This is a genomic window from Pseudoalteromonas sp. T1lg75, from assembly GCF_002964705.1.
GTDB lineage: Bacteria > Pseudomonadota > Gammaproteobacteria > Enterobacterales > Alteromonadaceae > Pseudoalteromonas.
The window spans coordinates 57,862-173,204 of record NZ_PQCD01000053.1; the positions used below are offsets into that span (position 1 = coordinate 57,862).

General features: G+C 50.1%; 106 protein-coding genes and 3 pseudogenes (2 of these 109 only partly in view). 63 read left to right on the forward strand and 46 right to left on the reverse strand.

All coding sequences use genetic code 11. The features are described from left to right. On the reverse strand, positions 1-421 hold the 5' end (the start) of the coding sequence (locus C2M36_RS12880) for a propionyl-CoA synthetase (RefSeq protein WP_105255236.1). It extends 1,463 nt beyond the left edge of the window; only the first 421 of its 1,884 coding nucleotides appear in the window; the start codon lies at positions 419-421; its stop codon lies beyond the left edge, outside the window. A gap of 195 nt (positions 422-616) precedes the next feature. Further along, complete coding sequence (gene adhP / locus C2M36_RS12885; protein ID WP_105255237.1) at positions 617-1,633, reverse strand: alcohol dehydrogenase AdhP; 1,017 nt, start codon at positions 1,631-1,633, stop codon at positions 617-619. 152 nt (positions 1,634-1,785) lie between these two features. Between adhP and C2M36_RS12890 the strand changes: the two genes are divergently transcribed. Beyond that, positions 1,786-2,946, forward strand: a complete 1,161-nt coding sequence (locus C2M36_RS12890; RefSeq protein WP_105255238.1) for a DUF4124 domain-containing protein — start codon at positions 1,786-1,788, stop codon at positions 2,944-2,946. A gap of 75 nt (positions 2,947-3,021) precedes the next feature. Here C2M36_RS12890 and C2M36_RS12895 read toward each other — a convergent pair whose 3' ends face one another. Then, positions 3,022-5,094 (reverse strand): S9 family peptidase, encoded by a 2,073-nt coding sequence (locus C2M36_RS12895; protein ID WP_105255239.1) that lies wholly within the window; start codon positions 5,092-5,094, stop codon positions 3,022-3,024. 208 nt (positions 5,095-5,302) lie between these two features. Between C2M36_RS12895 and C2M36_RS12900 the strand changes: the two genes are divergently transcribed. The 4 genes from C2M36_RS12900 to C2M36_RS12915 all read left to right on the forward strand — a co-directional run bounded on the left by C2M36_RS12900 (position 5,303) and on the right by C2M36_RS12915 (position 7,693). Then, positions 5,303-5,680, forward strand: a complete 378-nt coding sequence (locus C2M36_RS12900) for an MmcQ/YjbR family DNA-binding protein (protein ID WP_105190178.1) — start codon at positions 5,303-5,305, stop codon at positions 5,678-5,680. Next, complete coding sequence (locus tag C2M36_RS12905) at positions 5,680-6,294, forward strand: dienelactone hydrolase family protein (RefSeq protein WP_105255240.1); 615 nt, start codon at positions 5,680-5,682, stop codon at positions 6,292-6,294. The genes C2M36_RS12900 and C2M36_RS12905 overlap by 1 nt, the downstream gene beginning before the upstream one ends. Positions 6,295-6,398: 104 nt before the next feature. After that, on the forward strand, positions 6,399-7,001 hold the full coding sequence (locus tag C2M36_RS12910) for a YqaA family protein (RefSeq protein ID WP_105190176.1): 603 nt from the start codon (positions 6,399-6,401) through the stop codon (positions 6,999-7,001). A gap of 179 nt (positions 7,002-7,180) precedes the next feature. Further along, positions 7,181-7,693, forward strand: a complete 513-nt coding sequence (locus tag C2M36_RS12915; RefSeq protein ID WP_325050551.1) for a LiaF domain-containing protein — start codon at positions 7,181-7,183, stop codon at positions 7,691-7,693. Between the two features lie 56 nt (positions 7,694-7,749). Here the strand turns inward: C2M36_RS12915 and C2M36_RS17150 are convergent, their stop codons facing one another. After that, the gene (locus C2M36_RS17150; RefSeq protein ID WP_325050552.1) at positions 7,750-8,037 is read right to left on the reverse strand and encodes a hypothetical protein; all 288 of its coding nucleotides are present in this window, start codon (positions 8,035-8,037) and stop codon (positions 7,750-7,752) included. Positions 8,038-8,048: 11 nt separating this feature from the next. Between C2M36_RS17150 and C2M36_RS12920 the strand changes: the two genes are divergently transcribed. After that, a complete protein-coding gene (locus C2M36_RS12920) occupies positions 8,049-8,717 on the forward strand; it encodes a sulfotransferase family protein (RefSeq protein ID WP_105190174.1) in 669 nt (222 codons plus the stop codon). A gap of 55 nt (positions 8,718-8,772) precedes the next feature. Then, complete coding sequence (locus C2M36_RS12925; RefSeq protein WP_105255241.1) at positions 8,773-9,345, forward strand: tRNA-(ms[2]io[6]A)-hydroxylase; 573 nt, start codon at positions 8,773-8,775, stop codon at positions 9,343-9,345. Positions 9,346-9,390: 45 nt separating this feature from the next. On the opposite strand, the gene C2M36_RS12930 is transcribed toward C2M36_RS12925, so the two are convergent. Together C2M36_RS12930 and C2M36_RS12935 are read right to left on the reverse strand one after the other, a co-directional pair. After that, positions 9,391-9,942, reverse strand: coding sequence for an HdeD family acid-resistance protein (locus C2M36_RS12930; protein WP_105255242.1), 552 nt, complete (start codon positions 9,940-9,942; stop codon positions 9,391-9,393). Between the two features lie 9 nt (positions 9,943-9,951). Beyond that, positions 9,952-11,253, reverse strand: coding sequence for a Xaa-Pro dipeptidase (locus C2M36_RS12935; protein WP_105255243.1), 1,302 nt, complete (start codon positions 11,251-11,253; stop codon positions 9,952-9,954). Positions 11,254-11,387: 134 nt separating this feature from the next. Here C2M36_RS12935 and C2M36_RS12940 point away from each other — a divergent pair, with 134 nt between their 5' ends. The 4 genes from C2M36_RS12940 (at position 11,388) to C2M36_RS12955 (ending at position 16,926) form a co-directional block, all read left to right on the forward strand. After that, positions 11,388-12,992 (forward strand): mechanosensitive ion channel family protein, encoded by a 1,605-nt coding sequence (locus C2M36_RS12940; protein WP_105255244.1) that lies wholly within the window; start codon positions 11,388-11,390, stop codon positions 12,990-12,992. A 383-nt stretch (positions 12,993-13,375) separates the two neighbouring features. Then, positions 13,376-15,667 carry a TonB-dependent receptor gene (locus C2M36_RS12945; protein WP_105255245.1) on the forward strand — a complete coding sequence of 764 codons (2,292 nt, stop codon included), beginning with the start codon at positions 13,376-13,378 and terminating at the stop codon, positions 15,665-15,667. Between the two features lie 112 nt (positions 15,668-15,779). Continuing rightward, positions 15,780-16,070: a hypothetical protein gene (locus C2M36_RS12950; RefSeq protein ID WP_105190169.1), complete on the forward strand. Its 291-nt coding sequence runs from the start codon at positions 15,780-15,782 to the stop codon at positions 16,068-16,070. 202 nt (positions 16,071-16,272) lie between these two features. Continuing rightward, a complete protein-coding gene (locus C2M36_RS12955) occupies positions 16,273-16,926 on the forward strand; it encodes an HAD family hydrolase (RefSeq protein ID WP_105255246.1) in 654 nt (217 codons plus the stop codon). 22 nt (positions 16,927-16,948) lie between these two features. Here C2M36_RS12955 and C2M36_RS12960 read toward each other — a convergent pair whose 3' ends face one another. The 4 genes from C2M36_RS12960 to C2M36_RS12975 form a co-directional block, all read right to left on the reverse strand. Continuing rightward, complete coding sequence (locus C2M36_RS12960; RefSeq protein ID WP_105255517.1) at positions 16,949-17,587, reverse strand: LysE family translocator; 639 nt, start codon at positions 17,585-17,587, stop codon at positions 16,949-16,951. A gap of 100 nt (positions 17,588-17,687) precedes the next feature. Further along, entirely contained in the window at positions 17,688-19,502 is a 1,815-nt protein-coding gene (locus C2M36_RS12965; protein ID WP_442792662.1) for a S8 family serine peptidase, read from the reverse strand. Positions 19,503-19,780: 278 nt separating this feature from the next. After that, positions 19,781-20,977, reverse strand: a complete 1,197-nt coding sequence (locus C2M36_RS12970; RefSeq protein WP_267894663.1) for a multidrug effflux MFS transporter — start codon at positions 20,975-20,977, stop codon at positions 19,781-19,783. Between the two features lie 750 nt (positions 20,978-21,727). Further along, complete coding sequence (locus tag C2M36_RS12975; RefSeq protein WP_105255249.1) at positions 21,728-22,252, reverse strand: hypothetical protein; 525 nt, start codon at positions 22,250-22,252, stop codon at positions 21,728-21,730. A gap of 447 nt (positions 22,253-22,699) precedes the next feature. On the opposite strand from C2M36_RS12975, the gene C2M36_RS12980 reads away from it, so the two are divergent. Further along, the gene (locus C2M36_RS12980) at positions 22,700-23,170 is read left to right on the forward strand and encodes a hotdog fold domain-containing protein (RefSeq protein WP_105255250.1); all 471 of its coding nucleotides are present in this window, start codon (positions 22,700-22,702) and stop codon (positions 23,168-23,170) included. Between the two features lie 166 nt (positions 23,171-23,336). On the opposite strand, the gene C2M36_RS12985 is transcribed toward C2M36_RS12980, so the two are convergent. From C2M36_RS12985 to C2M36_RS13005, 5 genes are all read right to left on the reverse strand, one after another. Next, positions 23,337-23,720, reverse strand: a complete 384-nt coding sequence (locus tag C2M36_RS12985; protein WP_158678946.1) for a bactofilin family protein — start codon at positions 23,718-23,720, stop codon at positions 23,337-23,339. A 7-nt stretch (positions 23,721-23,727) separates the two neighbouring features. After that, positions 23,728-24,840 carry a M23 family metallopeptidase gene (locus C2M36_RS12990; protein ID WP_105255252.1) on the reverse strand — a complete coding sequence of 371 codons (1,113 nt, stop codon included), beginning with the start codon at positions 24,838-24,840 and terminating at the stop codon, positions 23,728-23,730. A gap of 189 nt (positions 24,841-25,029) precedes the next feature. Continuing rightward, entirely contained in the window at positions 25,030-26,340 is a 1,311-nt protein-coding gene (gene fahA / locus C2M36_RS12995; protein WP_105255253.1) for a fumarylacetoacetase, read from the reverse strand. Positions 26,341-26,470: 130 nt separating this feature from the next. After that, complete coding sequence (gene hppD / locus C2M36_RS13000) at positions 26,471-27,517, reverse strand: 4-hydroxyphenylpyruvate dioxygenase (RefSeq protein WP_105255254.1); 1,047 nt, start codon at positions 27,515-27,517, stop codon at positions 26,471-26,473. A 262-nt stretch (positions 27,518-27,779) separates the two neighbouring features. Continuing rightward, a complete protein-coding gene (locus tag C2M36_RS13005) occupies positions 27,780-29,249 on the reverse strand; it encodes a peptide MFS transporter (RefSeq protein ID WP_105255255.1) in 1,470 nt (489 codons plus the stop codon). Between the two features lie 448 nt (positions 29,250-29,697). Between C2M36_RS13005 and tyrR the strand changes: the two genes are divergently transcribed. Both tyrR and C2M36_RS13015 read left to right on the forward strand, forming a co-directional pair. Next, on the forward strand, positions 29,698-31,254 hold the full coding sequence (gene tyrR, locus C2M36_RS13010; protein WP_105255256.1) for a transcriptional regulator TyrR: 1,557 nt from the start codon (positions 29,698-29,700) through the stop codon (positions 31,252-31,254). A 197-nt stretch (positions 31,255-31,451) separates the two neighbouring features. Continuing rightward, the gene (locus tag C2M36_RS13015) at positions 31,452-31,985 is read left to right on the forward strand and encodes a thioesterase family protein (protein ID WP_105255257.1); all 534 of its coding nucleotides are present in this window, start codon (positions 31,452-31,454) and stop codon (positions 31,983-31,985) included. A gap of 321 nt (positions 31,986-32,306) precedes the next feature. Here the strand turns inward: C2M36_RS13015 and C2M36_RS13020 are convergent, their stop codons facing one another. After that, positions 32,307-32,969: an OmpW/AlkL family protein gene (locus tag C2M36_RS13020; RefSeq protein ID WP_105255258.1), complete on the reverse strand. Its 663-nt coding sequence runs from the start codon at positions 32,967-32,969 to the stop codon at positions 32,307-32,309. 220 nt (positions 32,970-33,189) lie between these two features. Between C2M36_RS13020 and dapE the strand changes: the two genes are divergently transcribed. After that, the gene (dapE, locus tag C2M36_RS13025; RefSeq protein ID WP_105255518.1) at positions 33,190-34,365 is read left to right on the forward strand and encodes a succinyl-diaminopimelate desuccinylase; all 1,176 of its coding nucleotides are present in this window, start codon (positions 33,190-33,192) and stop codon (positions 34,363-34,365) included. A gap of 74 nt (positions 34,366-34,439) precedes the next feature. Here dapE and C2M36_RS13030 read toward each other — a convergent pair whose 3' ends face one another. Continuing rightward, positions 34,440-36,179: a GNAT family N-acyltransferase gene (locus C2M36_RS13030; RefSeq protein WP_105255259.1), complete on the reverse strand. Its 1,740-nt coding sequence runs from the start codon at positions 36,177-36,179 to the stop codon at positions 34,440-34,442. 199 nt (positions 36,180-36,378) lie between these two features. Between C2M36_RS13030 and C2M36_RS13035 the strand changes: the two genes are divergently transcribed. Beyond that, entirely contained in the window at positions 36,379-37,302 is a 924-nt protein-coding gene (locus tag C2M36_RS13035) for a 2-hydroxyacid dehydrogenase (protein WP_105255260.1), read from the forward strand. Positions 37,303-37,613: 311 nt separating this feature from the next. Here C2M36_RS13035 and smrA read toward each other — a convergent pair whose 3' ends face one another. Then, complete coding sequence (gene smrA / locus C2M36_RS13040) at positions 37,614-38,207, reverse strand: DNA endonuclease SmrA (protein ID WP_105255261.1); 594 nt, start codon at positions 38,205-38,207, stop codon at positions 37,614-37,616. Between the two features lie 147 nt (positions 38,208-38,354). Continuing rightward, positions 38,355-38,588, reverse strand: a complete 234-nt coding sequence (locus C2M36_RS13045; RefSeq protein WP_199883049.1) for a hypothetical protein — start codon at positions 38,586-38,588, stop codon at positions 38,355-38,357. Between the two features lie 394 nt (positions 38,589-38,982). Between C2M36_RS13045 and C2M36_RS17075 the strand changes: the two genes are divergently transcribed. Together C2M36_RS17075 and C2M36_RS13050 are read left to right on the forward strand one after the other, a co-directional pair. After that, positions 38,983-39,117, forward strand: a complete 135-nt coding sequence (locus tag C2M36_RS17075; RefSeq protein WP_267894664.1) for a hypothetical protein — start codon at positions 38,983-38,985, stop codon at positions 39,115-39,117. Between the two features lie 82 nt (positions 39,118-39,199). Beyond that, positions 39,200-39,580, forward strand: coding sequence for a response regulator (locus tag C2M36_RS13050; RefSeq protein ID WP_105255263.1), 381 nt, complete (start codon positions 39,200-39,202; stop codon positions 39,578-39,580). Between the two features lie 105 nt (positions 39,581-39,685). Here the strand turns inward: C2M36_RS13050 and rpsT are convergent, their stop codons facing one another. Then, positions 39,686-39,946 (reverse strand): 30S ribosomal protein S20, encoded by a 261-nt coding sequence (rpsT, locus tag C2M36_RS13055; RefSeq protein WP_105190149.1) that lies wholly within the window; start codon positions 39,944-39,946, stop codon positions 39,686-39,688. A gap of 326 nt (positions 39,947-40,272) precedes the next feature. Between rpsT and murJ the strand changes: the two are divergent. The 14 genes and pseudogenes from murJ (at position 40,273) to C2M36_RS13125 (ending at position 56,098) form a co-directional block, all read left to right on the forward strand. Further along, positions 40,273-41,852: pseudogene (gene murJ / locus C2M36_RS13060) on the forward strand (murein biosynthesis integral membrane protein MurJ). Between the two features lie 62 nt (positions 41,853-41,914). Continuing rightward, on the forward strand, positions 41,915-42,868 hold the full coding sequence (ribF, locus tag C2M36_RS13065) for a bifunctional riboflavin kinase/FAD synthetase (protein WP_105255264.1): 954 nt from the start codon (positions 41,915-41,917) through the stop codon (positions 42,866-42,868). 21 nt (positions 42,869-42,889) lie between these two features. Continuing rightward, entirely contained in the window at positions 42,890-45,712 is a 2,823-nt protein-coding gene (gene ileS, locus C2M36_RS13070; protein WP_105255265.1) for an isoleucine--tRNA ligase, read from the forward strand. Positions 45,713-45,726: 14 nt separating this feature from the next. Then, a complete protein-coding gene (lspA, locus tag C2M36_RS13075) occupies positions 45,727-46,230 on the forward strand; it encodes a signal peptidase II (protein ID WP_105255266.1) in 504 nt (167 codons plus the stop codon). Beyond that, on the forward strand, positions 46,223-46,663 hold the full coding sequence (fkpB, locus tag C2M36_RS13080) for an FKBP-type peptidyl-prolyl cis-trans isomerase (RefSeq protein ID WP_105255267.1): 441 nt from the start codon (positions 46,223-46,225) through the stop codon (positions 46,661-46,663). The genes lspA and fkpB overlap by 8 nt, the downstream gene beginning before the upstream one ends. After that, a complete protein-coding gene (gene ispH, locus C2M36_RS13085; protein ID WP_105255268.1) occupies positions 46,663-47,592 on the forward strand; it encodes a 4-hydroxy-3-methylbut-2-enyl diphosphate reductase in 930 nt (309 codons plus the stop codon). The genes fkpB and ispH overlap by 1 nt, the downstream gene beginning before the upstream one ends. A 16-nt stretch (positions 47,593-47,608) precedes the next feature. Further along, the gene (locus tag C2M36_RS17020) at positions 47,609-48,655 is read left to right on the forward strand and encodes a sensor histidine kinase (protein WP_234399176.1); all 1,047 of its coding nucleotides are present in this window, start codon (positions 47,609-47,611) and stop codon (positions 48,653-48,655) included. Beyond that, positions 48,643-49,347: a LytR/AlgR family response regulator transcription factor gene (locus C2M36_RS13095; protein WP_105255269.1), complete on the forward strand. Its 705-nt coding sequence runs from the start codon at positions 48,643-48,645 to the stop codon at positions 49,345-49,347. The genes C2M36_RS17020 and C2M36_RS13095 overlap by 13 nt, the downstream gene beginning before the upstream one ends. A 269-nt stretch (positions 49,348-49,616) precedes the next feature. Next, complete coding sequence (gene pilV / locus C2M36_RS13100) at positions 49,617-50,153, forward strand: type IV pilus modification protein PilV (protein ID WP_105255270.1); 537 nt, start codon at positions 49,617-49,619, stop codon at positions 50,151-50,153. A 9-nt stretch (positions 50,154-50,162) separates the two neighbouring features. Next, entirely contained in the window at positions 50,163-51,209 is a 1,047-nt protein-coding gene (locus C2M36_RS13105) for a PilW family protein (RefSeq protein ID WP_105255520.1), read from the forward strand. After that, a complete protein-coding gene (locus tag C2M36_RS13110) occupies positions 51,191-51,673 on the forward strand; it encodes a pilus assembly PilX family protein (RefSeq protein WP_105255271.1) in 483 nt (160 codons plus the stop codon). Before C2M36_RS13105 ends, C2M36_RS13110 begins: the two co-directional genes overlap by 19 nt. 31 nt (positions 51,674-51,704) lie before the next feature. Continuing rightward, positions 51,705-55,388, forward strand: a complete 3,684-nt coding sequence (locus tag C2M36_RS13115; RefSeq protein WP_105255272.1) for a pilus assembly protein — start codon at positions 51,705-51,707, stop codon at positions 55,386-55,388. Beyond that, on the forward strand, positions 55,388-55,792 hold the full coding sequence (locus C2M36_RS13120; protein WP_105255273.1) for a type IV pilin protein: 405 nt from the start codon (positions 55,388-55,390) through the stop codon (positions 55,790-55,792). Before C2M36_RS13115 ends, C2M36_RS13120 begins: the two co-directional genes overlap by 1 nt. A gap of 3 nt (positions 55,793-55,795) precedes the next feature. After that, positions 55,796-56,098 (forward strand): hypothetical protein, encoded by a 303-nt coding sequence (locus C2M36_RS13125; RefSeq protein WP_105255274.1) that lies wholly within the window; start codon positions 55,796-55,798, stop codon positions 56,096-56,098. A 310-nt stretch (positions 56,099-56,408) separates the two neighbouring features. Here the strand turns inward: C2M36_RS13125 and C2M36_RS13130 are convergent, their stop codons facing one another. Both C2M36_RS13130 and C2M36_RS13135 read right to left on the reverse strand, forming a co-directional pair. Next, the gene (locus tag C2M36_RS13130) at positions 56,409-56,948 is read right to left on the reverse strand and encodes a GspH/FimT family pseudopilin (protein WP_105255275.1); all 540 of its coding nucleotides are present in this window, start codon (positions 56,946-56,948) and stop codon (positions 56,409-56,411) included. Positions 56,949-56,996: 48 nt separating this feature from the next. Further along, positions 56,997-57,536: a GspH/FimT family pseudopilin gene (locus tag C2M36_RS13135; protein WP_105255276.1), complete on the reverse strand. Its 540-nt coding sequence runs from the start codon at positions 57,534-57,536 to the stop codon at positions 56,997-56,999. A 128-nt stretch (positions 57,537-57,664) separates the two neighbouring features. On the opposite strand from C2M36_RS13135, the gene glnB reads away from it, so the two are divergent. Continuing rightward, on the forward strand, positions 57,665-58,003 hold the full coding sequence (gene glnB, locus C2M36_RS13140; protein ID WP_105190133.1) for a nitrogen regulatory protein P-II: 339 nt from the start codon (positions 57,665-57,667) through the stop codon (positions 58,001-58,003). 97 nt (positions 58,004-58,100) lie between these two features. On the opposite strand, the gene C2M36_RS13145 is transcribed toward glnB, so the two are convergent. Next, entirely contained in the window at positions 58,101-58,859 is a 759-nt protein-coding gene (locus tag C2M36_RS13145; RefSeq protein WP_105255277.1) for an outer membrane protein assembly factor BamD, read from the reverse strand. A gap of 123 nt (positions 58,860-58,982) precedes the next feature. Here C2M36_RS13145 and rluD point away from each other — a divergent pair, with 123 nt between their 5' ends. The 6 genes from rluD to C2M36_RS13175 all read left to right on the forward strand — a co-directional run bounded on the left by rluD (position 58,983) and on the right by C2M36_RS13175 (position 66,796). Next, a complete protein-coding gene (gene rluD / locus C2M36_RS13150; protein WP_105255278.1) occupies positions 58,983-59,960 on the forward strand; it encodes a 23S rRNA pseudouridine(1911/1915/1917) synthase RluD in 978 nt (325 codons plus the stop codon). Further along, positions 59,941-60,711, forward strand: a complete 771-nt coding sequence (gene pgeF / locus C2M36_RS13155; protein WP_105255279.1) for a peptidoglycan editing factor PgeF — start codon at positions 59,941-59,943, stop codon at positions 60,709-60,711. Before rluD ends, pgeF begins: the two co-directional genes overlap by 20 nt. An 87-nt stretch (positions 60,712-60,798) precedes the next feature. Further along, entirely contained in the window at positions 60,799-63,375 is a 2,577-nt protein-coding gene (clpB, locus tag C2M36_RS13160) for an ATP-dependent chaperone ClpB (protein ID WP_105255280.1), read from the forward strand. A 114-nt stretch (positions 63,376-63,489) separates the two neighbouring features. Beyond that, positions 63,490-64,431: an alcohol dehydrogenase catalytic domain-containing protein gene (locus C2M36_RS13165; RefSeq protein ID WP_105255281.1), complete on the forward strand. Its 942-nt coding sequence runs from the start codon at positions 63,490-63,492 to the stop codon at positions 64,429-64,431. Between the two features lie 60 nt (positions 64,432-64,491). Beyond that, positions 64,492-66,078, forward strand: a complete 1,587-nt coding sequence (gene gshA, locus C2M36_RS13170; RefSeq protein ID WP_105255282.1) for a glutamate--cysteine ligase — start codon at positions 64,492-64,494, stop codon at positions 66,076-66,078. Positions 66,079-66,187: 109 nt separating this feature from the next. Further along, the gene (locus tag C2M36_RS13175; RefSeq protein ID WP_105255283.1) at positions 66,188-66,796 is read left to right on the forward strand and encodes a transglycosylase SLT domain-containing protein; all 609 of its coding nucleotides are present in this window, start codon (positions 66,188-66,190) and stop codon (positions 66,794-66,796) included. Positions 66,797-66,842: 46 nt separating this feature from the next. Here C2M36_RS13175 and C2M36_RS13180 read toward each other — a convergent pair whose 3' ends face one another. The 3 genes from C2M36_RS13180 to C2M36_RS13190 all read right to left on the reverse strand — a co-directional run bounded on the left by C2M36_RS13180 (position 66,843) and on the right by C2M36_RS13190 (position 69,918). Further along, positions 66,843-67,679, reverse strand: coding sequence for a mechanosensitive ion channel family protein (locus C2M36_RS13180; RefSeq protein WP_105190126.1), 837 nt, complete (start codon positions 67,677-67,679; stop codon positions 66,843-66,845). Between the two features lie 67 nt (positions 67,680-67,746). Beyond that, positions 67,747-69,021, reverse strand: coding sequence for an HlyC/CorC family transporter (locus C2M36_RS13185; RefSeq protein WP_105255284.1), 1,275 nt, complete (start codon positions 69,019-69,021; stop codon positions 67,747-67,749). Positions 69,022-69,111: 90 nt separating this feature from the next. Beyond that, the gene (locus C2M36_RS13190) at positions 69,112-69,918 is read right to left on the reverse strand and encodes a cytochrome C assembly family protein (RefSeq protein ID WP_105255285.1); all 807 of its coding nucleotides are present in this window, start codon (positions 69,916-69,918) and stop codon (positions 69,112-69,114) included. A 168-nt stretch (positions 69,919-70,086) separates the two neighbouring features. On the opposite strand from C2M36_RS13190, the gene ffh reads away from it, so the two are divergent. The 8 genes and pseudogenes from ffh (at position 70,087) to tyrA (ending at position 76,114) form a co-directional block, all read left to right on the forward strand. Next, positions 70,087-71,469: a signal recognition particle protein gene (ffh, locus tag C2M36_RS13195; RefSeq protein WP_105255286.1), complete on the forward strand. Its 1,383-nt coding sequence runs from the start codon at positions 70,087-70,089 to the stop codon at positions 71,467-71,469. A gap of 128 nt (positions 71,470-71,597) precedes the next feature. Then, positions 71,598-72,125, forward strand: a complete 528-nt coding sequence (locus tag C2M36_RS13200; RefSeq protein WP_105255287.1) for a DUF3750 domain-containing protein — start codon at positions 71,598-71,600, stop codon at positions 72,123-72,125. 10 nt (positions 72,126-72,135) lie between these two features. Further along, positions 72,136-72,639, forward strand: a complete 504-nt coding sequence (locus C2M36_RS13205; RefSeq protein WP_105255521.1) for a GNAT family N-acetyltransferase — start codon at positions 72,136-72,138, stop codon at positions 72,637-72,639. Positions 72,640-72,811: 172 nt separating this feature from the next. Next, complete coding sequence (gene rpsP, locus C2M36_RS13210) at positions 72,812-73,060, forward strand: 30S ribosomal protein S16 (RefSeq protein ID WP_045978188.1); 249 nt, start codon at positions 72,812-72,814, stop codon at positions 73,058-73,060. 17 nt (positions 73,061-73,077) lie between these two features. After that, positions 73,078-73,613 (forward strand): annotated as a pseudogene (rimM, locus tag C2M36_RS13215) (ribosome maturation factor RimM). Next, positions 73,613-74,365: a tRNA (guanosine(37)-N1)-methyltransferase TrmD gene (trmD, locus tag C2M36_RS13220; RefSeq protein WP_105255288.1), complete on the forward strand. Its 753-nt coding sequence runs from the start codon at positions 73,613-73,615 to the stop codon at positions 74,363-74,365. The pseudogene rimM and the gene trmD overlap by 1 nt, the downstream one beginning before the upstream one ends. 44 nt (positions 74,366-74,409) lie before the next feature. Further along, entirely contained in the window at positions 74,410-74,769 is a 360-nt protein-coding gene (gene rplS / locus C2M36_RS13225; RefSeq protein WP_070986741.1) for a 50S ribosomal protein L19, read from the forward strand. A 205-nt stretch (positions 74,770-74,974) separates the two neighbouring features. Further along, positions 74,975-76,114, forward strand: a complete 1,140-nt coding sequence (tyrA, locus tag C2M36_RS13230) for a bifunctional chorismate mutase/prephenate dehydrogenase (protein ID WP_105255289.1) — start codon at positions 74,975-74,977, stop codon at positions 76,112-76,114. Between the two features lie 61 nt (positions 76,115-76,175). On the opposite strand, the gene C2M36_RS13235 is transcribed toward tyrA, so the two are convergent. Both C2M36_RS13235 and C2M36_RS13240 read right to left on the reverse strand, forming a co-directional pair. Further along, positions 76,176-76,487, reverse strand: a complete 312-nt coding sequence (locus C2M36_RS13235; protein WP_105255290.1) for a cupin — start codon at positions 76,485-76,487, stop codon at positions 76,176-76,178. A 96-nt stretch (positions 76,488-76,583) separates the two neighbouring features. Next, complete coding sequence (locus tag C2M36_RS13240; RefSeq protein ID WP_105255291.1) at positions 76,584-76,928, reverse strand: 5-carboxymethyl-2-hydroxymuconate Delta-isomerase; 345 nt, start codon at positions 76,926-76,928, stop codon at positions 76,584-76,586. 389 nt (positions 76,929-77,317) lie between these two features. Between C2M36_RS13240 and C2M36_RS13245 the strand changes: the two genes are divergently transcribed. Next, positions 77,318-78,064 (forward strand): methyltransferase family protein, encoded by a 747-nt coding sequence (locus C2M36_RS13245; RefSeq protein ID WP_105255292.1) that lies wholly within the window; start codon positions 77,318-77,320, stop codon positions 78,062-78,064. Between the two features lie 132 nt (positions 78,065-78,196). Then, complete coding sequence (locus C2M36_RS13250) at positions 78,197-78,523, forward strand: hypothetical protein (protein ID WP_105255293.1); 327 nt, start codon at positions 78,197-78,199, stop codon at positions 78,521-78,523. Positions 78,524-78,529: 6 nt separating this feature from the next. Here the strand turns inward: C2M36_RS13250 and C2M36_RS16830 are convergent, their stop codons facing one another. Continuing rightward, the gene (locus C2M36_RS16830) at positions 78,530-78,682 is read right to left on the reverse strand and encodes a hypothetical protein (protein WP_158678947.1); all 153 of its coding nucleotides are present in this window, start codon (positions 78,680-78,682) and stop codon (positions 78,530-78,532) included. Between the two features lie 211 nt (positions 78,683-78,893). Between C2M36_RS16830 and C2M36_RS13255 the strand changes: the two genes are divergently transcribed. After that, positions 78,894-79,370 (forward strand): hypothetical protein, encoded by a 477-nt coding sequence (locus tag C2M36_RS13255; protein ID WP_105255294.1) that lies wholly within the window; start codon positions 78,894-78,896, stop codon positions 79,368-79,370. Positions 79,371-79,437: 67 nt separating this feature from the next. On the opposite strand, the gene C2M36_RS13260 is transcribed toward C2M36_RS13255, so the two are convergent. From C2M36_RS13260 to C2M36_RS13290, 7 genes are read right to left on the reverse strand one after another with little or no spacing between them, the layout of a single operon-like run. Beyond that, positions 79,438-80,295, reverse strand: a complete 858-nt coding sequence (locus C2M36_RS13260) for a sugar phosphate isomerase/epimerase family protein (protein ID WP_105255295.1) — start codon at positions 80,293-80,295, stop codon at positions 79,438-79,440. 52 nt (positions 80,296-80,347) lie between these two features. Next, a complete protein-coding gene (locus C2M36_RS13265) occupies positions 80,348-81,106 on the reverse strand; it encodes a gluconate 2-dehydrogenase subunit 3 family protein (RefSeq protein ID WP_105255296.1) in 759 nt (252 codons plus the stop codon). After that, positions 81,107-82,786 (reverse strand): GMC family oxidoreductase, encoded by a 1,680-nt coding sequence (locus C2M36_RS13270; protein ID WP_105255297.1) that lies wholly within the window; start codon positions 82,784-82,786, stop codon positions 81,107-81,109. 2 nt (positions 82,787-82,788) lie between these two features. Continuing rightward, positions 82,789-83,493 (reverse strand): 3-keto-disaccharide hydrolase, encoded by a 705-nt coding sequence (locus C2M36_RS13275; RefSeq protein WP_105255298.1) that lies wholly within the window; start codon positions 83,491-83,493, stop codon positions 82,789-82,791. A 15-nt stretch (positions 83,494-83,508) separates the two neighbouring features. Continuing rightward, the gene (locus tag C2M36_RS13280) at positions 83,509-84,747 is read right to left on the reverse strand and encodes an MFS transporter (RefSeq protein WP_105255299.1); all 1,239 of its coding nucleotides are present in this window, start codon (positions 84,745-84,747) and stop codon (positions 83,509-83,511) included. A 14-nt stretch (positions 84,748-84,761) separates the two neighbouring features. Beyond that, the gene (locus C2M36_RS13285; RefSeq protein WP_105255300.1) at positions 84,762-85,817 is read right to left on the reverse strand and encodes a sugar phosphate isomerase/epimerase family protein; all 1,056 of its coding nucleotides are present in this window, start codon (positions 85,815-85,817) and stop codon (positions 84,762-84,764) included. 4 nt (positions 85,818-85,821) lie between these two features. Beyond that, entirely contained in the window at positions 85,822-86,985 is a 1,164-nt protein-coding gene (locus tag C2M36_RS13290; protein ID WP_105255301.1) for a Gfo/Idh/MocA family protein, read from the reverse strand. 190 nt (positions 86,986-87,175) lie between these two features. Here C2M36_RS13290 and C2M36_RS13295 point away from each other — a divergent pair, with 190 nt between their 5' ends. Beyond that, positions 87,176-87,901, forward strand: coding sequence for a helix-turn-helix transcriptional regulator (locus C2M36_RS13295; RefSeq protein WP_105255302.1), 726 nt, complete (start codon positions 87,176-87,178; stop codon positions 87,899-87,901). A 24-nt stretch (positions 87,902-87,925) separates the two neighbouring features. Here C2M36_RS13295 and C2M36_RS13300 read toward each other — a convergent pair whose 3' ends face one another. Both C2M36_RS13300 and C2M36_RS13305 read right to left on the reverse strand, forming a co-directional pair. After that, the gene (locus C2M36_RS13300; RefSeq protein WP_105255303.1) at positions 87,926-88,834 is read right to left on the reverse strand and encodes a BadF/BadG/BcrA/BcrD ATPase family protein; all 909 of its coding nucleotides are present in this window, start codon (positions 88,832-88,834) and stop codon (positions 87,926-87,928) included. Next, a complete protein-coding gene (locus C2M36_RS13305; protein ID WP_158678948.1) occupies positions 88,821-89,561 on the reverse strand; it encodes a copper homeostasis protein CutC in 741 nt (246 codons plus the stop codon). Before C2M36_RS13305 ends, C2M36_RS13300 begins: the two co-directional genes overlap by 14 nt. Before the next feature lie 364 nt (positions 89,562-89,925). Between C2M36_RS13305 and C2M36_RS13310 the strand changes: the two genes are divergently transcribed. Continuing rightward, the gene (locus C2M36_RS13310; RefSeq protein WP_105255305.1) at positions 89,926-92,916 is read left to right on the forward strand and encodes a TonB-dependent receptor; all 2,991 of its coding nucleotides are present in this window, start codon (positions 89,926-89,928) and stop codon (positions 92,914-92,916) included. Positions 92,917-93,024: 108 nt separating this feature from the next. Further along, a complete protein-coding gene (locus C2M36_RS13315) occupies positions 93,025-95,871 on the forward strand; it encodes a discoidin domain-containing protein (protein WP_105255522.1) in 2,847 nt (948 codons plus the stop codon). Positions 95,872-95,928: 57 nt separating this feature from the next. Here the strand turns inward: C2M36_RS13315 and C2M36_RS13320 are convergent, their stop codons facing one another. Then, entirely contained in the window at positions 95,929-97,083 is a 1,155-nt protein-coding gene (locus C2M36_RS13320) for a chorismate mutase (RefSeq protein ID WP_105255306.1), read from the reverse strand. Positions 97,084-97,526: 443 nt separating this feature from the next. Between C2M36_RS13320 and C2M36_RS13325 the strand changes: the two genes are divergently transcribed. Then, on the forward strand, positions 97,527-100,532 hold the full coding sequence (locus tag C2M36_RS13325) for a bifunctional diguanylate cyclase/phosphodiesterase (protein WP_105255307.1): 3,006 nt from the start codon (positions 97,527-97,529) through the stop codon (positions 100,530-100,532). Between the two features lie 49 nt (positions 100,533-100,581). Here C2M36_RS13325 and smrB read toward each other — a convergent pair whose 3' ends face one another. After that, positions 100,582-101,145, reverse strand: a complete 564-nt coding sequence (gene smrB / locus C2M36_RS13330) for an endonuclease SmrB (protein WP_105255308.1) — start codon at positions 101,143-101,145, stop codon at positions 100,582-100,584. Between the two features lie 268 nt (positions 101,146-101,413). Between smrB and prmB the strand changes: the two genes are divergently transcribed. The 6 genes and pseudogenes from prmB (at position 101,414) to C2M36_RS13360 (ending at position 107,232) form a co-directional block, all read left to right on the forward strand. Beyond that, complete coding sequence (prmB, locus tag C2M36_RS13335; RefSeq protein ID WP_105255309.1) at positions 101,414-102,349, forward strand: 50S ribosomal protein L3 N(5)-glutamine methyltransferase; 936 nt, start codon at positions 101,414-101,416, stop codon at positions 102,347-102,349. Positions 102,350-102,390: 41 nt separating this feature from the next. Then, entirely contained in the window at positions 102,391-103,494 is a 1,104-nt protein-coding gene (gene aroC / locus C2M36_RS13340; RefSeq protein WP_105255310.1) for a chorismate synthase, read from the forward strand. A gap of 82 nt (positions 103,495-103,576) precedes the next feature. Next, complete coding sequence (locus tag C2M36_RS13345) at positions 103,577-104,131, forward strand: elongation factor P hydroxylase (protein WP_105255311.1); 555 nt, start codon at positions 103,577-103,579, stop codon at positions 104,129-104,131. Next, a complete protein-coding gene (locus C2M36_RS13350; protein ID WP_105255312.1) occupies positions 104,121-105,251 on the forward strand; it encodes an ATP-NAD kinase family protein in 1,131 nt (376 codons plus the stop codon). The genes C2M36_RS13345 and C2M36_RS13350 overlap by 11 nt, the downstream gene beginning before the upstream one ends. Continuing rightward, positions 105,251-105,529: a YfcL family protein gene (locus C2M36_RS13355; RefSeq protein WP_105255313.1), complete on the forward strand. Its 279-nt coding sequence runs from the start codon at positions 105,251-105,253 to the stop codon at positions 105,527-105,529. Before C2M36_RS13350 ends, C2M36_RS13355 begins: the two co-directional genes overlap by 1 nt. 252 nt (positions 105,530-105,781) lie before the next feature. Beyond that, a pseudogene (locus tag C2M36_RS13360) lies at positions 105,782-107,232 on the forward strand (AbgT family transporter). A gap of 66 nt (positions 107,233-107,298) precedes the next feature. Here C2M36_RS13360 and C2M36_RS13365 read toward each other — a convergent pair. Together C2M36_RS13365 and smpB are read right to left on the reverse strand one after the other, a co-directional pair. Further along, a complete protein-coding gene (locus C2M36_RS13365; protein ID WP_105255314.1) occupies positions 107,299-109,899 on the reverse strand; it encodes a TonB-dependent receptor plug domain-containing protein in 2,601 nt (866 codons plus the stop codon). A 290-nt stretch (positions 109,900-110,189) separates the two neighbouring features. Beyond that, positions 110,190-110,672: an SsrA-binding protein SmpB gene (smpB, locus tag C2M36_RS13370; protein ID WP_105255315.1), complete on the reverse strand. Its 483-nt coding sequence runs from the start codon at positions 110,670-110,672 to the stop codon at positions 110,190-110,192. 163 nt (positions 110,673-110,835) lie between these two features. Between smpB and C2M36_RS13375 the strand changes: the two genes are divergently transcribed. Both C2M36_RS13375 and C2M36_RS13380 read left to right on the forward strand, forming a co-directional pair. Next, on the forward strand, positions 110,836-111,276 hold the full coding sequence (locus C2M36_RS13375) for a type II toxin-antitoxin system RatA family toxin (protein ID WP_105255316.1): 441 nt from the start codon (positions 110,836-110,838) through the stop codon (positions 111,274-111,276). Beyond that, positions 111,276-111,608 (forward strand): RnfH family protein, encoded by a 333-nt coding sequence (locus C2M36_RS13380; protein WP_105255317.1) that lies wholly within the window; start codon positions 111,276-111,278, stop codon positions 111,606-111,608. The genes C2M36_RS13375 and C2M36_RS13380 overlap by 1 nt, the downstream gene beginning before the upstream one ends. Positions 111,609-111,673: 65 nt before the next feature. On the opposite strand, the gene C2M36_RS13385 is transcribed toward C2M36_RS13380, so the two are convergent. Next, positions 111,674-112,036: an outer membrane protein assembly factor BamE gene (locus C2M36_RS13385; RefSeq protein ID WP_105255318.1), complete on the reverse strand. Its 363-nt coding sequence runs from the start codon at positions 112,034-112,036 to the stop codon at positions 111,674-111,676. Between the two features lie 268 nt (positions 112,037-112,304). Here C2M36_RS13385 and C2M36_RS13390 point away from each other — a divergent pair, with 268 nt between their 5' ends. Next, positions 112,305-112,604 (forward strand): GIY-YIG nuclease family protein, encoded by a 300-nt coding sequence (locus C2M36_RS13390; protein WP_105255523.1) that lies wholly within the window; start codon positions 112,305-112,307, stop codon positions 112,602-112,604. On the opposite strand, the gene C2M36_RS13395 is transcribed toward C2M36_RS13390, so the two are convergent. The 3 genes from C2M36_RS13395 to ilvC form a co-directional block, all read right to left on the reverse strand. Beyond that, on the reverse strand, positions 112,555-113,445 hold the full coding sequence (locus tag C2M36_RS13395; RefSeq protein ID WP_105255319.1) for a M20/M25/M40 family metallo-hydrolase: 891 nt from the start codon (positions 113,443-113,445) through the stop codon (positions 112,555-112,557). The two genes, C2M36_RS13390 and C2M36_RS13395, sit on opposite strands and share 50 nt — an antisense overlap. Next, complete coding sequence (locus C2M36_RS13400) at positions 113,442-114,611, reverse strand: tetratricopeptide repeat protein (protein WP_105255320.1); 1,170 nt, start codon at positions 114,609-114,611, stop codon at positions 113,442-113,444. Before C2M36_RS13400 ends, C2M36_RS13395 begins: the two co-directional genes overlap by 4 nt. A 195-nt stretch (positions 114,612-114,806) precedes the next feature. After that, positions 114,807-115,343: the 3' portion of a ketol-acid reductoisomerase gene (gene ilvC, locus C2M36_RS13405; RefSeq protein WP_105255321.1), read on the reverse strand. Its footprint extends 936 nt past the window's final position; only the last 537 of its 1,473 coding nucleotides appear in the window; its start codon lies beyond the right edge, outside the window; its stop codon occupies positions 114,807-114,809.

Consider the following 115,343-nt stretch of genomic DNA (forward strand, 5'->3'; position numbering starts at 1 on the left):
CCACCGAGTGAATGGCGCCGAGACGGGCGCAGGCTAGCATACCAACCACAGCTTCGGGGATCATCGGCATATAGATCACCACGCGATCGCCCTTGCCGACGCCAAGGCCCTGCATAACCCCGGCAAACCTGCTGACCTCATCGAGCAATTCGCGATAGCTATACTGGCGTTTGCTGTCGGTCACCGGTGAGTCGTAGATCAGCGCCGTTTCATCGCCATGGCCGTTCATGACATGCTGATCCAGTGCCAGGTAGCTAGTATTGAGTTCGGCATCGGCAAACCAATGATAAAAGCCGTGCTCATCCTGATGATAGGCTTGCTGTGGGGCATTAAACCAAGCAATGCGCTCGCTTTGTTGCAGCCAAAACTGCTCGGGGTTATCGCTAAAGGCGCGATAGGTGCGTTGATATTCGCCTGACATACAAGGCTCCAAAATAAAATTGTGAGAGACTTAATAAAAATAGGAGCTTTTGACGCTGAGCAAAATGCGACCATAGTCGGCAGTGGCTAATAGTCGAGAGGGGCTCAAATGAGTAATGTCTATTCGGGCCAGGAGATGAGCTTGGGTGTTAGCCGTTTGAAAATAAGAAGGCCACCTTGTGGTGGCCGAATGCAATTACTCGGGCATATTCATGACTATGCGCCCGGTGATCTCGCCTTTTTCCATGTCCGCGAAGATATCGTTAATATCATCAAGGTGCTTCTCGGTAATAATGGCTTTCACCTTGCCCCGGGCGGCAAACTCTAAACACTCTTCCAAGTCCTTGCGAGTGCCGACGATGGAGCCGACCACGCTGACGCCGTTAAGCACGGTATCAAAAATAGGCAGGGGCATGTCCTCCGGCGGCAGGCCGACCAGCACGCATTTTCCGCCGCGACGCACCACATCATAGCTTTGGCGAAAACCCGCTTTGCTTACCGCAGTACAGACACTGCCATGCACGCCACCGCTGACTTCTTTAATGGCGTCGACCACATCGTCCGTTTTAAAGTCGAAAAAGTGCTCGGCCCCAAGCAGATGCGCCAGCTCACGTTTCGCCTCACCCGTGTCCACGGCCACAACCCGCATGCCCATGGCCACGGCATATTGCACCGCCAGGTGTCCAAGGCCGCCGACGCCGAAAACGGCCATCCATTGTCCAGGCTTGGTCTCGGATACCTTGAGTGCCTTATAGGTGGTCACGCCAGCACAAAACAGCGGTGCGGCATCCGGGTAGCTTAGTCCTTCGGGTATTTTCACCACATAGTCGCCATGGGCGGCGCAGTATTGTGCGAAACCGCCATCGACGGAGTAGCCCGCATTTTGCTGCTCCAGACACAGGGTCTCCTTGCCATCGAGGCAATATTCACAGTGGCCACAGGCGCTGTAAAGCCAGGGGATACCCACTCGGTCACCCAGTTTTAGATGGCTGACGGCGCTGCCCAGCTCAACAATTTCGCCTACACCTTCATGGCCGGGAGTGAGGGGGAGTTTAGGTTTGACCGGCCAATCGCCATGGCAGGCATGTAAATCTGTGTGACACACGCCACAGGCATGAATTTTAACCAGCACCTGATGGGCGTCGATACTGGGCTTGGCTACCTCTTCAATGCGTAAAGGGGCACCAAAACTATGGGCAACTGCTGCTTTCATAATCAATTTCCTTATTTTTGTCATCATGAGGACTTTTCCAGCTTAGCGTTAAATAAGCCGGATTATTTGCTTGGCTGTCCATGCTAGTTGTACCCCAGTCCAGTAATCGCTGTTATGATCTGGTGCAAAGGGAATAGATAAATAAACGATTTATGGAACGAAGAATCATCAAAATATTTATATGGTTAGCCATTTTCTTAGCGCTGGCGCACGGGGCTAATCAGTTGCAGAGCAGGCAGCTGGAGTTATCTCAGTCTGTAGCCGAGTCTATAGCTTGGCTGCAGCAATTATTCGACTCAAAACAAGCACCGCTTCTAGCTCCAGAGACGATGCAGAATAAATCCCCCTTGGACAAACCCATTGAGCCCACACAAGCTCAGTTAAGCGCCGGGAATAGCGCCGTGACGACAAAGGGCAACAAGCATAACCCAGCGCAGCGTTTTACCTGTACAGACACCTCCTTAGGAGAGCTCAAGGTTCAGCAATTTCAGGGTATTTACACTTGGACGGATAGCCAGGGCGTGCGTCATGTTAGCGACCAAAAGCCTGACTTTGAGGTGCAAGAATATCGGTACGATGGTGTTGATGTGATGGATTACTTTGTCCTTGAGCTGATTGCGCCAAGTATGAATAGTGACTTTAGAGCCCGGCTTGAGTCGACCTTAAATGGCGTGTTTAAAGCCTATAGCCAAGTGGTGGGGAAGGATGCGATGCATAAGGTTCATTTGCGCCTACATGTCTTGCCGACGCGCAGTAGTTACCTGGCGGCCATACGCAGAGCCGGCAGTAGCTCCTCAAACAGTATCGGCAGTTATTTCCGTCGTTCCAATGAAGCCTATATCGAATATCGGGGGGATGAACAAACCATGCGCACAGCCATACATGAAGCGGTGCACGCCATAAATCACGCAGTCTTAGGGAATACGCCTTCTTGGCTCAATGAAGGTTTGGCGGAGTATTTTGAGCATACCGAGATTGAGCTGCAATTGGTGATGGTACATCCCAACCCGAGTTGGATTCGCAAGGGCTGGCTACAAAACAGCGTTTATAGTCCAAGCCATTTATGGCAAGCAGAGGCCTTGTGGCAAAATGATGGTGATAGCAGCAAGTTATATCGTTCCAGTTGGGCGTTTATCAGCTATTTGCTACATAATCCAGAGGGCAGAAATGTGTTTAAGCGCGTAGTCAAAGCGCAAGTGGCACAGCGCTGTCGGGAGCTTAGTGCGCAGCAGGTTCAGGTATTAGTACCCGCTAAAATCAGGCAAGGCTTTAGCCGCTGGCTGCAAAGAGAGCATGTCAGCCATAGGTATTAATGTGCTTTTTTGGAAAAAGCGGTGACCAGTGGACAACGACCTGTGGTCAACGACCAGCGGTCACCGCATTGGGGGTTACTTTTTATAGCGGGCAAACCAGGCCAGGGTGTGCTCGATTTTCGAGATCATTCTTGATGGCCGCGCGGCGATGCCGTGTGGGGCGCCGGGTACACGGATCAACACGCTGTCTACCCGTTGCAGTTGCAGGGCCTGATAGAATTGCTCCGACTCAGAAATAGGCGTGCGGCGGTCTTGCTCACCGGTCATGATCATGGCCGGGGTGGTGACATTGCCTACCAAGGACAGCGGCGAGCGCTGCCAGTAGTGCTCCAGGTTATCCCAAGGGAGGCCCGGGAACTGGTTGCGGATCTGCCCAAGATAACTGTCGGCGGTTAATACCTTACTCACCCAGTTGATCACCGGCTTGGTGATGGCCGCGGCATTAAAACGATCGGTGAGGCCAATGGCGTAGGCGGTGGCTATGCCGCCCGCGGAGCCGCCGGCAATATAGAGGTTGTTGCTGTCGATAAAGCCTTTTGCTATCAGCGCATCCACCGCCGAGTTATGGTCCGCAAAGTCTTCCTTAGAGGAGTATTTACCATCGAGCAGCAGCGCAAAGTCTTTGCCATAGCTGGTGGAGCCACGGTAGTTCACATACACCACCACATAGCCCTCGCTGGCGTAGCGTTGTAACTCGGCACTAAAGTGTGGGCCATAGGCCAGGTGCGGACCGCCGTGAATTTCCACCAACAGCGGGTACTTTTTGTTGGCATCAAAGTTTGGCGGGGTGATATACCAGCCCTGAATGTTTTCGCCATCGAACTGTGAAGCGACATTCAACTCATGCACCTGGCCCAGGGTTTTATGTCCAAGCAGATCTTCGTTGAGGTTAGTGAGGGTGCGCGATTTGCCTTTACGGCTGTAGCCGAGATCGGCGGGGCGTTGGCTACTGCCCGAGGTATAGGCCAGGGTGCCATTATTGGCCATGGAGAACTCGCCGCTGACATAGGGGCGACCCAGCGAGGTGCCGGAGACATTATCGACCAGCTCGTTTACCTTACCCTTGGTGTTCATGGAGGCCAGTTTGCGCTTACCAAAGTCGTCATATTGCACCACAAAGTCTCCCTTACCTGACCAACGGTAGTCGGCAATGGAGCGGTCCAAATCGGCGCTCAGGGTGGTGATTTTGCCACTGTCTACGTCCAGCATGGCCAGGTTGGTGTTGACGTAGGGTACCGGCTCATTGTCGCGGGTAAGAAAGGCAAGTGTATCGCCCCTGGCCGAAAAGGTAGCCTGGCTTTCACGTCCCGGTAGGTCGGTTAGCTGCGTGAGCTTGCCCGATGTCAGGTTAACGGCATAGAGGTCCGACTCTGTGGTGCGGTATTCCCACTGTGGGTGCTGATCGCTGGAGAATATTACCGCGCTGTTGTCTGGTTGCCAGGTAATGGGGCCATAATGCTGGAAATCGCCTTGGGTAAGCTGGCGCGGCGTACCGCCTTCGACGGGGAGCACGAAAACGTGGCGATAACTGGGTTCTAAAAAGCCGCTGCCATCGGCCTGATAACGGGCTTTTTCAATTACCGTGACCGGCTCGGACCACTTGGCACCCTCGGGTTTCGTCGGTAGCTTGACCGACTTTACATAGTCGGTTTTTCCCTCTTTTACATTCATGGTAAAGGCCAGCTTGGTGCCATCGGGAGACCAGCTAAGATCGCCTGCGGATTTAGGCAGCTGGGTCAGCAGTGCCTCTTTGTCCTCGGCCAAATAATACATATGCAGTTGGTTTGAGCCGCTGCGATTGCTGCTAAAAACAAGGCGCTTGCCATCCGGTGACCAACGCGGCTGACTGTAATTGTATTGATCGGCGAACAGGGGAACATGGGTGTCGTCTTTAAGACGATAGAGCCACAATGATTTGGTGGCGCTGTCGGTCATAATATCGTAGCCGTTGCGCACATAGACAATATGGCTGCCATCGGGACTGATTTGCGGGTCGCTCACATATTCAAGGGCAAAAATATCTTCGGAGGTAAAACCTTGGTGAGTATCGGCGTAAGCTGAACTGGCGACGAGTAGGGCTGTACCAAGGGCTGTGCCAAAGGCGCTGCCAAGCACTTTGCTAAATAGGGGAAAACCGAATTTTTTCATTACAGATGCTTTATTTAGGATAAAAAATTATCCTAGGTGCGCAACTAGAGGCTTTCAAGCCGGACGCGACAAAGTGCAAAATTTGTTCGATTAAGTTCAGGTTTCAGTGACCCCCACTCGCTAAAATGGGCCCCGCGGATAAGAAATTAGTAAAAGCGCCCAAGTTTGCCTAAGATAGCGCTCAATACTCCAACGATAAGGTGGCGCCATGGACCACAGTCAGGCCCATAATTATTTGCTCAAAAAGCCACACGCCAAGGTAGAGCAGCCCTTTGGCCCGGGAGTGGATGTCTATAAGGTGGCGGGTAAGATGTTTGCCACCTTAACACTGCGTGGTATTAACGATGGCGCACCGCAATGGCAAATGAATCTCAAGTGCGACCCGGATGAGGCGCAGGCGCTGCGCGATATTTTTAGCGCTGTGCTGCCGGGATATCATATGGATAAGCGTCTTTGGAATACGGTGATTTTAGACGGCAGCATTCCAATGGGGGAAGTTGAGCGCATGATGGATAATTCTTACCTGTTAGTAGTGGCGAAGTTGCCAAAAGCCACCCAACAAGAGCTCTTGGCGCGGTTAGGGTAATGACTGAGGGTCTGTCCATGCAGCGTATTATCGTCAGCGATATCTTCGGGCGGACCAGGGCGCTGGAGCGTCTGGCTGCTGAGCTAGGTAATAAGGTGCGTATTGTCGATCCGTATGGCGGTGAGCCAATGGATTTTACCAGTGAAGAGCAAGCGTACGACCATTTTATGGCCCATGTGGGGTTGGCGTCTTATCGTCAGCTTTTAAGCGCTCACTTGGGTGGCTTAGCAATGCCAACAAGCCTTATCGGCTTTAGTGTGGGTGCCGCTGCTCTATGGCAACTTGCAGCGCACAAGGGCTTAGACAATATCACAGGTATGTTGTTGTTTTATGGTGGGCAAATTCGTCATCACCTGGAGTTAACACCGACAATTCCGGTCACCCTGGTATTGCCAAAAAGTGAGCCTCATTTCGATATCAACGACCTGGCTCAGGCCTTGTCTGCCAAGGAAAATGTTGAAATCATTTCCACCGAGTTTAATCATGGCTTTATGAACGCCTGTTCGCGGCATTACGCGAAAGAGGCATACCAGAGTTATGTACAAGCCTTGGGTGACATGGGCGCGCAGTACTGCTGGTCACAATTGCACTTGGGCAGCAGGAACAGCGGATAAAATACCCAGGTTTAAGCGGTTATTTATATTGAATTGCGTACCCTTTTTGGGATAGTAGAGACATAGCGCTGACTAGGTGGCGCCAGACGATTTTTGGAGAAGTGATGGGGTTATATGGGCGACTTGTGCAAAAAACACGACAGTGGATCCACTCGCGGCATATGCTTTGGGGTGTGACCCTGGCCTCATTTTTAGAGTCGACCATAGTCCCCGTCCCCTTGGAAGCCCTATTGGTGCCGCTTATGCAGGCGCGGCGCGATAAAATTTGGGCTATTGCCCTGGTAGCAACCCTGGGCTGTATGCTTGGTGCCTTGTTTGGTTATGCCCTGGGTTATTACCTTTTCGATGTACTGGGCGATTGGCTCATTGGTCTGTTTTCCACCCCGGAGCAATTCGCCAATGTTAAAGCGCAAATGCACAGCCAGGGCTTTTGGTTTGTGCTGACCCTGGGCATAGTGCCTATCCCTTTTCAAATTGCCATGCTGGCGGCGGGGGCGACCCATTACTCCCTGTGGCTTTTTTTCCTCGCCACCGCCATTGCCCGCTCGATACGTTATTTTGGTCTCGCCCTGATTGTGCATTTCGCCGGCAATCAGGCGGAAAAGGTGATCCGCAAACATAAAATGAAAGGCATCGCCGCCCTGAGTGCGCTGGTGTTGGGCACCTGGTGGCTGGTTAGCAGCTTGTCGACTTCTGGCGTTAATTAAAACGCATATGTAAATTTTGCTAAAAAGTGGTGATAAATACGTAAACTTAGTCACTGCTACCTGTTTGAGCTACCGAACTTTTATTTATCTATCTGATTTATATGTACTTTTCATCTTGGTCTAAAGCTTGCTGTAAGCTTAGCAACCTATATAGGATAACTTTTTAAAGGAATTGAATTATGTCGGTACCCATTGCGGATAGACCCCTAGAGCAGGTCAAAGAGGAAGTCATAGATCAGCTTATCCTCAATTATAGTCATGGCGAGCTTTCCGCCGAGGCGTTTGAGCGCCGTTTGGATGCAGCCTATGACAGCACGGAGCAAGAATATCTCGCCTCCCTGGTTGCCGATCTATCCTTACAAGCGGATCCGCGCTATCAAAGTGAAAAGGCGGCACGTCTACGCCCGCAATACAGTCGTGGCGATGAGCAACCAGCGGCGTCCACTATGACCACCATTTTAAGCACGGATCACCGTGGCGGCGATTGGGTGGTCCCTAAGGAAATGCAGATAAAGAACGTGCTCGGTACCTTAGAGCTGGACTTCAGCAATGCCATTTTCAGTCACCCGGACGTGCATATTCACCTTAACTGCTATGTCGGCAGTTGTGAGATTTATGTGCCGGAGGGCGTTGATGTGGTGACTCAGACCACTAACTTATCGCCTCCACGGTCAATAAACGGGTGGCCTTAGGCCCGCGCTCACAAGATCGCCAACGCCCGCGCATTTTACTCACCGGCCGAAATGTTTTAGGCAGCGTAGAAATTAGCGTAAAAAGAACCATGAAAGAAAAGCTGAAATCCTTTGCCGACAGCCTGCGCACCCTGTTCGATGACGGCTATGGCAATGATAAAAGTGATAAATATTACTAATTTGTGAAAGACGGCTATAATTAGCAATGCTGTTTCAAGCAGCTCCCAGGTTGCGGCGGTGTATTTAACCGCCGTTTTTTTGTCTGCATAAAAGCACAAGCCCAGGGTCGCATAGATGAAGGGGCATGGGTATAATGGCGCCCTTATTTTTTGGGCGCGGATCAAGGCCACCCCTAATGAATGCAGTAGAGAAAATATTTGTGCTGGGCTTGCCGCGTACCGGCACCACCAGTGTGTGTGTGGCGGCCTTGCAATTGGGTTTGCCCACGGCGCACACCGCTTATACCCAGGCGTGCTTTGAACAGGCGCAGGTAGTGGCCGACACCCCCTGTTTTAGCCATTTCCCCGAACTTGCCAAACGCTATCCGCATAGCCGCTTTATTCTCCTATGCCGCGACGAGCAGTCTTGGCTGGCATCCATTAAACAATTATTAGCGCGCATGAGTGATAACCTGTTATGCACCCATGGCGGCTTTAGTCCTTTACTAAAACAAAGCTATGGGCGAGTGTTTGCGCCCCTCAATGAGCAAACACTCGGGGATGATGAGCACCTGTTGCACTGCTATCGTCGTCACCAGCATCAGGTACGCGAATATTTTGCCGATCAGAGCGAGCGCTTACTGTGCCTAAATTTGAGCGAACCCGGAGCCTATCAAACCTTCTGCCGCTTTTTACAAGTGCCTCCACAGGCAGGCGCGTTTGCCCACCTCAATAAGGGCAATAAGGTGATGGCGTGGCGCGATATAAAAAGCCCGTTGAAAATCGCTTCGACCCGTAATGGCAAGGTTGATAATCTTGATAGCTGGTGGTTGGGTGAACGGCCATCGACCGTTGAGATGGACTAGCGTGAAGGACGATGGCTGCGTACAATAGCGCCAATTTTAGTTGTTAGTAATCCTTATGTTTGAACTCGAATTTAATACTCCACAGCAATGGACCGATGCGGTGCTTGCCGACTTCGATGCCTTTTTACAAGACCACGCCGCCGCCGAGAAAAAAGCCTCGGGTATGGCGCTGTCCATGCTGTCTCACTATCCGGATAAGCGTAAACTGGTGAAGGCCATGACAGACTTGGCACTGGAAGAAATGATCCACTTTAAGCAGGTGGTGAAGCTGCTGACCGAGCGTGACGTTAATCTTGGCGACGATAAAAAAGACCCCTATGTAAACCAGTTGCGCGGCATGTTCCGCCATGGCAAAGAGGTGTTTATGCTTGACCGACTCTTGGTGGCTGCGGTGATTGAGGCTCGAGGCCATGAGCGTTTTGCGCTGATTGCCGAAGCGCTGCCGCCGGGTAAGAATAAGGAGTTTTACACCGCCATCGCCAAATCCGAAGAAAAACACAAAAACCTGTTTGTGGAGCTGGCCTATGAGTATTTCGATAAAGAAGAAGTGGATGCCCGCTTGGCCGAGGTGATCACCCGCGAAGCACAAATCTGTGCCTCCTTGCCATATCGCGCCGCGTTACACTAAACACCCATGCCCCGGTGCCCGTTAGGACCACCGGGGACGAATCTATTAAGCCTGTGCCTTATCCAAGGCGCGTAGCTTGAAGCCCAGCCAACATAAGATGATGCCGAAGGCAAAGGCATAAATGGCGACCAGCCAAAGCATGGCAATGATCCCCTGGCCCGGGTTAATGATCAGATAGATGCCAAAGATAATCGACACCACACCGCTTAACAGCAACAAGGTCACTCCCTGCAGGTGTTTAAAAAGCTTGATGGCCGCGGCCATTTCCATCATGCCGATGGCGATGGCCCAAAACGCGATCAAATAGAGCATGATCAAGGCGGTTAGTTGCGGCATGCTGACCGTGACTATGGCCGCTAAAATTCCCAGAATGCCGGCGATCAATGTCAGGTGCCAGTAGGATGAATACTGCTTTTGTTTAAACGCCAGCCATACTCGCGAGCAGCCGTCGAACATAAAAAAGGCGGCAAAGACAAAAATTAAGGCGCCTATGGTCGCTTGCGGTGAAAACCAGGCAACGGCAGCAAAGATAATGGCGATAAATCCTTGGATAACAAAAATTGGCCACTGACCCGTTATTGAAGTATTAATACTCATTATTCGCTCCTATTGTGGCTGTTTATAAACTTGGCCTGCTTTCATAACAAAATCAACCCGCTCCAAGACGCTGATATCTTCCAGTGGATTGCCCTCGACGGCAATAATATCGGCGGCAAAGTCAGTGTTTATCTGGCCTAATTGCTTTTCGGCACGCAAGAGCTTGGCGGCATTGATGGTGGCGCTTTGAATGGCCTCTAAGGGCGTCATTCCAAACTCCACCATGCGAGAGAACTGCTTGGCATTATCACCATGCGGATAGATAGCGGCATCGGTACCAAATACCATATTCAATCCGGCATCCACCGCACGACTAAAGCTTTCTCGCTGACGCTTGGATACCTGGCGCTCTTTATTGAGGTTTTCCTCGGCGACGCCATTTTGCTCACCAAAGGTGAGGGTGTATTCGGTGTTATAGATATCCATCGACAACCAGGTGCCATGCTTTTTCGCGAGTTTTATGCCCTCGTCATCGATAAAGCTTACGTGTTCAACACTATCGACGCCGGCGATAATGGCTGCTTTAATGCCGCTGGTGCCATGGGCGTGGGCCGCTACGGTTAAACCGCGTAAATGAGCTTCTTCCACCAAGGCGTTCATTTCTTCCTGGCTGTACTGCTGTACGCCCACCTTGGTGCCTTTGGAGAAAACGCCGCCGGTGGCGCAAAACTTGATCACGTTGGCCCCGTATTTAATGTTTTCACGCACCTTGGCGCGCACCGCCCAAGGACCATCGGCCACGCCTTCAGCGCGATAATTTAACTCCGGCGGTACCCGGTTGTTGTCGCAGTGTCCCCCCGTGACCCCCAAGGAAGGGCCCGCCGCCCAAATGCGAGGACCGGGCACATCGCCAGCGTCGATGCCATCGCGCAGGGCAATCACGCTGTAGCCGGTGGCACCCACGTTACGCAGCGTGGTAAAGCCGGCGAGCAGGGTTTTATGGGCAAAGTAGGCCGCTTTTATGGCCTTGCGCGGCGCCGAGTCGCTAAAGCGTTGCACCCGCGGCACGGTGGGATCTGAGGTCAGATGCACATGCATGTCCATCAGCCCGGGCAGCAGCATTTTATCGCCCAGGTCGATTAATTGATCCTCGACTTGGAGTTCACTCGGCAGGGCATGGCCAATATCTGTGATCACGCCCTCATCTATGCTAATAACCACATCGTCAATAATCTTGCCATCGGTGACATCCAGCATTTTGCCGGCTTTAACATAGGTGGCGCCATGCGCTGGGCTAAACACAGCCAGAAGAGTCAGGCCGAAGGCGGCACTGATGGCAGTACCCACTAGGTTTTGAAGAGGCTTAAACATGATAATCCCGTAAATAAAAATAGCCGTTTAAATCTAGCAAGTGTCTGCTTTTCTGGCAATTTTTAACGATAAAGCGTGAGCTTTTTACGCTTGCTGACTATGCTAAATTAGGACGGACGTAAGGATGATAGACGATGTTGATACGGGTGTGCTTACTGGCCCTTATTGTGGTCAGTGGCCTGTGTGGGGCCACACAAGGCAAGGTAACGGTAAAAGAGATATTACAACAGCAGCAACCGGAGCGCAGTGAGCAGGAGCAGGCCGAGCAAGCTCAAGAGATTGAAGAGGTCTTGCTGGATAAACTCCACCGTGAAACCCCACGAGGAGCCATGCAGGGCTACCTTAACGCCGCACGGACCCGTGACTTTGCCCTGGCCAGTGACTATTTAGATTTTCGTAACCTGAGCCCCGAGGTATTGGCGCTGGGCAAACCGCAATTGGCGGAAATTCTTTATCTGGTATTGGATCGCACCCTGTGGGTCGATTTGCAAAGCCTCAGTAGCCAACCGCAAGGAAAAAGCCAGGATCTACTCCCTAGCTATCGCGATCTGGTGGGCGAGCTAAAAACCTCAGAGGGGCCGGTGCAGATCTTATTACAACGAGTGCCAGCCGACAGCGGCGGCGACTACATCTGGAAGATTTCCAATGCCACGGTGGCACAAATCCCCTTACTAAAGAAGCAATACAGCTATTCCCCCAGCGGCGAGTGGCTCTACAAGAATCTCCCGGATCATAGTTTTCTCGGGGTCAAACTTTGGCAATGGGTCTATTACAGCGCTAATTTGCTGGTGTATCTCTTATTGGCGTTTGCCATTACCCGGGTGCTTGCCTTTATCGCCAAGCGTATCAAACCGGATTTAAGCGCCGAGGCCAGTGGTTTGATCAACGGCCCCTTGTGTTTATTACTCGGGGTGATCTTGGCCCGCAACCTGGCCTCTGAGGCCAACTCGACGCTGGCCAGCAAGGCGGTATTTGAAGGGGCGACCTTATTGATCATCGCCTGGACCTGGTTTGTCCTGCGCGCCATCGACGTGGTCCGTTATCGTTTTAGTCAGCGCTTGATCCAAAAAGGCAATGAACAAGCCGTGTATTTGCTGCGACCGCTTGGCAACGTAGTGCAAATCGCCGTGGTCATCATGGCGTTATTTTTATGGCTGGAAAACCTTGGCTTCAGCGCCACCACCTTAGTGGCCGGGTTGGGTATTGGTGGCTTGGCGGTCGCCCTGGCGGCGCAAAAATCGGTGGAGAATATCATAGGTGCCATCACCCTATACTCATCGGCGCCGGTGCGGGTGGGGCAGGTATGCCGCTTTGGCGAGCAGGTTGGCACGGTGGAAGAAATAGGTTTACGGGCCACCCGGGTGCGCACCTTAAACCGCACCGTGATCCATGTGCCCAATGCCCGCTTTGTCGATATGGAGCTGGAAAACATTTCCGAACGCGAACGCATAGCCTATCGCCCCGAGTTGATCCTTGATAGGAGTACCTCAAGTGCGCAAGTCTCGGCGTTGCAAACGGAGCTAATCCAGATGCTGGAGCAGCAGCCAGATGTCGCCGATAACCCCTGTCGAGTGCGTTTTACCGGTTTTGTGCCGCGGGGGCTGTGCATCGAGGTGCTCTGTTATATCGAAACCACCGACTTTAATGAGTACTTGGCCCGCTGCGAAGCGCTCAACCTGACTGCGTTATCCTTGTTACACAAACTTGAGATTGAGTTAGCACCTCCGGAGCATCTTTGAATGGTCTATTTATTAACCGCTTAGGCTCAAAGTTATACTTTTATAATTATAAGTTTGGACGGTATCGCGAAATATTATAATTCGGCTATGCTTATTTTTTGCACATAAAGGACAATTGTCCTTAGTTGTCGATAAAACCTTTAAAAATTCCCGATTGTGTCGGTAAATGAATGGAAATGTTGCAAAAAAATGAAATAAATCTGAAGTAAAGCTTAATTTAGATGCTATACTTCGCCACCGTAATGTTCAGCCTTTTATTTGTGCTTGTACTCTCAAATTTAAGGTCCGCGTGGAGCACGCGAAAAATTGAGCATTGTGCCAGGTGATAGGGCGCTACATATCTACCAATGAACAAAAGAGTACAAATAAGGGTTAAATCCGACATGAAAGCGATGAAACGTACTGCGCTTGCCAATCTAATAAAAGCAACGCTGTTCTCTGCTGCTGCAGGTACTGCATTCACTTCTACCGCTGCTGAGCAACAAGGCCCGGCCGCGAAAGACAAATCACTTGAAGTTATTCAAATTACAGCTCGTAAGCGTGTTGAAAATGCACAGGAAGTTCCTGTAGCCGTTTCTGCACTTCAGGGTGACAGCCTGGATGCGTACAGCGCAGCGGGTATGGACATTCGTTTTATGAATGCCAAGATCCCAAGCTTGTCGATTGAATCTTCATTCGGCCGTTCATTCCCACGTTTTTACGTGCGTGGTTTAGGTAATACCGACTTCGATTTGAACGCATCACAACCTGTTTCTTTGGTTGTTGACGAAGTGGTGCAAGAAAACGCCATTCTAAAAGGTTTCCCAGTATTTGACGTGGCTCGCGTTGAAGTATTACGTGGCCCACAGGGTACTCTGTTTGGCCGTAATACTCCGGCGGGTCTAGTGAAGTTCGACACCGTTAAACCAAGTCAGGAATTTGAAGGCTATGGTTCTGTATCATACGGCAGCCGTGGTGCTATCGATTTTGAAGGTGCTGTAGGTGGCGCCTTAACGGATCGCCTGTCAACGCGTGTGTCTGTGCTGTGGCAAGATAAAGACGATTACATCGATAATGTCGCTCCTGGTTTTGAACAAAAAGACGTGCTAGGCGGTTACACCGACCAGGCCGCTCGTATTCAATTCCTTTATGAAGGCGACGAGTTTACCGGTCTATTTAACTACCATGTTCGTGACATGGACGGCACGCCTATTGCGTTTCGTGCCAATGCCATCAAGTCTGGCAGCAACGACCTAGTATCTGGTTTTGACCACGATAAGGTTCAGCACGATGCCGCGTCACGTGCAACTCAACAAGTAGAATCACAAGGTGCCAGCCTGCGCCTAGAGTGGGATCTGGATGAGCACACGATAACCTCGATCACTGGGTGGGAAAGTGCTGAGATCTACTCACGCGCCGATATCGACGGTGGTTACGGCGGTTATGAAATCGACGGCCAGCCAGTGCCAAGCGGCCCAGGCTTTATTCCGTTCACATCAGAAAGTGCCGACGGTATTCCGGATCACGACCAATATACGCAAGAGCTACGCCTTTCAAGTAACTTCCCTGGCGACTTCAACTATCAGGTAGGCTTGTTCTACTTTGATGAAGCCCTGACCATTGAAAACTTCAGCTATGACACGGCCGCCAACGGTGCCCTAAACGGTTATGTGCATCAGCAACAAGACACCGAAGCCTGGGCGGTATTCGGCTCGGTTGATTACACAGTGACCGATGATTTCAAAGTGACCGTGGGTCTGCGTTACTCTGATGACGATAAAGAATTCACGGCCAACCGTACCCTTAGCCCAGTTGGCGGCGGTACCTTGTTCCTGACAGAAAACCCAAGCGACGACCATGTTAGCTGGGATATCTCAACCAACTATAAAGTGACCGACGACATCAACTGGTATGCTCGTATCGCTAACAGCTTCCGTGCGCCAAGTATTCAGGGTCGTATCCTGTTTGGTGACGAAGTGACCGTGGCTGAATCGGAAACCGTGACCTCGTACGAAACCGGTATCAAGTCTGACGTATGGGATGGCCGAGGCCGTATCAATGCCGCTATCTTCTATTACAACATGGACGATCAGCAGTTGACCGCTGTAGGTGGTGGTGCGAACTTTAACCGTCTGGTTAACGCTGACAAAACAACTGGTTATGGTTTTGAGCTAGATACTCAATGGGTACTGACAGACAACCTAAACGCCACGTTCAACCTGAGCTACAACAACACCGAGCTAAAAGACAACGACCTAGCGGTTGCTGTGTGTGCTCAGTGTACGGTTACGGATCCAACGTATCAGGTTCCGGGTGCATTTGGTCCTGAAGACCGTGCTATTTTGGACGGTAACAGCCTGCCGCACGCTCCTGAGTGGATTTCTAACCTAACGCTTCGTTACAGCCGTGAACTGGCCGATGGTGAGTTCTTCACCTATGCGGACGTTTCATACCGCAGCGAGATCGACTTCTTCTTATACGAGTCGGTGGAGTTTGAAGGCAAGGCCTTGACCGAAGTGGGTCTGCGTTCGGGTTATGCCTGGGCTGAGGGCGACAACGAATATGAAGTGTCGGCCTTCGTTCGTAACCTGTTTGACGAGCAGCAAGCCATTGGCGCCGTTGATTTCAACAACAACACCGCCATGGTGAACGAAGAGCGCTACATTGGCGCCGAGTTCAAGGTAAGCTTCTTCTAAGTCAACGAATAAGCACGAAATTCAAAACCCGCCTTGATGGCGGGTTTTTTCGTTTATATCCACGCACCTTACTGGTACAGTACAGTTTTTATAGATACATGAGAGCATTTGCATGTCTGGATTTTGGAACTATCGCGTCATCTTGGCGGAAGAGCAGGGCAAAGAGCCGCTTTATCAAATCCACGAAGTGGAATACACAGCCAATGGCAAGGTGAGCAACTGGTCGGAAACCGGTGCCGCCCCGTTTGGCCATGACCTTGACGAACTTAAGGCCGATGCCGAGCGACTCAAAAGCGCTTTTGAAAAGCCGGTACTCAAGGTAGTACGCCAGGCTCGCGGCTATGAGCTGGTTGAGCTGGAAAGCGGTGAGCCGGCCAGCGCCGAGCCACCCACAGCAAGTTAGACCAATTCACTTAAATAGCCAATCATTCTAGCGGGCTAAATATCATGCTCACTGTGTTGGAATTTTTCTATGTAGAATAACTACATAAGAAAAACTCCGCCTTGTGATCATATCATTTATCCAGCGCTATATCTGATCACATATTTAACAGAATTGGTATTAAAAGCGCCTCAGGGCGCTTTTGTGTTTATGGGGATAGAGCATGATCACCACCTTATTATTTGATTTTGACGGCACCTTGGTGGATTCAGAGGCGGTGCACTTTCAATGTTGGGATCGGGTACTGGCCGACTATGGTATTCGTTATGATCAAACGACGTTTTGTCAGCGCTATGCCGGGCGTCCAACCTTGGCCTCAGCCGAGGACATGGTGCGCCGACATCAACTTCAAGCCAGTGCTAAAGCCCTGGCAAGCAGAAAAAATACCCTCTTTGCCGAGCTGGCACAAAGCAGTTTGCCGCCGCTGATGGCTCACGGCCAAACAACTTTACAACAGGCCCATCAAGCGGGTTTTACCCTGGCCTTGGTGACCGGCAGCACCCGTGACGAGGTAGAGCCCATTTTGCAGGGCTATCAGCTCGCTTCCCTGTTTAGCTGCATCGTCTGCAAGGACGATGTGCGTAACCCTAAACCTCACCCCGAGCCTTATTTGCAGGCCCTGGCGCACCTGTCGGTGCCCGCCGCGCAAGGGGTCGCCATTGAGGACACTAGCACCGGCTCTCGTTCGGCGAAAGACGCCGGGCTAACGGTGGCCGCCATCCCCAATTGTCATACCCTGGTTCAGGACTTTAGTCATGTGGACAGGCGCTTTGATGATTTGCAGCAGTTCTATCTTTGGTTGTTGCAGCAAAAATAAAGACCGGTCAGCTCGTGTTGCGCTAGAGCAGCAGGTTAATGGCCAGTGCTATAAATATCAGCCCGGTGAGCCTGTCTATCCAGAGTTGGGCACTGGGATTGCGTTTAAAGTAACGCGCAACCTTGTCACCGAAATAGATGTAGGTGCAATCCACAGGAAACGCCAAGATAGGGTAGAGCAGGCCAAATATGGCCAGTTGAACCGTGGTGGAGGTGCTTAATGTCGGGTCTACAAACTGGGGAATAAAGGCGATAAAAAAGAGCGCCACCTTGGGGTTCAGTACCTCGGTCATCATTGCTTGAAACAGTGGGCTTTGTTTTTTAATTTGCACATGGGGCTTGTCGTCACAACTATCAGCCACCGTATTTTGCTGCCAGCTTTGCCATAGAGTCATAATCCCGAGATAAGCCAAATAGCAGGCCCCTAAGTATTGCACCGTGGTATAGGCGGTGGTGGAAGCCTTGAGCAAGGCCGATAAACCGACCACGGCAAACAGGGTATGGGCCACGCCACCTAAAGCAAAACCCAGAGCACAATGCAATCCGGCGCGGCGGCCATTGGCAAAGGTTTGCGCCATTAAAAAGGCATTGGAAGGCCCAGGGCCTACGGCGATTAAAAAGCTGGCGCCGAGAAAGGACAAGAGGAGTTCGGGGTTAAGCATGATAACGAAAGGTGGCCTGTAAAGCGCACAGGGTAGCAGCTCGACAAAAAACAATAAAGCGGGCATAAAGCCCGCTTTATCTACTTACTTCTAATTAGGTTTAGAAGCTAACAGTTACAGTTGTTGAACAAACTGAGCTGCCTTGCTCACACACTTGGTAACCGAAGCTACCAGATACCTTACCTAGGCTGTCTGTGTGGGCGTTATCATTGGCTGTGGTAGTGATCAGCTGACCGTTACGGTAGATATCTACCATAGAAGTTGCTGCACCGCCCCACGATAGGTCAACGTATGCGTCGCCGCGAGACTTATAACCGTTGGCATCCAGAGTTACGTCAGTACCTGGGTTGCCGCCGTTGCCGCCGTCACCGCCACAGCCGTTAGCCGTTAGGTAAGCATCAGCGTCAGCTGCTTTTACAATACCGTAACCGAAGTATACGTCTTTACCCGCTGCACCTTGGTCATCAGCAGTCGCTTTAAGCGCGTTACGGATGTCTGTACCAGTACACTCAGGGTGGTTAGACCAAACCAGAGCTGCAATACCAGAAACAGCAGGTGTTGCCATTGAAGTACCGCTCATGTAGCCATAGTCGCTAGCAGAGATAGTAACAGTGGCTGAAGTTGCTGCCATAAGTGCTGCACGGTCTTCAAGGGCTGTACCTACCGCTGGGATAGAAGTGCTGTTGGTGTCGCCCAGCGTGCCGTATAGCATCCCTGGTTCGTTGTTCACGATAATCGCGCCTAGACCACCAGAGGCTTCACAGTTAGCAACCTTGTCGTGGAAAGAGATAACACCACGGTCGATTAGACATACTTTGCCAGCTGCGCCGCTGTCGGTCGCTTCTGCCGTGCCCATGAAGTAAAGATCGCCGGCTGCTGAACCTGTATTTTCCATTGCCGATACTTCTACGCCTGCACCATCGGCTGAAGCTGAAGCGAATGCCGCCATGCCCGCTGGGTAAGTAGAAAGCGTATCAACACCGCCTGCAGTTACTTCTACACAGATGGTTTCATCTTCGGTCACGTTTTTACCGCGGCCAGAAGTACAGCTTGGGAATTGTGAGAAATCGGCGATGTTATTATCGGCATCGTTAGCACCGATCATCATTACCGATGGGTAACCGGCAGGGTATGAACGTACGCTGTTGCCATCGTTACCTGCTGCAGCAACAACAAGACCGCCTGCTGCAGTAAAGTCTGCAAATGCATTCGATTCAATGCTGTTTGAACCGCCGCCACCTAGACTCATGCTGATGATGTTGGCACCCGCCTGTGAACATAGGTTTGTTGCGTGAGCTAGGTCAGATGAATAACCCCAACCTGCAGCGTTGAATACCTTGATGATGTGCATATCAACACCCGGAGCCATACCGACTACACCGATGTTGTTGTCTGCCGCACCGATAGTACCGGCTACGTGTGTACCGTGTGGGCCACCATTGTCGAACCAGTTACCAGTACCAGAGTCATTGTCACCTGTGATTGCACCCCAGTTGAAGTCAGGGTTAGATGCATCAAGACCAGAGTCGATAACACATACTTTCATGCCGGCGTTGGCGTTGAAAGTCACTTGGTTAGCTTGTGATTGGTAAACAGCATAAGGAGTCAGCTGTTGTGACATTGGATCACCAAGGTCGTCGTTATATAGACCCATAGGGTAACGACGTTGGTCTGCTTCTACCAATTTAACGTGTGGGTTGTTTAGTAATCCTTTAACCGTGGCCAAGTCTTTACCAGCGAAAGTCGCTGCGAAGAAGCCGTTACTATCCATGTTAACTTCACCACCCAGTTTTTTAGCGAGCGCTTTCACGACGCCTTTCTTATCGTTGTCAACTTGGATGATGTAACGGTCATCAGCAGCCATAGACTGTGTTGCGCCACTTAGAAGTGCTAACGCAACCGCGCTGCGAATCATTGTTTTTTTCATAGTAACCTCAAAAGCATTGAAGGGTGTTAACCGTTGTTTAACATTCGTTAACAATGTTACGTATGTTGTCACAAAGTGCAATAGTATTTTGTTCCTTTTTTTGTACTTTTTTAGAATATTCTGTAGATGATTTGGGGAAGAAAGTTATAAAGAGGCGTCTATCTAGCTAAATTAAAAGAGGATTTAAAGGTTGGATTACTATAGGGACAGGAGCCAGCATTTAAAGTCCTTTCATAAAATGCTGGCTAAAATTGCAACAGTTTGTCTTATTTATGTAACATTTTTCCCTTGTTGCCGAGTAGAACGAGCCAAAACGGCAACAGCATGGCGATATGCAGGGCGATTAATGCCGGCGTCGACAGGGGCAGTGATTGGGCTAACAGTACCAAGACTCCGGCGCCGCTCATCTGCATTACCCCAACAAGGGCAGAGGCGGTGCCCGCCTGCTTGGCAAAGGGGGCGAGGGCGGCGCCAGCGGCACTGCCAAGAATAAGCGCATAACCCAGGGCGCCTACAAACATGGGTATCATCAGCGCCGCCGCATGTGGGCTGTGTTGACCCGCCACCAAGGCAATGGCACACACTAGCATCAGGGTTAAACCCAGCCGTAAGGCGCGGCGTGAGCTGCGTTTGATCAGTTGCGGGGCGATAAAGCAGGCCACCATGCTAATGGCACCATTAATGGAAAACCACAGCGTGAAGGTTGGGATATCCTCGCCCAGATGTTCGATGATCCAGCCCGGTGCACTGGTGACGAACATTAGAATCGAGCCCATGGTCAGCATGGTGATGCAGCCGTTAAACAGGAAGACGGGGTGGCGCAAAATTGGCGTGAAGCGGCGTAAATCGAAGATATGGCCCTGATAGTGGCTATCCTGCGGTCGGGTTTCACGGTAGATAAACCAGGTCGCCAGGGCACCGAACACAGCCCATATCAACATAAAGATAAAATTGCTTTGCCAGTTAAAACGTAGCGTCAGCCAGGCCCCTAAAATGGGCGCCAGGGCAGGGATAAGGCACACCACGCCATTTAAATAGGTCAGCATCTGGCCGCTGCGAGCCGGGCCAAAGACATCGCGCACTATGGCAAACGCGGCAACAAAGGTAGCACAGGCACCGAACCCTTGCAGGGCACGGGCTACCAGCAGCCAATTCAAATCACGGGCCATGGCACCGGCCGCGGCGGCCAAGGCATAAATGACTATGCCGGCAAGGGCGATGGGGCGGCGGCCTATTTTATCGGCCAGCGGGCCGGCAATAAGCTGCCCTAAACCCACGGTGAGCATAAAAATAGCCACCGTTTGCTGCAGTTGTTGTTGTGATACCTGGAAATCATTGGCCATCACCACAAAGGCGGGCAGGTAAATATCGATGGCCAGCGGGCAAAATACCACTAGCATCATTAATACGGCGATCAGAGATTTGCTTGGTTGAATGCTCGGGGAAACTGAAGAAGAACTCACGATAATAATACGGCCTAGCTTACAAAGACGTATTGTAAAAATGTCGCCAAATAGATGCCAGCATTAATGTGGAAATATTTTGTGTGTCTGTCGCGTTTATTTTGTCGCGTTGGCGACGACAACCAAAGAGGGAGTGATTCGACTCCCTCTTTGGAAACTCCGCGAACCCGTGATTCGCGAATGCTTGCGAACTCAGCGTTTTGTTAAACGTTCCGCTTAGGTGTTGATGCGATTTAACAGCACATCCATGTCCTGATAAATCTAGCTCGACATCGTGTCTCGCTATCAACCCCACGCTTCACAACAAAAGCCGATTTCTCCAGCGCGAATCCAAACGGGGAGATCGATACCTGTAGGTCAGGTTTCAACCTGACAATGACGTTTGTTGATAGATCTTGTCGCGTTGGCGACAGCAACCAAAGGGCGGTTTGCGCCAACCGCCCCTTGGAACCCCAAGGCGCCCGTGATTCGCTAATGCTTGCGAACTCAGCGTTTTGTTAAACGCTGCGCTTAGCTTTCGACGCGATTTAACGAGGCGTCCTGCCCCGGTAAACCTAACTCCGCATCCATGCTACGTTGTCTCAAGCACGCTGCGCAACAAAAGCCGATTTCTCCAGCGCGAATCCAAACGGGAGAGGCGACACCTGATACTTCAGAGTTTGCTGATGGGCTGATAAGTGCCAATAACCGCCATTCGACTACTAATCATCAATGCTTCATACTTTGATAAAGCAGACTCTTGGTAACGCCTCAAGAAGCGGCGCGCTTTTCAGCGCCCGGTTTGCTTGATTTGTTAGGTTGTTTTCCGATATTTTCCAGTGGTTTGGAAAAAGCATCCGTTGAACAAAGACAACACTCCACAGGCCAGTGAGCATGAACTCTATGAATTAATCCTTGTTTCGACTTTATTTTGATTTCTTTAAATACTCGACCTTCCTTAGTCTTTAGCCACCATAGTCTTTCAGTTTTTATAGGACGAGAAGCAGCCCATTCTCTATCGTACTCTTCACTTGATACGCTTTCACCTGCCTCCAACTTTTTCTTCACTGGACCGTTAGTCAATAGCTCATAGCTTTCGATAGTATAAGTCTCAATATATAGTTCTGGTTTTCTAGGAGAACTTAAACGTGGGATTTCAATATAAAATTCACCAGCATTTTCTAGTTTAGTAATTTCTATAAGCTTATCAAACTCAGGCCCAAAGTTTGGGACGGTACAACAAAGAGCTGGCTGAGCAATAAGAAATGCGAATAAAATAAATACTGTATTTTTCATACTGCAACCTAACAATTTAATAGTGCGCAAATCGCGCATATTTCTGATTTGCAATCGCGCACTTTCTGAATGGGTTAGTTTTAACAAAGTTGATAACTAGTTGCCAGCGTTATCAAAAATATATGTTGTTAACTTTTTGAGCCAGATAAAAATGCGCAAATTGCTCATTTTCCTGAATATGGGGGAAAAGTTCTTATGCTGGATATTAAATCAACCTTAATAGAAGAGATTTAACATCCGTTCTTCGCTCTTAACCATCTAACAGATTGCGATAGCCTTAATTAGAACGCAGGTGCATCAGCTTAACCCTTTCATTGCATGATTCCCTAAGGTGCCGCCGTCACCACGACAAGATCTAACTTAACCAATAAATACGACTAAGGATGTAGTTGCATTTAAATCCAAACGCGGGTTTACTGGTACGATGAGTGCTTAAGGAGAATAACAATGACTGCACCCCCGTTATTACGTACCTATCAAAAATTTACCAAATGGCCCTGTGGCCATTGGCTGTTTTCAAAGGCCGTGTGCGCGAAAGCGCCGTATTTTTCGTCCATTAATCCGCAGATCAGCGAGTTGATGCCGGGCAAATGCGTGGCCAAGGTGAAAAACCGCCGCGCCGTGCACAACCATATCGGCACCATACATGCGATCGCCCAGTGTAATTTGGCGGAATTGGTGGCCGGGGTGATGACCGACGCTACCGTGCCGAATAAAACCCATCGCTGGATCCCCAAGGGCATGACGGTGGAGTATTTGCAAAAGGTGGACACCGATATGCAGGCGACGGCGAAAATACCCATGCCGCATCAATGGTTGGATAAAGAAGATTTGGTGGTACCGGTAGAGATAGTGAATATGCGAGGAGAGTTGGTGTTTCGCGCGGCTGTCACCATGTACATTACCGCGCGAAAGTAATACCAATTCTGTTAAGTATGTGCTCAGATATAGCGCCGGATAAATGATGTGCTAACTAGGCGGAATTTTTCTTATGTAGCTATTCTACATAGAAAAATTCCAACGCCGTGAGCATGATATTTAGCCCGCTAGAATGATTAGCTATTTAAGTGAATTGGTATACCCTTTAAGATTCGGCTACCAGGGCATCATCATTGCTGACGATCGACAGCGTTTCTTGCTGGTTCAGCTGTTTGATTTGCCCTTCCATCTGCGCTCCGGCGGCGATGCTTAGGGTGTTGTGGAAAACATCACCCTGTACTTGCGCCGAGGTTTCAATGGCCACCTTGTTGGCGCGAATAGAGCCGCTTACACGGCCACGTATGGTTACTTCACCCGCTTCCACACTGCCTTCAACATGGCCTTGGCTGCCAATGAGTAAAATATCGGCTTTAATATCGCCTTCGATGCGACCATCAATTTGCACTTCGCCCTGACTAACCAGTGAGCCGTTAAGGCGTACATCTGCGGCAATTAATGAGGGGGTGTTGTTATTTTTATTATTATTCAAAACGGGACTACTCTTCTGTGTATCTTTGTTCTTTGAAAACATCGGTTAATGCCTTGGTGATTTTGACCGGATTGATATGTTTATTATTGTGCAACACCTCATAGTGGAGGTGAGTTGCGGTACTGCGACCGGTGCTTCCCATTAACGCTATTACCTCGCCCTTGGTGACGAGATCGCCGCGCTTAACGTGGATTTTATTTAAATGTCCAAAACGCGTGGTAAAGCCATTGGCGTGCTCTATTTCAATAAAGCGCCCATAACCACCGTTACGCCCGGCACGCACTACGGTCCCATCCGCAGGGGCAAAAATTTCGGTGTTGCGCCAGGCCGCCAAATCGACGCCCTTATGCATAGCGCGACGGCCATTCATGGGATCTTTACGTAGGCCAAAGCTGCTGGAAATATAATAATCGGCCGCAGGTAGCATGTGCGGTACCTGCGCCAACATGGACTCAAGCTGGTTAAGGGTCAGCAGCTTATCGACCACGCTGAGCGACTCGGTGTCTTGCTCGTCGGTATCGAGTAACTCCAGCGGACCACCCTGGGCAACCTGCTCCTCGCTTTTGGCGACAAGCTCGTCCATCACCGTACTGGGCAGGCCGGCGCGGGCGATGGCAGCGCCAAGCAGTTGCTCACGTTTGGCAATGGCTTGGTCGAGCAGTGAGAAGGTATCGTACTGACGTTGCTGCAATGTCGCTAAACGCTCATCGACATTCTCTGACGCTGATTGGGTATCGCTGGCCTCGAAGGGGATGCCTTGCTGTGGCATCAATGATGCGGGCAAGGAGGCCAATACATTTTGAGTCAGTTGCTGGCGCTGTTCCAGCCGACTCAATTTAGCAATAAATTGCTCTTGTTGCTGTTGTGCCTCAGCGATTTGCTGGCGCAGTTGCTGATTCTCGGCAACAACATCGCCGCTGCTTAACTGCAAGCGGTTTTGCTGCCAAAAGTTATAGGCACCAAAAGAGGCGAGGGAAGCAATACATACAAAAGCACTAAGAGCCATGACACACTGCTTCTTGGTTGTTAATTCAACCACTTTTACTTCACCCTCTTGGCGAATTAAGATCTGCCTTGCAGGGAAGTGCTTAGTGATAAAGTATGATAAATTTAACTTCATAGAGACAAATTACTGACAAAAACGTTGCTAAGATAACAAGGTGAGCTCAAAAAGCCAGCAAAAAATTGTAATTGGCTGCAAAAAAAATGCAGCTTATCGTGGTTAAAAGCACGAAAGCTGCATTTTTATTAGCTTACCCTTCCTGGTCACAAATGCGGTTAATGGAAGGGCTCGCAGCCTGACAATCTATTATTTGGCAGGCAAAACCGTGGCGCGACATTCGCCGAAGCCGATGCGTGCAAAGCCTTGCTTCTCACACCAGCCACGCATGATCACCGTGTCACCGTCTTCCAGGAACTTACGGCTTTCGCCGTTACCCAGGTCAAGTGACTCTTTGCCGCCGCGAGACAGCTCAAGCAGAGAGCCTGCTTCTTCATGCTCAGGACCAGATTGAGTACCCGAACCAAGCATGTCGCCGGCATTAAAGTTACAGCCGTTCACCGTATGGTGGGCAACCATTTGTGCAACCGTCCAGTAAGAGTGCTTAAAGCTAGATTGCGACAACTTGGCCGCCGGCGTGCCTTCGGCGCGCATTTTTTCCGTCTCTACCGCGACATCCATTTGAATATCAAGGGCACCTTGCTCGCGGTTTTTAGCCGACTCAAGGTATTCAAGCGGTTGAGGATCGTTTTCGTCACGTTTCCAAGCCTGGCGATAAGGAGCCAGGGCTTCGTTGGTAACAATCCAAGGAGATACGGTTGAGGCGAAGTTTTTCGCCAGGAATGGACCAAGCGGCTGGTATTCCCATGCCTGTAGATCGCGTGCAGACCAGTCGTTAAACAGACAGAAGCCGAATACGTGCTCATCCGCGTCATCAAGAGCGATAGACTCGCCTAATTCATTACCTTTACCCAGGTAGATACCCAGCTCAAGCTCATAGTCCAGACGCTTACACGGGCCGAATGATGGCGTGTCGGCATCCGGAGCCTTAGTTTGGCCCTTAGGACGCGGGAAGGTTTGGCCGCTTACGCCGATGCTTGAAGCACGGCCGTGGTAACCAATTGGCACCCATTTGTAGTTAGGTAGTAAGGGGTTATCCGGACGGAACAAGCTGCCTACCGCCGTAGCGTGATAGATTGAAGTATAGAAATCGGTGTAATCGCCGATATGACATGGTAAGTCATATTCAACTTCCGCTTGGGCAACTAGCGCATCGCTCAGTGCTTGTTCATGCTCGCTGCCAGTGCGTAGGGCCTGTGAAAGCGCAAGACGTAGAGCCGACCAGTGTGCCTGACCCATGGCCATAAAAGCGTTTAAACTGGTTTGTGTGGCTGCTTCTACCGCTTCTTGGGCAAGACCGGTGAAAATGCCTAACTTAGCCACAGCGGCTAAATCTAGTACCTGATCACCAATGGCGACGCCACCACGGAATGCTTCGCTGCTGCCGGCGCGGCGGAAAGTGGCAAAAGGCAAGTTTTGGATTGGGAAATCGGTTTTGCCATCGTTCGCAGAGCTGACCCAGCTGGTCAGGTTCATATCGTGCGTTTCATTGAGTTGCATGAGTTATTCCTTTTGCTAAAGCTGTTATGTGTTATTGAGCCATAGATAAAAAAAACAAGGGCTCGGAACTTAAAAAAGCAGTGCCCACACAAAGGTGGACGCTGCTTTTTGGCGCTAGATTAAGGGGCGCTTAGATAACGCCACGGCGCTCTTGGTCACGTTCGATAGACTCGAACAGGGCCTGGAAGTTACCTTCACCGAAGCCGCCATCATCAACACGCTGGATCATCTCAATGAAGATAGGACCGAATAGGTTCTTGGTGAAGATTTGTAGCAGGTAACAGTCTTCGCTTTGGCTATCAACCAGGATTTGGTGCTGCTTGATCTTTTCTTTATCTTCTTTAACCCAAGGAACACGGTCGAAGATGGTGTCGTAGTAGTGATCAACGATATCCAAGGTCGCAATGTTGCTTTGGTCAAGCTTGTCCAGTGACGCAACCAGGTCGTCCGTTAGGAACGCAAGGTGCTGTACGCCAGGACCATTGTACTCGTCCAAGTACTCATCGATCTGGTTGTTGTTGTCGTCTTTACCTTCGTTGATTGGAATCGAGAAGGTGCCACACGGAGATTTAAGGGCGTAAGACAACAGCGCAGTCTTTTGACCTTTAATGTCGAAATAACGAACTTCGGTAAAGCCGAATACGTCTTTGTAGAAGTTTGCCCATGTTTCCATGGTGCCCTTGTACACGTTGTTCGTTAAGTGGTCGATGCGAAGGAAGCCTTTGCTCTCGACAACGTTTTGCTCTTTTAAGTCTACGAAGTCAGTGTCGTAGATGCTGCCTTTGTCACCGAATTGGTCGATGAAGTAAATAAGGCTGTCGCCGATGCCGTAAATAGCAGGGTAAGGCATGTCTTTGTGCGTTGAGTCAGTGGCTGGTTTAGCACCGCGCTCAACCGCTGTGTCGAATGCCTTTTGCGCATCTTCTACACGCCAGCCCATAGAACAAATGGCCGGACCGTGGCTCTTAGCGAACTCAGCAGAGAAACCACCACGTTCGTTGTTCAGTAGGAAATGGATATCGTTTTGGTTGTAGTAAACGATGTCTTTATCTTTGAATTTCTTTAACTTTGAAAAACCAAAGTCGCTAAAGATCTTGTCCATATAGTCCGCATCGGGTGTTGCGTACTCGGTAAACTCAATGCCCTTAAGGCCTAATGGGTTATTTACTTCACTCATGATTTTGCTCCACTTGCTGTGTGTTTGGCCTGGCTTAGGCGGTAAGTCGTTGCTGCGAATAAAGCGCCGCCGTCGCCAACAAGCCATAATAGTTTGAGCGCATAATCGGAGAATTTGTTCGAAAGCGAAAGGGTGGATGGCTAATTAACTAGTGGATGAAGTGTAAACAAAAGTGGACAAAATCTTACCGGTGTAAGCTTTTCGTTAAATTAGCCAATAAAAAAGGCGCCCTTAGGCGCCTTTCTTGACTTCTATGGAAGAATTACTGCTTCTCACCAGTAAGTTCTAATTCTTCTTCCAGTAGCTGCTCTTCATCATGAGTGCCTTCTGCACCATGCATCCAGTCTACTAACTTGTCAGCCATCAACCATAAGCAAATACCAGCGATGAATGCCATGATGGCAACGCCACCGAAGGTGCTTAGTGGACCAGCATCGCCTACTAGCTTACCGATTTCAGCGGCCGCATAGTTACCGATACCCGAGAAGAAGAACCACATACCCATTAGTAATGAGGTGTACTTCAGCGGTGCCAGTTTAGAAACCATAGACAGGCCGATAGGCGATAAACAAAGCTCACCCATGGTGTGGAATACATAGGCCATCACCAACCAGATCACATGGGCTTTGGTGTTTGCATCGTCACCGATTTGCAATGCCGCACCCACCATAGACACAAAGCCAAGGCCGAGGAAGAACATACCCAAGGCAAACTTGCGCGGTGAATCAGGCTCTCTGTCACCCATACGGATCCAGAAGCTGGCAAAAATAGGCGCTAGCAAGATGATGAAAATCGGGTTAACCGCTTGCAGCCAGCTCGCCGGCATTTCCCAACCAAAGAAGACCAGGTCGGTTTTGTATTTAGCGAATAAGTTCATTGAGCCCGCAGCTTGCTCGAAGCCAGCCCAGAAAATGATGGTGAAGAAGCTCATGATCAAGATAACCTTGATGCGGTCGCGCTCTTCGTTAGTAAGTGGCTTTTTAGCAGCGCCTTGCTCATTGTCACCGCCTTGTTTAGCGGCAGGCACGGTACCGATATTACCCAGGTACTTGTTCGCTAGCGCCAACTGCAGGATAACACCCAGAAGCATACCCACACCGGCAGTTAAGAAGCCGTACTGGTAATCAAATTTTTCACCGATAGAGCCAACAACGAAGTAGCCCAGGATAGAGCCAAGGTTGATACCCATGTAGAAGATGGTAAAGGCGCCGTCGCGACGTTTGTCACCTTCAGAGTAAAGGTCGCCAACCATGGTTGAGATGTTTGGCTTGAAGAAGCCGTTACCGATAATAAGCAGACCCAGACCCAGGTACATAAACTCAAGCTCAAGGCCTGGTACCATGGCGTGTGGTGTACCTAGGGCGAACTGACCCAGGGCCATGATCACACCACCGGTGATAATGGCTTTACGCTGGCCGGAGACGTTATCTGCAAACCAACCGCCCAATACCGGTGTTACATATACTAAGAAGGCATAGAAACCCAAAATGCTCAGGGCATTTGAATTCAAGGCTTTTTGATATTCTTCGTCGGCGCCCGCTGACATTGGGTCGATGCCGAAGTAGGCCATATCCCAGCCCATAGCGGCCGCGGTTGCAATAGTAGAAAGGTAAAGCACGAAAATACCGCGCATACCGTAGTAGCTCATGCGTTCCCACATTTCTGTGAAGAACAGCAGGAAGAGCCCCTTAGGGTGACCTAGAAAATCACCTGTTTTTGGTGCTGAACTCATTAAAAATACTTCCTAACTAACAAATTTATTATTTTGCAATGCCGAGCATCGCTGCTAATTGTGAGGCCTTATTATTGTTGCTTTTGCTACTTCAGCCGTCGCGCTAGTGCACGACTTTGTCGGTCTAAACCTCAGGTGAAACCTTCGGAAAAACTTCAGCAGCTGGCCTGTGTATCGGCAGGATAAAAGAGCGGCTAACTACCTGACTGAGTAGCGCGGGCGCCACTTTATCCTAGCGACAAACGCGCCACAGTATACATACAGGCCGGCATGAGGGGAAGTCCTATGAATTAACGCTAAATGAACCAAAGGCGACGCTGGAAAATCACGGCCTAGCAATAAAGTATTAGCAATTTTGTGCAATAATCTTTACAATTTGCTACCCAATTATTGTTAATTTAGCGTATGATTGCGCCAGCCATACTGCTAACCCGCGACTGAGGAACACATGCGTCTTGAAATTTACTGTCAGGACCGAATTGGTATCGCCCAAGAGGTACTAAACATATTGGTTAACTATCAGGTTGATTTAAAAGGCATTGAAGTCGATGCCAAAAATTGCCGCATGTATGTTAGTTTCCCGCCCATAGAGTTTGAACAGTTTCAAAAAATCATGCCTTCCATCCGCCTGATCGATGGCGTTGAAGATGTGCGCACCACGGCGTTTTTGCCCTCGGAGCGTGAACATAATGAATTGAATACCCTGCTCAGTGCGCTGCCCGACGGCGTGATCTCCATTGATAATAAGGGCTGGGTGCGCCTGTGCAACGCCGCTGCCTGTCGTGATTTGCAAATGACAGAGCAAGAGGCGGTGGGAGCCAATATCAATAACCTGCTGAAAGGTTTTAACTTTACCCGCTGGCTTGAGGGTAAAGAGGTGTTGGGACAAACCACTCGCGTGGAAGTGGCGGGAGAAGATTTTATCGCCGATATTCTGCCCATTTCCGTACCCCAAGGCGATGATCAGGATGCGCTAGCCGGCGCGGTGATCAACATTAAATCACAAAGCCGTTTGGGGCAGCAGGTCAGCGCGTTTCGCCGCTACGGCCAGGAAAGTTTTGCCACCATCCATAATTATTCTACGGCAATGCGCCGTACCGTGCGTGAAGCGCGTAAGATGGCGCAGCTTGAAGCGCCCATTCTTATTACCGGTGAAACCGGCACGGGTAAGGAGCTTCTGGCACGCGCCTGTCACTATGCCTCAAACCGCTCGATTAAACCCTTTATAGCCCTTTCGTGCGCCTCGCTTCCCGATGATGTTGCCGAGTCGGAACTCTTTGGTTATGCCGGTTATGAAGACAATGCCGCGCCAAAACGCGGGGTGTTAGAGCAAGCCGATGGCGGTACCGTGTTCCTTGATGAAGTGGGGGAGATGTCATCTCAGCTGCAAACCAAGCTGCTGCGCTTCTTACAGGACGGCACGTTCCGCAAGGTCGGTGATGAGAACGAAGTGAAGGTCAACGTCCGCATTATAGCCGCGACGCAAAAAGATTTGCCGGCCATGGTGCAAGAGGGAAGCTTTCGCGAAGACCTTTATTACCGTATTAACGTATTGACCCTGGAAATCGCGCCATTGCGTGACCGCAAGGCAGATATAGGCCCGTTGGCCGAGCATTTTGTGCAAAAATATGCGCAGCAAAACGGCGCGCCGGTGCCCACCTTAAGCGAAGAAACCATAGAATATTTGCAGCAATACCCGTGGCCGGGCAATGTCCGCCAGTTGGAAAATGCCATTTATCGCGCCGTGTCCTTGCTTGATGACAGCGAGCTGACCGTAGAGCATCTGCAACTGCCTACTTTCACCAATGATCTGGGCTATCTGGAGTCGGACTTTGAAGGCAGCTTAGATCAGGCGGTAAAACGCTTTGAAGCCACCTTGTTGCGTAAACTGTATCCGGCTTATCCGAGCTCGAGGCAGTTGGCCAAGCGTTTAGGGTTAAGCCACACCGCGGTGGCCAATAAGCTGCGCGAGTACGGCATTAACCGTAAGACCGTCAAGGTGTAGGCCATACCCTAAGCGTTAGGCGCAAAAACAATTTTTACGGGCACCCAGTGGGTGCCTTTTTTATGCGCTCATATATAAGAAGATAATGGATTCAACACCTTGATGTTATTTGTTAAAGGAAGACGCAATTAGGTGAGCTTTTTTTAAAGCGGTGCTACCATGCTGGTCATACCTGTTTGAAGCCCTAGGAGCATACCTTGAACTTATATTTTCGGCTGTTGTGGTTATTTTTTAAGATTAAGCGCAACAAGGCGCGCCAATCTTTATTAGAAACTGTGGATATCGACTTTCGCGCCTGGCCCCTGGATTGCGATATTAATCTGCACCTGACCAATTCCCGCTATCTGGCCTTGATGGATATTGCCCGCACCTGGATGACCGAGCGTCTGGGCATGCTGGGTGCGGTGATGAAGCGCCGCTGGTTCCCTATAGTGAATGCCACCGCCATCACCTACATTCGTGATATCAAGCCTTGGCAAACCTTTACCGTGTCCACGCGTTTGGTGGGCTGGGATCATAAGTACTTCTATATCGAGCAAAAATTCACGTCCAATAGAGGTCTGCATGCCATTGCCTATGTGCGCGGTGTGTTTCGTGGTCGTGAAGGGGTTGTTGATGTGGCGGATATAGTCGCCTTGACTGGTTATGAGGGCGAAATGCCTATTTTGCCGCCGGAGATAGTGCATTGGAAAGCCATGTTGGAACAAAAAAAAGCGACTAATCAGAGTTAGTCGCTTTTGCTTTCGCTTACATTAGCAAGTGTGGGCTTGGTTATACCAATTCACTTAAATAGCTAGGATCTGTTTATCTTTGCGGTTTACTTTATGTTCAATCTAAACGCATTCTCATGAATATAATCATTGATTTATGCGGTTAAATTCATCCATGAAGCTTGGTTACATCGCGCATCCATGCGCTCACCTCGCTAAGCTGCGAAGCATTGCTTCGGTCTTGCTCGCCTATGTAGAGTAACTACATAAGAAAAACTCCGCCTTGTTATCACATCATTTATCCAGCGCTATATCTGTTCACATACTTAACAGAATTGGTATTTAGAAGCTGTAACGTACACCGAACATGGCAACAACAGGGTCGATTTTAATGTCCAGAGTAAGGGCTTTAACGCCGTTGGCGTATACGCTGGCGTCGCTATCGATATCCATGTAGCTGACCATGCCGTGTAGGCCCCAGTTTTTGTCCAGCGCGTAGTTAAAACCTACCTGGGCGGCTAGACCCAGCGAGTCATCTAGCTCTACATCTACGTCGTTGGTACCCAATACGGTTTTAAGATCTTGGCTCGCTTGCTCATCGAAGAAGATGGTGTAGTTAATTCCGGCGCCTACGAATGGGCGGAACTTATCGCCAGCCTGACCAAAGTGATACTGACCAAGCAGCGTCGGTGGTAGGTGTTTAACTTCACCGATTGATGCACCTTTAAGTCCGGCACGGCCGTCCACATCGTGGCTAAATGGTGTCGCCGCGATTAACTCTAACACCCAGTTGTCGTTTAATGCGTAGTCGATGGTAATACCTAACTGCGTATCGTCATCAACGTTTAGGCCTAGCGTTGGGTCTTGGTCGATTTTAGACACTTCGCTGTCCGGGTTTACATTAATGGCACCCACATTAATGCTCAGGTTGCTCATGTTTGCGTGAGCAAGAGAAGAGGTACCAAGTAAAAGACCAACTAAGGCTGCGCTAAGTGTTTTTTTCATCTTCATCTTCCTAGTAGAAATTTCGAATTTGTTGTGCTGATGGCGCCATTATCGGGGCTGGGAGAAAATAAAAACTGTTCTAGATCAAGATTTCGTCCGCGTTTATCCGCCACCTGGGTGGATCTTTGATTTAGATTAAACTTTACGTCGATTGCGAGCGACATAAGGCTGTCATAAAAAGGCGCTGTAATGGTTTTAACGCCATGCAATGGAGCATTTTATGTCGAACGCTGTCCGCCTAGCGGCAAACGCACCAAAACTTGCAGACGAGCTTGTGTACCTGCAACAGCTTATTCGCTTTCCCTCGGTGACTCCCAATGAGGCCGGCGCCATCGCCTGGCTGAGCGAGCAACTTACGCAGCGGGGTTTTAGTTGTGAAACCTTAGCTTGTCGGGGGGTGACCAACTTGATAGCCAAATACGAATTCGGCCCAGGTGCGGCTTTCGCGTTTTGCGGCCATATTGATGTGGTACCCGCTGCCGCCGAGCGCTGGCGTTGTGACCCTTTTGCCGGCGACATTATCGATGGCGAAATCTATGGTCGCGGAGCCGCAGATATGAAAGGTGGAGTTGCGGCCATGCTGGCGGCCACCGACCGCCTGTTGGCAACTAAGCCGACTCAGGGGCAGTTTTATTGGCTGATCACCTCGGATGAAGAGGGGGAGGCCGAATACGGCAGTGCCGAAATAGCCAAACATTTGGCAGCTCAGGGTGTACGCTTAGATGCCTGCTTAGTCGGTGAACCCACCGCCGATCTATATGCCGGTGATACCATCAAAAATGGCCGTCGTGGCGCCTTGTCGGCGCGTATTAGCGTGAAAGGTCGCGCCGGACATGTGGCCTACCCAGAACACACGCTAAACGCCGCGCATATCGGCGCCCAACTGGCGGTCGCGCTGCAACAAATTCAGTGGCATAAGGACATCGAGGGATCGAAAACCACATTACAGGTGACCGGCCTGCATGTACCTAACAGCCTGGATAATTTGGTTCCGGCTCAGTGTCAGTTGACCTTTAATGTGCGCTACAGCCATGGTTATCGTGGGGCCGATGTACAGGAAAAGGTCAATCAGGCCTTAGCGCCTTGGCTTAACGAATTAGAGATCAGCTGGGAGCGCCCCTGTGAGCCCTATTACACAGCCGGTGGTGGGGATATTGATCTGATCGCGGTACTGGAGAGCGCCATTTATTCCTGTACTCATAGTTATCCTAAGCTCAGTACCAGTGGTGGCACCTCGGATGGGCGTTTCTTTGCTAATGAGCATACCCAGGTGGTGGAGTGTGGCGTACGCAACCACACCATTCACCAGGATAACGAACGAGTCGCTGTGACGGATCTTAATGCCATTACCGATATTTATGCCCACACGCTGAAGCAGATATTTGCTCGCGCTTAACTCGTTGCTGAAGTTGATAAATGAAAAAGCCGGTGCAGACACCGGCTTTTTTGTGGTTGGGGGAATGCTATGTATTATTGCGCCTTAGTGCGGGCGATCAGGCTGTCATTGGTTAGATAACGCTGTGCCTTTTTCTCTTTGAGTTTGGCCATATCGACCAAGACCAGGCCATCGATACAGTTATTAAAGTCGGGATCGACACTAAAGCTTAAAAAGGAGACCCCATCCTCCTGGCAAAGTTCAGTGTATTGCTTGAACAGGGTGGGGACCTGAGCGCCCATATTGGCGAGGATATGCTTGAGCTCGGTAAAGTCTGCTTTGACATCGTCACCACAGAACACGCTGTGCGCCTGGGCCAGGCTATCGTCATGATGTTTAAACTCATGCTTTGGCGTGGCCAGTTGCTGCTTTTGTCCATAGTAGTGCTGATAATGATACACCAACAACTCCTTGGCATTTTCCGGCAGGGCATTGGAGAGGCTGACGGCACCAAACAAGTAGCGATACTTGGGGTAGCGGCTTACGAAAGCGCCGATGCCAAACCATAAATAGTCCAGGCTTTTACGACCCCAGTATTTGGGTTGTACGAAGCTGCGTCCGAGCTCGATGCCTTGCTGGAAATATTCATCCATGCCCGGCTCATAATAAAACAGGCTGTCTGTGTACAGGCCCTGGCGCCCTTGCTTGGCGATGATTTCATCCGCGCAGGCCAGTCTGTAAGCGCCTACTAACTCCAGCTGCTTTGGATCCCAGAGCAAGAGATGATGATAATCCATATCATACTTATCGATGTCGCGGCGTTTACCACTGCCTTCGCCCACGGCACGAAAGGCGATTTCCCGCAGGCGGCCAAGCTCGCGAAACAGCGCCGAGCTGCCTTGATACTGATACAGATAAATCTGCATGCCGTCCTGGGTTTCCCCTAAACGCTCGCACTCGTTAAGGGCGGACATCAAGGCCTTGCGGCACTCGGCATGGGCGATGGGGGTCTGGGTTTTTAGTAGCTCCGGCTTTTTCGTGCCGAGACGATACAGTTGCTTACGAATAAGTCGGCTGATCTCTTTATCGTTGAGGTTATCAAGCAGGTAAGACTTGGGCACGATGGCGGCGCCAATTTCAAATTCCAGCGACTTTTGTCTTTGCTTAAACATCTCTTTGACCAACAAGAGGCTGGCGAGCGGCTTGTAGATCATCGAAGTGCCATAAAACAGCGGGCTGTTTTTGGCCTTAACTAAAATCGGCAAAATGGGTGCGCTGGCTTTTTTGGCGATGCGTAAAAAGCCGTGGTTCCAGGTGCAGTCTTTAACGCCGGTCGGACGCAGGCGCGACACCTCCCCGGCGGGGAAAATCAGCAGTGCCCCTTCATCTTTAAGGTGTTGATGAATGGCGCCTAACTCTTTTTTGCGGCTGTTGCCGGACATATTGTCCACCGGCAATAATAAAGAGTGCATGGGCGTGACGCTCATAAGTAGGCGGTTGGCAACCACCTTGATATCCGGGCGGACTCGCGCCAAGACGCTGATCAGTGCCAGGGCATCAAGTGAGCCGATAGGGTGGTTTGCGACGATCACCAGTCGTCCTTCACTGGGAATATTGTCCAGCTGAGCCGAGTTAAAGCGGGCACTGAAATCAAGCTCTTCTAAAACTTGCTCGATAAATTCCAGGCCTTGTAAGTGCGGGTAATTATCACCAAAAGCAACAAACTCTTGCTCATGTAACAGATAACCCAGGCCTTTTTTAACCAGCCCTTTGACCTTGGGAGAGTTTGCTAAACTCGGTAGGTTATCTTCTACGACCTTATCAATGCTGATCATATTGTGCCCTTTGGCAGCGAAATAATAGCTAGATTAAAAATCGACCATGACACTAAGGTGTAAAATTGGTGACAATTTTAAGACTACTTATGTGATAGTCAAAAATGGTAGAAGGAATAAATTACAAAGGGTTTCAGAGCCTAGTGATCCAAGAAGCAAGCTATGTGATACTGCTCTTTTTATTGTTCGGGAGCACGTTATGGGCTTATTGATAGCCATACCTAATCGTAATACAGAGCGTTTAGAGGCGCAGTTGGTGGCGCAACTGGGTGCCGACAAGGTGCAGGTGTGGCCCGATATCCGAGATGCTGACAGCATAGACATGGTATTAGGTTGGCAGGTTCCGGAGCAACTATGGTCGCAGTTACCGAATGTGCGTGCGGTGATGTCCTTTGGCGCCGGCGTTGATGGCCTGAATTTGGCGGCGATCCCCGGCCAATTGCCGGTCAGTCGAATTGTCGACCCGGAACTGGCAACCGATATGGCCGAGTATGTGTTAACCCAGGTGTTATTGCATAAAACCAATATGCCCCGCTATATGCGCCAACAAGCGCAGCAAGAGTGGCGACCCAAGCGGGTGCATAGCCATAACAAGGTGGGTTTACTTGGGTTTGGTCAATTAGGGCAAGCCATTGCCCGGCGTTTAAACGCCAATGGCTTTTCGGTGCTGGCCTATTCGAACAGCGCCAAGACTGATAGCGACGATGTACAGCATTTCCAAGGTGCCCAGGGTTTACAGGCCATGGTGACACAAAGCGACTATCTGATCTGTATTCTCCCCTTAACCTCGCAAACGAAAGGCATTATCAATGCCGACTTATTGGCTCAATTGCCCGAGCATGCGGTGGTGATCAACGTAGGGCGCGGTGCCCATGTGGTAGAAGAGGATTTACTTGCAGCATTACAAATGCAGCAAATTGGTGGCGCATCTCTCGATGTCTTTAATCAGGAGCCTTTGCCACCGGCGCATCCGTTTTGGCAAACCCCAAACCTGATCGTTACTCCCCATTGCAGTGCGCTAAGCAGGATAGATACCGTGGTTGAGCAAGTGGTGGCTAATTATCAACGACTAGAGCGGGGCGACGCTTTGCTCCATTGCATAGACAGAAAAAGGCAATACTAATTTACTACTGGCTAAGTAAACAGCTTGTTAATTTTTGGTCGCTTGCTTATAGTGTCTGCCGTTACATACTTGATGTAAAAAAAAGAATAATAATTTTAGCCGACTACAGGCTAAGCCAAGTGGGAAGCGTCATGAAACACAATCAAGGTGGAGCTAAGATTAGCTATGTGCTGATTTGGGTTGCTTTTCTAGGATTAGCTGCCTGGTTCAACCAAGCTAACGCCATGCCTCTGTAAGGCTGCAGTACTACCATTCCAATGCATAAAAATGCCGAGCTGAGCTCGGCTTTTTTTTGTCTTTAATAGGCCAGGTTAGCGCTTGGCATGCAGCTCTCTGTTTTCCAGTTTTTTCTGCGTACTTTTCTTCAACAGCGCATAGGTTGAGCCGAGTCCGCCATGGCACTTCAGAGCGCTGTGAAAGGCCAGAACACAATCGAGTTGTTGTAACCAATGGTTAACATAACTTTTCAACAGGCCTTTATGTGGCTGACTTTTTTCACCGATGCCGTGCCTGATCAATAACACCCGAATGTTACGTTCGTGACAATCCGTAATGGTTTCATACATGACTTTGCGTGCCTGGACCAGGGTTTGTCCATGCAAATCCAAAGTCGCATCCACATCGTATTTACCGAGTCGGAGATTTTTAAACACGCCTTCTTGCACACCGGATTTTTTAAAGGTTAAAAAATCATGGGGGTCGAGCAGTTCAACGTGTTCGCTTGCTAACAGGTTGTCATCGAGTTGAATTGCCTGCTCTGCGGCACGGCGCTTTTCTTGCTGCGCCAGCGTGGGCTTGGATGAACGGTTAAAGTGACTGACGGTATCGGGTTTCGCCATGGGAGTGACGTCGCCCATAAACTCAGCAAATAAGTCGCTGTCGTGTGCTTGAGATGAAGAACTCATAATCGCCTCGCCAGAAAGAGTACTGCCAGGCTTTATGTTAGCTTATTTTCTTACGGCTGTACCACAGCATTTTTTCGCTGTGGTACCGAGTGCGTGCTTTTTGCGCTGAGCTCGATAGCTGTTGCACCGAGCTAGCGCTATGACATATTACATCAGGCGACCAACGCGGCTAGTGTACACCTTGAACAAATAAAAGGTATTAATTAACACTAGGGTAATGTTGGTCAGACCGTTGGGCGTAACCAGCTGTTGAGCATGAACAAAAAACAACAAACCAATGGCAATGCTTGCGGCGATACGCAATAGGGTGCCATGACTAATAAAGAAAGCGCCAATAGCCAGTGCTCCAAGTATGATTTGTATTCCAAGGTTGACGTCCAACTTGCTCGACTCCAAAGTGTAATAAGGCTAAAAAAGGAGCGCTATTATGCGAGTCAATATAGGCGTAAACAAACGAAAAAAAATATCGTTTTCGGATAAGTTATATTAATCTGAAATTTAATTCACCCAGAGTGAAAATACACCCAGATTTGATTGAAGCACTAGGAACTGGGAGCGGGTATTGAAGCCGAGTAAATACTAGAGAATGACGAGTTTTCTTGGGTAAAAGTCGATAAATCAGTTGTTAAGGAGGCGTTCAGCAGTATTTTTGCCACTTAGTTAACTAGATAGTGATGCATATGCGGGCATAAGTCAGGCGCTCCCGTTTGGTATTTTTGTACATTAAGAGTGAGCCAGTCACGCTAGTTCGACAGAATAAACATAAGTTTGCGTAATGTTTACCAAGGCCATTAAGCGCCCTGTCAGTAGCCTGGGTGTAGAGTCGGCGCTTAGGCTGTTTGGCAAATGGTGGCCGCTGCGCGATGTGTTCTTGTTGAAGTCTTGGCCTAACCGTCGCATGGCTCTATAATGGTGGCGGTTTTTAGTGTAGCGTGGTCATGTAAGTTAGTTCTTAGAATGCCCCATTCAGTAGGATAAGTTAGGAAGTTTCAATGGATGATATAGCAATTTTAATAGTGGATGATGTTGGCACGGTACGGAGTTTTCTCAACCAAACCTTGATGCATTTAGGGATAGACAATGTTGATGAAGCGGCAAACGCGGCGCAATGTATGTCGGCCTGTGCGCAAAAAAATTACCAGATTGTGTTTTTAGATATTGAATTGCCCGATGGCGACGGTAAGGCGATGATCGCCGATATTAATGCCGTGTTACCCGACGCTAAGGTAGTGATGGTCAGCGCTCATTCAACCATAGATAACGTCAAGGACGCCATAGACAAGGGCGCCAAAGGTTTTGTGGTGAAACCCTTTTCTCCAAAGAAGATAGCGGCGATGCTGAAAAAGTTTTATCCCAGTATAGAATTTGCGTAACAGTCAAAGCGTGGCGAGGAGCAGAGGCTCCGTCATTTGCTTTCACGTATTGCAGACATAAAAAAACCGGCCTAGGCCGGTTTTTTTGCTAGATTAAGAGCTAAATTATAGCGCTTTGATCTTAGCAGCAAGACGGCTCTTATGGCGAGCTGCCTTGTTTTTGTGGATTAGACCCTTAGTTGCGTAGCGGTCTAAAATAGGTGTAGCTACTGCGAAAGCCGCTTGTGCAGCTTCTTTGTCACCAGCTTGGATGGCAGCAATTACTTTTTTAGTGTATGTACGCATCATTGAACGACGGCTTGCGTTGTGCTGACGGCGTTTTTCGCTGGTTACAGCGCGTTTCTTTGCAGACTTGATGTTAGCCAAGGTTTGCTCCTAACAATCTTAAATAAAGCTTATATTTAAAGGCCGTGGACTATGCCCGTTTTTTTTAAATTTGTCAATCAAATTTACTCACGTGGCACAGCCAACTGCAGGAGTAACGAATCGCCAATGCCTACCGGGAGACACATATATAAGGTGCGATAGCGGGTTAGTGCACCCTATACCCAATAAAATTTGGTTTGTTATTGCAGTTAATGGCCTGTGACCGCGGCGGATTATAGCAAAGCAAATGAGCGGCGACCAGCGCTGTATTCGTTCGGCTTTTATTGGCATAATGCCGCAATTAATGTCGGCCCAAGAGAGGATGTGTGGCTAACAGCTTGTTTCGTTCCGGTATGATTGTCAGTGCCATGACAATGATTTCGCGGGTGTTAGGATTAGTGCGCGATGCGGTGGTGGCCAATTTATTGGGCGCCAATGCCAGTGCCGACGTGTTTTTATTCGCCAATCGTTTCCCAATTTTTTACGTCGTTTGTTTGCCGAAGGCGCGTTTGCGCAGGCCTTTGTGCCGGTGCTGAGCGAGATTAAAGAGCAACAAGGCGATGACGCAGTACGGCTCTTTGTTGCCCGCGCCGCAGGCACCTTGGGCACTATATTAATTATTGTCACCTTACTTGGGGTTATCGGTTCGCCCATTATTGCTGCGCTGTTCGGTGCCGGCTGGTTTGTAGACTGGTACCAAGGTGGCCCCGAAGGGGATAAATTCCTCTTGGCTTCGAGCTTGTTGAAGTGGACCTTTCCCTACTTATTCTTTGTCTCCTTGGTGGCCCTCAGCGGCGCAATCCTGAATGTCTATAACCGCTTTGCGGTGGCCGCATTTACTCCCGTGCTGCTTAATATTGCCATTATCGGCTGTGCCATTTTCCTGCACCAACACTTTGAGGTAGGAGCCTATGCGCTGGCCATCGGTGTGTTTGTGGGCGGTGTGGTGCAACTGGCATTTCAAATTCCCTTCTTGTATCGCGCCAAGATGTTAGTTAGGCCACGCTGGGGCTGGCATGACGAAGGGGTAAAAAAGGTACGCACCCTGATGATCCCAGCGCTGTTCGGGGTGTCGGTGTCGCAAATCAACCTCTTTTTGGATACGGTGATCGCCTCCTTTTTAGTTACCGGCTCCATTGCCTGGCTTTATTACGCCGATCGCTTAATCGAATTCCCGCTGGGGCTGTTTGGCATCGGTATTGCCACTGTGATCTTGCCGACCCTGTCGAAATTACATGCCGGCGATAAAGGCTCGGACTTCCAGGTCACGCTGGACTGGGGCGTGCGCTTTGTAATTTTCCTCGGGTTACCGGCCATGGTTGGCTTGATGCTGATCAGCCCGTTGATCATTACCGTGCTGTTCGACCACGGCGCCTTTGCCAGTGCCGGTGAAGACCACGTAAAAGCGGTGGCCTTAGGGGTTGCCGCCTACGCGGTGGGCTTGGTGAGCTTTATGCTGATCAAGGTATTGGCCCCAGGCTTTTATGCCCGTCAAGATACCCGCACTCCGGTACGTATCGGTATTATTGCCATGGCTTTGAACATGGTGTTCAACCTTATGCTGGCCCCCTTTATTGGCTACTTGGGATTAGCCCTGGCCACGGCGCTGTCGGCTACCTGCAATGCCTTGTTGCTTTATCGTCAGTTGGCCAAGGATGGGGTGTATCACTTTTCCCGCTTTAGCCTGGCTTTTAGCCTCAAGTGCGTATTTGCTAGCGCAGTGATGGGTATTTTGGTTTACCTGGTGCAAGCCCAGTTTGACTGGCAACACTGGCCGCTGCTCGAGCAGATTATGTTGCTGGCAGGCTTGATCGGAGCGGCCGCAAGCACCTACTTTGGCATGCTTTTTATTTTCGGTGTACGGCCAAGAACGATAAAAAATGTGGCAACTACTGAATCACATTAAAAAAAAGATTATAATCGGGCACTTTCGTCAGCAGTAGTGCGCAAAGACAAGGCATTTGAGCGATGGAGCTTATACGCGGAATCCACAACATACGCGACCAACATCATGGCTGTGTACTCACCATAGGTAACTTTGATGGAGTGCACTTGGGCCACGTCGAGGTGATCAAGGGGTTATTAGGGGACGCCAAGGCGCTCAACCTGCCTAGCACCGTGATGATCTTTGAGCCGCAGCCACAGGAGTTTTTTAGCAAAGAGCAGGCTCCGGCACGGCTAACGCGATTACGCGATAAGCTTGCCTTACTTGCCAAGCTTGGGGTTGAGCGGGTGATTTGCGTCAGCTTTAACCGCAAATTTGCCAATTTGGCCGCCGCCGACTTTGTGCAGCAGGTGTTGATCGATAAGCTGGGTGTAAAAGCCTTGACCGTGGGCGATGATTTTCGTTTCGGTCGTGGCAGAGAAGGTGATTTTTCTTTGCTTCAAGAGCTAGGCAAGGGCGCCGGCATGGCGGTAAAAAGCACGGAAAGCTTTAAGAAAGCCAATGCCAGAGTGAGCAGCACCGCCATCCGCACCGCCTTGAAAGCGGGAGATTTGCAACTGGCGAAAACCATGCTGGGTCATGACTATGCCATCAGTGGCCGGGTCATCCATGGCTGGAAAAAAGGCCGTGAGTTGGGTTTCCCAACCGCTAATGTGGCTCTTAAACGACAGGTATGCCCTCTTAATGGCGTATTTGCGGTGCAGGCAGTGATAGCCGGGCGCACCTATAACGGGGTAGCGAATGTGGGTAATAAGCCTACATTTAATGGTACTCGAGCCTTGTTGGAAGTACACTTGTTCGACTTTGACCAGTCGATATATGGACAATTTATAGAAGTGAAGCTTAAACATAAGCTTCGTGACGAACAAAAATTTAATGGCTTCGATGAGTTGGTGCAGCAAATTAAGCACGACGCCATCGCGGCAAAGCAGTTTTTTACTTTAGCGACCACCGCTGAGCGCAGCGGCAGTCTGTAGCCGATACGGAAAGTAGGATTAATGAGCGACTATAAACATACCTTAAACTTACCGGAAACCGAGTTTCCAATGCGTGGCAACCTAGCCAAACGCGAACCGCAAATGTTAAAGCAATGGTACGAGCAAGACTTGTACGGACAAATTCGCGCCGCAAAAAAAGGTAAGAAGTCTTTCATCTTGCATGATGGACCTCCATATGCCAATGGCAACATTCACCTAGGTCACTCAGTAAATAAAATCCTAAAAGACGTGATTATCAAGTCGAAAACCCTGTCGGATTTCGATGCTCCTTATGTTCCAGGCTGGGATTGCCACGGTCTGCCAATCGAATTGATGGTAGAGAAAAAGGTAGGCAAGCCGGGTCACAAGGTAACGGCCGCCGAATTTAGACAAAAATGTCGCGACTACGCCGCCAAGCAGGTGGAAGGTCAAAAAGCCGACTTTAAACGCCTGGGCGTATTCGGTGAGTGGGACAACCCATATCTGACCATGAACTTCGATTTTGAAGCTAATGCCATCCGTACCTTAGGTCGTATTATCGACAAGGGCCACCTGCATAAGGGTGCTAAGCCGGTTCACTGGTGTACAGATTGTGGTTCGGCACTGGCCGAAGCCGAGGTTGAATACCAGGACAAGCAGTCGCCAGCCATCGATGTGAAATTTGTGTTCGCTGACGAACAGGCCGTTGAAGCGGCATTCGCCTTGAGCGCAGAGCACAAGGGCACAGGCAGCATCGCCACCGCGATTTGGACCACAACACCTTGGACCCTGCCGGCAAACCGTGCCGTAGCGGTGCACGCTAATCTTGAATATGCCTTGGTTCAAGTAGAAGACGAAGGTCAACAACAGCGTTTAGTGCTTGGCTCTGAATTGGTTAAAGATTGTATGGACCGCTTTGGCTTTAAGCATTTCCACACGCTTGGTTATGCCAAAGGTTCTACCCTTGAAAACCTGCAAGCTGCGCACCCATTCTTAGAATTCAATGTGCCGGTGATTCTGGGCGACCACGTTACCACGGACTCGGGTACAGGTATCGTGCACACCGCGCCGGGTCATGGTCAAGAAGACTATGCGGCAGGTCTTGCCTATGGTCTAGAAGTTGCGAACCCGGTTGGCGCTAACGGTGTGTATCTTCCGGATACACCTATTTTCGCCGGTCAGCACGTATTTAAAGCCAACCCGAATGTGATTGAGCTGCTGCAAGAAAAAGGTGCCTTATTGCATCACCATGCGCTTCAGCACAGCTACCCACATTGTTGGCGCCACAAAACGCCTATCATCTTCCGTGCTACGCCACAGTGGTTTATCGCCATGGATAAAGCGGGCTTGCGCCAGGATTCACTGGCTGAAATCAAGAAGACAGAGTGGTTGCCAAGCTGGGGTGAAAGCCGTATCGAAAACATGGTTGAAGGCCGCCCGGACTGGTGTATCTCGCGTCAGCGTACCTGGGGTGTGCCGATTGCCCTGTTTGTGGATAAAGACACGGGTGATTTACACCCGAACAGCAGTGAACTGATCGAAAAAGCGGCGCAACTGGTAGCGAAAGGCGGCATTCAGGCATGGTATGACCTTGAGCCGGAGACTCTATTAGGTGCAGATGCTGAGCGTTATGTAAAAGTACAGGATACTTTGGACGTTTGGTTTGACTCGGGTGTAACACACGCCTGTGTACTGGACGCCCGCGATGAGCTGAGCTCTCCGGCGGATCTATACCTGGAAGGGTCGGATCAGCACCGTGGTTGGTTTATGTCATCGTTGATGACCAGTGTTGCCATCCATGGCCGCGCGCCATACCGTCAGGTTATGACTCATGGTTTTACCGTGGATGAAAACGGCCGCAAGATGTCTAAGTCTTTAGGTAACGTAATTTCACCGCAAGACGTGATGAATAAGATGGGCGCCGACATTCTGCGTCTATGGGTGGCGTCGACCGACTTTACTGCAGAGATGACGGTGTCGGATGAAATTTTCAAACGTGCCGCGGATCGTTACCGTCGTATTCGTAATACCAGCCGTTATCTATTGGCTAACCTAAATGGCTTTAACCCAAGCACCGACTTGGTTGATGTGGCTGACATGGTTGAGCTTGACCGTTGGATCGTTTCTCGTGCGGCGCAGCTGCAAGAAGAAATCGTTAATGCCTATGACGAGTATCAGCTACTTGTGGTTACACAGAAGCTAATGAACTTCTGTACCGGCGAGCTGGGCTCTTTCTACCTGGACGTAATTAAAGACCGTCAGTACACGGCCAAGGCTGACTCGCACGCTCGTCGTTCATGTCAGAGCGCTCTGTACCATATTGCCGAGGCGATGACACGTTGGATGGCGCCGATTCTAAGCTTTACCGCTCAAGAGATCTGGCAGGTGCTGCCGGGTGAGCGCAGCGAGTTTGTATTCACGGGTACCTGGTATGAAGGTTTAACTTCGGTTGAAGGTCAGTTCTCTAATGAACAATGGCAAACCGTGTTGAACGTCCGTGATGCGGTAAACCGTGTCCTGGAAAGCGCCCGTAAGGAAGACATTATCGGTGCTACCTTGCAAGCAGAGGTGACTCTGTACGCCAATGACGAGCTTAAAGCGACACTGGATGCCTTGTCTGACGAGCTGCGCTTTGTGCTGCTGACTTCTAAAGTATCCGTGCTTGCCCATGGCGATAAGCCAGCTGACATTGCAGAGTCTGAATTGACTGGCTTAGCCGTATTCGTGGCCGCCACTAATGCACAAAAATGTGAGCGTTGTTGGCACTATTGTGATGACGTAGGCAGCGTTGAAGCACACCCTGAGCTGTGCGGTCGCTGTGTTACCAATGTTGATGGTGATGGCGAAACGCGTCAGTTTGCTTAATCTAAGTTGTAGGAGTGACTGTGTCAGCTAAGCGAAATGGACTAATTTGGTTGGTACTCACGGTGGTGCTTTTGGTGGTCGATTGGGCCACCAAAACCCTAGTGATTAATACCATGACTGTAGGGCAGAGCATTGATATTCTGCCTGTTTTCAATATTACTTATGTGCATAATCCGGGAGCCGCATTTAGCTTTTTGAGCGAGGCCGGTGGCTGGCAGCGCTGGTTCTTAAGCGCCATTGCGGTGGCTATTTCGGTGCTGCTTGTCTGGTGGCTTAAACGCCTACCCGCATCGAATAAATTACTTGGCTGTGCCTATGCTCTAGTGCTGGCCGGTGCCTTGGGGAATCTTTATGATCGCATGGTATATGGCTATGTGATTGATTTTATTCATGTGTACTACCAGAACTGGCATTATCCTAAGTTTAATATTGCCGATTGCGCCATCTGTATTGGTGCCGCGCTATTGTTAATTGATGCCTTTAAATCAAGCAGTAAAAAGGAGTCGGTCAATGAGTGAAGCGATTATCGGTGCTAATTCTGAAGTACTGTTTCACTTTTCGATTAAGTTATCGGACGGCTCTGCCGCCGATTCTACCAAGGTCCACAACAAGCCTGCTAAACTGGTAATGGGTGATGGCAGCCTGACGGAAAACTTTGAGAAGTGTTTACTTGGCCTGCGCGCCGGTGAGGAAAAAAGCTTTGAGCTAGAGCCAGAGGACGCCTTTGGTCATCCTAACCCGGACAACATCTATCACGTTGACCGCAGCAAGTTTAGTGCCGAAGCGCCGGCCCAGGTGGGGGCGATCATTGCCTTTACCCAGCCCGATGGCACCGAACTGCCGGGTGTAGTACGAGAAGTGCTGGGCGAGTCGGTAACCATTGATTTCAACCATCCTTTAGCGGGCCAAAAGCTTACGTTTGAGGTGGAGATCTTGGAGGTCAGCAACTGATGAAAATCATGTTAGCCAACCCGCGCGGATTTTGTGCCGGGGTCGATCGGGCGATCAGCATAGTAGAGCGTGCCTTGGATATTTTCGAGGCCCCCATTTATGTGCGTCACGAGGTGGTTCACAATAAATACGTGGTTAATGGCCTGAAAGACCGAGGCGCCGTATTCGTTGAAGAGCTCCATCAGGTACCCGATGACAGTATTGTGATTTTCAGTGCCCATGGGGTATCGCAAGCGGTGCGCCAGGAAGCTAAACGTCGTGACTTGAAGGTATTCGATGCCACCTGTCCCTTGGTAACCAAGGTGCATATGGAAGTGACTCGTGCTTCACGCCGTGGCACCGAATGTATTTTGATTGGTCACCAGGGTCATCCCGAGGTGGAAGGGACCATGGGTCAATACGACAACCCTGAAGGCGGTATCTATCTGGTGGAAACCCCAGAGGACGTGGCTAAGCTTCAGGTTAAAGATGCCAGCAAGTTGTTCTATTGCAGCCAAACTACCTTGTCTGTTGACGATACCGCCGATGTGATTGATGCATTGCGTGAGCGTTTCCCCGACATCGATGGTCCACGCAAGGACGACATTTGTTATGCCACCCAAAACCGTCAGGATGCGGTGCGTGATTTGGCCGACAAGGTTGATGTGCTCTTGGTTGTCGGAGCGAAGAACAGCTCCAACTCTAACCGCCTGCGTGAACTGGCTAGCAAGATGGGCACTGCAGCCTATTTAATTGATGATGCCAGCTCCATTGATGCCAACTGGTTACAAAATGTTGATAGTGTGGGCGTGACCGCTGGCGCATCGGCGCCCGAGGTGTTGGTAAAAGAGGTGGTCAATCACCTTAAATCACTTGGCGGCGAACAGGTGGTGGAAAACCCAGGGCGCGAAGAAGATATCGTCTTTGCCGTTCCTGCAGAGCTTAGATAAGCATTTGGGGTGATTAATGAGTCAGTCGTTATCAGCCCAAGCTAATTCCTATTCTTTACTGACCACCTTGTGTCAAACGCGCGGTATTCTTAGCGCTTTGATCGTGGCACAGGTACTGGCCCTGATCATTAGTTTCAGCGAGTACCAACCGGATAATTTCTGGTTGGTACTTGGCCAGAGCAGCCTGCTTATTCAATTTATTACCTCTATTAGCATTGCCGCGCTTTATATTCTGAGCCGAGTTAAGCCCGACCTAAACAATTCGGTGCAAGCGCTTGCGGTGGTTACCGTGTTGGTGCTTAGCACCCTGGCTATCACCTTGTATATCAGCTATCTCGAACTGCTCGATGCTGGGCTTTCTCATTGGTTTGTGTTTAAAAGCAGTGCCATCAGTCTGCTGGTCGCGGCTTTGTTTGTGCAGTTTATGGCCATCTATAACGAGCATGCCAAGGCGCATTCGGCCTATGCGCGAGCCCAACTAGATGCGTTACAAGCCCGTATTCGCCCACACTTTTTGTTCAATAGCCTCAATACCTTAGCTGAGTTGGCCCATGAAGATAGCGACGCCGCTGAGGAGTCGGCATTGGCGCTGGCATCTTTATCTCGCGCCGCGATGCAGGTGGGACAACAAAGCACCCTGGCGCAGGAGCTGGCCTTAGCTAAGCGCTATATTGCCCTTGAGCAGTGGCGCTTTGGCGAGCGTCTTAAAGTCAACTGGCACCTCCCGGCGAACATGCCTGAGCTGGTTTTGCCTTGTTTAACGCTGCAGCCCTTGTTGGAGAACGCCGTCGTCCATGGTATTGAGAGCAGTGATAAAGGCGGAGTGATCGATGTTGAGGTACATATTGGTAAGCAAAGTGCTACTGTTATTGTTAGCAATAGCCTGAGTGCACAGTCGACCCCAACGACTCGGGCGCACAACGGTATAGCTCTGGATAATATTCAAAAGCGCCTTAGTATCATATATGCGGGTCAGGCCAGCATGCGCGCGCGCCGACTGGCGAACAGTTACCGCGTTAAATTGGTGGTGCCTAAAATGGAGTCAATACAGTGCAAGTTTTGATCGTCGATGATGAACCCATGGCGCAAAAACGTCTAAATCGTCTTTTGGCCGATCACCAGCATATTGATGTGATTGGTTATGCCGATAATGGCCATGAGGCTGTTGAGTTAGCCGCCCAGTTACAGCCTGATGTGATCTTTATTGATGTTGAAATGCCAGGGAAAAATGGCCTCACCGCGGCACAAGAAATTAACGAGCAAGCGATTCCTCCGGCCATCGTTTTTGTCACCGCTCACCCCCAGCACGCCCTCGATGCCTTTAAGGTGATGCCCGCTGCGTACCTTTTAAAACCCTTGGAGCGCCAAGAGCTCGATACAGTAGTGAATAAACTGAGTCAGCTAAATAAGGCGCAGGTAAAAGGGCAGCAACAGCAGAGCATTAGCTATAAGGTAGGAAATCAGACCAAAAAATTAAACCTGGCTGATATTCTTTATTGTTGTAGCGATGGTAAGTACACCCAAGCCATCTGCAGTGATACGCAGGTGTTACTCGATACCAGCCTCAAAGAGTTGGAGCAACAGTACCCGATGGTGTTTTTGCGTATTCACCGCAATACCTTGGTAAACAAGGCGCAGCTTCAATCCGTGGTGCAGCAGGACAAGCAATATCAGGTACGGTTAAAATCTAGCCCCGAGTTATTGAGTGTCAGTCGTCGCGAAGTCTCGCGGGTAAAAGAAGCGTTAGCCGACTAACTTATCATTAACCATGTTTCTCGCTCATGGATTGCTACCCGCTACTCAAGTGTGCAGTAAGCGATTTAACTTCCTTCACACGTAACTTATATGGAGTTCAGCTTAAAGCTGATTTTTAAGGAAAAAATCTTAGTTTTTTTGGTACTACCTGAACCCTTTACTTAGCTCGACCGCTTATTCCTCTAAATATACCGTTTATTCCTTCAGACGTTGAGCCTGGTGCTTGAGTTACTAAACTGTTAAGAATTACTGCAACTCCATGGATCATTATGCGTAATCAACAAGGTTTTACCCTCCTCGAAACGCTTATTGCGTTTATTGTTTTAGTGTTTGGCCTCCTCGGTGCCATTGCCTTGCAGGCAAAGGCGAAGCAGGCTACCTATGACGCCATGCAACGCGCGGCAGCGCTGGGCGTTGCCAACGATGTGATTGAGCGTATGAAAGCCAATACCGAAGGGGCGCTGGCGGGCAACTATAACGGCAATATTGCCAGTAGTGATACGCAGGACGGCGGTTATATTAGCTGTATAAACAGCGCCTGTAGCGCGGCTCAAATCGCGGGCTTTGATATTGAGCATTGGCGTAAGTCGATTCGCGCCACAGATAACACGGGTTCGTTGTCCGATGCCATGATTTGTATTACCACCAATGGTGGTGCCGATAACCTAGCCATTAATGTGGTGATTTCTTGGGATTCACGCCAAGAGTTGACCAGTAATGCAGGTGCCGGGGCGGTTAAAGCGGATTGCGGTACCAATGATGACCGCCGCCGTGTTTTAGCACTTAATTCATTTCTATTTGTGTAGGGAGCGACAATGGATATAAAGCACAACAGGTTTAATCGAATAGCCGGTTACACCCTATTAGAGCTAATGATCGCCATGGTCGTTGGTTTGTTTTTAATTGGCGGCGTGATGTTTACCTATTTGAGCATGAAGGTGACCACCTCGGATACGGTAGAAATGGGTGAACTGCAAGAAACGGGTCGTATTGCCCTGGATATCTTAGGTAAAGAGATAGCAATGGCGGGCTTTTTTGGTCGCTTGAAGTCAGACTCTCTGTCTTTTAGTGAAGTTACAGTTAGCGCTCCTGCATCTGATTGTTCCGGTGGCCCCAATAACGGCAGCTTTCCAAACCCCGGAGCGGGGACAAACTTTCGTGTCCTTTATGGCACAGTAGTTCCTGACGGGTCATCAAGCGCTTTAGCTTGTATCAATGATGCGGTTGACAACAGTGATGTAATTCAAATCAAGCGGGCGTCGGGTAATGATGTCAGTGGTGCCTCTACAAATGGCAATCAATATTATGTAGAAACCACGTTAGGCAACGCTCGTTTTATCGCTGGCGGCAGTACTGCAATCGACGTCGATGGCACGAATGTCTGGCCTTACAGCCATACCGTGTATTACATAAGTGAGCAAAATTATAACTCTGGCGGCAAGTCGATCACAGTTCCAGTGTTGATGCGTAAGCGCTTAACTACGAATGCGGATGGTGCTGGAAATGCCGGTATGCGTTCTGAGTCGGTGTTAGAAGGAGTGGAAAATATTCGTTTTCTTTACGGCTTGGATCAAAACGGTAACGGCGACGTTGATGTCTATCGCGATGCCTCGCAGATGACACCAGCCGATTGGGAACAATCGGGCGCTACTAAGATAAAAACAGTGCAAGTATCTGTGCTCGTACGCGCCACCAATGAAGATGCCAATATTCAATTAACCAACCAAACCTATGTACTGGGCGGTGATGCCACCGCTACGCAGCGACGATTAACCTTTACCGATAATTATCGTCGCATGGTGTTTGTCTCTACCTTTAAGGTCAAAAACTCGGGGGGTAACCAATGGTTAATCACAATTTAAATTTAAAACAGCAGCGCGGTGTGGTGCTTATTGCCGCTTTAGTGATGGTGCTTGTGGTTAGCGGTATTGCCGTCACCCTGATGAGTAATAGCAGTGTTGATATGAAGGTGATCAATGCGGCGCAGGATTATGATGAAGCGCTGACACTTGCCTACGCCGACACATCCCGTGCCATTTATGACGAAATTAAGCTCAATGGTGCCACCAAGTTTACTACGCCCAACCTGGGTGGGGGAGATGAAACTGTGCCTATGACAGCGACCGGAGCGCAGGCTACTTTAGAGCTAATTAAAGCACCAGGAGAACCCCAGGCGACCAACTGTTCTCCTCGACGTTCGGCAAATGCTACGAATTCAGATGTTAAATGTAGCGTCGATTTAAGGCTTTCCTCGACCATAGCTTACGGTAAAGGCAACCGCCACTTGGTTAACGTGATTACAGGCATAGAGCAAGAGTCTCTATAGCATGCTTGGTAAAAATTAATAGGTGAACAACATGAAAGTTCTAAATAAATTGGCTTTGCTGTGCGCACTTTCTGTGCCAGCCGCAATCCATGCCGAGGATATCGAGGTCTATGTTGGTAATTCTGCGGCTATGGGTGCCAAGCCTAAGGTACTCTTTATTCTTGATAACTCGGGTAGTATGAATGAGACTGTTACAGCAGCCATTCCTTATGACCCTGCGCAAACATACGAAGGCATAGGTTCAAGCAACGCCTTTGATGAAGGGTATATTTTCTATTCGGTAGGCATACCATTGGACGATATACCCCTTACCGATCTCGAAACCAGAGCCGATGCTAAGCGTTTTGAAATGCTGCTAAATGGGTGTGATGCTGCGAAAGAAGCACTGGCCGAATACGGTTTTTATACCGGCAAGATGCTTGAGTTTTCAAAGGCTGGCAACGGGGGAAGTTGGGAAAACTTAAAGAACGATAACGGCGGTAATATGAACAGCGCCGTTGACTGTTTGGATGATTTTCGTAATAACGATAGCGACAATGAGTTTGAAAACCCAACCGCCAGTTTACCTCAGTACCTACAAGTTAAATCTGGCCAAGTCTATAGCTCACAAGGTGATGATGAGCTAGAAGGCTTTCCAAGCAATGCCAATGTCAGCAGCCATAACCCATTCCTAGGCTATAGTGGGTCAAGTCCCAGCGACTACTCTCGCGAGCAAATGGAAGCTGAATTTGAGCAAGCTAGGATTGTAACGCTATATACACCCAATTATGTGCGTTGGCATATTAATAAGTCAGTCAATACAACCGAAGAGCAGAAAATTGAAGTCGCCCGGGAAACGATTCGCTCGACACTAGGGGCAACACAAGAAGCCGATTTTGCACTTATGTTGTATAACCTAAACTATCCGGCAGAAAACGATCGGGATGGTGGCCGGATAGTGGCTGGTTTTGGCGGCGGTGATGAAAACATCGTTGATATAGTTAGATCTATTGAAGCGCAAACGGCTACCCCTCTTTGCGAAACCTTATTCGAAGCCTACAATTACTTTGCGGGTAATCCGGTATTATTTGGCGATGATGACACCGATTGTAATAGTGCTACTGATCGTAATAGTGCATTTGATGATTGTGAAATTCTTGATTACACAGGTAATAGTCCATCCTACGACAGCTCGATTGTTACGGATGTTGATGGTACCCAGACTTACATTACCCCTTTCACCTACCGTGGTGATTGCCCCTCTAATATTAGTATTATTTATATTACCGATGGCCTTCCAGTACGAGATGAAGCAGCCAATGAAGCTATCGCAAGACTCGATGGTATGACCTTGACGTCGGACGAGTTTGGTGACTTGGTTGTTGATGAGAGTTATCTTCCTGCCCTGGCGCATTGGATGCATAAAAACGATATTAATACCAATGTGGGCGGTATCCAAAGTGCGACACTTTATACGGTAGGCTTTGGTGATGGTGCGCCAGAAGCTATTTTGGAGAAGGCGGCGCAAGCCGGTGGTGGTCGTTATTATTTTGCTGACGATGGTGAGTCGCTAGAAGATGCGATTCAAGAAACCTTGAATACCATTTTGGCTACATCTACCTCTTTTACTGCTCCTTCGGTAGCCAGTAATAACTTTGACCGCACACAGACATCGGATTCCGTCTATTACGCTATGTTTTTACCCACCGAAGGTGCCCGTTGGGCCGGTAACTTAAAAAAGTTAAAAGTATCCCAGGGTAATGTAGTAGATAAAAATGGTGCTCCAGCGCTTGATACGAATGGTAATATAAAATCTGGAAATGGCATTGCTACTACATTCTGGAGTGCCGCGCCCGATGGTGGTGACGTGCGTGCCGGTGGTGCTAACTATGTGTTATCACAGCTAAGTGCAGGTAACCGTAACGTATATTCTAATTTTGTAGATTATGGTGTGTCCCTAACTATTCCAGAAGCTTCATTAACTGCGTCAAATGTTAATAAGTTTTATGGCAGTGAAGAGGTGGCTGCTGGGAAGCTTGGGGTTCCAGCTACTGAGATCACTGACTTGATTAATTGGGCACGTGGCTTCGATGTCGATGATGATGATAATGATGAACAAACCAATGATACACGCCAGGATATTATGGGTGATCCCTTGCACTTCCGCCCAGTGGCATTAACTTACCCTAACGATGAAATAAAAATCCTTATGGGCACTAACGCCGGCTTTTTACATCTGTTTTCCGATAAGAGCAATACGCTTACCGAGCAGTGGAGTTTTATACCGGAAGAGTTGTTAGGTAACTTAACCACCCTACGTGATAATACCACGGGTGAAAAAGTCTATGGTATGGATAGTACCGCAACCGTGCATTTTATCGATAACAACAATAATGGCATTGTCGATGAGGGTACGGATACCGTCTGGGCCATTATGGGCATGCGCCGAGGTGGCTCTTCCTATTATGCCTTGGACTTATCTAATAGCAATGCGCCCAGATTATTGTGGAAATTGGACCCTACTTCTCCTGGATTTGAAGAACTTGGCCAAACCTGGTCTCAGCCAGTTGTTACTTACCTTAAGGGCTATACGTACGACTATGTCGATGCGCAAGGGAATAGATGGCAAAAGCCTGAACCTATTCTAGTGTTCGGTGCCGGTTATGACACCGGCAAGGATACAGGTTTCGAAGAAGACAGTGTCGGACGGGGTGTTTATATGGTTAAGGCTCGTGACGGTAGCTTAGTAGCTAGTTTTGTTCCTAGCGGTGGCACTGTTGACTTCGCAGGGCGCCACGGTATTGTCGGCGAACTGGCGATGTTAGACAGCAACTACGATGGCTTAACGGATCGCATGTATGCCAGTGATACGGGGGGTAATGTATGGCGTTTTGATATGCCCAGTGCAGATACATCTACCTGGTCTGTCTTTAAATTTGCCGAGTTAAGTAATGCAGAAATTGCCTCAGAGCAACGTCGTTTCTATTACGGTCCAGCCGTTGCCCGTACCTCTTATACTCAGGTGACAGAAACCACCATTGGTGGCCAACCTGTTATTAATCGTCAGGAAAGTCGATTTGAAGCCGTACTGGTTGGCAGTGGTAACCGTTCTCACCCGCTTGAAACAGTGGAGAGTAATTACCTTTATATGTTGCGCGATGAGAATGTTAGAACGCAAACATTTGACGGTGCTTCAAATCCCGTACCAGCGGCAATTAAACCAATGCACTTAAATGATGTTTCCTCTTTGCCATTTGAAGGCCTTGAGTCAGGCACACCTGAGTTTACACAACAAGAAGTTACCATGAGTAGTTATGATGGCTGGATGTACAAGTTAAGTGATACAGAGAAGTCCCTGGCTCAACCCGCCGTGTTATTCGGTGTTGCTTACTTTACGTCATTTACTCCAAGTACAAAAAATGACCTTGCACAATGCGTGCTTGATGGGGGCAATGGTTTGCTCTATGCCTTTAACCTGCATTATGCCTCGACGGTGTACAATTCGCTGACAATCGACTTAGGAAATAAAGTTCCTCCTTCGCCTACATTTGTGGTGGAAGAAGAGTTTTATTGCCTAAATTGTGGGACCGGCAGTGGTGAAGAGTATGGCGGTGGTGAGAACGGCGAAGGCTTACTCAAGCTAATTGGTATCGATGAAAACGATCCATCCAAAACAACACAGCCGGGCTTTAGAACGATTCAGAATTACATTTATCGCCTAGAGGACACACAGTAATGGAAAAACGTAACGGATTTACCCTGATTGAGTTGATGATTACGGTGGCCATAGTCGGGATTTTAGCGGCTATTGCTTATCCGAATTATCAGAGCTTTGTTATTAGCAGTGCGCGCTCTGAAGCCATGAGTGCGGTGCTCGACGCCGCCAGCAAGCAGGAGCAGTATTTTGCCGATAACCGCCAGTACACGACAAACATAAGTAACTTGGGCTTAAGCACAACGACCGAGTCGGGGCTGTATGCACTATCGGCGACGGTAAATGGTCAAAGCTTTGTGATAACTGCCACGCCCGATGGGGGGGTGGCGTTAAAAGACACCAAGTGTACTACATTCACCATAAACGAGGTTGGCGTAAAAGGTTCAACTGGTAGCGCCGATACCGATACTTGTTGGAAGAGGTAAGCTATGAAAACATTGACTAAATTTGTACTTGCCACGGCGTTGGTGGCGATATCATCGGGCGTCTGGGCAAAGCCACTTAACAAGTATAAGTGTTATGCCTTGCTGGAAAACGACACCTTTGCTGTAATTGATGTTGAAATAAAGCAAAAAAGTAAAGCCCAGGCTGCCCATGCCGCTATCGCCGAGGGCCACAAGTATCCAGGCCAGCAAGTGCAACGCGTAGCTGAAATTCGCCAGTGCGTTATGCGCACCGATGAGTTTACCGATGCCAATGCACGTCAATTGGATAAGATGAAATTGCGTTAATCTTCGACGACCTAATTTCATTGAATAAATGCCGGCTAAGCCGGCATTTTTGTAGCCTAGTATTAAGCCAAGGTTATAAAGACAAATTGCTATTGCCGATATTAGTACTGATAATTAATCCAGCTGGTTGAGTCGGGGTAATGGGAACAGAGGTTCAGTCCATCTTTGCCACATAATCAGAGCTGAATACAAAGGGTGATGGTGGTAAACGGAGGTCGATATTGTAGTTGTCCTATAGGCTTTGCCTAAAAGTCATAGGTAAGCGATTTAAACACACTGAAAACCTAGTGTTCCTATTACCGCTTTGCCCTTAATCACAATTATCGCTGTCCTCGCGCCAGCGCACGCGACCACTTGGACTAACAGTTAGGCGTATCGCCGGTTGGTTCAGTTTTGCTGCCACGGAGCAATACACAAAGCTGCCGTTATTAAAGCCAGATAAAGAACCGGTTGTTTTAAAACTAAAACCCGAACGGGGGTAATTTATGTTGTCGCCGTCACTTGGAGCAGGCAAAACATGTAAAACCTGCTCGGTATTGTTGCGTTGTCCATCGTTATTTTCGTCAACGAAGACCATTATGTCTTGTTGCCAGGAGTTAGTGCATTGCTGAGCACTGTGAGGGCAAACTCGAACATACTGGTTATGATAGACAGCATACGCCCGCGCCGCTAAAAGTTGCCTGTGTAGCGTTTGCATGTAATTGGTGCGGCGATTAGAGAGTTGCCAGTCGTGAAAATTAAATAGCGCGATACTCAGAAGTATCGCGGTGATGGCAATAACCACCATTAACTCGATAAGGGTGGTTCCGGTGACGGAATAATGTGAATAAACGATAGTGTGCGCTTTCATCCTTGAAGCCCATTGTGAATCCTTCAGACTTTAAGCTTAGTTTTGTTCCTAGGAATCGCAAGTCTCGGTGGTTTTGCCCAAATCACGGATCGTTCCTGCAGGCATAACTTCAAGCTTGATATTGTATTTATTGTCGCTAGTCGGGCAATAGATGAAGCTTTGATTGGAACTTGCTTGGCCTCGTGTATCAAACTGAATCGAGTTAGCGGTGCTTTTTATCTTGCTATTAGAAACAAGAGACGAAACCGAACGCAGTAAGATATCTGCACTGTTCTCAAACGTACCATTGTTGTTGATATCGGAAAACATGATGATGGTGCCCGTCATCCAGTCTGCTGCACAAGCGCCATCAGAGCCTGGGGTAGCCATGGCGCACATTACAACTGGGTCTCCGGTCGTCATCGCTTTAGCGCGGGCAAATTTGACCTGACGTTTAAATTCCATGGCAAAATTATTTGCTTTTTCTTTATTCGTCATTTGTGTGGTGCTGAATAAAGCGATGCCTAATAAGATGGCGCCAATGGCGATCGTGACCATAAGCTCGATAAGGGTAAAACCGCGTTGCTTAGCAAGGTGATGATTTTTCATTACATCGTCCTGTTGGTGTAATTATATTAATTTTAACACTATTAACGCATTAGTCACCCCCTTTGATGTTTGCGTCGTCGTCAACAATTGACTAAAATCGGCCCATCTGCCAGTGCAAGAACGAAAATATGAAAAAAGTAGAAGCTATCATCAAGCCATTTAAATTGGACGACGTACGAGAAGCCCTGTCGGAAGTGGGGATCACGGGTATGACGGTATGCGAAGTAAAAGGTTTTGGCCGTCAAAAGGGTCACACCGAGCTTTATCGCGGCGCCGAGTATATGGTCGACTTTTTGCCCAAGGTGAAGCTGGATATTGTCCTTGCCGATGAGGATGTCGATCGCGCCATTGAAGTCATAGTTAGTACAGCACAAACGGGCAAAATTGGTGACGGTAAGATTTTCGTGACTGATGTTGAGCGCGTGGTTCGTATTCGTACACAAGAAGAAGATGAACAAGCCATCTAATATCAATTACATTAATAAAATTGCTATTTAAGTTATAAAAAAATCCGATGTGTTGAGCATCGGATTTTTTATTATCGTCGTTAAGCTGATTTACTGCTTAACGTTTATCCTTGTTTAATTCCAGAGTCTGTCTGGTGTGCGCCGCCATGTCATCAAGGCCTAGCTTTTCATAGCTCTTCACCATCATTTCCAGAGCCGGGATCAAGTAGCTGCTTTGCGAGAAATGCTCTACCACATATTTACCGCGGTTGGCGGCCGCCAAATAAGCCTCACGCTCATAGTAATAATTCGCTACCTTTAACTCATTGCGAGCCATTTTATTGAGTAGCCATACTAGGCGACGTTTTGCCTCGGGAGCATATTTACTCTCTGGGTAGTTATTGATCAAGGTCGAGAAGTCGGTAAAGGCGACGCGGGTGCGCTGGGCATCACGGTCTGCTCTGTCTACACCAAAGTATTCCTGGAAGGCATTCTCATCGGCCTTAATATTCACCAAGCCTCGCATGTAATACATGTAGTCCAGGTCTTTATGGTTCGGGTTTAAGCGAATGAATCGATCGATGGTGGCCAGGGCCTGTTCGGTATTGCCTGTTTGATAATGGGCATAGACCAGGTCCATTTGTACTTGTTTGGAGAAGGGGCCAAAAGGATAACGAGCATCAATGGCCGATAGTAATTCGATGGCGCGGGCGTAAAGGCCCGAATCAAGCGTTTGGCGTGCATCTTCATAGAGTGCCTGCGCCGATTTATTTGGCACGCGTTCTATTTCTTCTTTTTCCGGTGCCGATGAACATGCGCTAAGTAAGGTGGCCGTAAATATAACAGCTAATGCCCGTTTACTTATTTTATTTATCATTAATTAGGTACCTTCGTTGTCTTTGGCTAGGCCAAGTAGGTAAAACCGAGTAAACTATGCGAATTATGCGATTCTAACCCAGTCAAGCAGAGCTTGCACTGGTAAATTAGGTAAAACTTGCTTATGGCAGAACAAATTTCCCTCAGTGCAGAGGTTCCCGTAGAGCTGGGCGGTAAACGTCTAGACCAAATTTTAGCGCAATTGTTCCCGGATTATTCTCGCTCGCGCATTAAAACTTGGATTCTCGATGACATGGTGCATGTGAATGGCCTGGTGGTAAACACCCCGCGAGAAAAATTGTTGGGGGGAGAACAGGTTAGCATCGAAGCTCAGCTAGAAGCACCACGTGAATATGAAGCACAAGACATCGAATTGAACATCGTTTATGAAGACGATGATATTTTGGTGATCAATAAGCCAGCCGGCCTGGTTGTTCATCCCGGTGCCGGTAACCCAGATGGTACAGTGCTTAATGCCTTGCTGCACCATTGTCCAGAAATTGAAAACGTGCCGCGTGCCGGCATCGTGCACCGACTGGATAAAGACACCACGGGTTTAATGGTGGTTGCTAAAACCGTACCGGCGCAAACGCATCTAGTGGCCGCGCTACAAAAACGCGATAACTTTACCCGTGAGTATGAGGCTATTTGTTATGGCACCATGACCGCAGGCGGCATGGTGGATGCACCCATTGGTCGTCATGCCACCAAGCGTACCCATATGGCGGTTACCGAGTTTGGTAAGCCGGCGGTGACCCATTACCGTGTCGCCGAAAAGTTCCGTGCCCATACGCGTTTGCGTCTGCGTCTGGAGTCGGGACGTACGCACCAAATTCGCGTGCACATGGCGCACATTAGCCATCCACTGGTAGGCGACCCCTTCTATGGCGGCCGTCCGCGTCCACCGAAAAATGCCAGTGAAGAGTTCATTAGCGTATTACGTGGCTTTAAGCGCCAGGCCCTACATGCGATTAAGCTGCAATTGGCGCACCCGATCACCGGTGAGCAAATGCGCTGGCAGGCACCTGTGCCCGAGGACATGGTTGCACTGACCGAAGCCTTGCGTCTGGACACTCAGCTAAATGGTCACGAAGACTATTAAATCCAGCCTGTTCGAACCAAACTGGCCTGCTGCTGCGCCAACGGCCACGCATGCACCCGCGCAAGTGGGTGCATTGCAAACCACTCGTCAAGGCGGTGTTAGTCTTGGCCAGTATCAAGGCTTTAACTTGGGTGAACATGTCGGTGACGACACCTCCCACGTGGCTCAAAATCGTGCCTTACTGAATGCCCACTTACCTGCTCCTGCGCATTTTGTGCAGCAGGTTCACGGCATCCATATTCATACCCTGGTCGATAATAGCGACACCGCTCATATTGAGGCTGACGGTTTGTTTACCCGCTGCGCTCACACACCACTTGCGATCATGACCGCAGACTGCCTGCCCGTATTACTTGCCAGTGATGATGGTGAAGAAATTGCCGCCTTACACTGTGGTTGGCGCTCTTTGCAAGGGGGAATTATTGAAAAGGCTATTCCCTTATTCCATTCACCTGCCGCTAAGATATCCGCGTGGCTTGGGCCGGCAATTGGGCCAAAGGCCTTTGAGGTCGGTGCCGAGGTCAGAGCGCAATTCCTGGCTCTTGATGGTGCCCACGAAGCTGCCTTTAAGGCTCATGGCGAAAAATTTCTCGCCGATTTATCCTTGCTGGCAACACAAAAGCTGCAAGGCCTTGGTGTGACCTCTATTGCCGATGCGCAGCAATGCACTTATTCATTGGCCGAGCAATACTTCTCCTATCGTCGCGATGGGCAAACCGGGCGCATGGCAAGTGTGATCTGGCGCAAATAATAACCAATTATTTCTATTCCCAACTTGAACATTTCCCATCCTGCACCCATTAAATAGGTAATCAAACTATTTAGTGGAAACAGATACATGCGTTTAGACAAATTTACGAGTAAATTCCAACAAGCGCTTTCCGATGCCCAATCTTTGGCATTAGGGCGCGACCACCAATTTATTGAACCCGTTCACCTCATGTATGCGCTGCTGCAGCAAAGCGGCTCGAGCGTGCGGGCCTTGTTTGCCCAAGCCGGCGTCAGTGCCGATGAACTCAATACCAAGCTTTCACAGGCGATTGAAAAAATATTTAAGGTCGAAGGTGTTGGCGGCGATGTGCAGTTGTCGAACAACATGGTCACCTTGCTTAACCTGTGCGACAAATACGCGCAAAAGCGTAAGGATAAATATATTTCCAGCGAAATTTTTGTTCTTGCCGCTTGTGACGACAAGGGCCCGCTGGGCGATATCTTTAAGGCGCTGAACATCAGCAGCAGCAAGGTCGAAACCGCCATCGAGGCCCTGCGCGGCGGGCAAAAAGTGGATGACCCCAATGCCGAAGAAACCCGTCAGGCCCTGGAAAAATTCACCATAGATCTCACCGAGCGTGCCGAGCAAGGCAAGCTAGATCCTGTGATCGGTCGCGATGAAGAAATTCGCCGCACCGTGCAGGTGTTGCAACGCCGCACCAAAAATAACCCTGTGCTTATTGGTGAGCCCGGAGTCGGTAAAACCGCAATCGTTGAGGGCTTGGCGCAGCGCATTATTAATGGCGAGGTGCCCGAGGGCCTTAAAAATAAGCGGGTGTTGTCGTTGGACATGGGCGCCCTGGTGGCCGGCGCTAAGTATCGCGGTGAATTTGAAGAGCGTTTAAAGTCGGTACTCAACGAATTGGCCAAGGAAGAGGGGCAGGTGATCCTCTTTATCGATGAAATCCATACCATGGTCGGCGCCGGTAAAACCGATGGCGCCATGGATGCGGGTAATATGCTGAAGCCGGCGTTGGCCCGCGGTGAGTTACACTGTGTCGGTGCCACCACCCTGGATGAGTACCGTCAATACATTGAAAAGGACGCCGCCCTTGAGCGTCGCTTCCAAAAGGTTCTCGTGGATGAGCCCAGCGTTGAAGACACGATTGCCATTTTACGCGGCCTAAAAGAGCGTTATGAGTTGCACCACTCGGTGGAAATTACCGATCCGGCGATCGTCGCCGCGGCAAACTTATCGCATCGTTATATTAGCGACCGCCAGTTACCGGATAAAGCCATTGATCTGATTGACGAAGCCGGTTCATCGATTCGTTTGCAAATAGACTCAAAACCAGAGCAGCTGGATCGCCTCGAGCGTCGTATTATTCAGCTGAAGCTGGAAGACAACGCGTTGGCGAAGGAAAAGGACGAGGCATCACAAAAGCGCCGCGAAGAAATGCAGGAGCTGATCAAAGAGCTGGAAGGCGAATATGCCGAGCTAGACGAGGTGTGGAACGCAGAAAAAGCCTCGCTGCAGGGTACCCAAGTGATCAAGGCGGAACTTGAACAGGCCCGTTTGGATCTGGAAGTGGCTCGTCGAGCAGGCGATCTGCAACGTATGTCGGAGCTGCAATATGGTCGTATCCCTGAGCTTGAGCGTAAGCTGGACCTGGCATCTCAAGCCGAGATGCAAGACATGAGTCTGTTGCGTAACAAGGTTGGCGAGGATGAAATTGCCGAAATCTTATCGCGTTGGACAGGTATCCCCGTTGCGAAAATGCTTCAAGGTGAGCGCGAGAAACTCTTACAAATGGAAGCAGAGCTGCACCAGCGGGTCATAGGTCAGGATGAGGCGGTAACCGCGGTGGCCAATGCCATTCGTCGCTCTCGTGCCGGATTGGCCGACCCCAATCGTCCCATTGGTTCCTTCTTATTCTTAGGGCCAACCGGGGTAGGTAAAACGGAGCTAACTAAGGCCTTAGCTCAGCTTATGTTCGACACCGAAGATGCCATGGTGCGCATCGACATGTCCGAGTTTATGGAAAAACATTCCGTCGCCCGTTTGGTCGGTGCGCCTCCAGGCTATGTTGGCTACGAGGAAGGCGGTTACCTGACCGAGGCCGTGCGTCGTCGTCCGTACTCGGTGATCTTGCTCGACGAGGTGGAAAAAGCACACCCGGATGTATTCAATATTTTGCTCCAGGTGCTTGATGACGGTCGCTTAACAGACGGCCAGGGGCGTACCGTGGACTTTAAGAACACGGTGATCATTATGACCTCAAACCTGGGTTCGGATGTGATCCAAGAGGAAGCGAGTAAAAACGACTACGCGGCCATGAAAGAGAAGGTGATGATGGTACTCGCTCAGCAGTTCCGCCCCGAGTTCATCAACCGTATTGATGAAACCGTGGTCTTTCATCCGTTGGCAAGTGAACATATCAAGCAGATTGCCGATATTCAGTTGGCAAAACTGTACGAGCGTCTCACCGAGAAGGGATACATTCTTGAGGTAACCAATGAGGCGCTGGCAAAACTGGCTGAAAGTGGCTTTGATCCTGTGTATGGTGCTCGCCCACTCAAGCGTGCCATTCAGCAGGCCATTGAAAACCCGCTGGCGCAGAAATTACTCGCCGGTGAGTTGACAACGGGCAATGTCATCTGCATTGATGCGGATGAAAACGGTTTTAGCTTTACCAGTAAATAAGTACAATCTTATAAGACATAACAAGGCGGCCTGTTTTTGGCCGCCTTTTTTATTGTCTCTGTGCTGCGGTAATGTCAATATATGTAATAAGAAATCGAACAAACAGAGTTGCTTATGACGCGCGACTATCAAGCCATGGCTATCCAGGCCTTTGGTGAGCCCGGAGCACTTAAACCCATCTCGGTGGCATACCCTACAATTGCCGAGGATGAAGTATTGGTAAAAGTGCTCAGTGCCGCCATTAATCCCATTGATGTAAAAACCCGTGCCGGTATTGGTTTTGCTGCAGAGCAAAACAAACACAACTTACCCTTGGTATTGGGTTATGACCTTTACGGCGAGGTGGTTGACTGTGGAGACAAGGTCTCTGGTTTAAGCAATGGCGACCTAGTGATGGGCATGGTGGGCTTTGCAACGCATCCTGGCACCTACGCGCAGTATGCCAAGGCGCGCCGCAATGAGTTGATCAAAGTTGATAAGGCGAATGCAGATCCCCTGTTGGCCGGTCTATGCCTTGCGGGTCTGACTGCATTTCAAGCCATCAATAAGCTCGAGTGTCCGAAAAGCCAGCCTTTGTATATCAACGGCGCCAATGGCACCGTGGGGTCATTGGCATTGCAAATTGCCGCCAATATGGGCTACCGCGTTGTGGCCATTACCCGCAGTCCGTTACCCGATGGATTGGCGGAGCGTTTTGAGCAAATAAGCTATGATGATTTCGTTACTGCGCCGGCCAAACGTTACCTCCTTGATGTGGTGGGCATGGAAGTGGGTATGCGTTGCCTGCAAGGGCTGAGCGCACACAGTGTGATAGTGACGGTTCCGACCCTGTCACAGGCGCAGATTATTGCCGCGGCAAAGGTACAGGGTGTAAAAGGCATGGGCGTGTTGGTAGTGAAAAATGCCGCGCAATTGCAACGCCTTTACTCTTGGTATTGTCAGGGCCGGTTAACATTGGCACACAGGTGTATGCCATTAAGTGCTGCCGGGATGGCGCATCAACAAATAGAACAAAATAGCAGCAAAGAGAAAGTAATTTTACTGCCCTGGTCTTGAGTAATGAGCGATGCCCCCCATAACAACACAATTGAGCCGACGCTCTAGAGGTAGGATTTTTTGACTTGTACACAATTACAGCAGCGACTTAGCGCTTTGTCGGCGCCATCGGAATTGGCGGCGATAGTAGGAATACAACGTGGTATTGAGCGCGAGGCGTTGCGTACGAATAAGCAGGGCGGTTTGTCGACGCGTCCGCATCCGATTGCCATTGGCTGCGCACTGACCAACTCAATGATCACCACCGATTTCTCCGAAGCCTTATTAGAATTTATTACCCCGGTGAGTGATGACCCCGAAGAAACCCTGGCGCAGCTAAGGGATCTGCAAAAGTTTACGCTCGAGCAACTCGATGGTGAACTGCTGTGGCCCGTGAGTATGCCCTGTTATATTCAGGATCAGGATGAAATTCCCCTGGCGCAGTTTGGCAGCTCCAACATAGGGCGGATGAAAACCCTGTATCGTGAAGGCCTAAAAAACCGCTATGGCAGCATGATGCAGGCCATTGCCGGTGTGCACTTCAATATTTCATTTCCACAGAGCTTATGGCGTAGCCTGCAAAAACAAAGCGGTGACACTGGCGATTTGCAGTCTTTTATTTCCGACGGTTATCTGGGACTGATTCGCAACTTTAAGCGCGAGCTATGGCTGATCAGTTATTTATTCGGCGCGTCACCGGCTCTGTGCAGCTCCTTCTTGGAAGGGCGTAAAACAGACTTGCCCTTTAAATCGCTCGGTAAGGGTTCCTTGTATCTTGAGCATGGCACGGCGCTGCGTTTGGGCGATCTGGGCTATACCAACAGTGCTCAATCCAGTTTACGGGTCATGTATAACTCGCTTGAGGAATACGTAGACGGTTTGAAAAAAGCGATCAGTCTGCCTTCTGACTTATATCAGGACCTGAATGATTACCATGCGGCCGAGCCGCAGCAGCTTAACAAGAATATTCTGCAAATAGAGAACGAGTTTTACTCGCCTATTCGTCCTAAACGTAATGCTCGTTCAGGTGAAAAGCCAACTCAGGCCTTGTTGCGTGGCGGTATTGAGTATATCGAGATCCGCGCTTTGGATGTCAATCCTTTTGCCGATACCGGTATCGACCTGCAGCAAATTCATTTCCTCGATGTCTTTTTGACCTATTGCTTATTAAAGGCGTCGCCTCAGATGAGTTGGGATGAGCAAACCCGTACTCAGGAAAACCTTGATCTTGTGGTTAATCAGGGCCGTGATCCAGAGCTTGTTCTAAAGCGTGGTGACCAAGAAGTGTTATTAACGCATTGGGCGGCGGATATTTTCGCCGAGCTAGCGCAGGTCGCCGATTATATGGATAAGGCCTATGGGGTGAATTATTACCGCGAGACGGTTAATGAGCTTGCGAGTTGGGTTGAGGCGCCAGAAAAAACCACGTCAGGACGTTATATGAGCCAGTTATTGGCCAATAATGAAGACAATGGCGTGTATGCACTGACGCTGGCAAAAGACTATCTGGAGCAGCATCAGCAATGGCAATACCATAGCTTTGATAAGGCCTATTTACAGCAACAGGCCGAGCAGTCGGTACAAGCGCAAAAAGACATAGAAGCGGCCGACTCGTTGAGCTTTGAAGCCTTTTTAGATGACTATTTTCAGGAAGAGTTTCAGGGATAAAAAAAGCGCGGCTAAGGTAGCCGCGCAAATTATTCTACAGGGATGAAACAATGCTAAACTGCTGCATTCATATACTCAGACTGGGCCTAAAGGAGTTAGTTCAAAAAAAATGAAAAAAATTTCGACTTTATTGCTGCTGACTCTGTATTTGTCTGGTTGTGCCACCGCACCACCAAAGCAACCCGATGATATTTGTAAGATTTTTGAAGAAAAGGAAGACTGGTATTTTGATGCAAAAGATGCCCAGGATAAGTGGGGATCACCGAAACATGTGCTGATGGCCATGATGTATCAAGAAAGCTCCTTCAAGCACGATGCCGCGCCGCCGATGGAATACTTCCTTGGTTTTATTCCCATAGGTCGTGCCAGCGATGCCTACGGTTATTCTCAGGCTAAAACTTTGACCTGGGAAGACTATACCCGTGAAACCGATAACGGCGGAGCCGACAGGGACGACTTTGACGATGCCATCGACTTTATGGCCTGGTTTGTGTGGAAAACCCATCAGGTCAACGGCGTGTCTAAGTGGGATGCCTATGCGCAATACCTTAATTATCATGAAGGCTGGGGTGGCTTTAAGCGGGGCACTCACAATAACAAGAAGTGGCTGCTAGCGGTGGCTAATAAGGTCAAACAGCGGGCCGGGCGTTATGGCGTGCAGTTGAAGCGTTGTGAAGCCGATTTAGACAAGAGTTGGCTGGAACGATTATTCTCTTAACACAAAAAATCGGCGCCAAGGCGCCGTTTTTTGTTCTGCGGGTAACTCATTGCGCTTGCTTTGGAAAGGTGTGGATATAGACATCGCGCTGCGGGAATGGAATGGTGATATCGGCGGCATCAAAGGCAATTTTCACTCGCTCGTAGAGGCCAAAGTACACCGGCCAATAATTTTCTGACTTTACCCAGGCCCACACCAGCATGCCGATATGGCTGTCACCGTGCTGGCTCACGTGCACCAGCGGTTCGGGGTCTGCTAACACCATGTCATAGTCTTTAAGCACCGACATCAGCACCTCACGGGCTTTATGCACGTCATCGCCATAGCTGATCCCAAATTCGATATCGACACGTCGGTTTTCTTCGGCGAACAGGTTTTTCACCGTGCCGTTAGAGAGGACCCCGTTAGGAATTATGATTTTTTGGTTATCATAGGTGAGCAAGACGGTCACAAAAATTTGTATTTCTACCACCTTACCCATATGGCCCTGGGCCTCAATTACATCACCTACCTTAAAGGGTTTAAAGAAGAGGATCAGTACACCACCGGCGAAGTTTGCCAGGCTGCCTTGAAGTGCCATTCCCACGGCCAGACCAGCTGCACCGAGCATGGCGATAAAGGAGGTGGTCTCAACCCCAATCATGGAAGCGACGGAAATAAGCAGCAGCACCTTAAGAACGACGCCGATGAAGGAGACCAAAAAGTGCGTCAGCCCGGCTTCAACCTTCACTTTATGCATAGATCGCTCGCACATGGTGGCAACACGGCCGATAAGCCACCAACCAACGAACAGAACGACAATGGCAAGGACGAATTTAGGGCCATACTGCATCAGCATTTCTATGGCGGTGTTGTAGATATTTTCCAGGGAGATGTCTGTCATCTGTGCTTTCCTTCGTTAACGACAAAGTTTTATTAAAGCACAGATGACGGTAGTGATATTGATTTTTCTAGCTTTTCTTGCGCTTCTTTGGTGGGATGACGCGCACTAGTTTGATCATGTTTTCTCTTACTTCCAGCACCTCAATAGGGTAGCCGGCGATTTTTAACCCCAGGTTGGCGTCGGGAATATCTTCAAGATATTCAACAATTAAGCCGCTTAGGGTCTTAGGACCGTCGATGGGCAGTTTCCAACCCATCTCCTTGTTGAGGTCGCGAATATTGGCGCTCCCTTCGACCAGGACTGAGCCATCGGACTGCACCTCAACCTCTTCGCTCGGTGCGCGGGACTGGGTGGTAGTGAAGTCACCCACCACTTCTTCAAGTATGTCTTCTAGGGTTACCAGGCCTTGAATATCACCGTATTCATCGACCACAAGACCGATACGTTCTTTCACCTGCTGGAACTTATGCAACTGGGTGTTAAGCGAGGTTCCTTCCGGGATAAAGTAAATCTCTCGTACCGCGCGCAGCAACGACGACTTGTTAAACTGCTCTTTGGTGAGCAGGCGCAGGGCATCACGAGCGTGGATAAAGCCCACCGCATCGTCGATTTGGTCACGGTAGAGAAGAACGCGAGTATGTTGCGCATTGGTGAGCTGTTTGCTGATCACCTTCCAATCGTCGTTGATATCAATGGCGTTGATTTCGTTACGCGGGATCATGATGTCTTCGACGGTGACCTGCTCAAGGTCTAGAATCGAGGTGAGCATGCTTTTATGCTTAGCCGGTAAAAATGCGCCGGACTCGCTCACTACGGTTTTTAATTCTTCTTTACTCAGGCTGTGCTCTTCAATTTCCTTAGTCGACACACCGAACAGGCGCAGCATGCCGTTGGTCATAGCATTGACCACGACCACCAGTGGATATAGTACTTTTAATAAGATTTTGAGTATTACAGAGCTGGGGAATGCGACCTTCTCTGGGTAGAGCGCTGCCAGCGTCTTTGGCGTTACCTCGGCAAATATAAGCACGATCAGGGTCAGAGCAAAGGTGGCAATGGCGATACCCATATCCCCATACAAGCGCAAACCTATAATGGTAGCTACCTGAGCTGCGGCGATATTTACGAGGTTGTTACCGATAAGAATTAAACCGATCAGTCTATCGGGGCGAGTCAGCAGTTTACTGACACGCTTGGCGGCAGGATGATTTTCTTTTTCTAGGTGCCTAAGACGTATCCGGTTTATAGACATGATGCCGGTTTCAGAACCGGAAAAATAGCCTGAAATCAATATGAGTATGCCCAAAACTATAAACAGGGTACTCGTCGATATGTCGTCCAAAGAAGGATCCTTTTGTTGTTAATCAGGGTATATTAAGCGGGACTCAAAGCTCAGAGTCAAGCCCACTTATGGTGGTCTGTCCGGGGTTGGTTAAAAACGATGCAAAATCACTTCTTGTACAAAGCGACTACCGAAGTAGGCAAGCGTTAATAAGGCGGCACCGACCATAATGGTCAGCACCGAGGATTTTCCGCGCCAGCCTTTCAGGTGACGGCCAAACACTACGGCAGCAAATATTGCCCATGCCAGCAGGGATAAAATGGTTTTATGGGCATAGTCTTTACTGATCATGGTATCGACAAAAATAAAGCCAGACAGCAAGGCGATGGTCAAAAGCGCTGTGCCCACGGTAACCAACTGGTACAACTGGCGCTCAACCACCATCAGTGGTGGCAAGTGGCTGTAGACAATGGCCAGGTCTTTGCGCTTAAGGCGCTTATCGATAAAGTAAAACTGTACCGCGTACAAGGTAGCGATAATCAGAATGCAGTAGGCCAGCAAGGAGAGGGTGATATGGGCTACTAAACCCGCCTCAAGGTGAATATTTTGCACTATCATATGGTGCGGCATAAACAGGCTGGCGAACAGCAAAATGGCGGCAAAGCCATACACCACGGGCAGCAGCAGGGTGGCCGGGAACTTGAGCGACACCGCGGTGACCGACAATACGATAACCCAGCAGGTTAACAAAGAAACATTAATAAAGCTGACATCTTGGCCCTGATTGGTAAAGACCGAATTCACCAACAGCACCATGTGCGTCAATATTGCCAGGGTACTCAAAATGACCGTGGTTTTTTGTGATGGTCCTTGGGCATGAAATAAGCGTGATAAAACGTGCGCCGTCGCCGCAGCGTAAAAAACACAACTCAATAATGTCAAAACTGTGATCAGCATAATGACCTTTATAAGGAATTAAATGAATGCTTTAAAAGGACATTGTATGTAAAGCACACACGCTTGCCTAGATCTAATTATGTGAATCCATTGCACTTGCCTCTGGGATTTGCCCCTCGCTTTCAGTTATAATCGGCGCCAATGTAAGTAGCAACGGACTCGTTAGCGATGTTTGAAAACCTTCAGGAACGATTAGGAAAGACCCTAAAAAATATTAGTGGCCGCGGCCGTCTTACCGAAGACAATATTAAAGAAACGCTGCGCGAAGTACGTATGGCGCTACTTGAGGCCGACGTTGCCCTGCCTGTAGTACGTGAATTTGTTAAGCAGGTTAAAGAGCGTGCGGTTGGCACAGAAGTAACTAAAAGCCTAAGCCCGGGTCAGGTTTTCATAAAAATCGTCCGTGAAGAGCTGGAAAAAGCCATGGGTGAGGCCAACGAAGAGCTCAACCTGAACGCCCAGCCGCCAGCGGTAGTCATGATGGCGGGTCTTCAGGGTGCCGGTAAAACCACCAGTGTGGGTAAACTGGCTAAATTCTTAAAAGAGCGCAAAAAGAAATCGGTATTGGTTGTTAGTGCCGACATCTATCGTCCGGCGGCGATTAAGCAGCTAGAAACCCTGGCCAACGAAGTTGACGTAGAGTTCTTCCCCAGTGACATCAGCCAGAAGCCGGTTGATATTGCCACAGGCGCCATTAGCCACGCGAAGAAAAAGTTTATTGATGTGGTGCTGGTGGATACCGCCGGTCGTTTGCACGTCGATAGCGACATGATGGACGAAATAAAAGAGCTACACGCCGCTATCAATCCGATTGAAACCTTGTTTGTTGTTGACTCAATGACGGGTCAGGATGCGGCCAATACGGCTAAAGCCTTTGATGAAGCCCTGCCGCTTTCTGGTGTGATTCTGACTAAAACCGACGGTGATGCCCGTGGTGGTGCGGCCCTGTCAATTCGTCATATTACCGGTAAGCCAATTAAGTTTATCGGTGTGGGTGAGCGCACCGACGCGCTAGAACCATTCCACCCAGACCGTGTAGCCTCTCGTATTCTTGGTATGGGTGACGTACTGTCGCTTATCGAAGAAGTGGAGATGAAGGTCGATAAGGAAAAAGCCGCCAAGGTTGCCGATAAGGTATTTAAAGGCGACGGCTTTACTTTGGAAGACTTTGCCGACCAGCTACGCCAAATGAAGAACATGGGTGGCATGATGTCTATGCTCGATAAACTGCCGGGTATGAACAATCTTCCCGATGCGGTTAAAGGCCAGATGAGCGACAAGACCTTTGTGCAGATGGAAGCCATCATCAATTCTATGACCCCGAAAGAGCGTGCTCGTCCGGAAATCATCAAGGGCTCGCGTAAAAAGCGTATTGCCGCAGGTTCGGGCACTCAGGTCCAGGAAATCAACAAACTGCTTAAGCAATTCACGCAAATGCAGAAAATGATGAAGAAGATGAAGGGTAAAGGCGGCATGATGAAGATGATGCGTGGCATGAAAGGCATGTTGCCTCCGGGCATGATGGGTGGCCCAGGCGGCCCTAAGTTCTAAGCCTTATACTAATAGAAAAAGTAAGATAAAAAAGCGTGATATCAAGCACGCTTTTTTATGGGTTTGTAAAGCATCCTGGCTCATGGAATACTGGCAAGGAAAATAGCCGTGCTTGATGGGTTAATGACATGCTCCGAGTCTTCCTTATTTGTTTGCTTACCTTGTTCGCATCTGGCTGTGCCAATTCAGATTGGCGCACCGCAAGTCGTGAGTCATCAGGTATTGCGCTTCCCGTTTCACAGCCGCAAGCGGCTATTGAATTTTATGCCGCCGATGCCTTTAGTTGGCGCGGTTGGTTTGCGGTGCACACCTGGTTTGCACTGAAGGAGCAGGGCGCCGATCAATATACCGTGTATGAAGTTGTAGGTTGGGGCGTAGACAGAGGGCGCTCGGCGCTGCGCACCTACAAAACCACCACCCCGGATAGATACTGGTATGGCGCCAAGCCAGAGAAGTTTTTATCCATTAGTGGTGAAAAAGCACAACAACTCATCCCAAAAATAAAAGCAGCGGCTAGACGTTACCCTTGGGCTGATGAATACAGCCTTTTCCCCGGACCGAACAGCAATACCTTTCCAGCCTGGATTGGTTTGCAGGTGCCGGAGCTGGAATTGGAAATGCCATTTTCTGCTATTGGTAGTGGTTATGCAAAGTAAGGGTGCGTCAATGAGGCTGCGCTCTTTTCGACAAGCCGATACTGATGCCTTAGTCACTATGCTTAACGATGCAAATGTACAGCGCTTTTTATCACCTAAAATTCCCTTTCCCTACACCCAAGAAGATGCTCTTTGGTGGGTCAATGAAGGAAGTAAGGCTGGCCTTACACGAGCTGTCGAGGTCGATGGGGCGCTGGTTGGTTGTATCGGTGCCCTACCGGGGGAGCATGAATACCAGCGCAGTGCCGAGGTTGGTTATTGGTTTGGTAAGGCTTATTGGGGCAAGGGCTATGCGCAAAGCGCACTTAATCTGCTCATCAAAGAAGTGCAAGCAGGTAGCGACTGGGTACGTCTGCACGCCAGCGTGTTTGACGCAAACCGGGCCTCTTCAAAGGTGCTCTCCAACACAGGGTTTATTCAGGAAGGGCGCCTGCACAAGGCGATTTATAAAAACGGACAATTTTTTGATGCCCTTGTTTATGCCAAGCTGATTAAGAATCAGGTGTCTGAATAACAGGCAATTGCTCCTGCCACAGGGGCTTAGGATCAGCATTTAACCGACTTAAACAACGTATTAAATGCAGTTCTTACTTGCATTGTGGCAAAAAATTCGTACAATTCCCCAGCTTCCCTCTATGGGGAAGTAAACTTATTAATGAAAACAGTCAATCTATTTAGAGGACGGTATGGTAACTATTCGTTTGCAACGTGGTGGCGCTAAAAAGCGTCCTTTCTATCAAATTGTGGTTGCGGATAGCCGTTTCTCGCGTGACGGTCGTTTCATCGAGAAAGTAGGTTTCTTTAACCCTATTGCTGCTGGTCAAGAAGAAAAGCTTCGTCTAGACCTAGCCCGTGTTGATCACTGGGTAGGCCAAGGCGCATCTCTTTCAGATCGCGTAGCTAAGTTAGTTAAAGACGCTCGTAAAGCGGCTTAATAGGCGTAAGTGTAACCATGAGTCAACAAGAGCAAGCCTCTACAATCGTCGTTGGCAAACTCGGAGCCCCGTATGGGATTAAGGGTTGGCTTAAGGTGCATTCATTTACTGATGACCCGAAGGGATCTTCGATTTCAGCCCATGGTTGATAGGGCAACAAGGTAAATGGCAAACCTTTGAAGTGAGTGATTGGCGTCGCCACAACAAAGGCTTTATCGCCAAGTTCGCGCAAGTAAACGACAGAGACCAAGCAATGGCTTTTACCAATGCGGAAATTTCTGTGTATGCGGCGCAACTTCCAGAACTGCCGGAAGGTGAGTTCTATTGGCGAGATCTCATCGGCATGGCCGTGGTAACCGATAAAGGTTACGACTTAGGTCAGGTTGATGACTTGATGGAGACAGGCTCAAACGACGTGCTGGTTGTGAAAGCAAACAGTAAAGATGCGTTTGGCAAGGGTGAGCGTTTAATCCCTTTCTTAACCGATTCGGTTATTCAGAATGTGGATTATGAAACTCGCCAGATTACCGTGGACTGGGACCCAGGTTTTTAATGGCGCAAGCACCTTTATGGGTGGGGGTGATAAGCCTCTTCCCCGAGATGTTTTCGGCTATTACTGAGCAGGGCGTTACAGGCCGCGCAGTGAAACGCGGTTTAATCGACTTTCACTGCTGGAACCCACGCGATTACGCGACGGATAAGCATCGTACAGTGGATGACCGACCTTATGGCGGTGGTCCGGGCATGTTAATGATGGTTGAACCATTAAAGCAGGCCATAATCGATGCCAAAGCCGCAGCGGGCGAGGGTGCTAAGGTAATTTATATGTCACCGCAAGGGCGGAAACTAGATCAGCAAGGCGCGCAAGAGCTTGCTCTTAGCGACAAACTGATTTTAGTAGCTGGTCGTTACGAAGGTATAGATGAAAGGATCATCGAGTCCTATATCGATGAAGAATGGTCGATTGGGGATTTTATCCTCAGCGGTGGTGAACTACCGGCCATGACATTAATCGACGCGGTCGCGCGATTAGTGCCAGGGGTGTTAGGCCACAACCAGTCGGCTGAGCAAGACTCATTTTCGGATGGCTTGCTTGATTGTCCACACTATACCCGGCCAGAGATATTGGATGGCAAAGCGGTTCCACCCGTTTTACTAAGTGGTAACCACCAGGAAATTGCGAAATGGCGGCTTAAGCAGTCACTCGGAAGAACCTGGCAACGACGTCCAGACTTGTTGCAAAACCTAGCTCTGACTGAGGAGCAAGCAAGTTTACTTGCTGAATATCAGCAGGAAAACAAATAGCTTGTGGCTAGAAGACAGTTACACCTAGGAAAGTGAGAAATAAAATGGCAAAAGTAAACCAAAATATTATTAAAGAGCTTGAAGCTGAACAGCTTAAGCAAGACGTTCCTGCGTTCGGCGCTGGTGACACAGTTGTTGTACAGGTACGTGTAAAAGAGGGTAACAAAGAGCGTCTACAGGCCTTTGAAGGTGTTGTAATCGCTAAGCGTAACCGTGGCCTACACTCTGCATTCACAGTTCGTAAAATCTCGAGCGGTGAAGGCGTTGAGCGTGTATTCCAAACGCACAGCCCACTTGTAGATAGCATCGCAGTTAAGCGTCGCGGTGCGGTACGTCGCGCTAAGCTTTACTACTTGCGTGAGCGTTCTGGTAAGTCTGCACGTATTAAAGAAAAACTTAATTAATACGCGCGTTTTACTAAGACGTGATAAAACGGGTCAGCTAGCTATAGCTGACCCGTTTTGGTTTGCAGGGAATGCATGTACAATTGGCTCCTGCTCTCAGGCGACTTGCTCGCAACTCCAACCAGATAACCCTTCTTTTACGTAAGCATTGCTGTTAGTATCGGTGTAATTATTAATTTACCCTATGTAATTATAAGTTTACATCATGTCAGCCGAGCAGCAGTTAGCCCAGTTACGCAGCGAAATAGACGCCTGCGACAGTGAATTAGTCCGCCTTTTAGCTAAACGTAATCAGATCACCGAGCAGGTCGGTAAGGTCAAGCAGCGTTATGGTGCTCCTCTTCATGCCCCAGACCGCGAGGCCAAACTGATAGCCGAGCGCCGAGCGCAGGCAAAGCAACAGGGTGTTAATCCGGATTTAGTAGAAGATATTCTCCGTCGTATGATGCGCGAGGCTTACCAAAACCAACAAAGCGAACTCGCCTGTGTTTGCCCCGAGCTCAGTCCTGTGGTGATCGTCGGTGGTCGTGGTGCCATGGGTCAATTATTTGCCAAGCAACTTAAACGCAGCGGCGTTGAGGTGCGCATCCTGGATAACGACGAGCAACAACAAAGTAAAGCCGAGGAAATTATTCGAGGCGCTAAATGTGTGATTATCAGTGTGCCCATCAATGCCGTTGACAAGGTGGTGGGATCGCTTCCTGCACTCGATAGCGATGCGTTACTGGTGGATATTACCTCAGTCAAGGAAAAGCCCTTAGCGGCGCTTACACAAAAGCACAGCGGCCCTGTGCTGGGTTTACACCCCATGTTTGGCCCGGATATCAGCCATTGGGTTAAGCAAACCGTGGTGGTGTGCCCGGGTCGCCAGAGTAAGGCGGGGGAGGCTCTGCAAGCCCAGCTTAAGGTCTGGGGTTGCCAGTTGGTTGAAATGAGCGCTAGAAAGCACGACGAAGCGATGCAAATTATTCAGGTGATGCGCCACTTGACCACCTTTGTATACGGCCAGTTCCTTGCTCGTCAAGAACACAGCTTGCAGGAAATTCGCGATTGCTCATCGCCTATCTACCAGCTAGAGCTAATGATGGTGGGGCGCCTATTCGCACAAAGCCCTGAGCTCTACAGCGATATTATGCTGGCGCAGTTTGACCGGGTTGAGCCGCTGCTTGAAGCGTATCAAAATACCTACGAGCAGACCCTGAGTATGCTTCGTGATAAAGACAAGGACGCCTTAATTGCCGCCTTTAGCGATGCCAAACACTTTTTTAGCGACGCCAGCGATCAGTTCCTACGCCAGAGCCGGGCACTGCTTAATAAGGCCAATGATGCCAAAGTGCTAGATTAATCATTAGCACGCCTCAAGCAAGGTCGGTGCGTGGCGCCGACCTGTGCTTTAATTTGGTGCTTTAGACGCTACCCTCGGCTTCGACCACCAAGATTCTCGAGGCCACCTTGGGGTGTGCGACATGCTCTGTGCCTACCGAAGCAAAGAATATATCGCCCGCTTCTAACATCCTGGATGTTTCCTGGCCATTTTTCCGATAAAACATCTCTACCAGACCATCTAAGACCACAAAGACCTCTTCACCATCATTTGTGTGCCATTTATAAGGACTATCGGTCCAATGCAACCTAGTGGTTATGCCATTCATGTTGGCAATATCCATTGCCCCCCAGGCCTTATCGGCAACGAACTCTTTGCTTTTTATTATCTTCACAGAATTCCCCTGTGGTGGATGATTTTGATTAGTGAGTGAGGCTCCAATACGGAACTACCAGAACTACCAGTGAGTTGGTGTTAACTTTATCGGCGCCTACAACATGGCGCGGTTACAGTAGGTCGCCTTCTCAAAATCGCTAATATTCATGGCGATATTTGGCACCTCGGGAAAAAGGACAATAAGCTTTGAGACCAGCTGTTTGGACAGGTGTGCTTTTTGCTCTTTACTTCTTCCTTCCATGATATGGGCAAAGACATGAATAAAATCCTCAAGCGTGTTGCCCACAGAATACGTTTTAAATGGATTTAGCCGCACCTTAATATCGTTTTCATCAAACAAGCCGGTGGCAGCTGCCACCAGGTGAATTTGTTTGATAATAAACTCCTCGTCATGGGAATTTAAAATACTGGCGGAGCAGTCCATTACAAAATGTGGCATCTTTTTTTTCCCTAAAGTGTGTATTGTTAATCGCACTGTCTGTATTTATACCGCGATTGCGGGCATTTGCCCTAACAAGCAGTCGCTTCACCCGGCTTATCTTCGCTGTTACTGGTGAGACATGCCAAGGCTGGCCTGATTAATGAGGCACCGCTTGCCCATTCCAAAATAACATTAAACTCAAGTCGTTACTTATACATCTTTGTGGTGCGCTACTGAAATTAGGCATAAGTAATGGGTGTACCTTTTGGAATCATAAGTGCAGATAAAGGCTATAGTTAATAATGGGTTTGCAGACAAGGAGGTGGAGCACAGTTGCCCACAAGTGCCTCGCGCGATTAGCAACGGGGTCCTTAATGCAGAGCCGGCACAAGCCGGGGAGTCATAGTATGAATAAGCTCTTTATTTCACTCTTTGGTATTTTTGCCTATCTTGTTGGGCTGGCGGGGCTGAGTGCATTTATGTTGTATTTGGGGGGTTGGAGCTTTTTGCCGCTGCATATTAATTCCGAGCCGATCGGCGACGCTGGCACACAGGCGGTCCTCATTAACCTGTCCATTATGCTGTTATTTGGCTTTCATCATAGTTTGGCGGCACGCAGCAGTTTTAAGGCAAAGCTCAACCAAATTGTGCCGGCGGCGGTCGAGCGCAGTATCTATGTTCTGATTTCTGGCCTCTTTATGTTTGCCTTTTGTTTCTACTGGCAACCCATCGCCGGAACGGTTTGGCAGACGGATAACCAGGTGGCGGTGATTATTCTGCGTGCCCTGCATGTCTTTGGCTGGCTGATATTGGTCTTGGCCACCTTTGAGATAGATCATTTTCACCTTATGGGGTTAAAGCAAAGCCTGTCCATGAATCCGGAAGACGGCCATGAATTTAAAGAAATCTTTCTTTATAAAATGGTGCGTCACCCCATTCAAACTGGGGTGCTAATGGGTGTCTGGTTTACGCCTTATATGAGCATGACGCAGTTTATGCTCTCGGTGTGCATGACCGTCTATATCTTTATTGGGCTGTATTTTGAGGAGAAATCCCTGGTGTCTCGCTTTGGTAATGTGTATGTGGATTATAAAAAACGGGTGCCTGCGGTGATCCCGTTTTGGCCCATGAGCAGTAAGCAGACTGAAAAGTAACCTTCTCAGGTAATTGAATTTTTTGTTTATTAAATCGGCACTAGGCTATAAGCTGGCGACTGGTTTTTGATATCAAAAATAGAGCCCCCAATGCTACAGGGGAATAATAAAGCAACCGCAAAGGAATGTGATATGTCAGCACCTGTTTTGAAATCTGCAAACGCCACGGCTCAGTGCGGTGTGGCACGCGCCGACGGTGAACTAATTTTAACCGAAAGTGAACTGCAATTTAGCCCCTTCAATGAAACATTCGGCCTTGGGCCCTATGCCTTTTCTCGTAGCAGTATTGCCACTGTGCAAAGCACATCAGCAAAGGGTGGGGGTGTCATCCCACTATCGAATGAGGCGATTAAAATTACCCTCATCAATGGGCAAGCCTATGAGTTTATTTTGGCAAATTCTCAGCAGTGGCTGAAGATATTTCAAGGGCAGGAGACTGGGGTCAAAAAGGTTGAGTGAGTGCTATCAGCGTTTGCGCTTTAGCCAAATCACCTGAGCGAGCTTTTTGGGAGAGTGAGGCTGTAACTCTTTATCGTCATTCTCATTCGCAAAAGAGCGCTTAAATGACATATAAATCACCTTATTGTGCACGCGGTAAAAAGCTCGTTTTTGGCTCATAATCTATGCTCCAATGTGTCTATAGAGTATAGCCCTTATATGGGCACTTGCTTTTTAGCGGCACAGACTGCGCCCGTGTACGTCATTACGCGAGATGTGTAATGAAAATCATACTGGAGGCAGGAGGCCAATATGAATCGCGTGTTTGGTTTAGGCACAAAAGTGTTCTACACTGGCTACTCAAAACTTCAATGGACGAAGAGGTAACTCAATGAAAAATTTATTAATATTGGCCGCAATCGGCGCGGCAGTTTATTATTTCTACAACAATACCGATACTATTACTTCTATTATTACGCCTGAACGGGAAATGGTCTATGCCCAAGCCCGTATCACCTATAACTTACCCGGTCGTGAGATAGAGATGATCGGAGTGGGGCACAGATACAAGGAAGGTGCCTGTGATGCCAACTTGGTTCAGGACTTTGTGGACCAGTGTGTAGAGGAAAACTATTGTTCCCATGTCACCTTTGAATGTAAAGAAAGCCTGGATAAGCGTTATGCCTCCATGTTGCAGCAACAGCCGGCGCGCACCCACTATATTCACCTCAACGGGAATCGCGATGCCCGCAAAGGCGCCTTGATCTTCTGGGGCCTCACAGATCAGGAAGCGAAAAAGGTATGCACCAGCATCACCGCAAATATCAATCGCAAGAATGATTGGGATATGACCGCCCAATGTATTTAGCCGGTCGCTAAGCGGATAACGAAACGCCAACCCTAGGGTTGGCGTATTTTATGCGCTAACAAAAAGCCTAGTTTTTAAGGCGGGCGAGCACCTTATCCAGCCCTTGCTTTGATGCCGCCACGCTTTGCAGCGGTGTTATCTGCTCGGGATATTGTTCTTGTTCTAACACCAGCCACTGGGTTTTTCCCTCCTTAATCAGGGTCTCAATGATTGCCTCCCAAGGAATAGCGTTTCCGCCCACAATAGGGCTAAGGTCATTGTCTTTGGCCACCACCTTAATGTGCGCCGAGCGGGTGCGCTGTGGATACGCTTTTATTAATGCCTGGGCGTCCTGCTGGGCATACTGCACCCATCCAATATCGAGTTGCAGTGGTAAGGAGTTTGGGGAGTGGGTGGCGATATAATCCCAAAATGTCGCCCCTTTGTAGGGTTCAAACTCACGCTCATGGTTATGAAAACCGAGCTCCATATCGAAGCGTTGTGCTTGTGCATGAGCGGCGTTTAACTGCTCGGTAAATTGAGCGACTTTGTCGGCATCCCAGGCGCGCTCGTCCCAGGGAATATAGAGAGTGTTAACCCCAAGTGTTTTATAAAACAACAGGGTGTGGGTGAGCACGTCTGCACTGAGGGCATCAAAGCCTATATGAGCGCTACTGGCTCGAAGACCCAGACTGGCCAGTGTTTTCTTAAGGGCGCTGGGATTATCACCATAGGGGCCAAAATCTCCGGCGAATTCAACGCCACTAAAGCCCATGGCTGCGAGGGCTTCAAGGGTGCCGTGGAAGTCGGCTTTAAGGGCCTCTTTTACAGACCACAGCTGCACGCTAATAGGCGGTGTCTTTATCTGCGGCTCTTGTGCTGCCACCGGCAAAGACAGAGCTAAAACACACAGCAATACCAGTGCGTTAAAAGAAAGATATTTCATAGTGAGTCCATAGAAGCAGAGCCCATAAATGGGCTCTGAAGTTCGTTAACTATTAATCCTGGTAGGCGTAGCTGCTGAGTCCAAGCTCATCAAGCACCTTATCCAGGTGGGCTTTGGCTTCTGCGTTGGGTCCCGGATAGTCGCCGGCAATGGGAACATTGCCCAGGTAGCCAATGTCTTTACAGCCCTCGGGCGAGCAGAAAAAAGCCCCCAGTACCAGCTCTTTAAAGCGCCAGAAGGCTTTGCCAATGCGTTTAAATTGCTCCGGGGTATCATCCGAGTAATAGGCGATATCGTCGATAATTGCCTGCTGCTGAGCGCGACTCAGCGCGGCAAACTTGGCCTTGAAGCGCAGTTGAGCCTCGTCGTCTATCCAGGCCAGGGCATGTAAAATAGTGATGCGGTCGCGTTGTTGTCCCTCGTAGGGAGCGCTGACCCATTCATCTATTACCCCAGGAACTTCAAGCTCGGAGGCCGATGGAATATCGCCCTCACGAGGCACTATCCAATCCGCCAGTATTGCCACCAGGGTTAGCTGGGCGGCACTGAGTGTCAGCGGCCAGGGAGACTGAGGCGGCATAATCATATTGGGATCGGTGCCATACCCGGTCGCGGTCACGGGTTTAATATTTAAGGCCGGCCAATGGCCAGCATTACTTGTGCCTGCGACACCTGCCTCAAGGGCTTTTGAACAACCACCACTGAGGGTGACGGCGGAGCCCGCCGCTAATAGCCCAAGCCATTTAAGCGACTCGCGGCGGGTCATGCCCGATTTATATTGATAAGGGTTGTTACGATCATGGTGGTGCATTTATAACGCTCCTTTGGCAATTTGCTCGCTGAGCCAGGTTGAGTTGCGCATCGCTAGCGTCATAATGGTAAGCGTGCAGTTTTTATGTGGGTTAGAGGCGAAAACACCGGCGTCCATCACGAACAGGTTGTCGCAGTCCCAGGTTTGTCCCCATTGGTTGGTGACCGACTCCTTCGGTGAGCTGCCCATGCGGGTGGTACCCACCTCGTGGATGATTTCACCGCCCTTGGAAATGGCTTTTTCCGGGGACGGGAGCGTTCCTACCTTGGCGCCCATGGTTTCCAAGATGGCTTTAGCGGTTTGCAAACCATGTTCGATTTGTTTGAGCTCTCTGTCGGACCATTTGAAGTGGAATTTAGCCACCGGAATGCCCCATTTATCCTTCACCTCTGGGTCGATTTCCATATAGGTGTCTTTGTTGGGCAGCATCTCGCCGCGCAGGGCAAAGCCCACGTATGAGCCATAGGCGTCACGGACCTGTTGCTTCAGAGCCGGGCCATAGCCCTGCTTATCACCGGAGACCCCAGAGCCGGGTTGACCAAAGCCACTGCTGATCTCAAAGTGGTAACCGCGTGGGAACGAAAGCTCACCTTGTGCCTGAGCTTTATGCCCCCACCATGGAATAAACAAATGGTTCGCGGTATGGCCATCTTCGTTGTAACGCGGACGCCCTTTCAATGCGGGGATCTGCGCCCCCAGCCAAGCACCCGTGCTGTCCATTAGGTTACGACCTACCTGGCCGCTGGAATTGGCCACACCATTGGGGTGCGCCGCGGACTTGGAATTAAGCATGATGCGTGCAGACTCACAGGCGCTGGCGGCCAGGATCACCACATCGGCTCCGATGGCATGCTCGGTTGCCGTCTTCTTATCTACATAGGTGACGCCTGTGACCTTACCGTTATCGTCGACAGAGACGGACTTAACCATGGCATCTGTGATCACTTCCAAGTTGCCGGTCTTTTTCGCCATGGGAATAAGCGAAGTGGTGGTTTGGAATGCCGCGCCGATGGAGCAGCCGTGACCACAAGGGGTGGCGTAGAAACAGGCCATGCGGTCGTCAATCGGGCGGGTTAACACGGCGCGGTGCATGGGCACAGCTGGAATGCCAAGCTTTTTCGCCGCGGCCGCAACCAGTAACTCGGGTACACGGGGTTTAGGCGGTGGCTGTAAGATACCCTCTGATGAAGGCGGCATATCGTCTAAGCCGGTGTTGGTGCCGCACACCCCAACTATGGCTTCGGTTTTATCATACCAGGGGGCTAAATCTTGGTATTCAAACGGCCAGTCGGCACCGTGACCATCGCGGCTTTTCGCTTTAAAGTCGTGTTCGGAAAAACGCAGCGAGTAGCGACCCCAGTGATTGGTGCGTCCACCCAGCATGCGCGCACGCCACCAGTAAAAGTCCGTGCCTTCGGCTTCGGTGTAGGGCTCATTAGGCACCTGCCAGCCGCCATCTACCGTGGCGTCGTAAAAACCAAAGTTTTTATCTTTATTGCCCGCTCCCATCAAGGGTGCTTCGCTATTGCGCTTAAACATGGGGCTTTCGGTTTTCGGGTTATAGTCCCGCCCCGCCTCGAGCATTAACACCTTGTGACCTAGCTTGGCCAGGGTATAGGCGGCCATGGCGCCGCCGGCACCGGAGCCAACGACGAGCACTTTATGATCAAACTTCGCCATCACTACAGCTCCTTAATCTTGATATTTTTAAACCACACGCGGTCGCCGTGGTCCTGCAAGCCAATGTGCCCACCTTGGCCCTGGGCAAAGCCCTGCCAGGTAGCAAACTTGCTGTTTTCCACCAGGGCATTCCAGGTGGTGCTGCCGATGACTATGCTGGTGGTGCTGACGCCGTTTTGCCATACCTCGAGGTGGTTATCGCGCAGACGAATACGCACATCATTCCACTGACCTGCCACCTTATGGGCACTGCTTGGCGCGGCGAATAGGTCGTAGATTGACCCCGCCAGGTGCGAGTCAATCTTGTTATCCGGGTGCTCCTGATTATCGAGAATTTGTATTTCCGGGGCGTGAGAATAGATGGCACTGCCTTTTTCATCCACTAACACAAAAATACCACTGTTGCCTTTTTGAGCGATTTTCCACTGCAGTTGCAGGTCAAAGTCGTCATAGCTTTTCTTGGTGAGAATATCGCCTCCGCCACCGGCGGTTAAGGTCATGGCGCCATTTTCAACCTGCCATTGTGTATTCAGGCCGTCACTTTTAAAGTTACGCCACTGCGACATGTCTTTGCCGTCAAATAGCAGCTGCCAACCTGCTTCTTGCTCTTGCGCTGTTAGCTGGTTGTCCTTTGCCCATACGCCAGAGGCGCAGGCTGAGGAGCCCAGGGCAAGCACCAGTGGCAGGGCTTTAATTGTTTGATTCATAATAGGAAACCCTTGTTACTCTTTACTTGTTGCTACATGGGCGTGTGCATCCACACCCTTATTGTTTTTGATATAAAAATACAGACCTAAGAAGGCGATGATAAGAATGGTGGGGAACAGTAAAATATTGCCAAGCACCGCCTGACCGGCAAGCACATCGGCCTGTTGGGCATCGAGATTGGCCGCCGTGGCCTGGGCTCTGGCGCTGTCGATCCAGCTGCCGATCACCGGGTTCCAGAGGCTAACCGCGAACATGCCGGCACCGCCCATCAATGACATACCCAGGGCACCTGTTTTTGGGGTGTATTCGGCCACGCAACCCAGCATGGTTGGCCAAAAATAAGTGACGCCAATGGCAAATAATACCGCCGCCAGATAGACCATGTTGCCTTCGGCTTGGCTCATCACAAAAATACCGGCCGTAGCACACACCGCCGAGCCTAACAGGACGCCCGTGGGATTAAATGTGTGCACGATTGGCCCGGCAAAAAAGCGACCCACCGCCATCAGTCCGGTGATCAGCGCCAGGATCATCATGGGCGAGGCTCCCGATGCACCTAAGATGCGCTCTATCCACTGCTGCGTGCCCAGCTCCGTGGTGGCGGTCAGCGTCATACAGACCACCAAAAATAAATACAATGGCGAGATCAGGTTTTTCAGGTTGCTGAGCGTCGAATGCGTGCGGGTATCGAAAAGTGGGAAGCGCGCTCGTATCATCAGGGCGCCATAAATGAGTGTGGGCAATAAAATTAGCGCCACTTGCCACTGCCAGTTAAAGCCGCTTGCCGTCATGGCGCTTGAGGCCAAGGCGCCAATGACGATGCCGCCAGGGAACCAGACATGGAAACGGTTCAACATGGTGGTGGTATTTTTCGGATACATTTCAGCGATAAGCGGGTTACAGCCGGCCTCAACGGAGCCGTTGGCAAAACCAATTAAAAAGGTTGAGAGCAGTAAGGCCCAAAATCCGTCGGCATAGATGGTCATTACCAAGCCGGCAAAATGGCAGATAAAGGCCAGGGCCACCAGCTTTTTCGCGCCGATGGCATTATAGATGGCGCCGCCGACCATGGTGGCGATGGGAAAGCCTAAAAAGGCCATGGCATTGACCCAACCAAGCTCGGTATCGCTGAGCGAAAACTGGTCGCCTAACTGACCAAGAATACCGGCGCGAATGGCGAAGGTCATCGAGGTTACAACCAGTGCGATGCAGCACAGGCGAAACACCAGGCGGTTATTATGATTATTATCCATTGTGGCTGTCCTCATTAGTTGATGCCCAAAATGCGTTTGTTGCGCTCGCTGTCGGTGCTGGCGCCAGCGAAATCATCAAAGGCCTTGTCGGTGGGCCGGATCAGGTGTTTGGCAATAAACTCGGCTCCCTCACGAGCGCCCGATTCCGGGTGCTTCAGGCAGCATTCCCACTCCAGCACCGCCCAGCCGTCGAATCCGTACTGAGTCAGCTTGCTGAAAATGGCGCCAAAATCTATCTGGCCATCGCCCAGGGAGCGGAAACGTCCCGGACGCTCTTGCCAGTTCAAATAGCCACCGTAAACACCGGCTCGGCCACTGGCATTAAACTCGGCGTCTTTGACGTGAAAGGCTTTAATGCGTTGGTGATAGATATCAATAAATTGCAGATAGTCCAACTGTTGTAAGACGAAGTGACTGGGATCGTAGAGGATATGCGCCCGTGAATGATTATTGGTCGCCGCTAAGAAGCGCTCAAAGGTGGCGCCATCGTGTAAATCTTCACCGGGATGCAGCTCGTAACAGACATCGACCCCAGCCTTATCGAAGGCATCCAAAATAGGCAGCCAGCGCTTCGCCAGCTCCTCAAAACCCTGCTCAACAAGTCCTTGTGGACGTTGTGGCCAGGGATACATGGTGTGCCACAAGAGTGCACCTGAGAAGGTGGCATGGCTTTTTAGTCCCAGTCGTTCACTGGCCTTGGCGGCCATGACCAACTGCTCGGTAGCCCACTTTTGTCGCGCCTGAGGCTGGCCTTTAACCTCATCTGGGGCAAAGTTATCGAACATCTCGTCGTATGCCGGGTGTACGGCCACCAACTGGCCCTGCAGGTGAGTGGAAAGCTCGGTGATACACAGCCCGGCATCATTGACGATAGCGTTAATGGAGTCGCAATATTCCTGTGACTGGGCGGCGCGCTCAAGATCGAATAAGCGCTTGTCGTTGGTGGGAATTTGCACCCCTTTGTAGCCCAGGTCGGCGGCCCAGCGACAAATGCTAGGTAAGCTGTTAAAAGGCGCTTCATCGCTAACAAACTGGGCAAGAAAAATGGCAGGTCCTTTGATTTGTTTCATATTTTTAGTGATCCATGGTGAAGGGGTGCCACTTGCTGTCTTGCTTAGACGCCGCAACGGCATTGTAAATAAACGCCATGCCCCGCACGGCCTGGTCGATGCCCGGTACATCAAAGGTCTGGTTGCTAGACTCTTGGCCTGCCTTATGGGCGCTGATCTGCGCGGCAAAGTTGCGGTAGATGTTGGCAAAGGCCTCGAGGTAACCCTCGGGGTGTCCAGCCGGGGTGCGCATGGCCATCATGGCGGCGTCGCTTAAGGGGCCGACACCGGCACGCAGCAACTGGGCAGGGGCGTTATGGGGGCGAAGCCACAGGCTGTTCGGTTCCATCTGTGCCCACTCTAAGCTGGCGTGCTCGCCATAAATGCGCAGACGTAAGTTATTTTCCTCGCCGACAGCGATTTGGCTGGCCGTCAGCACGCCCTTGGCGCCGTTGTTAAAGCGCAGCAGCACGGTACCATCATCGTCTAAGGCTCGTCCCGGCAGCACCTGATCAAGATCGGCACAGAGCTCAGTAATGGCCAGGCCGCTGACATACTCCACCAGGTTGGCGGCATGGACGCCAATGTCACCCATGCAGCAACTAATGCCCGACTTATGGGCATCCAAACGCCATTTAGCCTGTTTGCCCTGTTCATCCGCCGCTTGCGACAACCAGCCTTGTGAGTACTCGACCACCACCTTGCGAATGGCACCAAGCTCACCGGCGATAATGCGTTGCTTGGCCTCTTTAACCATGGGGTAACCGGTGTAGGTATGGGTTAAACCGTACAGGCTGGTATGTTGTTCAAGCAAGGTAGCAAGCTGTTGGACTTCACTAAAAGTGAGGGTAGCTGGTTTATCTGAGAGCACATGAAAGCCGTGCTCTATAGCCATTTTGGCTACTGGGAAGTGCAAATGATTGGGCGTGACGATGGCGATAAAGTCGGCGCGCACATCATCCGCTAGCTGAGCTTCTCCTTGCACTAAGCTTTGATAATCGCGATAGCAACGCGCCGGCTCCAGGCCGAGCGTTTGCCCTGTTTGCAAGCAGCGCTCGGGATCTGAACTAAATGCCCCGGCGACCAAGTCTATTTGCCCATCCAGGCGAGCCGCGATGCGGTGCACTGCGCCGATGAAAGCACCCTCGCCACCGCCTACCATGGCCATTCGAATTCGTTTGTTACTCATCTAATATTTCCTATATGCAGGGTTATACAAGGCGGTTGGAAAACACCCTGTTTATGAGTTTAGTTAACGCTATGTTATCGATAATAGGGAAGTGCGCTGCGAGGGGATAATAAAAATTCGGTTGACAATGCAACAAAATCGGCGTTTACAATAAAAGAACAAGGCCGTTATTTAGAGCAGGTGTAAGCCCATGGAACGTACCGAATTTCTCCATAAAGTCGGAGTAAATCAATTGATTGCCGCTTTTGATCTGATCCCCGATATTCTTTTTTGGGTGAAGGATACAGACAGTCGAATCCTGCATGGTAATCAACACTTTATAGAGCACCAGGGGTTTAAATCCCTCGATCAGATTCTGTTTAAAACGGATTTTGACTTTTCCCCTAAGCATTTGGCGTTTCAGTATGTAAACGATGATAAGCGGGTGATGCAGGGGTATGGGGTGACCGACCGTTTGGAATTGAATTACACGGACAGGGGAGAGCTGGGCTGGTTTTCCACCTCAAAACATGTGTTGAAAGATGAGCAAGGGGCAATCATCGGCACCTATGGCGTGACGCGCCATTTACAAAAAACGTCGAAGGCCCTTTCGCACGTCAAAGCCATTGAGGCGCCGGTAGAATATATTCGCAGTCACTTCCATCGTCATATTGGTATCGAAGAGCTGGCAGAGTTGGCACACCTGTCGGTGAGTGCACTGGAACGGCGCTTTAAAAAACATCTGGCAAAAACACCCAATCAGTATATTAACGAGGTGCGTTTGGAGAATGCGCGCAAATTATTGGTCGAAACCCAGCTGCCGGTCTCCCAGGTGGCCTACCAATGTGGTTTTGCCGAGCCCAGTTATTTTAGCAAACAATTCAAGCGCCTATTTGGCGATGTTCCCTCCAAACTGCGGGATACAATTGAGGATTAAAGCCTAAAGCCTAAAGCCTAAAGCCTAAAGTTCAACCCCAAGTCGATGGCGTAATAACTGCAAGGCGCCGCTTTCGGGAGGCGTTTGCATGGGGGTGAGCAGGGCACGGTGCTCCTTGCTGAGCGAGGGCTCAAGGGCATGAGCAACCCCACCCATCAAGCAGATGCGGCTATAGCCTTGTTGTTGGAGATGGTCAATGTAGCGAGATACAAAATGCGCGGCCTGGCTGAGGAGCGCTTTACCCAGAGGTTCATGACCATGACTAAACACCAAAGGAGCAAATTGGGCAAAGTAGCCCGGAGCCGCATTAATGCTTTGCGCGGTGAGCTCAATAGCTGTGTTGCAATGGGTGTATTGCAGTAGAGCGTCATTCAAGGGGCATGACGAACTCAGACCATCGAGCACCTCCAGGGTATGGCGCACCAGGCTCAGCCCCAACCAGGCACCACTGGCGCCGTCGCTTAGCAATAAGCCATGGCCACCGAACTCGGTGAGCTGATGATTATCTATGGCGCCAGAACAAAATCCGGTGCCGATAATGATCACCGCGCCTTTGCGGGCTTGATGGGCGCCGGCGCAGGCAATATGCATATCCGTCGTGATATCCAAGCGCGCAAACGGGTGTTGCCATTGTTGCATCTCGCTAAGGGCCGATGGCACTGCGGCCCCGGCTAATCCTGCGCAGACATAGAGGGTGTTTAATTTCTCCAGCGGCACATCGGCATACATCAAAGCACGCACCGCAGCATCGGTGATCGATTCCTGAGCCTGGGCGATGGAGGTGGCGATATTGGCCGGGCCCGATGTTGCCTCGGCGAGGAATAGGCCACTGCCATCTTCTAGGCGCACCCTGCATTTGCTGCCACCGCCATCGATACCCAGAAACAGCTTGGGAGCGCTGGGCGTTTGCGAGTCGTGTTTAGTCTCTTGCATCTAGTATTGCCTCGATGGCCGAACGGGAGACCAGGCCTTGAGCCCGGTGCACGCTGGCGTAACTGTGTAGTGAAATAGGGCCGTATTGCTGTGCCAGCTTTTGCCAAATGGGGGCGGCATTGTTAGGCGTTATCCCACCGCCTACCACCAGTTCCAATCGGCCACGGGCATGGCTTGCTAATGCCCGTAGACGCTCTATTCCCGCCGCAGCGCCAAGGCCACTTTGCCAGGGGGTACCGCTGCTTAGCACCCGATCAATACCCAGGTTGATCAGGGTATCCAGGGCATTGAATTGATTGTCGATGGCATCAAAAGCCCGATGAAAGGTGCACTTAAGATTCGCGCGCTGAGCTTGGCGCACCAGGGCCTCCAAAGCATGGGCGTCGACGTCGCCGGCGTTTGTCAGGACACCAAAGACGACCCCGCTGGCACCATGGGCAGCGGCTGAGTCTATGCAGTTAAGCATTAGCTTTAGGGTTGAGCTATCCACAACAAATGAGCAAGCGGTTGGGCGGATCATTACCAGCAGCTCGGTATTGGCCGACACCAACTCTCCCCCAAGTGCCATGGCCTGGGTGCTTGGGGTGATCCCGTTTTGGGCCATATTGGCGCACAACTCGATGCGTTGGGCACCACTGTTGCACACCTTAGTCAGGTTTTGTCGCAGCACCTGGAGGTTGTCCGAACTCAGGCAAACTTCCAGAATTTTACTATTGTGGGTTGTCATCGACTGGCTCATCGCTGGTGACTACTTTTTGTTTTCATTGATTTTTAAGCGAATTAAATGGATTTAAAATCTTGTTTATCAACTAGTTGTAATTTTTATCCAAGGTGTTTTTCCGCAATACCAATAGACATTGCACTATAAATTAGGTTGTGGCCAATTGGATCTTTTTTTGAGCCATACGCCGATTTTGTTTTAGTGCTCACCGAATTTATATTATCGCTCCCTATGGTCCTGACTCTATCCTGTGGGCAAGTTTTACAAACTATTAACTTGTGAAAAGTAAGGCAGTAATAGGAACGTAGGCGACACCCCTCGTCAGCCTTTGTTTGGCGAGCAACAATAAGAGAGATACTTGGAGACTGAAATGGCCAACAATAAGAACAACCGACGAGGCGCGGGTCATGCGCAGCGGTTCACAAAGTCTGCACTGTTTTTAGCAATGATGGCGGCGGGAAATGTGGCGTATGCGGACCCCGGTGCCGAAGAAGACGAAAATAAAAAAGAAATTGAAACCATCGAAGTGCGCGGAATACGTGCTTCAATGGCAGAAAATATGGCGATTAAGCGCCTGTCCAACGCCATTGTCGATGCCATTACCGCCGAAGACATAGGTAAGTTTCCCGATAAGAACGTCGCGGACTCCTTGCAGCGAGTTCCCGGTATCGTTATCTCCCGCAGTGGCGGTGAAGGGGAAAACGTTAGTATTCGCGGCTTATCATCGGATCTAACCTTTACCCAACTCAATGGCAACTTTATTGCCTCGTCTCCGGGCTCACCGTCACGTTCATTTAGTTACTCCTTACTGCCTTCGACCATGGTGCAGTCGGTGGAGGTCTTTAAGTCTTCCGAAGCGCGTTTAGACGAGGGCGGGGTGGGCGGTACCGTGATTATTCACAGCCGTCAGCCCCTGAATATGGAGGCCAACTCCGGCGCCCTAAATGTTGAATATACCTATGCCGATGTCAGCGAAAAATATGAGCCTAACTTCAGCGGCGTGTATTCGTGGAAAAATGATGATGAGAACTTGGGTCTCTTAGTCGGCTATTCGCGCCAGGACCGCACTAACCGCTCACTGAGCGGCGATATGAGCGGCGGCGGTGGCTGGCGCTGGGCGACCAGCTCGGATTTACCCGCGGTGGATACCCAAGGCAACGAAATTACGGACAGCAGCCGTCGTTTTGCCGCCTTAGAGGATGCCTATGGCAATGTTTATGATGGCGTTTGGGCGCCTCAGGTTGCCGGCGTTGGGGTAACAAAAGAAAAGCGTGAGCGTGAAGGGATTCAAACCACCTTGCAATGGCTGCCTATGGACACCCTGGAGCTGACCTTTAACTACTTCCATTTTGAACTGGGCCAAGACAGAACCACCTCGCAAATGTGGATCCCCGAATGGAAATACAACCCCAATCATTTGGTTGGGGTTGAGCTTGACCAAAGCGGCACCATAGTGACGGGGATGGACTTTACCACCGGCGCAGGTGGCACCGAGGGAAATATGGAGTTTCCTTGGATAATAGGTAGTTACACCCTTGAAGAAGACACCTCAGATACCTACGACTTCGGTTTTGAATACAGCGGCGAGGTGTATGACTTAAAAGGTAAATTTGGTCGCACCGAGGCCAGTGGTGGCCCTTCCGAGTCATGGCGAGCAGCCTACAAAAGTGGCCAGCCTGCCGGTCGCAGTGATTCCGGTATGGTGGAAAATGCCGCGGCCTTCGCCGGTTGGCGTTTGGGTGATCGCGTCTCCTTATATACCGATCCAGCCTTGTTGGATAACCTGCTGGCCGGTGTTGCCGGCGACCCGGATCCGGGCTCGACCGGCTCGAGTTATATCGTCAGTGATTTGGAAGAAGACTATGCGCAACTGGACTTTAGCTACCACTTGAGCTCGGGGTGGGTCGATACCCTGCGGGTGGGGGTGAAACACCGTAAAACCAGCTTGCACCGTGAGACCAATAACACCTTCTTTATCACTCAAGAAGGGGCGGCAGGCATTGCCAACGGCACACTTGATCCATTTAGCCAAGGTGCCATCGACGAGGTTTCCTACCAGTGGATTGGCGGCATGCCAAACCTGGAGGATGTGCTTAATAGTCGCTCTGAGCAGAATATTCCCGGCGGCTTTGATGTCAATGTTATGCCCACCATTAACTGGGATAAATACCGCGATATCGTCACCAATGAATACGCTAAATATACCCGCAAAGAGCCGGATTTCGTCTTTGATATCGAAGAGAAAATTACCGCAGCCTATGTGCAGGCGGATTTTTCCTATGAAAGTCTGCGCGGTAATGTCGGTGTGCGTTACGTAAAAACCGAAACCGATATTATGTCCTCGGACAAAATCAATTTCTTCCTGGACGATATTGATGATGTCACTCAGGAGGATATTCTTGGTGAGCGTCGTTTAATCGACGTGGAAGAAACCATTGGCCGTACGTCTACCGACCATCAATTCTTACCCAGCTTAAACCTGGTGTGGGATGCCACCGATAACCTGGTGCTGCGCGCCGCGGCGGCGAAAACCATGTCTCGTGCCCCATACAACGACCTAGGGGCACCGGAGCAATTAACCTTTATCTCCCAGGAATGGGCGGACGACCGCCTGGAGTTCCGTGGCAACCCGGTTGAACCTGGCTGGCAGGGCTCAGGTGGTAACAAGGATTTAAAACCCTATGAGTCGGTGCAAACGGATATCTCCGCCGAATACTATTATGGTGACGGCTCTGCGGTGGGTATTGCCCTGTTTAACAAGGACGTAGATAACTTTATCGTGCCCTTGATCATCACCTCAACCCGTGCGTTTGATGGCTTCACCAACCCCAATACCGGCGAAGTGATCGTGCCCGAAGGGGAGATCACGGTGACGCCGTTTACCACCACGGCCAATGGTACCAATGCTACCTCGCGCGGTATTGAGATATTCGCCCAGCACGCCTTTGATAATGGCTTCGGCATTAACACCAACTACACCCTAAATGATACCAACCAGGCGGATGTCAGTGTCGATGGTGAAAAGGTCGGTGAGTCGGCTCTGGTGGGCAGCGCCGATAACCAGTTCAACTTCTCTGCTTACTTTGAGAACGACACCTTCAGCGTCCGCGCTTCGTACAACCGTCGCGGTAAAACGGCCCTGGGCCTAGCCGATGGCCTGACCGTGTACCAGGAGCCGTACCAACAGGTTGATGTTAATGCGTCATACAGCTTGATGGATAACCTGTCCTTTAGCGCCTCGGTGATCAACTTGACCGAGGAAGAGCCCAGAACCTTTTACGGTGAGGACAGCAAGGCCAGGTTACGCAGCAGCAGCTACAGTGGTCGTCGCTACTATGCCGGCTTAACGTATCGTTTTTAATCAACTCATTATGTGACATGCGCATCTAGGCCCTAATTGATGGCAAGAAAGAAGAGCAATAATGGCCAGCTTCGGGCGGTGCGCATCAGTAAAGAACAAGGTAGCAATATGAAAAAGTCTAATTTAATTAAGGTGACCTCGGTCCCTTTGGTGCTCTGTACCCTGCTCAGTGGTTGTGGTGGCAGCGATGATCCAAACCCTCAGGAGGTGCCGGTTACCCCGGCGAGTACGGCCGCTGAGCTGGCAGGCTCGGTAGTCAAGGGCACGCTCAGTGGCGCGCAAATCAGTGTGGCCAGCCTAAATGGCACGGCGCTTGGCATCGATGCCGAGGCCATCAGTGATAGCGATGGCAAGGTGTTTTTCACCGTCAGTGGCGCACCAGGATTTGGTATTAATACCACGGTGAAGGTGACAGCCAGTACCACCGCACAATCAAGCATGGTGTGTGATGCCCTGATGTGTGGTGATGCGCAAATTGCCCAAGAGCTAAGCGGTGAGACCCTTGCCGGTGCGCAGTTAAGCACCTTAACCCAGGTTAGCGTGCCCTATGGCAATCAGACCGATGGCGAGGCGGATGCGACCATGCAGGTCAATGCCCTGACCACGCTGGCGACGTTTTTAGTGGAGCAGGAAATTGCCAATGGCCGCAATGTCTCCAGTGCAGATCTGATGGCCCTGGCACAAGCGGAAATGTCCGCCTTACTGTTACGCGCCATGGGCTGGCAAACCAACAACACCAATGTCTTCGAGCTCCCTGTGGTCAGTGCCCATAGCCTGGCCAACTTTCAGGGTGTAGAGCAATGCGAGACCGATGAGGCCGGTGAGCAGCAATGCCAAACCCCGTTGATCGATGACGCCAGTATTAAGTTGTCCTTGCTCAATGCCGCTTTTGCCCAGCTTGATGGTGATGAAACCTTGGCCGGCAATATCTCGGTGGCGCAGGCTGATTTAAGTGCGGCCTTGGCGGACGATGCCGAGGCGCTAGAGCGTTTTCGCCAACGTCTGTTCGATGCCATTGAGCAGCACCCACTTACCGCTGAGCTTGGCCTCAGCGCTGCGACCATCGTTGATTTAACCCTGCCGCTGTTTGATGAGGCGAGCAGCACAGGGCCGCTGAGGGAAGTGAGCACGGTGCAAACTATGCTGGATGCCACCATCAGTGCCCGCAATGCCATCAGTGATGCGGAAAGCGCCGACAAGGCCTTCGATAAAGACTTACAAAGCAAATGGCTTGATCATAATGATTGGCAGGGCGCTCCCAGTGTCGAGGACCCGTCCTGGTTGCAGGTGGACTTTGCCGCGCCGCAGGCGATCAGCAGCGTGTTCATTACCAGTGCCAACGACGCCCCAGCGCGCGACCCGGAAAATTTCGACATTCTGGCGTCCAACGATGGCGGTCAGAGCTGGGTAACCCTCGCCAGCGTTGTGGGGGCCGCGTTTGATGAGCGCTTTGAGCGCCAGGAGTTTGCCTTTGCCAACGCCCAGGCGTACACCAGCTATCGTATCAATATCACCAAAAATCAGGGCAATGATGGCTTGCTGCAACTGGCGGAAATTGAGTTTGTTGGCCCTGTGCATGTGAGCGTGGACCACAGTGATGACCCACAAGCGATCGCCACGGCGCGCAACAGCATTGGCGATGCCGAGAATCAGGATAAGGCCTTTGATAATGACCCCACCACCAAATGGCTGGATCACAATGACTGGCAAGGTGCGCCCAGTGAAGCGGATCCGTCCTGGATTCAGCTCGACCTCAGTGCTCCAAAAGCGGTCAATGAGCTGGCTATTACCAGCGCCAACGATGCCCCGGAGCGTGACCCGGAAAACTTCTCGCTGCTGGCGTCCAATGATGGTGGCGAAAGCTGGGTAACGCTGGCAAGCTGGGTCGGAGAGGCCTTTGATGAGCGTACCGAGCGCCGGACCTTCGCCGTGGCTAATCAACTGGCCTATAGCAGCTATCGCTTGGAAGTAAGCAAAAATAAAAATAACGATGGCCTGCTGCAACTCGCCGAAGTGGAGTTGATTGGTCCCGAACTTGAGGGGCTGGATCACTCTGTGAGCGATGGCGCCAGCTACAGTGCCCGCTTTAGTATCAGTGACTCAGAAAGCGCGGCGCAGGCCTTTGACCGAGATGTAAGCACCAAGTGGTTGGATCACAATGACTGGCAGGGCGCACCTACCGAGGAAAACCCGGCGTGGATCCAGGTGCAACTTGCCGAGGCGCAGGCCGTGAATGAGTTGATGATCACCAGTGCCAACGATGCGCCCGAGCGTGACCCGGCCAGCTTCTCGCTGTTGGCCTCGAATGATGGCGAAACCTGGCTGTCATTAGCGAGCTGGGCGGGGGAGGAATTTTCCGAGCGCTTAGAGCAACGTAATTTCGCCCTGAGCAATGGCCTTGCTTATTCACATTACCGCCTGTCGGTAAGCGCGAATGCCAACAACGATGGCCTGGTGCAAATTGCTGAGGTGGGCTTTATTGGTCCCCAGTATCAGTTGCAGGATTTAACCGAGCTGCCTGGCACTCTCTTTAGTGCGCGTTCCAGTATTGGCGATGGCGAAAATCAGGATAAGGCCTTTGACAACGACCTGAGCACCAAGTGGCTGGACCATAATGACTGGCAGGGCGCACCAACGGCTGAAAACCCTTCCTGGATACAGGCCGATTTTAGTGCCCCTCAGGTGGTCAGTGAAATCGCCATTACCAGTGCCAATGATGCCCCAGAGCGGGATCCGGAAACGTTTAGCCTGCTCGGCTCAAATGATGGTGGTGAAACCTGGGTGGAAGTGGCGTCCTGGGTCGGCGAGAGCTGGGATGACAGACTTCAGCGGCGCGCCTTTAGCTTCAGCAATGGCTTTGCCTATAGCAGTTATCGCGTGAGTATCAGTAAAAATGCCAATAATGATGGCCTAGTACAAATCGCGGAAATCGAGTTAATTGGTCTTGCAAATTAACCTGCCCACAATGCAAAAGAGCCAGAAGTCATGACTTCTGGCTCTTTTTTTTGCCTGTTAATTCACTTCCACCGCTTGTAACGAGTCGCTTTGATAGCACCCCAGGATGCGCACAAACTGGGTATGATCTTTCAAGGCTTCAAGAGCACGCTGGACCTTGGGCTCGGCCAGGTTGGCGATTAAATCAACATAGAATACTTCTTCCCAGGGGTTGCCCGGTACCGGGCGTGACTCCAGTTTTACCATGTTAATGCCATGCTCTTTAAAGACCATCAGGGCATCGGCCAGCGAGCCCACATGTTGCTCGGTGGCCATAATAAGCGTGGTCTTGGTGGGGATTTGCGTTGATACCTGCATGGCCTTGCGCGCCACAACAATAAAGCGACTGTGGTTCTCACTTTGATTGGCAATGCCGGTTTTTAAGACCTCCAGACCTAAGTGCTTGCCGGCTTCCGCAGAGCCGATGGCGGCACTGTTATCACAACTTAAGGCCGCCTTCATGGCGCTGGTGGTGGAGTCACAGTTTTCCAGTTGTACTTCATTTAAACCTTGAATAAAGCGACTGCACTGGGCAAAGGGTTGGGGGTGGCCGTAAAGCTTGGTAATGTCGCCCAGCTCGGTGCCGGGTTTGACCAGCAGGCAGTGCTCCACCGAGTGGGTTACCTCGCCAACAATGGAGACTTGGGCGTGCTGGAGCAGGTCGAATACTTCATTGATACTGCCAGAGCTGGTGTTCTCGATTGGTAGCACGCCGAAGTCGGCCTGGCCTTTTTCCACCGCGCCGGTGATTTCATCAAACTGGGCACAACCCAGCTCGACCAGCTTACCAGGGCGGCGACTGAAATATTTGTGCACCGCCAGCTGGGAGTAGGAGCCCTGGCCACCCAGATAGGCGACTCGATTGGTCTCTCCCAATACCTCTGGGTTGAGGTTTTGCTGCAGCATGGCCTGCTGATGGAGTACCGAGTCTTCGAGCACCCGCTGAAAGACGCTATTGATGTAGTAGGCATCCAGGCCGAGGGATTTACCGTAGCTGATCAGCTTTTCCAGTAGTTCTTGCTCTCGGGCCTCGTCACGAATGGGCTTGTTATTGGCGATTTTATATTCCACCACCGAATGGCTGATGCGGCGACGCTTTGCCAATAAAATCAACAGCTCAGAGTCGATTTCATTGATGTCTCGGCGCAGTGCCAGGAGCGTATCATTGGTCATTATTAGGTTTCCTCATTCCCAAAACGAAAAAGGCCTCCCGGTTGGGAGGCCTTAGCATGTGTGTGAATCTCACGTACTCGCTCGCGCCTCCCTAACAAGGGTGGTAGATAAAAAAGCGAAAAAATACGAAAGACATAATGTTCATGACTTCAATCTACTGGCATGGGCAGTTAAAAGTCAATAGGCCAATGGCGGTAATGGAGGAAATAATTTTTGCCGCCCTTGGCCTTGCCAAAAAATCACTCACTGGAGACTAAGATATTAATTTATTGGGCGTTTGTTCCCAAAACGACTATATTGATCTTGTTGTTAATTCTTTTGTCTTAGTTGTTAGAGGGTTGGCAAAAATTCGCGTCAAAAAGGGCTATACATAAGCGCTGTGGCTGTTATATTTGCTAGCTGGCTAAAATAATAAAAAACCAGATACTTAAAAAGGATCGGCTGTGGTTTATAGGCGTCCGCCATCTCGATTTGGCATACATTCGTTAAGCATAAAGCTCTCGGTATTGATTTCGGCTATATGCCTGATCGCCGGCATTTTTGCTGCGGTGTTTATGCTCAAGTCCGAACAAAAACAATTAATGTTCCAGGAAAATGAGCAATTAAACCAATACAGTGCGCGGTTTATTGGCCAGTTTGGACAATTAATTGATAGTAAAACCAATATTGCCGAACAAGCCAATGCGGTGGTGGCTCGCGAATTATTTTCCGCTGAGCGTGACTACAGTGCTCCCATGCCCCAGTTTATTGCCACCGATGAGTCCACCCTGCGTAGCGTCACCCCGGATGGTATGAGCGCGGCGGTAATGCCAAAAGCCAATTACTCCCCCTATTATCAACAGCTCTTTACCCGCTCCGAAGCGTTATGGCGCATTATTTCACCCACTCTGACACAAGAATTTTTCAACTACTATCTGTTAACCGCCGATGATTTTGTGCGTATCGCCCCTGCAACCTGGGCCATGGATGCACCGGAAAATTATCGGGCGAATAATGCGGTTAACTTTAGTCGCGTTGGTCCAGAGCTGAACCCCGACAGGTTGGCGGTGTGGACACCTGTGTATTACGACAGAGTAGGGCGCAAATGGGTGGTGAGCATAGTGACCCCCATTTATCAGAACAATGAACATACCGCATTGACCGGTGCCGATATCGAACTAAGCAACTTACTAAGCTTTTTGCCCATTGACGATAAGCATCAGCAGATGTTTGTGGTGGATGGCAAGGGTCAATTGTTGGCGCATCCAAACCTGGATGATGCCACCTATCAGCGTTATGGCCGTGAAGGCCGAACACTGCGTATGTCGGACTTTATTAATCCCCAACTGGTTAAATTAGTTGGTGATGCCTTACGTCTCGAACTGCCGACCATGACCGAAGAATTTGAGTATGACGGCGAACAATACCTGACCACCATCAGCAAGGTTGATGGCCTGGATTGGTATGTGGGTATTTATCGTAAGCAATCCAGTGCGCTCGAAGCGCTGGAGGCGTTGCAGCTTAAGTTTTTAGGGCTGTTTATTCTCTATGCTATCCTGGTTGCCTTGTTACTGCATCAGGCCTTGTATCAACTGGTATTGCGCCGTATTTATCTGCTTGTGGATGCGGTCTCCAGCTTCGGTAAGGGCAAGATGGACACCGAATTTCCACCCGAGGGTAAGGACGAGATAGGCGTGCTTAACGGCTCCTTTAAAGACATGAGTGTGGAGCTGATCAATACCATCACGGGCCTAAATCAACGTATTAAAGAAAAAGACATTGCCGAGCAGGCCGCCAATCGTTTGTCCAAGGCGGTGGCGCACTCGGGCACGGGCGTATTGATCACCAACTATCAGCTGCAAATCGAATACGTAAACCCGAAAATGCTGGAAATGACCGGCTTTGATGAAGAACACTTTACCAATGCCAAATTGCTGAGTGTAATCGCCAAAGAAATGGCGATATTCAACGATGATATCGAATATGATTTACGCACCCGTAATTACTGGCGTGGCGACACCATGTTGGAGCAAATCGACGGGCATGCCTTGTGGGTATCCCTTAGCGTATCACCCATCCGTGATGAGGAAGGGGGCGTCAACAGCTATGTGGTGTCGGCGCAGGATATTTCCTTCGTTAAAGAAAGCCAACGCAAAATGGAGCAACTGGCTTATTTCGATACCCTGACCGGTTTGGCTAACCGTACCTTCTTCCGCATGCAGTTGCGCAAGTCCATGGCACTGGCCGAGCGTGGTCATTATGCCTTCGCCCTGTTTTATTTCGACCTCGATGAGTTTAAGCGTATTAACGATACCTTGGGCCATGATAGTGGTGACCAACTGCTGGTTGAGGTGGCCAATCGCTTGAAGAACCGTTTGCGTACCGAGGATACCATTGCGCGTCTTGGCGGCGATGAATTTGCCGTGCTGCTCAGTGGCATTGAAAGTCAAGAGCGTGCTAAAGAGGTGGCGCACACCATACAACGCACCTTGAACCAGCCTATCACCCTCGGAAATAATGAGGTGATTGTCAGCGCCAGTATCGGTATCACCATGGCGCCGGACGACAGCAGCGAGGAAGACCAACTCCTTAAACATGCCGACTTGGCCATGTACGAGGCCAAGGCCAAGGGCAAGAACACCTATCATTTCTATTCCAGTGAGCTTAACGCCGCCGCCAATGAACGCCTGTATATTGAAAACGAGCTGCGTCAGGGGATTCGCGACAGTCAGTTCCACCTCAATTATCAGCCTCAGGTTGATAGCCGTACCGGTAAGGTACTGGGTTTTGAGGCCCTGATACGTTGGACACACCCTACTCAGGGGGCGATTTCGCCGGTGAAATTTATTCCTATTGCCGAGGCGACCGGCCTCATTGTTGAACTCGGTGAATGGGTCTTACGTGAAGCCTGCCGTTTCTCGGCGCGTCGTGCCCAAGCCGGGCTGGAAGCAAATATTTCTGTGAACTTGTCGGTGCGCCAGTTCCAAGATGCCAACCTGATCCCCTGTTTGGCCAATATTCTTGAGCAAACCAAGGTGGCGCCAAAGAATCTGCATTTGGAGTTGACCGAAAGTATGCTGATGGGAGATGTGGATACCGCTATTTCTCAACTGCACGATATCAAACGCCTTGGAGTGTCGATTTCCATCGACGACTTTGGCACCGGTTATTCGTCGCTCAACTACCTTAAGCGTTTCCCCGTCGATGTGCTTAAGGTCGACCGTTCCTTTGTGCAGGATATTCCACACGATCCGAACGATATGGCGATCACCGCGGCGATCATTGCCATGGCGCAAAAGCTGAACCTTAATGTGGTGGCCGAAGGGGTGGAAACCCGGGAGCAGATGGAGTTCTTAAAAGCTAACAACTGCTTTGTGGTGCAAGGTTATTACTTTAGTCCACCTCTGACCGAGCAAGGCGTTGCCGAGTTGCCGAATGTTATTTTCGGTTACGAAGCGGCATCTGAGTAATGGGTTAGGGCCCATGGCGGGCCCTGATAATGTATGTGTGCGTGCGTTACTAAAGAAGTGGGCTGACATCCACCGGCAGGTCAATCAGAATCAATAAGGCACCCCGGCCACCATACTCCAATGGTGCCTGATGCATGGCGATAATATCCGGATGCTGCACCAGATACTGAGGCACCTTGTGTTTTAAAATGCGCTCGCCAATACCGTGCACTACACAGGCGCAGTGTACATGTTGCTTTTTACACGCGCTGATCAAGGCCGCCAGTTCCAGTTTCACCGTTTCTTTGCTCATGCCATGGCAGTCGAGGATAAGCTCCGGGGCATAGTCACCGCGCCTTAGCTGCTTGGCGAGATATCTGTCTTCACCTTCTTTGACATAGCTAACCGTACCCTGGGTATCGATATCGGGTATGTACTCATCGGAAAAGTAGAATTCCGTTTTACTTTGGCGCTGCACTTGTTGGCGTTCGCCGATATGCTTCTTCTGTGAACTTGCCAGGCGCACCGTGTCGCTTTTCACCCGCTTGGTCGTGCCTATGCTTTGGCGAAATAAATCGATGTCGTCTTGCGAGAGTTCGTTGTTGTCCGAACTCGGAGATTGCTGTTTTTTCATGGCCGAGATTTTGGGGTCTGTTGACCTTTACTGTTTGTTTCTGTTGCAGCTTGTCGCGTATTAATACAAGGCTGTGCATGTGCTAACTGGTGATTCTACATGAATATGAGAAAACACAGTAGCAATACGCGGTGCGCCTATCCCTGGTAGTTTCAGTTAAGGTCAAAGTAAAGCGATTAGATAAACAAGCCCAGGGTAAAAAAAGCATAAAAACCTAGCGCTAAAAAGGCTACAATGGCGACATTATTAGCTGAACTAGCAACAGAATATGAACGACAACCTTATTAGCGACGCTGAACTGCAAGAAGCTCAGCAAGAATTGCAGAGCATTAGCGATTGGCTGCGTTGGACCACCAGTCAATTTAGCGCTCATGGCATTTACTTTGGCCATGGCACCGACAATGCCTGGGATGAAGCGGTGGCACTGATTTTACCGTCATTGCACTTGCCCATGGATGCGCCGCAAAACCTGCTTGGCAGTCGCCTGACCAGCAGCGAAAAGGCACATTTAAGTACGCTTATCGCAAGACGCATTAACGAGCGTACGCCGGTGGCCTATTTGACCAACCAGGCTTACTTTGCCGGCATGCCGTTTTATGTTGACGAGCGTGTGCTGGTGCCGCGTTCGCCCTTTGCCGAGCTGATCAATGAGCAATTTTCCCCTTGGGTTCAGCACCCTGAGCAAATCACGCGCGTGCTTGATATGTGTACCGGCTCGGGCTGTATCGCCATAGCCCTGGCGCAAGTGTTTGACAATGCCCTGGTGGATGCGGTGGATATTTCTCCCGACGCCTTAGCGGTGGCCGACTTCAATATTCAGGATTACCAGCTGGAAGATCGGGTCATGCCTATTCTATCGGACGTATTCAGTGGCGTCGGCGATGAAAAATACGACCTGATCGTCGCCAATCCACCCTATGTGGATGCCGAAGACATGGCCGACTTACCTGAAGAGTTCCACCACGAGCCAGAGCTTGGCCTGGCCTCCGGCGAAGACGGTTTGGATGTCACCCGTGAGTTACTGGCCAAGGCTTCTGCCCATTTGACCGAGCAGGGTTTGTTATTTGTTGAAGTGGGCAACTCTATGGTACATATGGACATGCTTTACCCCGATGCGCCTTTTACCTGGTTAGAGTTTGAACACGGCGGCCTTGGGGTATTTATGATTTCTAAAGCGGAGCTTGATGCCTATTTTGGGCAATAAGACTCGCTGATTTTTCGCGCCATTTGGAATGAGGATGAAATATGGCAGGTAATAGCATAGGGCAGCTGTTTCGGGTGTCCACATTTGGTGAAAGCCACGGCCCCGCACTTGGTGGGGTGGTCGATGGCTGTCCCGCTGGTTTGCAGCTCGATGAAGCCGATTTACAGGGTGATTTAGACCGTCGTAAGCCCGGTCAGAGTCGCTACACCACGGCGCGCCGAGAAGAGGATAGAGTGAAGATCCTCTCCGGCGTGTTCGAGGGTAAAACCACGGGCACCAGTATCGGTTTATTGATTGAAAACACCGATCAACGCTCCAAAGACTACAGCAAGATCAAAGACGTGTTTCGACCGGGCCATGGGGATTATACCTACTGGCATAAATACGGTATTCGTGATTATCGTGGTGGTGGCCGCTCATCGGCACGAGAAACCGCCATTCGCGTGGCCGCCGGTGCTATTGCCAAAAAATACCTGAAGCAGTTTCATGGCATAGAAGTAAAAGCCTGTTTGTCACAGCTGGGTCCCATTAAGGCCGAGCAGTATGATTGGCAGCAAGTCGAGCAAAACGCATTTTTCTTCCCAGATAGCAGCAAGCTTGATGCCCTGGATGAATATATGCGTGACTTGAAAAAACAAGGCGACTCCATTGGCGCCAAGGTTAAGGTGGTTGCCAGTGGCGTCCCTGTAGGCTTAGGTGAGCCTGTGTTTGACCGCCTCGATGCGGAGCTGGCGCATTCGCTGATGAGCATCAATGCGGTGAAGGGTGTTGAAATAGGCGACGGCTTTGCGGTAGTTGAACAAAAAGGCTCGGAGCACCGTGACGAGCTGACCCCCGAAGGCTTTACTTCGAACCATGCTGGCGGTGTGCTTGCGGGGATTTCTACCGGCCAGGACATAGTTGCTAGCATCGCCCTTAAGCCGACCTCCAGCATTACCGTGGTGGGTCAGAGCATTAATACCAGTAACGAAGCGGTGGAGATGATCACCAAGGGCCGCCACGACCCCTGTGTAGGTATTCGCGCCATTCCTATCGCCGAGGCCATGATGGCCATCACCCTGATGGATCATCTATTGCGTCAACGGGGGCAAAACCCCGATGTGCAATTAGAGCACGGGCCGATAGCCGCACAAAGACCCGAATAAAAAACGCAGCCCTAGGGCTGCGTTTTTACTTTAGCGGCCAAAGTCCGTACAATCGCGCGGTGTTTTGAAATTACCCATAGTTATGCACCAGGTAGACGAACTAATCACACTCTTTGAGCGCACATTTTTTGCCACCCATAATACCCGTTTGGTGCGTGGCGATGATGAGCCTATTTATCTGCCCGCTGACGACCAGTGCGACCATCATCGCATCGTCTTTGCCCATGGCTTTTACGCCAGTGCCTTGCATGAAATAGCCCATTGGCTGGTGGCCGGAGAGCGCCGTCGTCAATTGGAAGATTATGGCTATTGGTATTGCCCCGATGGCCGCAACAAGGCGCAGCAACATGAGTTTGAAAATGTCGAAGTGCACCCTCAGGCCATTGAATGGGCGTTGTGTTTGGCCGCCGGTTTTTCCTTTAACGTCTCGGCGGATAACTTAGGTGGTGAGCAGACCTGTCGCTTCTCCTTTCAAAAGCGTGTCTATGATAAACTCCTGACCCTGATAGAGCAGGGTTTTAATGCGCGCACCGAGCAATTGCTTAAAGCCTTGGCGCAGCATTACGGTCAACCATATCCGCTGTGTCGTGCGCAGATACAATGGCAACCTCCAAAGGAACTAGATTATGCAGTTTAAGCTGGGTTTTATTATCAATCCCGTGGCCGGTCTGGGCGGTGCGGTGGCGTTAAAGGGCAGTGATGGGGCCGATACCGCGGCCAAAGCCATGGCCCTTGGCGCTGAGCCCAAAGCGCATCTGCGTGCTCGCGCGGCGCTTGAGCAACTGGTGCCTTATCAAGCGGATTTGACCATTTACACCGTTAATGGCGGCATGGGTGAGCAGGTGGCCCGTGAACTCGGCTTTGATGTTGAGGTGGTGTATCACAGTGCCAGCCCGACCACAGCCGCGGACACCGAGCATGCGGCGCAGTTACTTTGCGATCAGGGCGTTGATCTTATCTTGTTTGCCGGTGGTGATGGTACCGCACGAAATCTGTGTCATGCCATTGGTGAGCGAGTACCAGCTTTGGGCATTCCCGCCGGTTGTAAAATTCACTCCGGCGTCTATGCCATCACTCCTAAAGCTGCCGGGCGCGTGGTGGAGATGCTGGTCAAAGGCGAGCTGGTCACGCTTGGAGAAAGCGATGTGATGGATATCGACGAAGACGCCTTTCGCGCCGGTGCGGTGCGCGCCAAGCGTTACGGTGAGCTGCGGGTGCCAAGCGAGTTGCGCTATGTGCAGGCGGTAAAAAATGGCGCCGGTAAAGAAGTGGACGAGCTGGTGCTTGCCGATATCGCCGCCTATGTGGTCAGCGAGATGGACGAAGATTGGCAATATATCATCGGTTCGGGTTCAACCGTGGCCGCGGTGATGGAAGAAATGGGCTTGGACAATACCCTGCTTGGCGTTGATCTGGTGAGAGACCAGGAATTAATCGGCCGGGATATGACCGCACAACAGTTACTCGAGGCCTGCAAAGACAAGCCGACTAAACTGGTGATCACCCTGATTGGTGGTCAGGGCCACCTCTTCGGGCGCGGTAACCAGCAATTGAGCCCGGCGCTTATTCGCGCTATAGGCAAAGAAAACATTATCGTGGTGGCGACCAAAAGCAAACTGCAGGCGCTTCAGGGGCGACCACTTATTTGTGATACCGGCGACAGCGCCCTGGACGACGAATTATCCGGTTACATCCAAGTAACCACAGGTTTTAATGACCACGTGCTTTATGCCGTGGGCCACAATGAGGAGCAGTAATGCCTTATTCAAATTATGTAGACGCGGCACAGCACTTTTTTGACGACTTGGTTGATCACGCCGATGACGACCAGTTGTTTGCCGGCGGCTATTTACGCGGTCATTTTGACCTGGCCGTGGGTTATGCCCAAGTGGAAAACCTAGCTTTAAGCCCACAGGAATTGAACGAGCAAATCGAACAGAGCCTGGTTAAGGCCTACCGCAATGGTGAACTGACCGATATCGATCGTGATCACATGGTGGCGATTTGGGAGCAGGTAAAAGCGCTCGCCAATTAACGGCTTATACTCCCTAACCAGTTTCAGGCATTGGCACAGTCTAATGCTTTAGCATGTAGCCTTTATGTTAATTTTCAAGTAGTCTGCATGGTGTAAACCGCTCGGGCCCTGTGCCCGAGCGACTGTTTTAAGGTTAGGAGTCACAAAATGAATAATAATAACGGTGACCAGCAAGGAGCTGCACCAGGCGGCGCAATCGCGCGCTTTCTTAACACCATAGAGCGAGTGGGGAATAAATTGCCGGATCCGGCGATGATCTTCCTCTTTGCTATGTTACTTATCTGGGTTTTATCCTGGGCCTTTTCGGGCGTGACCTTTGATGTGATCGACCCTCGCACTAAAGCCCCGATAGTGGTGAATAATCTACTTACTGGCCAGGCCTTGGCGGGCTTTTTGGCTTCCATGTTACAACCTTTACCAGTTTTGCACCCTTAGGCGTGGTACTGGTGGCCATGCTGGGTGTGGGTGTGGCCGAGCATTCCGGCTATATCAATACCGGCATTAAGTTGATGCTTAAACGCACACCTAAGGCGCTGCTGACGCCCATGGTGATCTTGGTGGGTATTGTTTCGCACACAGCCACAGATGCCGGGTATGTGCTGGTAATTCCGCTTGCCGGGGTGATCTTCTATGCTATGGGGCGTCATCCCCTGGCGGGTATAGCCGCGGCTTTCGCCGGGGTAAGTGGCGGCTTTAGTGCCAACTTTATTCCATCGGGCATAGATCCCTTACTGCAAAGCTTTACCCAAAGTGCGGCGCAGATCATCGACCCGAGCATGGAAGTCAACCCGCTTAACAACTATTACTTCACCTCACTGTCGAGCATCTTTATCGTGCTGGTGGGCTGGTATATTACCGACAAAATTATTGAGCCGCGCCTGAAAAGCTCAGAAGTGGACGGCAATACCGATGAACTGCCCGCCTTTGATCAGGCCACGGGTAAAGAAAAGAAAGCCTTTTTAATCGCCACCGGCGTTATGCTGGCCGGCTTGGCCTTGTTAGCCTATGTCGCGAGCTTAGATACGTCACCGCTACGTTCCAAAGATGGCAATCTGGCGGACTTTAGTGCGCCGATTATGCAATCCATAGTGCCGCTGATTTTCTTGCTGTTCTGGATCCCAGGTGCGGTCTACGGCTTTGTTGCCGGTACCTTTAAGAGCTCCAAAGATATGATCATGGCCATGACCAAGTCCATGGAAGGCATGGCTTACTATATAGTTATGGCGTTTTTCTGTGCCTTGTTTATTGCCGCCTTCGCGCAGTCGAATCTCGGTGCCTTGTTGGCCATTGAAGGAGCTGCGGTACTTAAGGCCATGTCGCTGCCAAGCGGAGTCACCATAGTGGGCATCATTTTCTTAACCGCTTTTGTGAACTTGTTTGTTGGTTCAAGCTCGGCGAAATGGGCCTTGTTGGGACCTATTTTTGTGCCCATGTTGATGCAACTCAATATCTCGCCAGACTTAACGCAGGCCGCGTATCGAGTGGGAGATTCCAGCTCTAACATCATTACGCCGCTGATGCCATACTTCCCCTTGGTGGTGGTTTACTGTCAGAAGTATGTTAAGAATACCGGTATCGGTACCCTGATTGCCATGATGCTACCTTACTCCATTGCCTTCTTGGTGGGCTGGAGCCTGTTCTTACTGGCCTATTGGGGTCTGGGTATTCCGCTGGGCATTCAAGCCTCTTATACCTACGGCTAACTAGCTCAGGTATTACAATGCAAATAAAAAGGCCGCTGTTCAGCGGCCTTTTTTACGTCTGGCGTGTTAGTTAAAGCGCCATGTTAGGTTGGTGTAGACATAACGACCACGCGGGTTGTGAACCGAGGATACATAACCGTATAGGTCGGCATCGCCATCACCGATAGCAAACGGTGGATCTTCATCAAACACGTTATTCATACCCACTGAGATACGAATATCGTCGTTAAGGTTATAAGCGCCTTGAATATCTACCAGGGTGTGGGAGTCAACATCACGCGATTTCTGGGTGTCGAAATCCAGGGCACCGTCAAAGTCGATATCCGGGGTGTCTTCGAACGAGCCCACATAACTGATGTTCATGTTGACATTGAAGTCCTGGAACTCCCAGTTGGTGGCAAATAAACCACGGTGACGAGGGTACTCGTACTCGCCGATATATTCACGGCCGTCCTTGTTGAACTCATGCATATATGACCACTCAAGGTTGAACTTGAGCAGACCCATGTCGTCCATATCCATCTTATAGTTGGTGGACAAATCGATACCCGAGGCTTCTTGCGACGACACGTTCTCAAACGTACTGTGCACCTGTTGGATCACACCCAGGCTTTGACCGGCAACGGGAGGAAGACGCACACACACAGTGCTGTTTTGGTCATTACAATGAGTGTTGTAAACGCTACCAAAGTCTTGCTCGTCAATCTTATTGTCTTGCTCGATGCTCCAGATATCCACAGAGATACCGAACTCGTTAACCGGCGCCCAAATAGCACCTAGGTTCCATGACTCCGACTCTTCCGCTTCCAAATCCGGGTTACCGGCAAACTCGATGTTGTAATCAAGTAAGTCACAGTCTTGGCCCGTGGCCTGACAACGGTAGGTATCAACGAAGAACTGACTTTCTTCCGATGGACCTAAGCCAATTTGTGCCAACGATGGTGCACGGAAACCCTGAGCCCATGAACCACGTAGTGAGAACTCACCGGTCGGTGCCCATTTAAAGGCGACTTTCGGGTTAGTGGTTGAGCCAAAGTCACTGTAGTCATCGTGACGACCGGCAAGCTGTAGCTCGAAGTCATCGCTTAGAGGAATGGAGAATTCCACATAAGCAGCCCACTGGTCGCGCTCTGCCGCCGCCGATACCGACTCTGTACCGAAGATCAGACCGCGCTGGAATTGGTCGTCCGGCACATCGCTGACGTCTTCATCGCGGTACTCAAGACCCGCGGCCATCATTACCATATGCTCATTAAACTCAAAGGCTTCGCCGCTGATGCTGGCATCGAATGAGGTCATATGCGACTCACCGCGACGCACTAGGCTGGTGGTGATACGGTCGATGACTTCAGGTGAGTTCTGGACGCCACCGAAGGGATTGTAGTTACCAGCGTCGATTTCCTGCTGTAGGAAGTCAACACGAACCCAGCCCATGGAGCGGTTACCTGTTTGCTCCGATTTACTGCGACCTTTTTGTGCCGCTACTTCCCAGCCCCAGTCGTTGATTTCACCGCGCAGGCCGGCAACGATGCGCAGGGTATCGGACTCGATGTCCCAACGACGAGGACCTGCGTCTACGGTACGGTAACGACCGATTTCAATGTCTTGACCAAAAGGGTTATTAGGGTGGCTGCCTGGAACCGTTAGGCCCGCATCTTCATCCAATGGCGTCGGTGCACCACCGGCTTCCGAGGTATTATGCTGGGCGGCGATTTCCATAAAGGCGGTGATATCATTGTCAAATTTATAGTCGAACTGGGCGATGGCACCAACACGCTCGGCAGGCGGCGTGATAAAGCCATATGGACCGTAATCGAATAAACAGCTGCCGCTGGCGGTGGCGTTTTCAGCCGGGCAATCCGGGTCAATGGTTTTTACGCCATCGACGTAGAAATAGCCTGGAAAGCCCCGCGATGAACGAAAATCCATACCGCCATAAGGCGATTGGTTAGCTGTGCCTAAACGGCCCATTTCATCGGCTTCAAGTCCGGTGTTCTTAAAGTAATCAAGAATAACCGAGGCGCTGCCTTTGGCGCTGGTGGTGCCCCAGACCACGCTGGCGGTGGTTTCTTCATGGTTTGGTCCCGTGGTTCCACCGTAGCCGAGGTTCACCTCGATGCCTTCGATGTCCTTTTTCAAGATCACGTTAACCACACCGGCGACCGCATCGGAACCATAAATGGCCGAGGCGCCGTCTTTTAGGATATCGATACGTTCGATGGCCGACACCGGAATCGAGTTGATATCAACGAAGGAATTGGTAATGCTCTCGGCAAAGGCACTAATGGCTACGCGGCGGCCATTGATCAGTACCAGGGTCGCATCTGGACCCAAACCACGTAAGCTTACCGCGGCACCACCGTTGGCGGTTGAATCCTGGTTATTGCCGCGGGTCGAGAAGGTACCATTACCGGCCACGGGCATACGCTCAAGCAATTGCTGCAGGTTGTCGTAACCCATGTTAGCGATATCTTCTTTGCCGATACTTTGTACCGGTGAAGGACCTTCCATATCGGTGCGTTTAATACGCGAACCGGTTATCTCAATGCGTTCGACGTTTTCCGCCGTTGTCTCTTCGGCTTGCGCTTGAATCGACATGGACAGCGCGCCGGTGCCTAAAGCCAAGGTGAGTGCCGTGCGCAGGGCACTGGGTGTGAACTTTCTCATCCTGAAATCCTTATTATTATCCCTGTGGGGATTTTTCGTTGTCATAATTATCTACTGCTAAGTATCCACGTAGGAGTGTAGTAGAAATTCAGTAGAAACATAGGATTAACATTATTAACAACTTAAAGGCAATGCATCTTTTGGCTGAATCTGTAAAAAAACGTGTAAAAAAATTTACATCATGGCGGTGACAAGCGCAGAAATAGGGGCTCGGACCGTTGGGGAGAAGGCTGATGGCGCAATATTTTGTTACTTAAAACGGGCATAAAAAAAGCGAACTTAGGTTCGCTTTATCTTGCTTTGTGTTTCATGACCCGCTCTTTTTCGCGAGCCCAATCTTTTTCTTTGGTATCAGCACGCTTATCGTGCATCTTCTTACCCTTGGCGAGGTAAAACTCCAATTTTACCCAGCATTTTTTCCAATACATGGCGGTGGCCACCAAGGAGAAACCCTCACGCTCGGTGGCACCGATCAAGCGATCTATTTCGCGCTTATTCAATAGCAACTTACGATAGCGCATGGGATCGCAAATGGTGTGGGTTGAGGCGCTGTTCAGGGGTTGGATTTGGCTCCCCAATAGGTAGGCTTCCCCGTTCTTAATATGAATATAGGTATCGGAGATATTGACCTTACCGGCGCGAATACTTTTCACTTCCCAGCCCTGAAGCTCAAGGCCAGCCTCGAATTTATCGTGTAAAAAATACTCATGACGCGCTTTTTTATTGAGCGCGATGGTATTTGAGGTCGATTTTGCTGTTTTTTTCTTTGCCATAATGGCGCCATTATACTGATTGTATGCGTATTTACACCAGTTTTTTATTGCCTCCCTGACGCTTTAAGTGGCGTGCTGTTTTCACCTTAACCGGGTGTGCAGCGAATGCCCCTTGGGGCTGGCCCTAAAGCTTGCTAGAATTGCGCTGTTGTGAGGAGAGGTTATGCCACAAATAGAAAAATCAGCGCTGGTGATGTATAGCAGCAAGGAAATGTTCGACCTAGTCAATGATGTCGATGCGTACCCTGAGTTTTTACCCCATTGCAGCGATGCCAAGGTGTTTTCAAAGCAGCACAATCATATGCGTGCTGGGTTGGAAATATCCAAGGCCGGACTAAAAAAGTGGTTTACCACCGAAAATACACTCGATGCTGAGCATCACACCATCGCCCTGGCGTTGGTGGATGGCCCCTTTAAGCATTTGCATGGCCATTGGCAGTTTAAGCCCTTGGATGAGCATGCCTGCAAGGTAAGCCTAAAATTGGAATTCGAGTTTGCCAGCAAGCTGGTGGAAATGGCTTTTGGTCGTGTTTTTAACGAAGTCGCGAAAAACATGGTACAGGCTTTTACCCAGCGCGCCAAAGTGGTTTACGGAGAGCGTTAATGATAGAAGTTGAAGTGGTATTTGCCTTACCCGATAAAGCGACCGTGCTCAGAGTTGAAGTGCCCAAGGGCAGCACCGCCGAAGAAGCGGTATTGAAATCGGGCATAGTGGAAAAATGCCCGGAAATTGATATGAAAAACCTGACCCTGGGTATTTGGAATCGCACCTGTAAGCTGGATACCGAGCTGAAAGCCGGGGATCGGGTTGAGATTTACCGACCGCTGATTGCCGATCCTAAAGAGGCGCGCCGAAAACGCGCCGAAAAAGCTAAGGAAGAAGGGCGTGCCAATAAAATCACCGGCGCCAAGGTAAAAAGCGATGACCCTAGCTAACTTGTAGACCAGTGACACAAAAAACGCGGCCATGGCCGCGTTTTTAGATCATCCCGATAATTTTGTTATTGTTCTAACGGGGTATTAAAGTCTTCTGGTTGTTCATAATCTTCCGAGCTGATGCTGGCAAGGCGATCATTGGCAAATTGCAGCGTAAGCTGTTTGCGCTGTTCGAACTTGCGACCAAGATTGAAAACATAAAGGTAATACCAGGTATCCTTGTCAAAGGCATCTTGCGCTACCGGCTTACCGAGCACGTAGAGTACTTGCTCGCGGGTCATATCGACACGTAATTTATCAACGTCGGATTGTTCTAGAAAGTTCCCCTGGGGAATATTGATGCGGTAGACCCAACTAGAGCATGCACTTAAACTACTGCACACAATAACGATGGCTGCTACCAGCGAAAACTGTTTAAACCACTGCATGTTCGATTATCAGTCCTTATTTGTTGTTGTTAGCATGATACCCATTCGACACCGAAGGTAAAGCGCGAAATCATAAATCATACCAATTCTGTTAAGTATGTGATCAGATATAGCGCTGGATAAATGTTGTGATAACAAGGCGGAATTTTTCTTATGTAGTTATTCTACATCGAAAAATTTCAACACAGTTAGCACGATATTTAGCCCGCTAGAGTGATTAGCTATTTAAGTGAATTGGTATAAGACCCTAACCGAGGTAATTAGTTTAATGAGTCTAGAGAAATCCGAGTCTTGGTGGTTGTATATTGTGCAAACAAGATACGGCCATTGGTACACCGGAGTCAGCAATAATGTTGCTAAACGCCTGCAAGCGCATGAGCGGGGGAAGGGAGCCAAAAATCTAAAGGGCAAGGGGCCGCTCACCCTGGTATTCACCATGCCAGTAGGAACCCGAAGCGAGGCCTGTAAACTCGAAATCGAGGTTAAAAAACGCAGCCGTGCCGGCAAAGAAAAGTTTGTTAACGAACATGAAAACCATCGCACCCAGGTCCTAGCAGCTCCTCAATAAAGTGCGTTAACAGTTGCAATGTTTGCGCATAACGCTCGCTTTGGATCTGTTCTGGGGTGTCGCTCGATTGATGATAATGTGGGTCATCCGCCGAGGTGACAAAGATAAAGGGGAGTTTTTTTCTGGCAAAAGCCCAGTGGTCGCTGGCTCTTAACCAGTCGATGCGCTCACCATCAAGGCGGCGATTAATACTGCGGTTGCTCCTCGCCATTTGTGTTTTTAAGGAGCTGTTATCAAGCTGTGCCTTAGCCATGGGGCATAAATCTTCCCGGGTATAGAAAAACAGCCGGCTGTTGGCGCGCGGTAGATTAAGCATATCGAGATTAATATTTAGGCGTATTGCTTCATGGTCTTTGTTGTCGACGAAGTGCTTGGCGCCATGCAGGCCGTTTTCCTCGGCGTCGAAGGCGGCAAAGGTGATGCGTTCACGCTGCGGCAGCAGCTGCTCTGCTAGATAGAGGATGGCAGCGACGCCCGAGGCATTGTCATTGGCCCCAGGATAATGGTGACGCCCGGGTTTACCTAAGTGATCATAGTGGGCGCTTATTACCAGACAATCCCGTAGGCAATCGTTGCTGATGATATTGCGCCCCTGACCTTGTTGAAAAAAGCCCTGCTTAAACGCAAAAGGCTGTAACTGCGTTTGATAACCCAGTTGTTGCAATCGTGTTTGCACATAGTCCCCGGCTAGCGCACCGGTGTCGCTGCCAGCCTTGCGCCCGGCCAAGGCTTCGCTGCTGAGGTAGATCAGGTCTTTATGCCATTGCGCAGAGGGAGAGGCTAGGGCCAGATGCGAAGCAAACAGCCCCAGCACGACCATCAAGTAAAAATTTATTTTCATCGATTTTTTGCGATCAGTTCCAAGCTGGCCAGTTTGCCGCGATAGCGTAATTTATCATAGTCAAAATGCGCTCTTTTTTGCGCCATCAGTAAATACTTCCGCGTCGCCTTGATGTCACCCATTAAGTAGTAGGTGTGGGCCATGCCAAAATAGCTTTCGTGGATACGTTCATCCAGCTCGCGGGCCTTGCGAAAATGATTTAAGGCTTGGGCATATTGTTTTTGTACCAGGCTGTCGTTACCCAAGGCAATATGGTAGTAGGGGTTATTTCTGCGCAGTTGTGCCAGTTTGCGCTCTATGTCCTCGGCTAAGTGTGTACGCTCGGTCAGGCGATAAAGAATCGCCAGATTCCCGAGCGCGGTGTTGTTATCCTTGTCGATATTGATGGCGTATTGATAGGCGCTTTCGGCGCGCTCGAAATCATTGATGAGCCGATAGAGGATGCCTAGATTCCCCCAGCCGCCCGAGTAGTAGGGATCCATTTGCGTGGCGGCGTAAAAGTAGCTGTAGGCGCGTTCATAGTCTTGTTCAACTAGCGCCGCTGCGCCCTTGTTGTTATAAAACATGGCGGCGACACGCTCTTTGGTGATTTCCGTGGTTTTAAAATTGCCATCGGAGATATCCGGGGCAAAGTCCACAATGACCTCGCGCTCGGCATTGTAGAGCTCATACACTTCGTTTCGGCGACGCGGCTGATATAAGCGCAGGTTAATATGGCCGGTGAGTAGGTTATAGCCGCGATTAAGTGCCCAATATTCGGGGATATGCACGCGTTGAAATTGCCCCTTTAAACCCAAGTGCTCGGCCATGCTAAAGGCTAAAATGGACAGGGATAAACAGTTGGCATTGAGTTGTTTATAGGTTTGCGCTGCGGTCAGAGTGGCACCGGATTGGTAGCGCACGCTTTTGTCGCCATTTTCTAAAATAAGCATCATCAAGCGCTTGGTGGCGCTCAGATTACCAGAGCGGGTGGCGAAGGCGTTGTTTAACTGGGCCTGCATCGAACTATCGAGGGCGAATATTTCTTCTAGACTCTCCACCGGCTGCGCTTGGAACTGCGGGTGATACGCCAAGTTAATTGGTGGTGCGGGAAGCTCTTTGACTTGTGTGCTATTGCACCCCCATAACAAAATAAGCGGCATCACTAGGGTAATTAAGCTGCGCATACTAACCTCCACGGCTCAGGCATAGACATTACTTGGGGCCCAATCCTTGGAGCAAATACTAGTCTAAGTATAGTTTAGGTTGTCGTTTAGGCAGTTGGCTAATTGTTACAAAGCATGAATGGGTGATTGATTCGTAAAGAAAAAAGCCCAAAGTATCGACTTTGGGCACAAGGGAGTGACGGCTATTTATTGCGTCTAAACAATCTTTTTCATCGCAGACATATAGCTGCGCAGCTTAGTGCCGACGATCTCTACCGGGTGATTACGTAAAGCTGCATTCACCTGGATCAGGGCCTGGTTATCAACACCATTGTCCGTCTGCTCGAGGCCACGGCCGATAACATCCGTGTCTATGTTGCGCATAAAGGGTTGCAGCAGCGGCAAACAGGCGTGGTTATATAAATAGCAGCCATACTCCGCGGTGTCTGAGATGGTACGATTCATCTCATAAAGCTTTTTACGGGCTATGGTATTGGCGATAAGCGGTGTTTCATGCAGCGACTCATAATAAGCCGATTCGGCTTTGATGCCCGCCGCCGTCATGGTTTCATAGGCTAATTCTACGCCCGCCTTGACCATGGCTACCATCAAAATGCCATTGTCGAAAAATTCCTGTTCACTGATGTGCACATCGCTATTTTGCTGTTTCTCAAACGCCGTTTCTGCCGTTTGCGCACGCCAGCCCAGTAGTTTAGTGTCATTCTCGGCCCAGTCCGCCATCATGCCCTTGGA

Coding starts and splice junctions, on each gene's coding strand:
- adhP (WP_105255237.1), bottom strand. CDS start 1,633: ATGAAAGCAGCAGTTGCCCATAGTTTTGGTGCCCCTTTACGCATTGAA.
- C2M36_RS12890 (WP_105255238.1), top strand. CDS start 1,786: ATGGAACGAAGAATCATCAAAATATTTATATGGTTAGCCATTTTCTTA.
- C2M36_RS12895 (WP_105255239.1), bottom strand. CDS start 5,094: ATGAAAAAATTCGGTTTTCCCCTATTTAGCAAAGTGCTTGGCAGCGCC.
- C2M36_RS12900 (WP_105190178.1), top strand. CDS start 5,303: ATGGACCACAGTCAGGCCCATAATTATTTGCTCAAAAAGCCACACGCC.
- C2M36_RS12905 (WP_105255240.1), top strand. CDS start 5,680: ATGACTGAGGGTCTGTCCATGCAGCGTATTATCGTCAGCGATATCTTC.
- C2M36_RS12910 (WP_105190176.1), top strand. CDS start 6,399: ATGGGGTTATATGGGCGACTTGTGCAAAAAACACGACAGTGGATCCAC.
- C2M36_RS12915 (WP_325050551.1), top strand. CDS start 7,181: ATGTCGGTACCCATTGCGGATAGACCCCTAGAGCAGGTCAAAGAGGAA.
- C2M36_RS12920 (WP_105190174.1), top strand. CDS start 8,049: ATGAATGCAGTAGAGAAAATATTTGTGCTGGGCTTGCCGCGTACCGGC.
- C2M36_RS12925 (WP_105255241.1), top strand. CDS start 8,773: ATGTTTGAACTCGAATTTAATACTCCACAGCAATGGACCGATGCGGTG.
- C2M36_RS12930 (WP_105255242.1), bottom strand. CDS start 9,942: ATGAGTATTAATACTTCAATAACGGGTCAGTGGCCAATTTTTGTTATC.
- C2M36_RS12935 (WP_105255243.1), bottom strand. CDS start 11,253: ATGTTTAAGCCTCTTCAAAACCTAGTGGGTACTGCCATCAGTGCCGCC.
- C2M36_RS12940 (WP_105255244.1), top strand. CDS start 11,388: ATGTTGATACGGGTGTGCTTACTGGCCCTTATTGTGGTCAGTGGCCTG.
- C2M36_RS12945 (WP_105255245.1), top strand. CDS start 13,376: ATGAAAGCGATGAAACGTACTGCGCTTGCCAATCTAATAAAAGCAACG.
- C2M36_RS12950 (WP_105190169.1), top strand. CDS start 15,780: ATGTCTGGATTTTGGAACTATCGCGTCATCTTGGCGGAAGAGCAGGGC.
- C2M36_RS12955 (WP_105255246.1), top strand. CDS start 16,273: ATGATCACCACCTTATTATTTGATTTTGACGGCACCTTGGTGGATTCA.
- C2M36_RS12960 (WP_105255517.1), bottom strand. CDS start 17,587: ATGCTTAACCCCGAACTCCTCTTGTCCTTTCTCGGCGCCAGCTTTTTA.
- C2M36_RS12965 (WP_442792662.1), bottom strand. CDS start 19,502: ATGATTCGCAGCGCGGTTGCGTTAGCACTTCTAAGTGGCGCAACACAG.
- C2M36_RS12975 (WP_105255249.1), bottom strand. CDS start 22,252: ATGAAAAATACAGTATTTATTTTATTCGCATTTCTTATTGCTCAGCCA.
- C2M36_RS12980 (WP_105255250.1), top strand. CDS start 22,700: ATGACTGCACCCCCGTTATTACGTACCTATCAAAAATTTACCAAATGG.
- C2M36_RS12990 (WP_105255252.1), bottom strand. CDS start 24,840: ATGAAGTTAAATTTATCATACTTTATCACTAAGCACTTCCCTGCAAGG.
- fahA (WP_105255253.1), bottom strand. CDS start 26,340: ATGCAACTCAATGAAACGCACGATATGAACCTGACCAGCTGGGTCAGC.
- hppD (WP_105255254.1), bottom strand. CDS start 27,517: ATGAGTGAAGTAAATAACCCATTAGGCCTTAAGGGCATTGAGTTTACC.
- C2M36_RS13005 (WP_105255255.1), bottom strand. CDS start 29,249: ATGAGTTCAGCACCAAAAACAGGTGATTTTCTAGGTCACCCTAAGGGG.
- tyrR (WP_105255256.1), top strand. CDS start 29,698: ATGCGTCTTGAAATTTACTGTCAGGACCGAATTGGTATCGCCCAAGAG.
- C2M36_RS13020 (WP_105255258.1), bottom strand. CDS start 32,969: ATGAAAAAAACACTTAGCGCAGCCTTAGTTGGTCTTTTACTTGGTACC.
- dapE (WP_105255518.1), top strand. CDS start 33,190: ATGTCGAACGCTGTCCGCCTAGCGGCAAACGCACCAAAACTTGCAGAC.
- C2M36_RS13030 (WP_105255259.1), bottom strand. CDS start 36,179: ATGATCAGCATTGATAAGGTCGTAGAAGATAACCTACCGAGTTTAGCA.
- C2M36_RS13035 (WP_105255260.1), top strand. CDS start 36,379: ATGGGCTTATTGATAGCCATACCTAATCGTAATACAGAGCGTTTAGAG.
- smrA (WP_105255261.1), bottom strand. CDS start 38,207: ATGAGTTCTTCATCTCAAGCACACGACAGCGACTTATTTGCTGAGTTT.
- C2M36_RS17075 (WP_267894664.1), top strand. CDS start 38,983: ATGTTTACCAAGGCCATTAAGCGCCCTGTCAGTAGCCTGGGTGTAGAG.
- C2M36_RS13050 (WP_105255263.1), top strand. CDS start 39,200: ATGGATGATATAGCAATTTTAATAGTGGATGATGTTGGCACGGTACGG.
- ribF (WP_105255264.1), top strand. CDS start 41,915: ATGGAGCTTATACGCGGAATCCACAACATACGCGACCAACATCATGGC.
- ileS (WP_105255265.1), top strand. CDS start 42,890: ATGAGCGACTATAAACATACCTTAAACTTACCGGAAACCGAGTTTCCA.
- fkpB (WP_105255267.1), top strand. CDS start 46,223: ATGAGTGAAGCGATTATCGGTGCTAATTCTGAAGTACTGTTTCACTTT.
- ispH (WP_105255268.1), top strand. CDS start 46,663: ATGAAAATCATGTTAGCCAACCCGCGCGGATTTTGTGCCGGGGTCGAT.
- C2M36_RS17020 (WP_234399176.1), top strand. CDS start 47,609: ATGAGTCAGTCGTTATCAGCCCAAGCTAATTCCTATTCTTTACTGACC.
- pilV (WP_105255270.1), top strand. CDS start 49,617: ATGCGTAATCAACAAGGTTTTACCCTCCTCGAAACGCTTATTGCGTTT.
- C2M36_RS13105 (WP_105255520.1), top strand. CDS start 50,163: ATGGATATAAAGCACAACAGGTTTAATCGAATAGCCGGTTACACCCTA.
- C2M36_RS13110 (WP_105255271.1), top strand. CDS start 51,191: ATGGTTAATCACAATTTAAATTTAAAACAGCAGCGCGGTGTGGTGCTT.
- C2M36_RS13115 (WP_105255272.1), top strand. CDS start 51,705: ATGAAAGTTCTAAATAAATTGGCTTTGCTGTGCGCACTTTCTGTGCCA.
- C2M36_RS13120 (WP_105255273.1), top strand. CDS start 55,388: ATGGAAAAACGTAACGGATTTACCCTGATTGAGTTGATGATTACGGTG.
- C2M36_RS13125 (WP_105255274.1), top strand. CDS start 55,796: ATGAAAACATTGACTAAATTTGTACTTGCCACGGCGTTGGTGGCGATA.
- C2M36_RS13130 (WP_105255275.1), bottom strand. CDS start 56,948: ATGAAAGCGCACACTATCGTTTATTCACATTATTCCGTCACCGGAACC.
- C2M36_RS13135 (WP_105255276.1), bottom strand. CDS start 57,536: ATGAAAAATCATCACCTTGCTAAGCAACGCGGTTTTACCCTTATCGAG.
- glnB (WP_105190133.1), top strand. CDS start 57,665: ATGAAAAAAGTAGAAGCTATCATCAAGCCATTTAAATTGGACGACGTA.
- C2M36_RS13145 (WP_105255277.1), bottom strand. CDS start 58,859: ATGATAAATAAAATAAGTAAACGGGCATTAGCTGTTATATTTACGGCC.
- rluD (WP_105255278.1), top strand. CDS start 58,983: ATGGCAGAACAAATTTCCCTCAGTGCAGAGGTTCCCGTAGAGCTGGGC.
- pgeF (WP_105255279.1), top strand. CDS start 59,941: ATGGTCACGAAGACTATTAAATCCAGCCTGTTCGAACCAAACTGGCCT.
- clpB (WP_105255280.1), top strand. CDS start 60,799: ATGCGTTTAGACAAATTTACGAGTAAATTCCAACAAGCGCTTTCCGAT.
- C2M36_RS13165 (WP_105255281.1), top strand. CDS start 63,490: ATGACGCGCGACTATCAAGCCATGGCTATCCAGGCCTTTGGTGAGCCC.
- C2M36_RS13175 (WP_105255283.1), top strand. CDS start 66,188: ATGAAAAAAATTTCGACTTTATTGCTGCTGACTCTGTATTTGTCTGGT.
- C2M36_RS13180 (WP_105190126.1), bottom strand. CDS start 67,679: ATGACAGACATCTCCCTGGAAAATATCTACAACACCGCCATAGAAATG.
- C2M36_RS13190 (WP_105255285.1), bottom strand. CDS start 69,918: ATGCTGATCACAGTTTTGACATTATTGAGTTGTGTTTTTTACGCTGCG.
- ffh (WP_105255286.1), top strand. CDS start 70,087: ATGTTTGAAAACCTTCAGGAACGATTAGGAAAGACCCTAAAAAATATT.
- C2M36_RS13200 (WP_105255287.1), top strand. CDS start 71,598: ATGCTCCGAGTCTTCCTTATTTGTTTGCTTACCTTGTTCGCATCTGGC.
- C2M36_RS13205 (WP_105255521.1), top strand. CDS start 72,136: ATGAGGCTGCGCTCTTTTCGACAAGCCGATACTGATGCCTTAGTCACT.
- rpsP (WP_045978188.1), top strand. CDS start 72,812: ATGGTAACTATTCGTTTGCAACGTGGTGGCGCTAAAAAGCGTCCTTTC.
- trmD (WP_105255288.1), top strand. CDS start 73,613: ATGGCGCAAGCACCTTTATGGGTGGGGGTGATAAGCCTCTTCCCCGAG.
- rplS (WP_070986741.1), top strand. CDS start 74,410: ATGGCAAAAGTAAACCAAAATATTATTAAAGAGCTTGAAGCTGAACAG.
- tyrA (WP_105255289.1), top strand. CDS start 74,975: ATGTCAGCCGAGCAGCAGTTAGCCCAGTTACGCAGCGAAATAGACGCC.
- C2M36_RS13240 (WP_105255291.1), bottom strand. CDS start 76,928: ATGCCACATTTTGTAATGGACTGCTCCGCCAGTATTTTAAATTCCCAT.
- C2M36_RS13245 (WP_105255292.1), top strand. CDS start 77,318: ATGAATAAGCTCTTTATTTCACTCTTTGGTATTTTTGCCTATCTTGTT.
- C2M36_RS13250 (WP_105255293.1), top strand. CDS start 78,197: ATGTCAGCACCTGTTTTGAAATCTGCAAACGCCACGGCTCAGTGCGGT.
- C2M36_RS16830 (WP_158678947.1), bottom strand. CDS start 78,682: ATGAGCCAAAAACGAGCTTTTTACCGCGTGCACAATAAGGTGATTTAT.
- C2M36_RS13255 (WP_105255294.1), top strand. CDS start 78,894: ATGAAAAATTTATTAATATTGGCCGCAATCGGCGCGGCAGTTTATTAT.
- C2M36_RS13260 (WP_105255295.1), bottom strand. CDS start 80,295: ATGAAATATCTTTCTTTTAACGCACTGGTATTGCTGTGTGTTTTAGCT.
- C2M36_RS13265 (WP_105255296.1), bottom strand. CDS start 81,106: ATGCACCACCATGATCGTAACAACCCTTATCAATATAAATCGGGCATG.
- C2M36_RS13270 (WP_105255297.1), bottom strand. CDS start 82,786: ATGGCGAAGTTTGATCATAAAGTGCTCGTCGTTGGCTCCGGTGCCGGC.
- C2M36_RS13275 (WP_105255298.1), bottom strand. CDS start 83,493: ATGAATCAAACAATTAAAGCCCTGCCACTGGTGCTTGCCCTGGGCTCC.
- C2M36_RS13280 (WP_105255299.1), bottom strand. CDS start 84,747: ATGGATAATAATCATAATAACCGCCTGGTGTTTCGCCTGTGCTGCATC.
- C2M36_RS13285 (WP_105255300.1), bottom strand. CDS start 85,817: ATGAAACAAATCAAAGGACCTGCCATTTTTCTTGCCCAGTTTGTTAGC.
- C2M36_RS13290 (WP_105255301.1), bottom strand. CDS start 86,985: ATGAGTAACAAACGAATTCGAATGGCCATGGTAGGCGGTGGCGAGGGT.
- C2M36_RS13295 (WP_105255302.1), top strand. CDS start 87,176: ATGGAACGTACCGAATTTCTCCATAAAGTCGGAGTAAATCAATTGATT.
- C2M36_RS13300 (WP_105255303.1), bottom strand. CDS start 88,834: ATGCAAGAGACTAAACACGACTCGCAAACGCCCAGCGCTCCCAAGCTG.
- C2M36_RS13305 (WP_158678948.1), bottom strand. CDS start 89,561: ATGACAACCCACAATAGTAAAATTCTGGAAGTTTGCCTGAGTTCGGAC.
- C2M36_RS13310 (WP_105255305.1), top strand. CDS start 89,926: ATGGCCAACAATAAGAACAACCGACGAGGCGCGGGTCATGCGCAGCGG.
- C2M36_RS13315 (WP_105255522.1), top strand. CDS start 93,025: ATGAAAAAGTCTAATTTAATTAAGGTGACCTCGGTCCCTTTGGTGCTC.
- C2M36_RS13320 (WP_105255306.1), bottom strand. CDS start 97,083: ATGACCAATGATACGCTCCTGGCACTGCGCCGAGACATCAATGAAATC.
- smrB (WP_105255308.1), bottom strand. CDS start 101,145: ATGAAAAAACAGCAATCTCCGAGTTCGGACAACAACGAACTCTCGCAA.
- prmB (WP_105255309.1), top strand. CDS start 101,414: ATGAACGACAACCTTATTAGCGACGCTGAACTGCAAGAAGCTCAGCAA.
- aroC (WP_105255310.1), top strand. CDS start 102,391: ATGGCAGGTAATAGCATAGGGCAGCTGTTTCGGGTGTCCACATTTGGT.
- C2M36_RS13345 (WP_105255311.1), top strand. CDS start 103,577: ATGCACCAGGTAGACGAACTAATCACACTCTTTGAGCGCACATTTTTT.
- C2M36_RS13350 (WP_105255312.1), top strand. CDS start 104,121: ATGCAGTTTAAGCTGGGTTTTATTATCAATCCCGTGGCCGGTCTGGGC.
- C2M36_RS13355 (WP_105255313.1), top strand. CDS start 105,251: ATGCCTTATTCAAATTATGTAGACGCGGCACAGCACTTTTTTGACGAC.
- C2M36_RS13365 (WP_105255314.1), bottom strand. CDS start 109,899: ATGAGAAAGTTCACACCCAGTGCCCTGCGCACGGCACTCACCTTGGCT.
- smpB (WP_105255315.1), bottom strand. CDS start 110,672: ATGGCAAAGAAAAAAACAGCAAAATCGACCTCAAATACCATCGCGCTC.
- C2M36_RS13375 (WP_105255316.1), top strand. CDS start 110,836: ATGCCACAAATAGAAAAATCAGCGCTGGTGATGTATAGCAGCAAGGAA.
- C2M36_RS13380 (WP_105255317.1), top strand. CDS start 111,276: ATGATAGAAGTTGAAGTGGTATTTGCCTTACCCGATAAAGCGACCGTG.
- C2M36_RS13385 (WP_105255318.1), bottom strand. CDS start 112,036: ATGCAGTGGTTTAAACAGTTTTCGCTGGTAGCAGCCATCGTTATTGTG.
- C2M36_RS13390 (WP_105255523.1), top strand. CDS start 112,305: ATGAGTCTAGAGAAATCCGAGTCTTGGTGGTTGTATATTGTGCAAACA.
- C2M36_RS13395 (WP_105255319.1), bottom strand. CDS start 113,445: ATGAAAATAAATTTTTACTTGATGGTCGTGCTGGGGCTGTTTGCTTCG.
- C2M36_RS13400 (WP_105255320.1), bottom strand. CDS start 114,611: ATGCGCAGCTTAATTACCCTAGTGATGCCGCTTATTTTGTTATGGGGG.